80 protein-coding genes, 1 pseudogene and 1 other annotated feature are annotated in these 84,065 nt (G+C 65.8%); of the genes and pseudogenes, 42 read left to right on the top strand and 39 right to left on the bottom strand.

Annotated elements, in window-relative coordinates; genetic code table 11:
* The 5 genes from AC1DRP_RS08740 to AC1DRP_RS08720 all read left to right on the top strand — a co-directional run.
* The coding region (locus tag AC1DRP_RS08740; protein WP_476768303.1) for a carbohydrate ABC transporter permease at positions 1 to 287 on the top strand (287 nt) is incomplete at its 5' end.
* A complete protein-coding gene (locus AC1DRP_RS08735; RefSeq protein WP_441504587.1) occupies positions 284 to 1,141 on the top strand; it encodes a carbohydrate ABC transporter permease in 858 nt (285 codons plus the stop codon). The genes AC1DRP_RS08740 and AC1DRP_RS08735, both read left to right, overlap by 4 nt.
* A gap of 36 nt (positions 1,142 to 1,177) precedes the next feature.
* A complete protein-coding gene (melA, locus tag AC1DRP_RS08730; protein WP_476768302.1) occupies positions 1,178 to 2,488 on the top strand; it encodes an alpha-galactosidase in 1,311 nt (436 codons plus the stop codon).
* A gap of 71 nt (positions 2,489 to 2,559) precedes the next feature.
* On the top strand, positions 2,560 to 3,654 hold the full coding sequence (locus AC1DRP_RS08725) for an ABC transporter ATP-binding protein (RefSeq protein WP_476768301.1): 1,095 nt from the start codon (positions 2,560 to 2,562) through the stop codon (positions 3,652 to 3,654).
* 10 nt (positions 3,655 to 3,664) lie between these two features.
* Positions 3,665 to 4,591, top strand: a complete 927-nt coding sequence (locus tag AC1DRP_RS08720) for a Gfo/Idh/MocA family protein (RefSeq protein ID WP_441504584.1) — start codon at positions 3,665 to 3,667, stop codon at positions 4,589 to 4,591.
* 28 nt (positions 4,592 to 4,619) lie between these two features.
* Here AC1DRP_RS08720 and AC1DRP_RS08715 read toward each other — a convergent pair whose 3' ends face one another.
* Together AC1DRP_RS08715 and AC1DRP_RS08710 are read right to left on the bottom strand one after the other, a co-directional pair.
* The gene (locus tag AC1DRP_RS08715; protein ID WP_441504583.1) at positions 4,620 to 5,519 is read right to left on the bottom strand and encodes a sugar phosphate isomerase/epimerase family protein; all 900 of its coding nucleotides are present in this window, start codon (positions 5,517 to 5,519) and stop codon (positions 4,620 to 4,622) included.
* A gap of 16 nt (positions 5,520 to 5,535) precedes the next feature.
* A complete protein-coding gene (locus AC1DRP_RS08710) occupies positions 5,536 to 6,261 on the bottom strand; it encodes a GntR family transcriptional regulator (protein WP_441488494.1) in 726 nt (241 codons plus the stop codon).
* A gap of 279 nt (positions 6,262 to 6,540) precedes the next feature.
* Here AC1DRP_RS08710 and AC1DRP_RS08705 point away from each other — a divergent pair, with 279 nt between their 5' ends.
* From AC1DRP_RS08705 to AC1DRP_RS08690, 4 genes are read left to right on the top strand one after another with little or no spacing between them, the layout of a single operon-like run.
* Positions 6,541 to 7,434 carry a dioxygenase family protein gene (locus AC1DRP_RS08705; RefSeq protein ID WP_476768300.1) on the top strand — a complete coding sequence of 298 codons (894 nt, stop codon included), beginning with the start codon at positions 6,541 to 6,543 and terminating at the stop codon, positions 7,432 to 7,434.
* Positions 7,435 to 7,471: 37 nt separating this feature from the next.
* Positions 7,472 to 8,254, top strand: coding sequence for a 2-oxo-hept-4-ene-1,7-dioate hydratase (hpaH, locus tag AC1DRP_RS08700; protein ID WP_441504581.1), 783 nt, complete (start codon positions 7,472 to 7,474; stop codon positions 8,252 to 8,254).
* Between the two features lie 19 nt (positions 8,255 to 8,273).
* Positions 8,274 to 9,038, top strand: a complete 765-nt coding sequence (hpaI, locus tag AC1DRP_RS08695) for a 4-hydroxy-2-oxoheptanedioate aldolase (protein ID WP_441504580.1) — start codon at positions 8,274 to 8,276, stop codon at positions 9,036 to 9,038.
* Between the two features lie 38 nt (positions 9,039 to 9,076).
* Positions 9,077 to 9,832, top strand: a complete 756-nt coding sequence (locus AC1DRP_RS08690) for a transporter substrate-binding domain-containing protein (RefSeq protein ID WP_441504579.1) — start codon at positions 9,077 to 9,079, stop codon at positions 9,830 to 9,832.
* 175 nt (positions 9,833 to 10,007) lie between these two features.
* Here AC1DRP_RS08690 and AC1DRP_RS08685 read toward each other — a convergent pair whose 3' ends face one another.
* Positions 10,008 to 10,538, bottom strand: coding sequence for a hypothetical protein (locus AC1DRP_RS08685; RefSeq protein ID WP_476768299.1), 531 nt, complete (start codon positions 10,536 to 10,538; stop codon positions 10,008 to 10,010).
* 350 nt (positions 10,539 to 10,888) lie between these two features.
* Here AC1DRP_RS08685 and metG point away from each other — a divergent pair, with 350 nt between their 5' ends.
* On the top strand, positions 10,889 to 12,571 hold the full coding sequence (gene metG, locus AC1DRP_RS08680; RefSeq protein ID WP_441504577.1) for a methionine--tRNA ligase: 1,683 nt from the start codon (positions 10,889 to 10,891) through the stop codon (positions 12,569 to 12,571).
* Positions 12,572 to 12,776: 205 nt separating this feature from the next.
* Here the strand turns inward: metG and AC1DRP_RS08675 are convergent, their stop codons facing one another.
* Positions 12,777 to 14,117: a hemolysin family protein gene (locus AC1DRP_RS08675; protein WP_476768298.1), complete on the bottom strand. Its 1,341-nt coding sequence runs from the start codon at positions 14,115 to 14,117 to the stop codon at positions 12,777 to 12,779.
* 211 nt (positions 14,118 to 14,328) lie between these two features.
* On the opposite strand from AC1DRP_RS08675, the gene AC1DRP_RS08670 reads away from it, so the two are divergent.
* From AC1DRP_RS08670 to AC1DRP_RS08660, 3 genes are all read left to right on the top strand, one after another.
* Positions 14,329 to 15,450: a 2OG-Fe(II) oxygenase gene (locus AC1DRP_RS08670; protein ID WP_441504575.1), complete on the top strand. Its 1,122-nt coding sequence runs from the start codon at positions 14,329 to 14,331 to the stop codon at positions 15,448 to 15,450.
* 278 nt (positions 15,451 to 15,728) lie between these two features.
* Positions 15,729 to 17,054: an O-antigen ligase family protein gene (locus AC1DRP_RS08665; RefSeq protein WP_476768297.1), complete on the top strand. Its 1,326-nt coding sequence runs from the start codon at positions 15,729 to 15,731 to the stop codon at positions 17,052 to 17,054.
* A 100-nt stretch (positions 17,055 to 17,154) separates the two neighbouring features.
* Positions 17,155 to 17,210: a sequence feature (sul1 is cis-regulatory element that is thought to sense ions involved in sulfur or methionine metabolism; They are found in Alphaproteobacteria), on the top strand.
* Positions 17,211 to 17,315: 105 nt separating this feature from the next.
* A complete protein-coding gene (locus AC1DRP_RS08660; RefSeq protein ID WP_476768296.1) occupies positions 17,316 to 18,791 on the top strand; it encodes a SulP family inorganic anion transporter in 1,476 nt (491 codons plus the stop codon).
* A 101-nt stretch (positions 18,792 to 18,892) separates the two neighbouring features.
* Here the strand turns inward: AC1DRP_RS08660 and arsH are convergent, their stop codons facing one another.
* The 6 genes from arsH to AC1DRP_RS08630 form a co-directional block, all read right to left on the bottom strand.
* The gene (gene arsH / locus AC1DRP_RS08655) at positions 18,893 to 19,591 is read right to left on the bottom strand and encodes an arsenical resistance protein ArsH (protein WP_476768295.1); all 699 of its coding nucleotides are present in this window, start codon (positions 19,589 to 19,591) and stop codon (positions 18,893 to 18,895) included.
* The gene (arsB, locus tag AC1DRP_RS08650; protein WP_441504571.1) at positions 19,588 to 20,640 is read right to left on the bottom strand and encodes an ACR3 family arsenite efflux transporter; all 1,053 of its coding nucleotides are present in this window, start codon (positions 20,638 to 20,640) and stop codon (positions 19,588 to 19,590) included. Before arsB ends, arsH begins: the two co-directional genes overlap by 4 nt.
* 131 nt (positions 20,641 to 20,771) lie before the next feature.
* Positions 20,772 to 21,236 (bottom strand): arsenate reductase (glutaredoxin), encoded by a 465-nt coding sequence (gene arsC, locus AC1DRP_RS08645; RefSeq protein ID WP_441504570.1) that lies wholly within the window; start codon positions 21,234 to 21,236, stop codon positions 20,772 to 20,774.
* The gene (locus tag AC1DRP_RS08640) at positions 21,214 to 21,585 is read right to left on the bottom strand and encodes an ArsR/SmtB family transcription factor (protein WP_441504569.1); all 372 of its coding nucleotides are present in this window, start codon (positions 21,583 to 21,585) and stop codon (positions 21,214 to 21,216) included. Before AC1DRP_RS08640 ends, arsC begins: the two co-directional genes overlap by 23 nt.
* Before the next feature lie 185 nt (positions 21,586 to 21,770).
* Positions 21,771 to 22,220 (bottom strand): helix-turn-helix domain-containing protein, encoded by a 450-nt coding sequence (locus tag AC1DRP_RS08635; protein WP_441504568.1) that lies wholly within the window; start codon positions 22,218 to 22,220, stop codon positions 21,771 to 21,773.
* Between the two features lie 286 nt (positions 22,221 to 22,506).
* Positions 22,507 to 23,448 (bottom strand): N-carbamoyl-D-amino-acid hydrolase, encoded by a 942-nt coding sequence (locus AC1DRP_RS08630; RefSeq protein ID WP_441488478.1) that lies wholly within the window; start codon positions 23,446 to 23,448, stop codon positions 22,507 to 22,509.
* Between the two features lie 116 nt (positions 23,449 to 23,564).
* Between AC1DRP_RS08630 and AC1DRP_RS08625 the strand changes: the two genes are divergently transcribed.
* From AC1DRP_RS08625 to AC1DRP_RS08605, 5 genes are all read left to right on the top strand, one after another.
* The gene (locus tag AC1DRP_RS08625) at positions 23,565 to 24,476 is read left to right on the top strand and encodes a LysR family transcriptional regulator (RefSeq protein WP_476768294.1); all 912 of its coding nucleotides are present in this window, start codon (positions 23,565 to 23,567) and stop codon (positions 24,474 to 24,476) included.
* Between the two features lie 136 nt (positions 24,477 to 24,612).
* Entirely contained in the window at positions 24,613 to 25,617 is a 1,005-nt protein-coding gene (locus AC1DRP_RS08620; RefSeq protein ID WP_441488476.1) for an ABC transporter substrate-binding protein, read from the top strand.
* 37 nt (positions 25,618 to 25,654) lie between these two features.
* Positions 25,655 to 26,434 carry an ABC transporter ATP-binding protein gene (locus tag AC1DRP_RS08615; RefSeq protein ID WP_441488475.1) on the top strand — a complete coding sequence of 260 codons (780 nt, stop codon included), beginning with the start codon at positions 25,655 to 25,657 and terminating at the stop codon, positions 26,432 to 26,434.
* Positions 26,421 to 27,209: an ABC transporter permease gene (locus tag AC1DRP_RS08610; RefSeq protein WP_441504567.1), complete on the top strand. Its 789-nt coding sequence runs from the start codon at positions 26,421 to 26,423 to the stop codon at positions 27,207 to 27,209. Before AC1DRP_RS08615 ends, AC1DRP_RS08610 begins: the two co-directional genes overlap by 14 nt.
* A gap of 28 nt (positions 27,210 to 27,237) precedes the next feature.
* Positions 27,238 to 28,746, top strand: coding sequence for an amidohydrolase family protein (locus tag AC1DRP_RS08605; RefSeq protein ID WP_441504566.1), 1,509 nt, complete (start codon positions 27,238 to 27,240; stop codon positions 28,744 to 28,746).
* A 99-nt stretch (positions 28,747 to 28,845) separates the two neighbouring features.
* On the opposite strand, the gene AC1DRP_RS08600 is transcribed toward AC1DRP_RS08605, so the two are convergent.
* A complete protein-coding gene (locus tag AC1DRP_RS08600) occupies positions 28,846 to 29,253 on the bottom strand; it encodes a hypothetical protein (RefSeq protein WP_441488472.1) in 408 nt (135 codons plus the stop codon).
* Positions 29,254 to 29,621: 368 nt separating this feature from the next.
* On the opposite strand from AC1DRP_RS08600, the gene AC1DRP_RS08595 reads away from it, so the two are divergent.
* The gene (locus tag AC1DRP_RS08595) at positions 29,622 to 30,245 is read left to right on the top strand and encodes a class I SAM-dependent methyltransferase (RefSeq protein ID WP_441504564.1); all 624 of its coding nucleotides are present in this window, start codon (positions 29,622 to 29,624) and stop codon (positions 30,243 to 30,245) included.
* Positions 30,246 to 30,405: 160 nt separating this feature from the next.
* Here the strand turns inward: AC1DRP_RS08595 and AC1DRP_RS08590 are convergent, their stop codons facing one another.
* The 10 genes from AC1DRP_RS08590 to AC1DRP_RS08545 all read right to left on the bottom strand — a co-directional run bounded on the left by AC1DRP_RS08590 (position 30,406) and on the right by AC1DRP_RS08545 (position 40,048).
* Positions 30,406 to 31,221: an aspartate dehydrogenase gene (locus tag AC1DRP_RS08590; protein WP_441504852.1), complete on the bottom strand. Its 816-nt coding sequence runs from the start codon at positions 31,219 to 31,221 to the stop codon at positions 30,406 to 30,408.
* Positions 31,222 to 31,223: 2 nt separating this feature from the next.
* Positions 31,224 to 32,330, bottom strand: a complete 1,107-nt coding sequence (locus tag AC1DRP_RS08585; RefSeq protein WP_441504563.1) for an alpha/beta hydrolase — start codon at positions 32,328 to 32,330, stop codon at positions 31,224 to 31,226.
* 1 nt (position 32,331) lies between these two features.
* Positions 32,332 to 33,033, bottom strand: a complete 702-nt coding sequence (locus AC1DRP_RS08580; RefSeq protein WP_441504562.1) for an ABC transporter ATP-binding protein — start codon at positions 33,031 to 33,033, stop codon at positions 32,332 to 32,334.
* The gene (locus AC1DRP_RS08575; protein ID WP_476768293.1) at positions 33,033 to 33,785 is read right to left on the bottom strand and encodes an ABC transporter ATP-binding protein; all 753 of its coding nucleotides are present in this window, start codon (positions 33,783 to 33,785) and stop codon (positions 33,033 to 33,035) included. Before AC1DRP_RS08575 ends, AC1DRP_RS08580 begins: the two co-directional genes overlap by 1 nt.
* On the bottom strand, positions 33,782 to 34,783 hold the full coding sequence (locus tag AC1DRP_RS08570) for a branched-chain amino acid ABC transporter permease (RefSeq protein ID WP_476768292.1): 1,002 nt from the start codon (positions 34,781 to 34,783) through the stop codon (positions 33,782 to 33,784). The genes AC1DRP_RS08575 and AC1DRP_RS08570 overlap by 4 nt, the downstream gene beginning before the upstream one ends.
* Positions 34,784 to 34,787: 4 nt before the next feature.
* The gene (locus AC1DRP_RS08565; protein WP_441504559.1) at positions 34,788 to 35,702 is read right to left on the bottom strand and encodes a branched-chain amino acid ABC transporter permease; all 915 of its coding nucleotides are present in this window, start codon (positions 35,700 to 35,702) and stop codon (positions 34,788 to 34,790) included.
* 15 nt (positions 35,703 to 35,717) lie between these two features.
* Positions 35,718 to 36,884: an ABC transporter substrate-binding protein gene (locus tag AC1DRP_RS08560; protein ID WP_441504558.1), complete on the bottom strand. Its 1,167-nt coding sequence runs from the start codon at positions 36,882 to 36,884 to the stop codon at positions 35,718 to 35,720.
* Positions 36,885 to 37,002: 118 nt separating this feature from the next.
* Complete coding sequence (locus tag AC1DRP_RS08555; RefSeq protein ID WP_441488463.1) at positions 37,003 to 37,554, bottom strand: 3-hydroxyanthranilate 3,4-dioxygenase; 552 nt, start codon at positions 37,552 to 37,554, stop codon at positions 37,003 to 37,005.
* 33 nt (positions 37,555 to 37,587) lie between these two features.
* On the bottom strand, positions 37,588 to 38,574 hold the full coding sequence (locus AC1DRP_RS08550; protein WP_476768291.1) for a dihydrodipicolinate synthase family protein: 987 nt from the start codon (positions 38,572 to 38,574) through the stop codon (positions 37,588 to 37,590).
* Positions 38,575 to 38,614: 40 nt separating this feature from the next.
* Complete coding sequence (locus AC1DRP_RS08545) at positions 38,615 to 40,048, bottom strand: NAD-dependent succinate-semialdehyde dehydrogenase (RefSeq protein ID WP_441504851.1); 1,434 nt, start codon at positions 40,046 to 40,048, stop codon at positions 38,615 to 38,617.
* Positions 40,049 to 40,339: 291 nt separating this feature from the next.
* Between AC1DRP_RS08545 and AC1DRP_RS08540 the strand changes: the two genes are divergently transcribed.
* Complete coding sequence (locus AC1DRP_RS08540; protein WP_441504556.1) at positions 40,340 to 41,272, top strand: LysR family transcriptional regulator; 933 nt, start codon at positions 40,340 to 40,342, stop codon at positions 41,270 to 41,272.
* A gap of 256 nt (positions 41,273 to 41,528) precedes the next feature.
* On the opposite strand, the gene AC1DRP_RS08535 is transcribed toward AC1DRP_RS08540, so the two are convergent.
* On the bottom strand, positions 41,529 to 42,422 hold the full coding sequence (locus AC1DRP_RS08535) for a LysR family transcriptional regulator (RefSeq protein ID WP_441504555.1): 894 nt from the start codon (positions 42,420 to 42,422) through the stop codon (positions 41,529 to 41,531).
* 126 nt (positions 42,423 to 42,548) lie between these two features.
* Here AC1DRP_RS08535 and AC1DRP_RS08530 point away from each other — a divergent pair, with 126 nt between their 5' ends.
* The 6 genes from AC1DRP_RS08530 to AC1DRP_RS08505 all read left to right on the top strand — a co-directional run bounded on the left by AC1DRP_RS08530 (position 42,549) and on the right by AC1DRP_RS08505 (position 46,741).
* Positions 42,549 to 42,965: a (R)-mandelonitrile lyase gene (locus tag AC1DRP_RS08530; protein ID WP_441504554.1), complete on the top strand. Its 417-nt coding sequence runs from the start codon at positions 42,549 to 42,551 to the stop codon at positions 42,963 to 42,965.
* The gene (locus AC1DRP_RS08525; RefSeq protein WP_441504553.1) at positions 42,962 to 43,318 is read left to right on the top strand and encodes a carboxymuconolactone decarboxylase family protein; all 357 of its coding nucleotides are present in this window, start codon (positions 42,962 to 42,964) and stop codon (positions 43,316 to 43,318) included. The genes AC1DRP_RS08530 and AC1DRP_RS08525 overlap by 4 nt, the downstream gene beginning before the upstream one ends.
* On the top strand, positions 43,315 to 44,382 hold the full coding sequence (locus tag AC1DRP_RS08520; protein WP_476768290.1) for an NAD(P)-dependent alcohol dehydrogenase: 1,068 nt from the start codon (positions 43,315 to 43,317) through the stop codon (positions 44,380 to 44,382). Before AC1DRP_RS08525 ends, AC1DRP_RS08520 begins: the two co-directional genes overlap by 4 nt.
* A gap of 101 nt (positions 44,383 to 44,483) precedes the next feature.
* A complete protein-coding gene (locus AC1DRP_RS08515; protein WP_441504551.1) occupies positions 44,484 to 45,182 on the top strand; it encodes a RibD family protein in 699 nt (232 codons plus the stop codon).
* A gap of 864 nt (positions 45,183 to 46,046) precedes the next feature.
* Positions 46,047 to 46,229, top strand: a complete 183-nt coding sequence (locus AC1DRP_RS08510; RefSeq protein ID WP_476768289.1) for a hypothetical protein — start codon at positions 46,047 to 46,049, stop codon at positions 46,227 to 46,229.
* Positions 46,226 to 46,741: a DUF4344 domain-containing metallopeptidase gene (locus AC1DRP_RS08505; protein ID WP_476768288.1), complete on the top strand. Its 516-nt coding sequence runs from the start codon at positions 46,226 to 46,228 to the stop codon at positions 46,739 to 46,741. The genes AC1DRP_RS08510 and AC1DRP_RS08505 overlap by 4 nt, the downstream gene beginning before the upstream one ends.
* A gap of 197 nt (positions 46,742 to 46,938) precedes the next feature.
* On the opposite strand, the gene AC1DRP_RS08500 is transcribed toward AC1DRP_RS08505, so the two are convergent.
* Positions 46,939 to 47,064 (bottom strand): hypothetical protein, encoded by a 126-nt coding sequence (locus tag AC1DRP_RS08500; RefSeq protein ID WP_441504549.1) that lies wholly within the window; start codon positions 47,062 to 47,064, stop codon positions 46,939 to 46,941.
* A gap of 322 nt (positions 47,065 to 47,386) precedes the next feature.
* Here AC1DRP_RS08500 and AC1DRP_RS08495 point away from each other — a divergent pair, with 322 nt between their 5' ends.
* Positions 47,387 to 48,061: a LuxR C-terminal-related transcriptional regulator gene (locus AC1DRP_RS08495; protein ID WP_441504548.1), complete on the top strand. Its 675-nt coding sequence runs from the start codon at positions 47,387 to 47,389 to the stop codon at positions 48,059 to 48,061.
* Here the strand turns inward: AC1DRP_RS08495 and AC1DRP_RS08490 are convergent.
* The 3 genes and pseudogenes from AC1DRP_RS08490 to AC1DRP_RS08480 all read right to left on the bottom strand — a co-directional run bounded on the left by AC1DRP_RS08490 (position 48,058) and on the right by AC1DRP_RS08480 (position 49,508).
* A complete protein-coding gene (locus tag AC1DRP_RS08490) occupies positions 48,058 to 48,270 on the bottom strand; it encodes an MFS transporter (RefSeq protein ID WP_476768305.1) in 213 nt (70 codons plus the stop codon). The genes AC1DRP_RS08495 and AC1DRP_RS08490 overlap by 4 nt on opposite strands.
* 23 nt (positions 48,271 to 48,293) lie before the next feature.
* Positions 48,294 to 48,485: a hypothetical protein gene (locus AC1DRP_RS08485; RefSeq protein ID WP_441504547.1), complete on the bottom strand. Its 192-nt coding sequence runs from the start codon at positions 48,483 to 48,485 to the stop codon at positions 48,294 to 48,296.
* Positions 48,486 to 48,517: 32 nt separating this feature from the next.
* Positions 48,518 to 49,508 (bottom strand): annotated as a pseudogene (locus AC1DRP_RS08480) (aldo/keto reductase).
* A 319-nt stretch (positions 49,509 to 49,827) separates the two neighbouring features.
* On the opposite strand from AC1DRP_RS08480, the gene AC1DRP_RS08475 reads away from it, so the two are divergent.
* On the top strand, positions 49,828 to 50,160 hold the full coding sequence (locus tag AC1DRP_RS08475) for a hypothetical protein (protein WP_441504546.1): 333 nt from the start codon (positions 49,828 to 49,830) through the stop codon (positions 50,158 to 50,160).
* A gap of 147 nt (positions 50,161 to 50,307) precedes the next feature.
* Here AC1DRP_RS08475 and AC1DRP_RS08470 read toward each other — a convergent pair whose 3' ends face one another.
* On the bottom strand, positions 50,308 to 50,784 hold the full coding sequence (locus AC1DRP_RS08470; protein WP_441504849.1) for a CYTH domain-containing protein: 477 nt from the start codon (positions 50,782 to 50,784) through the stop codon (positions 50,308 to 50,310).
* Between the two features lie 405 nt (positions 50,785 to 51,189).
* On the opposite strand from AC1DRP_RS08470, the gene AC1DRP_RS08465 reads away from it, so the two are divergent.
* The 4 genes from AC1DRP_RS08465 to AC1DRP_RS08450 are packed head-to-tail and all read left to right on the top strand — an operon-like array spanning position 51,190 to position 55,239.
* The gene (locus AC1DRP_RS08465) at positions 51,190 to 52,233 is read left to right on the top strand and encodes a PhnD/SsuA/transferrin family substrate-binding protein (protein ID WP_441504545.1); all 1,044 of its coding nucleotides are present in this window, start codon (positions 51,190 to 51,192) and stop codon (positions 52,231 to 52,233) included.
* Positions 52,234 to 52,241: 8 nt separating this feature from the next.
* Positions 52,242 to 53,126, top strand: coding sequence for an ABC transporter permease (locus tag AC1DRP_RS08460; protein WP_476768287.1), 885 nt, complete (start codon positions 52,242 to 52,244; stop codon positions 53,124 to 53,126).
* Positions 53,123 to 53,866: an ABC transporter ATP-binding protein gene (locus AC1DRP_RS08455; RefSeq protein WP_441504543.1), complete on the top strand. Its 744-nt coding sequence runs from the start codon at positions 53,123 to 53,125 to the stop codon at positions 53,864 to 53,866. Before AC1DRP_RS08460 ends, AC1DRP_RS08455 begins: the two co-directional genes overlap by 4 nt.
* 23 nt (positions 53,867 to 53,889) lie before the next feature.
* Entirely contained in the window at positions 53,890 to 55,239 is a 1,350-nt protein-coding gene (locus AC1DRP_RS08450) for an LLM class flavin-dependent oxidoreductase (RefSeq protein ID WP_441504542.1), read from the top strand.
* Between the two features lie 142 nt (positions 55,240 to 55,381).
* Here the strand turns inward: AC1DRP_RS08450 and AC1DRP_RS08445 are convergent, their stop codons facing one another.
* A complete protein-coding gene (locus tag AC1DRP_RS08445) occupies positions 55,382 to 56,098 on the bottom strand; it encodes a carbonic anhydrase (RefSeq protein WP_441504541.1) in 717 nt (238 codons plus the stop codon).
* 514 nt (positions 56,099 to 56,612) lie between these two features.
* Between AC1DRP_RS08445 and AC1DRP_RS08440 the strand changes: the two genes are divergently transcribed.
* From AC1DRP_RS08440 to AC1DRP_RS08430, 3 genes are all read left to right on the top strand, one after another.
* Positions 56,613 to 58,400 (top strand): peptide ABC transporter substrate-binding protein, encoded by a 1,788-nt coding sequence (locus AC1DRP_RS08440; RefSeq protein WP_441488441.1) that lies wholly within the window; start codon positions 56,613 to 56,615, stop codon positions 58,398 to 58,400.
* A 301-nt stretch (positions 58,401 to 58,701) separates the two neighbouring features.
* Positions 58,702 to 59,319 (top strand): GyrI-like domain-containing protein, encoded by a 618-nt coding sequence (locus tag AC1DRP_RS08435; protein ID WP_441504540.1) that lies wholly within the window; start codon positions 58,702 to 58,704, stop codon positions 59,317 to 59,319.
* 28 nt (positions 59,320 to 59,347) lie between these two features.
* Positions 59,348 to 59,917: a phosphoribosylanthranilate isomerase gene (locus AC1DRP_RS08430; RefSeq protein WP_476768286.1), complete on the top strand. Its 570-nt coding sequence runs from the start codon at positions 59,348 to 59,350 to the stop codon at positions 59,915 to 59,917.
* Positions 59,918 to 60,043: 126 nt separating this feature from the next.
* Here AC1DRP_RS08430 and AC1DRP_RS08425 read toward each other — a convergent pair whose 3' ends face one another.
* Complete coding sequence (locus AC1DRP_RS08425) at positions 60,044 to 64,528, bottom strand: autotransporter domain-containing protein (RefSeq protein ID WP_476768285.1); 4,485 nt, start codon at positions 64,526 to 64,528, stop codon at positions 60,044 to 60,046.
* Positions 64,529 to 64,717: 189 nt separating this feature from the next.
* On the opposite strand from AC1DRP_RS08425, the gene AC1DRP_RS08420 reads away from it, so the two are divergent.
* Positions 64,718 to 68,734, top strand: coding sequence for an AAA family ATPase (locus AC1DRP_RS08420; protein WP_476768284.1), 4,017 nt, complete (start codon positions 64,718 to 64,720; stop codon positions 68,732 to 68,734).
* A 97-nt stretch (positions 68,735 to 68,831) separates the two neighbouring features.
* On the opposite strand, the gene AC1DRP_RS08415 is transcribed toward AC1DRP_RS08420, so the two are convergent.
* The 4 genes from AC1DRP_RS08415 to AC1DRP_RS08400 all read right to left on the bottom strand — a co-directional run bounded on the left by AC1DRP_RS08415 (position 68,832) and on the right by AC1DRP_RS08400 (position 74,943).
* The gene (locus AC1DRP_RS08415; RefSeq protein ID WP_441504536.1) at positions 68,832 to 70,115 is read right to left on the bottom strand and encodes an NAD(P)/FAD-dependent oxidoreductase; all 1,284 of its coding nucleotides are present in this window, start codon (positions 70,113 to 70,115) and stop codon (positions 68,832 to 68,834) included.
* Positions 70,116 to 70,197: 82 nt separating this feature from the next.
* Positions 70,198 to 71,013, bottom strand: a complete 816-nt coding sequence (locus tag AC1DRP_RS08410; protein WP_476768283.1) for an NAD-dependent epimerase/dehydratase family protein — start codon at positions 71,011 to 71,013, stop codon at positions 70,198 to 70,200.
* A gap of 91 nt (positions 71,014 to 71,104) precedes the next feature.
* Positions 71,105 to 72,826 (bottom strand): hydantoinase B/oxoprolinase family protein, encoded by a 1,722-nt coding sequence (locus tag AC1DRP_RS08405; protein ID WP_441504848.1) that lies wholly within the window; start codon positions 72,824 to 72,826, stop codon positions 71,105 to 71,107.
* Positions 72,823 to 74,943, bottom strand: a complete 2,121-nt coding sequence (locus AC1DRP_RS08400; protein ID WP_476768282.1) for a hydantoinase/oxoprolinase family protein — start codon at positions 74,941 to 74,943, stop codon at positions 72,823 to 72,825. The genes AC1DRP_RS08405 and AC1DRP_RS08400 overlap by 4 nt, the downstream gene beginning before the upstream one ends.
* A gap of 165 nt (positions 74,944 to 75,108) precedes the next feature.
* Between AC1DRP_RS08400 and AC1DRP_RS08395 the strand changes: the two genes are divergently transcribed.
* The gene (locus tag AC1DRP_RS08395; RefSeq protein ID WP_441488433.1) at positions 75,109 to 76,008 is read left to right on the top strand and encodes a LysR family transcriptional regulator; all 900 of its coding nucleotides are present in this window, start codon (positions 75,109 to 75,111) and stop codon (positions 76,006 to 76,008) included.
* Between the two features lie 101 nt (positions 76,009 to 76,109).
* Positions 76,110 to 76,433, top strand: coding sequence for a hypothetical protein (locus tag AC1DRP_RS08390; protein WP_441488432.1), 324 nt, complete (start codon positions 76,110 to 76,112; stop codon positions 76,431 to 76,433).
* Between the two features lie 440 nt (positions 76,434 to 76,873).
* Here AC1DRP_RS08390 and AC1DRP_RS08385 read toward each other — a convergent pair whose 3' ends face one another.
* Entirely contained in the window at positions 76,874 to 77,056 is a 183-nt protein-coding gene (locus AC1DRP_RS08385) for a DUF3606 domain-containing protein (protein ID WP_441504532.1), read from the bottom strand.
* A gap of 399 nt (positions 77,057 to 77,455) precedes the next feature.
* Between AC1DRP_RS08385 and AC1DRP_RS08380 the strand changes: the two genes are divergently transcribed.
* Both AC1DRP_RS08380 and AC1DRP_RS08375 read left to right on the top strand, forming a co-directional pair.
* Positions 77,456 to 77,794 carry a hypothetical protein gene (locus tag AC1DRP_RS08380; RefSeq protein WP_441504531.1) on the top strand — a complete coding sequence of 113 codons (339 nt, stop codon included), beginning with the start codon at positions 77,456 to 77,458 and terminating at the stop codon, positions 77,792 to 77,794.
* A 52-nt stretch (positions 77,795 to 77,846) separates the two neighbouring features.
* On the top strand, positions 77,847 to 78,503 hold the full coding sequence (locus tag AC1DRP_RS08375) for a hypothetical protein (protein WP_441504530.1): 657 nt from the start codon (positions 77,847 to 77,849) through the stop codon (positions 78,501 to 78,503).
* Positions 78,504 to 78,550: 47 nt separating this feature from the next.
* Here AC1DRP_RS08375 and AC1DRP_RS08370 read toward each other — a convergent pair whose 3' ends face one another.
* The gene (locus tag AC1DRP_RS08370) at positions 78,551 to 78,823 is read right to left on the bottom strand and encodes a hypothetical protein (protein WP_476768306.1); all 273 of its coding nucleotides are present in this window, start codon (positions 78,821 to 78,823) and stop codon (positions 78,551 to 78,553) included.
* On the opposite strand from AC1DRP_RS08370, the gene AC1DRP_RS08365 reads away from it, so the two are divergent.
* A complete protein-coding gene (locus tag AC1DRP_RS08365; protein ID WP_476768304.1) occupies positions 78,717 to 79,742 on the top strand; it encodes an extracellular catalytic domain type 1 short-chain-length polyhydroxyalkanoate depolymerase in 1,026 nt (341 codons plus the stop codon). The genes AC1DRP_RS08370 and AC1DRP_RS08365 overlap by 107 nt on opposite strands.
* Before the next feature lie 144 nt (positions 79,743 to 79,886).
* Here the strand turns inward: AC1DRP_RS08365 and AC1DRP_RS08360 are convergent, their stop codons facing one another.
* Both AC1DRP_RS08360 and AC1DRP_RS08355 read right to left on the bottom strand, forming a co-directional pair.
* On the bottom strand, positions 79,887 to 80,348 hold the full coding sequence (locus tag AC1DRP_RS08360) for a DUF6894 family protein (RefSeq protein WP_441504529.1): 462 nt from the start codon (positions 80,346 to 80,348) through the stop codon (positions 79,887 to 79,889).
* A gap of 151 nt (positions 80,349 to 80,499) precedes the next feature.
* Positions 80,500 to 81,138, bottom strand: a complete 639-nt coding sequence (locus tag AC1DRP_RS08355; protein WP_441504528.1) for a LysE/ArgO family amino acid transporter — start codon at positions 81,136 to 81,138, stop codon at positions 80,500 to 80,502.
* Between the two features lie 69 nt (positions 81,139 to 81,207).
* On the opposite strand from AC1DRP_RS08355, the gene AC1DRP_RS08350 reads away from it, so the two are divergent.
* Positions 81,208 to 82,149, top strand: a complete 942-nt coding sequence (locus tag AC1DRP_RS08350; RefSeq protein ID WP_476768281.1) for a LysR family transcriptional regulator ArgP — start codon at positions 81,208 to 81,210, stop codon at positions 82,147 to 82,149.
* Positions 82,150 to 82,237: 88 nt separating this feature from the next.
* On the opposite strand, the gene AC1DRP_RS08345 is transcribed toward AC1DRP_RS08350, so the two are convergent.
* Positions 82,238 to 82,876, bottom strand: coding sequence for a TetR/AcrR family transcriptional regulator (locus AC1DRP_RS08345; protein WP_476768280.1), 639 nt, complete (start codon positions 82,874 to 82,876; stop codon positions 82,238 to 82,240).
* A 55-nt stretch (positions 82,877 to 82,931) separates the two neighbouring features.
* On the bottom strand, positions 82,932 to 84,065 hold a 1,134-nt coding region (locus AC1DRP_RS08340; protein ID WP_476768279.1), incomplete at its 5' end, for an AMP-binding protein.

The raw sequence follows: 84,065 nt of genomic DNA, 5'->3' as shown, positions 1-84,065 counted from the left end.
CTCGCCAGTTCTGGAAGATCACGCTGCCCCTCCTGCGGCCCGCCACCTTCCTGTTGCTGATCCTCAGCGTGATCCACTCCTTCCAGGTCTTCGACCTGATCTACGTGATGACCGGCGGTGGCCCGGGATTCTCGACGACGATGCTGGTGCAATACATCTACCAGTCCGCCTTCATGACATCGGAGATGGGCTATGCCAGCGCGATCGGCGTCGTGCTCTACGCCATCGTGCTCGGCTTCACGATCATTCAGTGGCGGGTCAGCCGCCAATCGGAGAACGTGCTATGAGCGGCGTCACCTTCGAGGCTGGCGCCAGGCGCCCCGGCACCCGCCGAACCGGCAACGTGCTGATCTGGATCGCTGTCGTGCTCGGCGCGCTGGCGATGATCTTTCCGCTCTACTGGATGCTCGCGACCGCGATCCGGCCTCGTTCCGAGGTCTTCCAGCCGCTGGTGAGCCTGATCCCGCAGGTGCTGACGCTGGAGAATTTCAGGAATATCGCGCAGCGCCATCCCTTCCTGACCTGGGTGATGAATTCGACCTTCATCGCCGTGATCGCCGTGCTGATCACCGTGTCCGCGAACCTGCTCTGCGGCTACGTCTTCGCCAAGTTCCGCTTCCCCGGGCGCGACATCCTGTTCTTCGCGATCCTGGGCGCGCTGATGATCCCGATCCAGGTGATCCTGGTGCCGGAATTCCTCGTGACCTCCTGGCTGGGGCTGCTGAATTCGCCCTGGGGCGTCATCCTGCCGCGCGCGGCCGAAGCTTTCGGTGTCTTCATGGTGCGCCAGTTCATGGTCAGCATTCCCGATGAGCTGATCGAGGCCGCCCGGCTCGACGGCGCCAGCGAGATGCGGATCTTCCTGCGCATCGTGCTGCCGCTCTCGAAGCCGATCATCGCCGTGCTGGTGATCTTCACCTTCATGTGGCGCTGGAACGACTTCGCCTGGCCGCTGGTCGTCCTGACCGACCAGGAACTCTTCACCCTGCCGCTGGGCCTGAACCTGCTGCGCGGCGAGGCCAATCCGGACTGGGGCGGCGTCATGGCGCTGGCCCTGATCTCCCTCCTGCCGATGCTGCTCATCTTCCTGATCTTCCAGCGCTATCTGGTTCAGGGGATTGCCAGCACAGGCCTCAAGTGAGCCCTTTCCCGACCTCTACCCAAGAGAGACCATGACATGACCAAGATCGCCATGATCGGCGCCGGCAGCGTCGTCTTCGTCAAGAACCTGCTCACCGACATCCTCAGTCTTCCCGCGCTGAAGCAATGCGAGATCGCATTGTACGACATCGATGCCGAGCGCCTCGAAACGGCGGGAATGATRGCGCGCTGGACGTCCGGCCAGTTCGATGCCGGGGCGACCGTGACCGAGCATGCCGACCGCCGGCGCTGCCTGGAGGGCGCGGATTTCGTGATCAACATGGTGCAGATCGGCATGCACGAGGCGACGCTGCTCGATTTCGAGATCCCGAGCCGCTACGGCCTGAAGCAGACCATCGCGGATACCGTCGGTATCGGCGGCATCTTCCGCGGGTTGCGGACCATTCCCTTCATGGTCGACCTGGTCGGGGACATGCGGGCGGTCTGCCCCAATGCCCTGCTGATGAACTACACCAACCCGATGAGCATTCTGACCTGGGCGGTCTACAGGGCCTTCCCAGAGCAGCAGGTGGTCGGGTTGTGCCACAACGTCCAGCACACGGCGCGCGACCTTGCTTCCTATCTCGGGGTCGATCGCTCCCGCTTGAGCTATGACTGCGCCGGCATCAACCACATGACCTGGTTCCTGCGGCTCGAAATCGACGGCAAGGATGCCTATCCGCAGCTGCGGCGTGCCGCCCGCAATCCGGAGATCTTTGCGAAGGACAAGATCCGTTTCGCCCTGCTGGAGCATCTCGGCCGCTTTGTCAGCGAATCCAGCGAGCATACGGCCGAATACACGCCCTATTTCCTGCGCCGCGAGGACCAGATCGCGGAATTCGACGTGCCGGTCGACGAGTATATTCGCCGCAGCGAGCGCAACCTGCGACGCTATGCCGACACGCGGCAAAAGCTGCTGGCCGGCGAGAGCTTCTCGCTCGAGCGCAGCGACGAATACGGCGCATCGATCATCAACGGCATGGTCACGAACGAGCCCCAGCTCATCTACGGAAATGTCCGCAACACCGGGCTGATCGAGAACCTGCCGCAGGATTGCTGTGTCGAGGTGCCCGTGATCGTCGACCGCAACGGCCTGCGAGCCTGCCATGCCGGCACGCTGCCGCCGGAGCTCGCCGCCCATTGCGCGCCGCATGTCTTCGTCCAGGACCTCACCGTGCGCGCTGCCCTGGAAGGCGACCGGGACGCGGTCTACCGCGCCGCGGTGCTGGACCGCCATGCCGCGAGTGTCCTCTCGCTGCGCGAGATCCGCGCCATGGTCGACGACCTGATCGCGGCCCATGGTTCGGCCATGCCGGTCGGCATCCGTTCGACGGCACTCGCTGCCTGAGCGCGCCCAAGCAGGGCAGGCGGCCTGCCTGCCCGCAACGACAAGAACGATAAGGCCGCAAGGAGGGAACGATGAGTTGGCTGACCTTGGAGCATGTCCATAAGCGCTTCGGCGATCACCCGGTGATCCAGGATGTGAACCTGTCCGTGACCAACGGCGAGTTCGTGGTCTTCGTCGGTCCGTCTGGCTGCGGGAAATCCACCTTGCTGCGGATGATCGCCGGGCTCGAGGATATCAGCGACGGCACCTTGCGCATCGACGACGCGGTGATGAACGAGGTGCCGGCGGCGCAACGGGGCATCGCGATGGTGTTCCAGTCCTATGCGCTCTACCCGCATATGAATGTCTACAAGAACATGGCCTTCGCGCTCGAGACGGCGCGGATGACCAAGGCCKAGATCGATATGCGCGTGGCCCGTGCCGCGGCGATCCTGCAACTGGATCACTTGCTCGACCGCAAGCCCAAGGAGCTCTCGGGCGGRCAGCGCCAGCGCGTCGCCATCGGCCGCGCCATCGTGCGCGAACCCAAGATCTTCCTGTTCGACGAGCCGCTCTCCAATCTCGACGCGGAGCTGCGCGTGCAGATGCGCGTGGAAATCGCCAAGCTGCACCAGCAGCTCGGCAACACGATGATCTATGTCACGCATGACCAGGTCGAAGCCATGACGATGGCCGACAAGATCGTGGTTCTGCGCGCCGGAAAGGTCGAGCAGATCGGCTCGCCGCTGGAGCTCTACAACAACCCCGTCAACCGCTTCGTCGCGGGTTTCATCGGCAGCCCGAAGATGAACCTCCTGCAGGCCAGGATGCTGCCGGCGACAGGAGGAGAAGCGCGGGTGGCCCTGGCCGAGACCGTGTTGCCCCTGCCGCATCTGGCTGGCCAGGACGGCGCCGATTGCAGCCTGGGCCTGCGGCCCGAGCACCTGCGGCTCGGCGGCGCCGGCACGCGGATCGGCGAGGCGAAGGTCCAGCTCGTGGAGCAGCTCGGGGGCTCCTCGCTGATCTACGGCGTCCTCTCCGACGGCCAGCCGATCACCGTTCAGGTCGAGGGACAGCAGAAGCCGAAGCCCGGCGAGCGGGTGCCGCTGCATGTCGATATCGCACTGGCGCATCTGTTCCGGCCCGACGGCGCGCGCGTGACTGCGCAAACCGTCGCGCACAGCTGAGGCGGGCGGGATGTCGAGGATCCGCCTCGGACTCGTCGGGCTCGGCAAGATCGCGCACAGCCAGCATCTCGGCGCGATTGCGGCCACGCCCGGTTTCGAGCTGGTCGCGGCGGCGAGCCGGGAAGGCACGCTGCCTGGCTTGCCCGTCTTCACCTCGCTCAGCGCGATGCTGGCCTCGGATATCGATCTCGATGCCGTTGCCCTTTGCACACCGCCTCAAGGCCGRCATGCGCTGGCGGCAGAGGCGCTCGAAGCCGGAATGCACGTCCTGCTTGAAAAGCCGCCGGGTGCCAGCGTCAGCGAACTCGGCCCTCTCGTCGCAAAGGCGGAACGGAGCGGCCGGACGCTGTTCACCACCTGGCATTCGCGTTTTGCGCCCGCTGTCGCGCCGGCGCGCGCCCTTCTCGCGCAGCACCGGCCGCGCTCGGTCGAGATCATCTGGAAGGAGGATGTGCGCGTCTGGCATCCCGGGCAGGACTGGATCTTCGAGCCCGGCGGGCTCGGCGTCTTCGACCCCGGCATCAACGCCCTCTCGATTCTGACCACCATTCTGCCCGAGCCGGTCTTCGTGACCGGCGCCTCGCTATCCGTCCCGGCAAACCGCCAGGCGCCGATCGCCGCCGCGCTCGATCTCGCGGATGGTTCGGGGCTGCCGATCCACGCAGAATTCGACTTCCGCCAGGAGGGCGAACAGAGCTGGGACATCCATGTCGAGACTGAGGCCGGCCTTATCATGCTCTCCTCGGGCGGCAGGACGCTGAGCCATGACGGCCGCATATTGGTCGACGAGCCGGAGCGGGAATATGCGGAGATTTATCGCCGCTTCGAAGCGCTGATCGCGGAAGGCCGCAGCGATGTCGACCTCGCGCCGCTGGCGCTGGTCGGCGACGCATTCATGCTGGGGCGGCGTTTGACCGTCGAGCCCTTCGAGGGCTGACATTCCCCGGGGCGCTATCTGATCGTGCTCARTTCGCTCGCCGTCCTGCTTGGGCCACTGAAGAGCGCCCCGTAGCCACCTCCGTAAGCGGTGTCCTCGAAGTCGGTGTGGCGAGTGCGTGCGCAGCGATCACCTGCCGTGCCGCCTCGAACACCGCCTTCGCGTGCTCTGCCGCCGGCAGCCCTTGATTGGGCACCTCGACAGAGAGCGTCACGTCGGCCGGCAGTTCCGCCAGGAGGTCCTGCAAGGGCAGGGAGGCCTCGCCTGGAAGCCTGCGTCCCGCGCGCGCCTCCCTGATGATCTCGTCGAATGTCGTCGGGCGTTCGGCCACCGCGTCGCAGAGCTGCGCGCTCCTGATGAAATGCGACGGGATCGTTCTCAGGTCGATCGGAAGACCGCCGCCTCGCGAAAGATGAAGGGCATCGACCAGGACCCCGCCATTTGCCTTGTCGGCCTCCCCTACGATCGCTGCGGCGTCGTGAATGCTGGCGACACGGCGCCATGGCATGTTCTCGATGTCGACGCCCATGCCGAAGCGTGCCGCGACGTCGCACAGAGAGGCGAAGCTGGCGACGAGCCGTCTATGGTCGGGATCGTCGCCGCAGACGCTCAGGCGCCTGGCACCGAGTTCCGCCGCGCTTTCCAGCATCGGGATCAGCGCGTCCGCTGCGAAATTCGCGTCGATGACGACGAATTCGATATCGTAGACGCGCAGGCCGGTCTGGGTCAGCAGGGACCGTATCGACCGCATCTGAGCACTGCCGGGGCGGATCTCGTAGAAGGGCGCGCCAGGAAAGGCCGGATTCAGCCGAAGCCCTACCGCGGAGAAACCGACTTTCGCCGCGAGTGCGACGAAGTCGAGCGGCGGCACATCGATCGTCGTGAAATGCGCGATTCCAAGAGGCGGCTGACCTGATGGCGATGACACGGGACGCTCCATCGCTTCAGGGCTGCAACTGGCCGGCAAGGCGGGTGTGGAGGTTGGACCCGGTGCGCTGGATATGCTCGCGCAGCTTGGCGCAGGCATAGTCGGCGTCGCGGGCGACCGCGCCCTGGGCGATCTCGCTATGCTCGGCGGCGACGTTGCGGTCCCCGCCTTGGGCCACCAGGAAGATCCGTCGATAACGGTCGTTCAGGTTGTGCAGCATGACGCAGGCGTTCAGCAGCAGCGGCATCCCGCAACCGGCGAGGAGCATCATGTGGAAGTCGCGATGCGCGTGCTCCCAGGCTTCCAGTGTTGCCGGCTCACTGGCGATCCGCTCTATCCGGTTGAGACGGTGAAGGGCGCGCATCACGTCGCTTTCCCAGGCCAGGTCGCCTTTCGCGATGGCTGAGGAGAGCGCCAGGCTCTCGAACTCGACGCGCAGTTTCGTGATCTCGGCAAGGTTGGACAGCGAGACCGGCGCGACAGTGTATCCGCGGTTGTCGTGCAGTTCGACAAGCCCCACCGCAATCAGGCGGGCAAGCGCTTCGCGAAGGGGACTGAGCGAGACGTCGAGCTGCCGACGGACGGTATCGAGATTGATCTTGGTGCCGGGCGCCAGTTCCCCGGACAGGATCGCCTCGCGGAGGCGATTCACCAGAAGCGACGCCTTGGTGTTCTTTGCCGTCGCTGGAGTGCCTTTCGACGAAAACTCGGCGGGGGGCAGGTCGTCGACAGCGATGTTCATCGTCCCTCCCTTGAACCCGTCGGCGCGAGAGTCGAGGTGGTATGATAATCGATTATCTACGTCAACCGGGCGGYGATCGATACGCCGCGAGTAGATGGGCTGCTTCTCCAGATGTGGTGCAACTATCTCACAGATGGGCTTATTTCAGAAGGTTCTCGGGAATTACTGCGCTGGAAGGCCTCGCTCAGCGTGTGCGGAGCCGGCGCATGGCGTTCTTCATGCGGCTCTTGATTGACAGATAATCGATTTTACAGGAGTGGAGATCGCAGGGAGGACGCCATGATCATCGAGAGCCACCAGGATGTGACCCGCGATGCGCTGGCCGTGATGCAGCGCACGAAAGACCCGCGCCAGCGCGAGATCCTGACCTCGCTGGTCAGCCATCTCCACGCCTTTGTCCGTGATGTGCGGCTGAGCGAAGCGGAGTTCCGCGAGGCAACCGCGATCCTCAACGAGATCGGCAAGCTGGCCAGCGATAGCCATAACGAGATGGTGCTCATGGCGGGCTCGCTGGGTGTCTCGTCGCTCGTCTGCCTGCTCAACAACGGCGATGGCGGCAATACCGAAACGTCGCAGTCGCTGTTGGGACCATTCTGGCGCTTGAATGCTCCTCATGTCGAAAATGGCCGCACGATCATCCGCTCCGACACGCCGGGMGATCCGCTGCTCGTCACCGCACGTGTCCTGGACCAGCGCGGTGCACCGATCGTCGAAGCCGAGGTCGATGTCTGGCATGCGTCCCCCGTCGGGCTCTACGAGAACCAGGATCCCGAGCAGGCCGAGATGAACCTGCGCGGCAAATTCACCACCGACAGCGAAGGGCGCTTCTGGTTCTCGACGGTGAAGATGGTGGGCTACCCCATCCCCACCGACGGCGTGGTCGGCCGGCTGCTCGCCGTGCAGGACCGCCATCCCTATCGTCCGGCGCATCTGCATGCGCTGATCGTCAAACCCGGCTTCAAGGTGCTGATCTCGCAGGTCTACGACCCACGCGACCCGCATATCGATTCCGATGTGCAATTCGGCGTCACCAGGGCTCTTGTCGGCGACTTCATCCGCCATGACGAACCCCACCCATCCGACGCCATGGTGCCGGTCCCCTGGTATTCGCTCGACTACACCTACGTCATGGAGCCCGGCGAGACCGTGCTGCCGCGCCCGCCGATCAAGTGACCCGTTCGCGCGACCCGCGCCGCCAAGGAGTGTTCCGATGCTGACCGATACCGAACGCCAGCAGGCGGCCGATGCGTTGCTCCAGGCAGAGCGCACGCTGAAGCCGGTCCCGCAGCTCAGCAGGACCTATCCCGCGATCGAACTCGAGGACGCCTATCGCATCCAGGGCCTGTGGGCAGATGCGCGGATCGCGGGCGGAGCGAGAATGGTGGGCCACAAGATCGGCCTGACCTCGCGCGCCATGCAGATGGCCTCGAAGATCAGCGAGCCGGACTATGGCTGCATCCTTGACGATGCGCTCTTCAACGACGGTGCCCAGATCAAGGCGAGCCTCTTCATCAAGCCGAGGCTTGAAGTCGAACTCGCCTTCATCATGGGCGAGGATCTCGAAGGACCGGGAAAGCGCATCTATGACGTGATGCGCGCGACCGAAATGGTCGTGCCGGCGCTCGAGATCATCGATTACCGTACTGACGTTCCGCGCGCGATCACCGACACGATTGCCGATAATGCCGCTTTCGGCGCGATCGTGGTCGGCGGCCGACCGGTCCGTCCGATGGATGTCGACATCCGCTGGGTCGGCGCGACGCTGTCGAAGAACGGCATTATCGAGGAATCCGGGGTTTCGGCTGCCATCATGGGCCACCCGGCTGCCGGCATCGCCTGGCTGGTCAACAAGCTCCATGTCGTCGGCGCGGGGCTGAAGAGGGGGCAGATCGTCCTCGCCGGCTCCTTCACGCGGCCAGTCGACATCGCAGCCGGAGACGTCATACAGGTCGATTACGGCCCGCTCGGCGCCATCGGCGTCTCTTTCAACTAAGGTTGCACCTGAGGTTGCCATGGAACTGCCGACGAACACGTTCAAGCGCGCCCTGAGCGAGGGCCGGCATCAGCTCGGCCTCTGGTGCAGCCTGCCCGGCGCCTATGCGGCCGAGGCGGTCGCCGGCTCCGGCTTCGACTGGCTGCTGTTCGACACCGAGCATTCGCCGGGCGATCCGCTGACGGTCCTGGCCCAGTTGCAGGCCGTGGCTCCCTATCCGGTCTCGGCAGTGGTCCGCCCCGCGAGCAACGATGCGGTGCTGATCAAGCGGTTCCTCGATTTCGGCGCCCAGACCTTGCTGATCCCCTATGTCCAGAATGCGGAGGAGGCGAAGGCGGCGGTCGCGGCGATGCGTTATCCGCCAGCCGGCATTCGCGGCGTCTCCGGCGTGACGAGGGCAACGCGGTTCGGACGGGTCGCGAACTACGGCAAGCGGGCAGGGGAGGAGCTCTGCCTCCTGGTCCAGATCGAAACCCAGGACGCGCTCGACAATCTCGAGGCGATCGCGGCCGTCGATGGCGTCGATGGCGTGTTCATCGGCCCGGCCGATCTCGCAGCCAGCCTTGGCCATGTCGGCGAGCCCGGACATCCCAGGGTGACCGCACTCATCGAGAAGGCGGTCGGTCGCATTCGCGCTTGCGGCAAGCCCGCAGGCATCCTGACGCCCGACACTGCATTCGCGGCGCGCTGCATCGAGCTCGGCACGCTCTTCACGGCGGTCGGCGTCGATGCGGCCATGCTGGTCAAGGCGACGGAAGCCCTGGCAAGGCAGTTCAGGTCGTGATGGCTGGTCAGCATTCGGTGCTGGGATCGGAGGCGAAGATGCGATTGCTGGACCATGTCGGCCCGCCCCCGGAGGACCTGACAGAGCTTCTCGCACCGGGCGGGGTTCTGCGGGCTGCGATCAATCTGTCTAACTTCCTGCTGGTCTCCGACAGGACTCCCGATGGCGGGCCGGTTGGAGTGGCGCCTGACATGGCGCGTGCATTTGCCGATCTCCTGGGAGTGGAGCTGCGCTACGTCACCTATGAATCGCCAGGCCTGATTGCCGATGCCGCCGAGCGGGACGAATGGGACATCGCCCTGATCGGGGCTGAGCCGCAGCGCGCCGCGTTCATCAGCTTCACCCCCGCCTATACCGAGATCGAGGCGAGCTACCTTGTTCCGGACGGTTCGTCGCTGGAACGGATCGATGACGTGGACGCGTCGGGCCGGCGCATCGCCGTCACCGATCGGACGGCCTACGGGCTCTGGCTCGACCGCAACATCGCGCATGCGACGCTGGTCCGGACCAAGACCATCGCTGATGCAGCGTCAGTCTTCCTCGAGGGCAAACTCGATGCCCTTGCGGGCCTGCGCCCCAGATTGGTGACGGACCAGAAGGCGATCCCCGGAACCCGGATCCTGCCAGGCCGCTACATGGCCGTGCAGCAAGCCGTGGGAACACCGACCAGGAACGCCGCAGCGATCGACTATATCAAGCGCTTCGTGGCGACCGCGATTTCGTCCGGCTTGGTTTCGGGGTTGATCGACAAGCATGGGGTCGAGGGTCTCACGGTCGCCCGGGACCAGGGCTGATCCGCGACGGGAGCGCTCCGGGACGGCTGAGCCCCTCGCATCCGTGCGCGCGGTGCCGGACACGCTACCGCTCGCTGGATCATCGCACCGGATATCGTATCCGGTTCGATGACCTGACCATCTGTGATTGCATCGGCCATTCCGAAAACCGCAATCCACTTTTCGGGCCGATGCTTTAGCGCAAGGCGAAGTGCTGCATGATCTGTTCGGCCGCGCGATCCGGCGCAGTGATCTCCGTATCGATCGCGAGGCAGTTCTCCCGTGGAACCGGGGCTATGGTGTAGCGCGACAGGAATTCGKAGCGGCCCTTGACGGAACTCGTCTTGCGTCGCTGGACCCTGTCGGCATTGCCGACACGCTGTGCGGCCTCTCGTTCCGAGCAATGCAGGAACACGGGAAAGACAGAACCGCCATTGCGGACCACATCGTCTTCCAGCTGATCGAAGAACGGACGGTCCTCCAGCTCGGAATAGCAGAGGGTGACGATCAGACAGGAAATGTCGTTCTCGATCGCGGCCCGCAAGATGGATCCGCGAACCGTGTCTACCAGCTCCCAGAAGCCGGGAGCGCCAAAGTCGAAAATGGTTCGCGCGGCGTCGATGGCGGCATGATTGTCCAGCAGTCGCGCCGGCATCGCCGCAAGCAAGGCCTTGGCGACCGTCAACTTGCCGCTTGCCGGTGCCCCGTGAAGAAAGATCAGGTTCATGGCGGCCATGCTATGGCGGTTCGGGGAAACCGCACATTGGCCATTCGGCTCCCTACCCAATCCCCTCATCGGCATGGCGCTATGCGGCCTCAGGCCTGACCGCGGCCTTGATTTCCCCGCCGATTGCTGGCACCCGTCAGGCAGATCAGACGCGGATTTACAGATGTTCCTTCCCGCCCACGCCACGCGAATGCGCAGGCCCGACCAGCAGGAGATTGGCCGGAGGGGGTGAGCGCGTGCGTATCGCCGCGCGAGTGAGCGTCGGACCCAAGCCCTCCGGTTCTGCGGAGGGCTTTTTTGTTTCATCAGGTCTCGGCGCGTCACCCGTGGAATGACCCCAGGAGGGCATCATGGCGAACGCACTCATCACCAGCGCACTTCCCTATATCAACGGCATCAAGCATCTCGGCAATCTGGCAGGCTCGCTGCTCCCGGCCGACATCCACGCCCGTTACCGACGACAGATCGGCGACCAGGTTCTCTTCATCTGCGCGACCGACGAACATGGAACCCCGGCGGAACTGGCGGCGGCCGAAGCCAGGACCGACGTCGCAGCCTATTGCCATGCGCAGCATGAGATCCAGGCCGGGATCTATCGTCAGCTCGGCCTGTCCTTCGATCATTTCGGCCGCTCGTCCTCGCCGCGCAACCACGCGCTGACCCAGCATTTCTTCCAGTGCCTGGAGCAGAACGGCTTCATCGAGGAGCGGGTGCTCGAACAGGTCTATTCGCCCGCGGACAGGCGCTTCCTCCCGGACCGCTACATCATCGGCACCTGCCCGCATTGCCGTTTCGAAGCCGCGCGGGGCGACCAATGCGAAAGCTGCACCCGTCCGCTCGATCCCGTCGACCTGGTCGCTCCGCGCTCGGCCCTCTCGGGCAGCACTGATCTCGAGGTCAGGCCGAGCCGGCACCTGTTCCTGCGCCAGTCGGCCCTGGTCGGCGAGCTGGAGGCGTGGATCGCAAGCCGGTCCGGATGGCCGCCGCTCGTCACCTCGATCGCGCGCAAATGGCTCAGCGAAGGCATTCAGGACAGGTGCATCACACGGGATCTGTCCTGGGGCGTCCCGGTGCCGAAACCCGGCTTCGAGGGCAAGGTCTTCTATGTCTGGTTCGATGCGCCCATCGCCTATATCGCCGCCACGCAGGAATGGGCCGATCTCGACCCGGAACGGCGCGACTGGCGGCGCTGGTGGTGGAAGGTCGGAGATGTCGACGCCATCCAGTTCCTCGGCAAGGACAATGTGCCCTTCCACGCCGTCAGCTTCCCCTGCACGCTGCTGGGTTCCGGCGAGCCCTGGAAGAGCGTCGATGTGATCAAGGGCGTCAACTGGCTCACCTATGAAGGCGGTAAGTTCTCGACCAGCCAGCGCAGGGGCGTGTTCCTCGACCAGGCGCTGGCGTTGCTGCCGGCCGACTACTGGCGCTGGTGGCTGGCCGCGAACGCGCCTGAGAACCATGACACCGACTTCAGTTTCGCGCGCTTCGCGGCCGACGTGAATTCCGACCTGGCCGACACGTTCGGCAATCTCGTCAATCGCGTGCTGAAACTCGTCACGGCCCACCATCAGGGGATCGTCCCGGCGAACGGCGCTCCCGGCTCCGCCGAGCTGGCTCTGTCGGATGAACTTGCGGGACATCTGCATGCGCTTCGCACGCATCATGACCGGCGTGCGCTGCGCAAGGCGGCCGAACAGGTCCGCGCGATCTGGCGGCTCGCCAACGGCTATCTCGCGCGGGAGGCGCCCTGGTCGGCCCGCGCCGCCGATCCGGAGCGGAGCGCCGTGGTGATCAGAACGAGCGTGAACCTCCTTGCGACCGCCGCCGACATCGCCTGGCCGTTCATTCCCGAAAGCGCCAGCCGCGTCCTCGCTGCGCTGGGGCGTGCCGACCAACCCACGACTTGGCCCGATGCCGGCGATATCCTGGCCGACCACCATGGCGGACGGCCGCTCGCGTCGCTGCCGCCTCTCTTCGTCAAGCTCTCGCAGGACTGGGTCGCGCAGAACCGGGCACGGTTCGCTGGCCGCTGACCTCGTCGAGGAGGGCGCCCGATCGGCGGGGCTGCGAGTACGGCATGGCCGCGAACTGGCTGCGAGCCTCTCCGCCGGTCCGTTGATGAGCCTGCGCCGCGTGTTGATCTTGCCCGCCCCATCGCGACGAGGCGGGCGAGATCATGCCAGAGGCTGACGGCCCCAGAGCCGACGGGCGAAGGGCGCTCTCTGCCGGCGCGGCGCTTCACCCGTGGGCGGAAACCTCCCCTGTGATGCGCTGCGCCAGGAGCTTGTCGATCCGCCTGCCGTCCATGTCGACGATTTCGAACCGCCAGCCTGCATAGTCGAAATGCTCGCCGATCTCGGGGAGGTGCTCGAGCCGGGCCAGGGCGAAACCGGCGATCGTGTGGAAATCCCCTTCCGCCGAGCGCAGTCGGAAGCCAAGCCGATTGAAGGYATCATGCGCCGGCATCATGCCGTCGATCAGCAGCGAACCATCGTCGCGTTCCACGATATCGGGTTCCTCGCCCTCGACATCGGGCAGGTCGCCGGCAATGGCTTCGAGGAGATCGGTCTGGGTGACGATGCCGTCGAGGCCGCCATATTCGTCGATGACGATTGCCAGGCGGACCGGAGCCTTCTTGAAGCGCTCGAGCACGCGGAAGATCGGCGTCGTCTCGTGCACGATGACGGGGTCGCAGATCACGGCCATGGGATCGAGCGCCTTGCCGTCCAGGACCTGGTCGAGAAGGTCCCGCTTCAGGATCATGCCCAGGGGCTCGTCGATGCCACCGCGCCCGACCAGCAACTGCTCATGGCGACATTCGCGTATGGTCCGCAGCATCTCGTCATGAGTGTCGTCGGCGTCGATCCAGGCGACGTCCCGGCGCGGTGTCATGATGTCGGCGATGCGCCGGTCGCCGATGCTGAGCACGCGCTCGACCAACTCCTGCTGCGCCGGCTGGAGGATTCCGGCCTCCTGGCTTGCCTGGACGAGGAGTTTCAATTCTTCCGGCGAATGCAGGGATTCCTCTCCCGTTCCCGGCCGCAGGCCGCACAGGCGCAGCACGAGATTGCCGAGGCCATTCAGCGAGATGATCGCCGGCCGCAGCAGGAACAGGAAGAGACCGAGTGGCCGCACGATCCAGAGCGCCGTTTCTTCGCTGCGCTGAAGGGCAAGGCTCTTGGGAGCGAGTTCGCCGAGAACGATGTGCAGGGCCGTGATGATGACGAAGGAGATCGCGACCGCGATCGCATGGGAGCTGGCCGTCGCCAGTGAGCCGGGCAGGCCGTTCAGGAGCGGCTCGATCAGGTGAGCCAGAGCGGGCTCTCCGATCCAGCCGAGCGCCAGCGAGGAGATGGTGATGCCAAGCTGCGTCGCGGCGAGGTTGGCGTCGAGATTGTCGACGGCGCGCTTGAGGGCGGCGGCATTCATGCGCCCCGCGGTGACAAGCTCGGAAACGCGGCTTCGGCGCACCGCGACCAGCGAAAACTCGGCCGCAACGAAGAAGCCGTTTGCGGCAACGAGAAGCAATACGGCAAGCACTCCGACCAGGTCGAACATGCTGCCATCGGTACTGGACATGGACTCCGTTCCGGCTGCAGAAGCAGCCATGCGTTGTTGATGGTGGAACCAGCCATAGCATAGCGGGGCGCGCGCTGTATGCGGGGTCTAGTCGCTTGCGCGGAGATCAAAGCTCGTCGATCGCTCATCGAAGCGAAGGTGAAGCGCCTGTCATCCTTGCCAATAGTGGGCGATATGCCATTCTCATCCGATAACATCTGGGGAATTGGCCGTGAAATACAGGTCGATGGGCGTCGGCGATCCTGCGCCGTGGTTCGAGCAGCGTTCCACAAGCAACCCGGCCTATAAATTCTCCAGCGCAGCCGGGCGCTATATTGTCCTGTGCTTCTTCGGTTCCGCCGCGCGCGCAAGCACGGTATCCGCGCTCAAGATCCTGTCCGAGCAGCGCGACCTCTTCGACGACGACAAGATCGCCTTCTTCGGCGTCAGCAACGACCCCGATGACGAGCTCAAGCAGCGCGTCAGGCAGCGCATGCCCGGCATCCGCTATTTCTGGGATTTCGATCTSCTGATCAGCAAGGAGTTTGGCGTCGCGCCCATCGAGGCCGAGCCAGGCACGGATACGCCCCTGCGTCGCGCCTGGTATGTGCTCGATCCGACGCTGCGCGTCATGGCGGTCTTTCCCCTCACCCGCGAGGGCGGCGAGCGCCATGAGGTTGCGGCGTTCCTCGCCGCGCTTCCACCGGTCGACGCGTTCCCGGGCTTCCAGGTGCATGCGCCCGTCCTGGTATTGCCCAATGTCTTCGAGCCGGATTTCTGCCGGCAGCTGATCGCCCTGCACGAGGCCGAAGGCGGCAATGAATCCGGCTTCATGCGCGAGAAGGACGGGAAGACCGTCCTGATCTCCGACCATGCCCACAAGCGCCGCTCCGACGTCCTCATCGGCGACACGGAGCTGATCGGGGTCATTCAGGGCAAGATCGGCAAGCGCATCGTTCCCGAGATCAGGAAGGTCCACCAGTTCACGGTGACCCGCATGGAGCGCTATCTCGTGGGCTGTTACGATGCGCAGACCGGCGGGCATTTCGGCGCGCATCGGGACAACACGACCAAGGGCACGGCGCATCGCCGCTTTGCCGTCTCCATCAACCTGAACGCCGATTTCGAGGGCGGCGAGGTCAGCTTTCCCGAATATGGCGCGCGCAGCTTCAAGCCGCCGCCCGGCGGCGCCGTCGTCTTCTCCTGCTCGCTGCTTCATGCCGTCTCGCAGGTGACGCGGGGCAAGCGCTTCGCCTTCCTGCCATTCCTCTATGACGATGCTGCAGCCAGGCTGCGGGAGGACAATCAGGTGTTCATGGAGGCCGGAGGCAGTTATCTCGCCGGGACGAGCTAAGGCATCGGCCCGAAAGCGTAGATTGCGGTTGGGAAAGCCGATGCAATCACGGAAGTCGCAGACCATAGACCCGATACGATATCGGGTCCTATGATCCCAGGCGCAGCGCCCCGCCACGACCGGTGAATTCGGCCGGCCATCAGGCCAGGCCGCAGCCCTGGCCGGCGGCCTATCTGTCTGCGGCTACAGGCTCTTAAGGTTGCATGGCATATGATGCGTGATCGCGCGGCTGCATTAACGCGCGGCCTGCAGAACGGGGCGAGTGTGTCAGGGACAGCATGACGGTCGGCATCGCAGAGACAGGAACCAGCGCGGCCGMCTCCGCGTCAGGCGTCCCGGCCGACGATGCACGGCTCGTTGCCGCGCTGCTCAGCGGCTTTGGCCTGTTCATCATGATCCTGACCTTGCAGCCCTTTGCCGGTGTGCCCGACAGCACGGAGACCGGGGCCTCGACCGGCAATGTCGTCAACCAGATCGGCTATGTCAGCCTCGCCATCGTCTATCTCGGGGCGATGCTGCGGCTGAGCGAGCGGGCAGCTCTCGCACAGCTGCGCAACAGCACGTGGATCATCGTCCTGCTGGTTGCCGCCTTGTCCACCACGCGCGCACCGGACCCGGAAGCCGCGTTGCGCGGATTGCTGCTGACCGCGTTCGCCATGGTCGTCGTGGTCGGTGTCCTGCTCCTGCCCAGGACGGAGCGGGACTTCGCCAGCGCTGCGGCCAATGCCACGCTCGCCGTGCTCCTGCTGGTCTATGCCGTCATCCTGCTTGCCCCGCATCTGGCGATCCATGGCTCTGAGGGCGTCGAGGGCGGCCATGCCGGCGACTGGCGCGGCCATCTCTCGCACAAGAACTTCGCTGCGCCGGTGTTCTCGATCCTCATCATGTTCGGCATCTATTGCTGGCGCATGGGGTTCAAACTGCGCGGCCTGCTGATCATCGGTCTCGGTGCGATCTTCGTGCTGAACAGCGGTTCGAAGACGACGATGGGCTTCCTGCCGGTGGCGGTCGGCCTCGTTCTGCTCGGCCGCGCCATGGCCGGGCCTCGCCTGATGCTGTTGACCCATGCCGTGCTGGTGCTGCTGGTCGCCGCGCTCACGGTCGGCACCGTGTTGTCGCCGACATTGCTCAGGATCTCGTCTGCCCTGATCTCAGACCCCACCTTCACCGGCCGCGACGAGATCTGGCGCTTTGCCAGCGTCCATATCGGCGAGAAGCCCTGGTTCGGCTATGGCTATTTCGGCTTCTGGCAGACGCCCGTGGTCTCGACGCTGGAGGAGAATTTCGAGGCGAGCTGGGACGTTCGCGGCATCGGGTCCGCCCATAACAGCTATCTCGATGCGATGGTGATGTTCGGAATTCCGGGCGCGATCGTGATGGCCTGGTGCCTGATGATCCTGCCTCTCAGGAACTATCTCCGCGCCGACCGGGTCGCGGCGAGTCGGAACCTGGCCGACCTCTTCCTGATGATCGTCATCTTCATGACCTATGTCGGCATGCTGGAATCGTTCTTCCTCAATCGCGCCGACCCGCTCTGGATGCTGTTTGCCCTGGCCGTGTCCGGCCTCGAATTTGCCGCCCGCATGGCGACCAGGCGGGTCTGAGGGCGGCCTTCCGCATTTCAGTGCCCGCGCCGTCACGCGCATGGTCGGCGCCAACTGGGTTGCGCCGCAGCGAAAACTGCGACAGAGCTGGGTTCACTAGTCAGGACCCGGTGAAATCCCGGGTGGCTCTTCCGGCCGCCGATCCGCCGGACAACGCAACGACGGAACGATGAACGCCCCGGCCCGRTCCGGAGCTGTCCGTATGTGCGCGCCTCGCCTGCCTGTTGCTCGCGGCGGGGCCATGAAGGCTTCACTCTCCCCATGGCAATCTCTCATCTGCGCAGCGAATGGGCGCCCAACGTCACGCGCGAAATCCTGGCCGGCACGGTCGTCGCGCTGGCCCTGATCCCTGAGGCGATCGCATTCTCGATCATCGCCGGGGTCGATCCCAAGGTCGGGCTCTACGCCTCCTTCTGCATCGCCGTCGTCACCGCCATCGCGGGCGGGCGGCCGGCGATGATTTCGGCCGCCACCGGCGCCATGGCGCTCGTCATGATCACGCTCGTCAGGGAACACGGGCTTGGCTACCTGTTCGCCGCGACGGTCCTGACGGGCATCTTTCAGATCGTGGCCGGCATCCTCAGGCTCGGCAACCTGATGCGGTTCGTCTCGCGCTCCGTCGTCACCGGTTTCGTCAACGCGCTCGCGATCCTGATCTTCATGGCGCAGATGCCGGAACTGCTCGGACGCGGACCCGTCGTCTACGCCATGACCGCCGCCGGGCTCGCCATCATCTATCTGCTGCCACGGCTTACCAAGGCGGTGYCGTCGCCGCTGGTCGCCATCGTCCTGCTCACCGCGGTGTCGCTGTCTTTCGGCCTCGATATCCGCACGGTCGGCGACATGGGCGCGCTGCCCGGCGAATTGCCCGCCTTCGCTATCCCGCAGGTGCCGTTCTCCCTCGAGACGCTCAGGATCATCACGCCCTATGCGTTGACGCTGGCCATGGTTGGACTCCTGGAAAGCCTGATGACCGCGGCGATTCTCGACGAGATGACCGACACCACGTCGGACAAGAACCGGGAATGCGCCGGCCAGGGCGCAGCCAACATCGTCGCCGGGTTCTTCGGTGGCATGGCCGGCTGCGCGATGATCGGCCAATCCGTGATCAATGTCTCGTCGGGSGGCCGCGGCCGCCTCTCGAGCCTGTGGGCGGGCAGCTTCCTGCTGTTCCTGATCGTCGTGCTCGGCCCCTCTGTCGCCCGGATCCCGATGGCGGCGCTGGTCGCCGTCATGATCATGGTCTCGATCAACACCTTCCAGTGGCGCTCGTTGCAGACCTTGCTGATCCACCCGAAGAGCTCCAGCGTCGTGATGCTGGGCACGGTCGCGGTGGTGGTCGCAACGCATGATCTGGCGAAGGGCGTGCTGTTCGGCGTCATCCTCAGCGGGCTGTTCTTCGCCCACAAGGTCACGCGCTTCTTCGCGGTTAGATCCGAGCGCGAGGGTGACACGCGCGTCTACCGCGTCACCGGGCAGATCTTCTTCGCGACCGCCGAAGCCTTCCATGCGGCCTTCGATTTCCGCGAGGAGGAGGTGAAGCAGGTCGTGATCGATCTTGGCGCAGCCCATTTCTGGGACATCACCGCGATCAACGCGCTGGACCGCGTGGTGCTCAAGTTCCGGAACCGGGGCATCGCCATCGAGACGATCGGCGTCAACCAGGCGACCGCGGCGATGATCGAGCGCCTCGCCGTCCACGACAAGGCAGACGGAGCGCTCGCATCGGGCCATTGAAACGGGGGCGCCGGCCGCGGCGATGTCAGTCGCAGCCTGGTTCTGCGCCCGTCGCGTGGGCCTGACTGGTTTCGCTTTGCTCCCGCGCGCGCCGTGTTGACTTAGATAGCGCTGACCGGAACCGCCTCGGCAGCAATCTTCCTCTCGCTGTAGCGCGTGGTGAGATAGGCGKAGCGGTCGCGCGTCAGCAGCGTGAAGCGGACGAGTTCCTCCATCACGTCGACGACGCGGTCGTAATAGGCGGAGGGCTTCATGCGGCCCACCTCGTCGAACTCCTGAAAGGCCTTTGCGACGGAGGACTGGTTCGGGATGGTCACCATTCGCATCCAGCGCCCCAGCACGCGCAATGTGTTGACGGCGTTGAACGACTGCGAGCCACCCGAGACCTGCATCACCGCCAGCGTTCGGCCCTGGGTCGGGCGCATCGAGCCAAGCTCCAGCGGTATCCAGTCGATCTGGTTCTTGAATACGCCGGTGATCGTGCCGTGACGCTCCGGGCTGCACCAGACCTGCCCCTCCGACCATAGCGCCAGATCCCGCAACTCCTGAACCTTCGGGTGGTCCGGCAGGACGCTGTCGGCCATTGGCAGGCCGGCAGGGTCGAATACCCGCGTTTCGGCGCCGAGATGCTTGAGGATACGCTCTGCTTCGAGTGTCAGCAGCCGGCTGTAGGAGCGCGTCCGAAGTGAGCCGTAGAGCAGAAGGATGCGCGGTGGATGCGTGGCGCGCCGGGCGGGCTCGAGCTGGGTGAGATCGGGAGCGACCAGACGGTCGAGGTCGACATTCGGAAGATCGGTCATGACGTTGCCTTTGCAGGATTGCGCGGGCTTCCCCGCTCGTACCAGCCCCTGGAACGGTTCACGATCCAGACGACCGACAGCATGACCGGCACTTCGATCAGCACGCCGACCACCGTTGCGAGGGCGGCGCCGGAGTTGAAACCGAACAGGCTGATGGCGGCTGCAACCGCGAGCTCGAAGAAGTTCGAGGCTCCGATCAGGGCCGAGGGACCAGCGACGCAGTGTTTTTCGCCGGCCGCACGGTTGAGGAGATAGGCCAGTCCCGCATTGAAATAGACCTGGATCAGGATCGGGATGGCCAGGATCGCGATGATAGACGGCTGGGCCAGGATCTGCGCGCCCTGGAACCCGAACAGCATTACCAGGGTCGCAAGCAGGGCCACCAGCGACACAGGCGATAGGGCGGCGAGAAGGCGATGCAGCGCTTCGTCACCGCCGGAGGCGAGCAGGCTCCTGCGGATGAGCTGCGCGATAATGACGGGAACCAGGATGTAGAGCGCGACCGACAATGTCAGCGTGCCCCAGGGAACGGTGATGGCGGACAGGCCAAGCAACAGGCCGACGATCGGGGCGAAGGCGACGATCATGATCGCGTCGTTCAACGCGACCTGGCTCAAGGTGAAATGCGGTTCTCCCTTGATCAGGTTGGACCAGACGAAGACCATTGCCGTGCAAGGCGCCGCCGCCAGGATGATCAGACCGGCGATATAGGAATCGACCTGGTCGGCGGGCAGGTGAGGGCGAAACAGCCAGCCGATGAAGAACCAGCCCAACAGGGCCATCGAAAACGGCTTCACGGCCCAGTTCACGAAGAGTGTGACGCCGATCCCACGCCAGTGCTGGCCGACCTGGCGCAAGGCGGCGAAGTCGATCTTCAGCAGCATCGGGATGACCATCAGCCAGATCAGGACTGCCATCGGCAGGTTGACCCTCGCGATCTCGGCGCTGCCGATCGTTTGAAAGGCGCTCGGGAACAGCTGGCCGAGCGCGACGCCGGCAAGAATGCACAGAGCCACCCACAGCGTCAGGTAGCGTTCGAACGTGGACATGCGATTTTCCCAAGGCATCGGCCCGAAAAGTGGATTGCGGTTTTCGGGGCAAAGCCGATGCGAACACAGAAAGCATCGGCCCGAAAAGTGGATTGCGGTTTTCGGGGCAAAGCCGATGCGAACACAGAGAGTTAGATCATCGGGCCGGATGCGATATCTCGGCCGATGATCTCACCGCTCGCGATGCGGCGGCCGGCCTCATCGACGATGCGCTCGCCGTCCTCCTTGACGAACGGACCGCGCTGCGGCGGCAGCAGGTCAATCACCTCTTCCGAGGGGCGGCACAGCCTCACGCCGTTCGGTGTCACCACGATCGGTCGATTGAGCAGGATCGGGTGCTTCTCGATTGCGTCGAGCAAGGCGTCGTCGCCCAGCGACGGATCTGCAAGGCCGAGTTCGGCGAATGGCGTCCCCTTCTCGCGCAGGACCTGCCGGAGCGTGAGACCCATCCGCGCGACCAGGTCCACGATCATCGCCCGGGACGGTGGCATCTTCAGGTAGTCGATGACGTGAGGTTCGACGCCGGCGTTCCTGATCAGGGCAAGCGTGTTCCGCGAGGTTCCGCAGTCGGGATTATGGTAGATGATGACGTCCATCGGCGGGGACCTTCGGTGGGCAGCAGGGAACGAGTTCGTCGATGAGCGGTTGGCACAGGTCTGCCCGCCCGCCGCAGCAATCCTTCAGCAGGAAGGCGATCACCGCGCGGAAACCGTCGAGATCGGCGCGATAGATGATCGAGCGGCTCTGCCGCTCGCCCGCGATCAGTCGTGCGCGCGACAGGATGGCGAGATGAGCCGACATCGTGTTCTGCGGAACATCCAGCAGCCGCGCGAGCTCGCCGGCGGGAACGCCTTCGGGCTCGCGGTTCACCAGAAGCTTGAAGGTGTCGAGGCGCGTGGGCTGTGCCAGTGCAGCCATGGCGAGAATGGTTTGTAAATTATCCATATATCCAAGTTAATGGATATTATAGATGTTGGCAAGGGCCTCCGTTTCCTTGAATGTCGCCCTCTGTGTTTCCGGCCGTGCCGAACGCGCGCCATGCGCAAGGAGGTGGGGCCGACGTCGCAACGGTCGCCGAACGCCAGGGGCTCGCCTCTTCCGCTGCCTCAGCTGCGCCGCGACAAAACGGTTCAGTCGCAGCCGGACCCTGCAGCCGTGGCGCGACCCGGCTCGGCTTCAGACGCTTCCTCGGCGTCGCCCATCGCTTCGGTGAGGGCGACAATCCGGCGGCGTGTCTTGAAGTTCCTTATCGAAGCGAAGGCTTTGGCCAGACGGATGCCGTCGCGGGTGGCGAGCAGGTCAGCGACCTCCGGGGAGGGGGCGTCCGGCACTGAATCTGCGGCTGGAGTCGAGATCGCCGGCGCCCCATCGAAAAAATGGGAAACGGGGACCTGAAAGATATTGGCGATATGCTGGAGCCGGCTCGCACTGATCCGGTTCACACCCTTCTCGTATTTCTGGATTTGCTGAAACGTGATCCCCAGCAACTCGGCAAGCTTCGTCTGGCTGTAGCCCGTCAGGCGGCGCATTCTTCGCAGGCGAATGCCGACATACTCATCGACCCGGTCTGGTTCCTTCACCTGTGCCGCCCCTGACTTTCAGACTATCGAAAAGGGACTATAGGCCCTTCAAGCCGTTCTTGTCCGCTCTGGCCGACAAAGTCAGCCGACCAACGTCGCACCAAATGATGCGAAGAAGGCGAGGCGCTCTTGCGCGGCCGGCGCGCGCCGGTTTCCCGATGCGGATCGCCCGGGCGGAGCATGCCTGGGTGATCGGACCGGATATCGTACCGGGTCCGATCATCTGACCGTTCCGTGTTCGCATCGGCTTTCCCGAAAGCCGCGATCCACTTGTCCTGCCGATGCCTTAGTCGGTGGTGCCGAGTGGCGCGCCGACGCCGATTCGTGAGGTGATCAGGTCATAATGTTCGACGCGCCGATGAGCGGCGAAGTTGAACATCGTCTCCTTGCCGAAGCGCGTGGCATCGAGATCGCAGGCATGGATCAAGAGCCCGTCCTCGTCATGGTCGAGTTCGCCGACGATCTTGCCGCTGGGATCGGCGATCAGCGTGCCGCCGAAGAGCGGGAAGCCGTCCTCGACGCCGGCCTTGGCGACCGCCACGACCCAGGTCGAGTTGTGATAGGCGCCGGCCTGCACCGACAGGCGGTGATGGAACAGGCGGTCGGCCAGCGTCTCGGTCTTGGAATGGCCGTTGGTGGTCGGCGTGTTATAACCGAGCACGACCATCTCGACGCCCTGCAGCCCCATGACGCGATAGGTCTCGGGCCAGCGCCGGTCGTTGCAGATCGCCATGCCGACCAGCCCGTTCTCGAAGCGCCAGACCGGGAAGCCGCGGTCGCCGGGCTCGAAATAGCGCTTCTCGAGATGCTGGTGCGCCCGGGTCGGGTCGCGTTCGGCATGGCCGGGCAAATGCACCTTGCGGTACTTGCCGATGATCTGGCCGGTCCTGTCGACCAGGATCGAGCTGTTGAAATGCCGTCCCTCCGGCGTCAGCTCGGCATAACCGAAGCTCATGGCGATGCCGAGCGCGCGCGCCGTGTCGAAGAGCGGCTGCGTGTCGGGGCCGGGCATCGCGGTTTCGAACCACTGGTCGGCCTCGACACGGTCCTCGCAATACCAGCGCGGGAAGAAGGTCGTCAGGGCGAGTTCCGGATAGATGACGAAATCGGCGCCGCGGGCCTTTGCCTGCTGCATCAGCGCGATCATCCGGCGCACGACCGATGCGCGATCATCGGCGCGGTGGATGGGACCGAGCTGAGCCGCTGCAACGGTAAGAAGGCGGGACATCGAAAGAGACTCCTTGGGCTGTGAAGGCCAGTTCAAACTGGCCGCAATCTAGCCGGGCGCCACCAAAACAAGTATATACCATTTCTCTACTGAACTATAAGGGGAGGTTATGTGCCATGGCGATGAATCTTCGGCAGATCGAGATGTTCCGCGCGGTCATGGTGACAGGCTCGATCAGCGGCGCGGCGCGCCTGCTCTCGGTCTCCCAGCCGGCGATCAGCCGGCTCCTGTCCTATACGGAGGATCGGCTCGGCCTGACGCTGTTCGAGCGCGTCAAGGGCCGCGTCCAGCCGACGCCCGAGGCGCGGCAGCTCTTCGCCGAGGCTGAGCTCGTCCATCAGGGCGTGACCCGGGTCAACGACATGGCGGAGGAGCTGCGCCGCGGCAGCGCGGGGTCGATCCGACTGCTGGCAAGCCCCAGCGTCGGCCACATGCTGGTGCCGAAGGCGATCGGCCGCTTCCGCCAGTCGCATCCCGATGTGCGCGTCGATTTCGAGATCCTCACGTTGGCCGAGCTGATCGCGCGCATCRCCAGCCATCGCGCCGATCTCGCCGTCACCTCCATGGCCGTCGAGGATCCGAGCGTAAAAGCCACGCAGATCGCCGAGGGACGCCTGCGCGTGATCTTCCCCGAAGGCCATCCGCTCGGCAGCAAGCGCGTGCTGAAGCCGGCCGATCTCGTGCCCTATCCGATGATCGGGTATGGCTCGCAGACGCCCTATGGCATGGTCGTCAATCGCGCTCTTGGCGCCACGCCAAAGCCCATCCGCTTCAACGCGCAGGTGCGCTTCACGCCGAATGCCTGCTCGCTGGTTCAGGCCGGCGGCGGCATCGCGATCGTCGACGACTTCGTGCTGGTCGACAACGCCTGGCCGAATATCCGCTCCCGCCCTCTGGTGCCGAAGACGACGACGCGGCCGCATCTGCTCTCCTCGCGGGTCGAGCCGCTGTCGCGCATCGCCCGCAGTTTCGTGCAGGGGCTGATGGAGCTGCTGCCGCTCGCGACCGACCCCGCCATGCCGGATTGAGCGGGGGCGGATGCAGCCGCCGCACGATGTGCGCTGCAGCATAACCATATATTATGTATCGCAGCGAAATTGGTATTTGATCTGATCGGCGTCCCCACTGTTTCTGTCCATAGGGGAACCAGGAAGGGCGACCACAATGTCGAAATTCACGTCGAGCACTCTCACAGCCATCTTCAGCGCGGCCGTCGCGTTGTCCGTACCGTCTGCCGCTCGTGCGGCCGAGAACGTGCATCTCATGCTCGACTGGATTCCGACCGGCGATTACGCGCCTTATTATGCCGGCATCGCGTCGGGCATCTATCAGCGCAATGGCATCGAGCTGCGGATCAGCAAGGGCAACGGCTCCGGCGACACGCTGAGCAAGGTGGCCGGCGGCGCGGCCGATATCGGCATGGCCGATATTTCCGCCCTGTTCACCGCGCGCCAGCGCAGCTCCGTGCCGCTGAAGATGATCGGCGCGGTCTACGCCCATTCCCCGCACTCGCTCTTCGTGCGCAAGGATTCCGGGATCACCACCTTCACCGGGCTCGAAGGCAAGAAGATCGGCATCACGCCGGGCAACAGCCACCGGCTCTACTTCCCGGCGGTCGCCGCGGCGGCAAAGACCGATCCCAACAAGATCGAGTGGGTGACCGTCGACGGCTCGGCCATGGGTCCGCTGCTGATCAGCGGCAAGGTCGACGCCATCCCGTCCTACTCGACCAATTTCTACTATCAGAACAAGCAGGCCCAGCGCGCTGGCAAGGAGCTCGCCTTCCTGCCCTTCGTCGAGGCGGGTTTCGCGATCTACTCGCTTGCCTTCCACACCACCGAGGCGAGCGCGAAGAACCGCCCGGAGATGCTGAAGAGCTTCATGAAGGCGACCACGGAATCCTGGGAGGCGGCGCGCGACAATCCGCAGGCCACCTGCGAGGCGCATGTGAAGGCGATCCCGCAGGTCGATCTCGATGATTGCCTCGGCAGCCTGAAGGCGACGCTGGGCTTCATCTTCACCGATCACGCCAAGGAGGCCGGGGTCGGCGGCATCACCACCGAGCGCCTGAACAAGACCTATGAGGTCGTTGCCCAGTCGCAGAATCTCGACCCCAAGCTCGATCCGGCGACCGCGGTCGACATGTCCTTCCTGCCGCCGAAGAAGTGACGAGAGCGGACAGGGCAGGGGACGCCGGAGAATAGACATGATTGAAATCAGCGGGGCCGGCCAGGTCTTTGGCTCGGTCGGCAATGGCGGCGTGCGCGCGCTCGACGGGATCGATCTCACGATCCGCGACCGCGAGATCGTCACGCTCGTCGGCCCCTCCGGCTGCGGCAAGTCCACCTTGCTGCGGCTCGTCTCCGGCCTGGTGCCGCCGACGGAGGGCAGCATCGCCATCAATGGGGAGCGCGTCAGCGCGCCGCGGCAGGACACGGGCATCGTCTTCCAGGCGCCGACCCTGCTGCCCTGGGCGACGATCATGGAGAACGTGATGTTCCCCTCCACGATCATGGGGCGTGCCGACGAGACGGCGCGCCGGCGGGCGAAGGACCTGCTGGCCGTCGCCGGCATCGCGGATTTCGCCGATCACCGGCCGCGCCAGCTTTCCGGCGGCATGCAGCAGCGCGCCGCGATCTGCCGGGCGCTGGTGCATGATCCCGACATCCTGCTGATGGACGAGCCCTTCGGCGCGCTCGATGCGTTGACCCGCGAGATCATGACGATCGAGCTGCTGCGGATCTGGGCGAATGCGCCCAAGACCATCATTTTCGTCACCCATTCCATTCCCGAAGCGGTGATCCTGGCGGACAGGGTCGTCGTGATGTCGCCCCGGCCCGGCCGGATCGCCGAGATCATCGATGTCGATCTGCCGCGCCCGCGCGATTTCGCCATGTCGGGCCACCCGGAATTCCAGCGCTGCGCCGGCCGCATCCGCGAACTGATCTTCGGCGAGCAGGGGACGCATTTCGATGTCGAACACTAAAGCCCTGCGCCTGCTCGGCGCGAGCCGCGAATTCCTGATCCCGCTCGTCGCGCTGGTCGTGCTGATGGCGATCTGGGAGGTGACCGTCCGGGTCTTCGCCATCCCCGAATACCTGTTGCCGGCGCCCTCGCGGATCTTCCAGGACACCGCGGCGATGGGCCCGGCGCTGGGCGAGCATACGCTGGCGACGCTCAGGACCGTGCTGTTCGGCTTCCTGCTCTCGATCGCGGTCAGCTTCCCGCTCGCCGTGCTGATCTCCTCCTCGCGGCTGGCGGCGGATGCGATCTATCCGCTGCTCGTGCTGACCCAGTCGGTGCCGAAGGTCGCAATCGCGCCGATCCTGGTCGTGATGCTGGGTCCCAACGAGCTGCCGCGCGTCATCGTGACCTTCCTGGTCGCCTTCTTCCCGCTGGTGATCTCGATGACCACGGGTCTGCTGGCGGTGCCGCCGGAGCTGGTCGAGCTTGCCCGGTCCTGCCGCGCGAGCAAGCTGCAGGAGCTGCTGCGGGTGCGTCTGCCCTATTCGATCCCGTTCGTATTCTCCGGCCTGAAATCGGCGATCGCACTCTCCGTCGTCGGCGCCGTGGTCGGCGAGTTCGTCGCGGCGGAACGGGGCCTAGGCTATCTCATCACCTCCGCAACCGCGTTCTTCAAGGTTCCCGTCGCCTTCGGTGCCATGCTGATCCTGGCCCTGCTCGGCATCGTCCTGTTCCAGCTGATCGTCGTCGCCGAGCGGGTGTTCTTCCCCTGGGCAGCGGCCGAGCAGCGGCGCTGACCTGCGGCGCCGAGAAGGAGACCCCGCCATGACCGCAAGCCCGCTCCACACGATCATCCGCAACGCCCTCGTCCTCCTGCCGGAGCGCGTTCAGGCTGAACCGCTCGACCTGCTGCTCGAAGGCGACACGATCCGCGAGATCGGTCCGCGCGGCATGTCCGTCCCCGAGGGGGCGGCAGAGATCGACGCCACCGGCAAGCTCGTTCATCCCGGCCTCGTCAACGCCCATACCCACGGCCATGGCGCGCTCGCCAAGGCCATGGGGGACCGCTGGTCGCTCGAACTGCTCCTGGCCGCCGGCCCCTGGATCAGCGGCAACCGCAGCCTCGAGGACAAATATCTCAGCGCCGCACTCAACGGCGCCGAGATGGTGCTGAAGGGCACGACCGCCTGCTACGACCTGTTCTTCGAGGTGCCAGCGCCGTCGGTCGAGGGCATGTCGGCTGTCGCCCGGGCCTATCAGGATGTCGGCATGCGCGCGACGATCGCGCCGATGGTCGCCGACACCACGCTCTATGAGGCCATTCCCGGCCTCTACGACGCCTTGCCCGAGCCGCTGCGCGCCGAGGTCGACCGCTTCCGGATGCAGCCCTATGCYGAGACGCTGAAGGGCTTCGAGGCTTTCGTCACGCAGGCGCGCTTCGATACGGAACGGCTAAAGATCGCGCTCGCCCCGACGATCCCGCTGCATTGCTCGGATGGGTTCCTCGGCGCCTGTCGCGACTGTGCCCGCCGCTTCGGTCTCGGCCTGCACAGCCATGTCGCGGAATCGAAGATCCAGGCGCTCTCCGGCATGAAGCGCTATGGCCGCACATTGACTGCCCATCTCGACCAGCTCGGCCTGCTCGGCCCCGATTTCACGGTCGCCCATGGCGTCTGGCTCGATCCGGAGGACATGCGCATCCTCGCGGGCCATGGCGCCTCGGTCGCGCACAACCCGGCGAGCAATATGCGGCTGGGCAGTGGGCTTGCCGACGTGCGGGCGATGCTCGCGGCCGGCGTCAATGTGGCGATCGGCACGGACGGCTCGAACAGCGGCGACAACCAGAACATGTACGAGGCGACGCGCCTGGCCTCCTTCGTCTCGAAGGTGCGTGGACCCGATGTCCGGGAATGGCTGACCACGCCCGAGGCCCTGCATGCTGCAACCGAAGGCGGCGCCCGCGCGCTCGGCTTCCAGGGCCGCATCGGCCGGATCGAAGGCGGCTACAAGGCCGATCTCGTCTTCGTCGATCTCGGCCATATCAACTGGCTGCCGCATAACCGCACGGTGAACCAGATCGTCCATGTCGAAGACGGCACGGCGGTGCGCGACGTGATGATCGGCGGTCGCTTCGTCGTGAAGGAGGGGCGCCTGCTGACGCTCGACCTCGCGAAGCTGGCGCGCGAGGCGGAAGCGGCGCGCGAGCGGCTGGAAGCGGCGAACGCGCCCATGAAACTGCTGGCCGAGAAACTGCAGGATGCGGTCGCGAGCTTCTGCGTCGGCCTCGCCCGGCAGCCCTACCAGGTCGAGCGCTACGGCGCGCCGCTGCGCTGAGGCACGGCTCCGTTCGGCATTCGGCCGTCGAACGGAGATCCCCTTCGCGGACGCGACCGACCGGCCGGCTTCGCTGATGGCCGGTCGTCGGCGACGGCCTCACCAATATGCCCGGTAGACCGTGCGGGGATAATAGTGCGGGCCGTAATAAGCCCGGTTCCAGCCGTAATAGCGCGGGGCATAATAGACGGGCCGCGCATAGTAATAGCCCGGGCGATAATAGACCCGCGGGCCATAATAGGAATAGGCGGGATAGCCATATCCGTAGCCATAGGCCGGATAACCGTATCCATAGGCATAGGCGGGCGTCGTTGCTGCGGCGACCAGGCCTCCGAGCAGCGCCCCACCGACCAGCCCGGCAGCGACAGCGCCGCCGCCCCAGCCATAGTTGCGATAATACCCGCCGTGATAGCCCCAGCCGCCCCCGCGCCAATATTGCGCGTCGGCGGTTCCGACACTGCCGGTCATGATCAAAGCGGCAGTGGCGAGCGTTGCGAGTTTCCTCATGACACCCTCCCACCTTGCTGTGACGCAAGCGAGGCCAACCGACGCCGTGTCGCTTCCGCTATCCCCGGGCAGAAGTGCCGTCGTGGGCCGGTGCTTTCGCGCCAACCGTCTCCGATAACGCCGAATTTACACGCGTTTCCGGCGGGATGCAGCAGCCTTGATGCCGCGCGTTTGGGACAATACTCCGATGCGCGTCGGAGGAGGCGGACCTGATGACCGGCATAGGCTGTTGCCAGAGTTCTGGGCGCCAGCGCTCGGGCCCGCTTGGGCAGGGAAGAGTCTGAGGATTTGCTGCAGCTCTGAGGGGATGCTTGGGGTTGCAGACGTCGCGGCTCGACGCGCGTGCGGTCGTCTGCAACTGTTCCGCCATGGCTAGCGATCCCAAACACCTTGTCGCTGCAGGTTATGACGACGTTGCAGACGCATATCTCGAACGGTTCGGGGTATCTGCTGTTCGTCAGAAATGGCTCGGCCGTCTTATCGACAGCCTGCCAGCCGATGGCGGCCGGGTCCTCGATCTCGGATGCGGTGCGGGCATCCCCGTGGCGCGGGATCTTGCGGCATTGGGACATGCCGTCATCGGTGTCGACGCATCGGCACAACAGATCCTCAGGGCTCGAAAGCAGGTCCCGCTGGCGACGTTCATCCAGGCGGATATGTGCGACGTGGCGCTTGAAGCCGGTTCCTTCGACGCGGTTGGCGCCTTCTATTCGATCACGCATGTCCCCTCTGTCCAGCAAGGACCGTTGATCCTGAAGATCGCGAGATTGCTGAAGCCGGGCGGTGTCTTTGTCGGAAGCTTTGGAACAGGTGTTTCCGGCGAGTGGACCGGTGAATGGCTGGGAACCACGATGTTCTTCGGTCACAACGGCGAAGCGGAAACACTGAAATATCTATCCGATGGCGGATTGCTCGTCCGCAAATCGTCGATCGAACCGCAGGACAACGAGGAGGCCTCCTTTCTGTGGATCGAGGCCGCAAAGGAGACCTGACCGCTTTTGCTCAATCGGGTATTTGCGCCCGCGGCCCGGGAGGATCGCGGGAACCAATGAACGTCCGCCAGCATCTCTTGCAGAACTCGCGGGAGCATCGCGATTGCTGCCGATCGCCGCATGGACCCGGCTCGGAGCGCTGCTTTGCGTCTCCCGCCGGTCAGATGGCCAACGGGTTCACCGCGGCTCCGATCAATCGGACCAGCGAGAGAGCCGTCATCTCCGATGATTTCGGATTGGCGGCAAGGGCGCGGTTCTCGATTGCGATCTCGAGCCGGCCGAACGCCCCGCTCGCGGCAAGGCGATGGCTGTTTGCCTTCGCCCCGGGATCGGCGACGAGCTGGATGCGGGTCCGGTCGAGCCCGATGCCGGCCAGCGCGCTGATCACCGCGACATTGGCGTTCTGCGGGAACAGCGACGCCGCCTCGCGCGCGGTTCCGCAGAAGAAGGTCAAGGGCGCCGAAAGCGCGTCGAGCGACGCCATCGCCTCGGCCGCCGTGCCGCGCCAGGCCGCGGGCGGCTTGACGATGGTATGGGTGACCTCGTCCAGCGGAAGCGCCGCGGCCGCGGCCAAGGCATCGATCCCCCCGAGCGCGCCCGCCGGAATCAGGAGTCGGCTGCCATTGGTCTCGGCCACCTCCAGGAGCCTGCCGAGCAGCGCATCGTCGCAAAGGGCGCTGGTCGAGGCCACGGCGAAGGCCGGGGCGTGGCGCAGCGCTGCCGCGCCCCATCCGGCCACAGCCTCGCGCCCGGCGGCTTCGACGACGAGGTCGAGCCCGAGACCGGCGAGCTGCCCCGGATCCGTGATCGGCGCCGCGCCCGTCGGCAGGTCGGGCGCGCTCGACAGATCGCGAAGGCCGATGGCCGCGACAGTGACGCGGGAGCCCAGGCGCTGCGCCAGCAACCCGGCGACGCGGCGGCTGATCGCGCCCCAGCCGATCAGGGCGATCCGAAGAGGCTTGCGCGGGTGCGACATGGTCAAGCGGCCGCCGTGTTGCGAGCGAGTTCGAGCAGCTTGCCACCGTTCAGGCCGTCGAGGAGGCTGAAATGATGTCCCGCGCAAAGGACCGGCGGTCCGGCCCGCCAGGCGGTGGCAAGTGCGGCTGACTGGGCCTTGAAGGCATCGCTTTCCACTTCGCCAACGGCGAAGGCGAGGCGTGCGGAGGGGCAGGGCCGGCCGTGCAGGCTCAGGCGTTCGGCCCGGGCCAGGTCGTCGAGGCCAAGCAGGCGCCCGAGCGGGAGATGGCCGAGCGGTGTCAGGTCGAAGAGACCCGAGAGCAAGAGCCCGGAGGCAATGGGCGGGGCATCCGACGCAACCAGCGCCATGGCGGCGAGGTGGCCGCCGGCGGAATGCCCCGCGAGATGCAGCCGCGCGGCGTCGATGCCGAGCGCCTCGGCTTCCCCGACCAGGAAGTTCAGGGCAGCGACGATCTGCTCCGCGCTCCGCTCCAGCGGGGTCTCGGGCGCAAGCCCGTAATTCGGCATGGCGACGGCGAAGCCGGCCGCCAGCATGCCCTGTGCGAACTGCGCGTGCTGGACCTTGTCGGAGGCCTGCCAGTAGCCACCATGGACGAAGACCCAGAGCGGCGGGCGCGAGACGCCCCGTGGCAGGTAGAGGTCGAGCGTCTCGAAACGCCCCGGCCCATAGGCCAGGTCGCGGCCGCGGTGATGAGCGCGGAAGGCTTCGCCGTCGCGGCTCCATTGCCGGAACAGCGCCTTCATGTCGGCCTGCAGGCGCGGACTGTACTGGCGGGCGAGCTGCGGCAGCGTGTGGCCTTGAACGAGCCTCTCCGGTGGTGGTGTCGGCTCGGAGTGCCGCGCGCGGATCGCCAGGCCGGGCTCGGCCCTCGGCTGCAGCCGGATCGGCGGGCGGAAGCCGGCGAAGACCTCGCGATAGGCGAGCTCGACCTCATGGCGCGAGAGATGGAAGGCCGCCGGCTCGCCTGTCTCCCATGTCATCGAGAGCAGATGCTGCGGCCCGCAGCCGGCTGCGACCAGCCCGTCGAGGATCGTCGCGAGCGCATCGCGCAGCGCCTCGACCGGATCGGTCAGGGATGTCGTCGCGACTAGCTCTGCCGCGACCATGTCAGACGCCGACATAGCGATGTACCATTTCTGCCTGCGCCGCGAGATCGACGCTGCTGCCGGACCAGACGGTGCGGCCCCTTTCGAGGATGTAGTGGCGATCGGCGATGCGCTTGAGCACGTTGATGTTCTTGTCGATCAGCAGGATGGACTGGCCCTGCGCCTTGAGCACCTCGATGCAGGACCAGATCTCGGCGCGGATCACCGGCGCGAGACCCTCCGTCGCCTCGTCGAGGATCAGCAGCTTCGGATTGGTCATCAGCGCCCGGCCGACTGCGAGCATCTGCTGTTCGCCGCCTGACAGGGTCCGCGCCGATTGCCCGGCGCGCTCCTCAAGGCGCGGGAACAGGCGATAGACCCGTTCGAGCGTCCAGGGCTGTGCACGCTTCAGCCGGTTCGATGCGGTGGCGACGAGGTTTTCGCGCACGCTCAGCGTAGGGAAGACCTGCCGGCCTTCCGGCACCAGGCCGATGCCGCAGCGGGCGATCTTCTCCGGCGGACTGCCCGATACGGCGCGGCCCCCGAACCGGACTTCGCCGGCCTTCGGCGGGAGCAGGCCCATGATCGAGCGCACGGTGGTGGTCTTGCCCATGCCGTTGCGGCCGAGCAATGTCACGACCTCGCCCTCCGCGATGTCGAGCGCGACGTCGAAGAGGACCTGGCTGGCGCCATAGGCCGATTGCAGGTTGCGTACGCTCAGCATCAGGCGTCTCCCTCGCCGAGATAGGCGATGCGGACATCCGGGTTGTCGCGAATTTCGGCGGCCGTCCCGGTCGCGATCACGCGGCCATAGACAAGCACGGAGATCCGGTCCGCCAGCGCGAAGACCGCGTCCATGTCGTGTTCGACGAGCAGCAGGGTGACGCGCCCMTTCAGGGCCCGGAGCATCGCGACCATCTGTTCGCTCTCGGCATGGCCGAGGCCGGCCATTGGTTCGTCGAGCAGGAGAAGGCGCGGTTCGCAGGCGAGCGCCACCGCGAATTCGAGCTGTTTCTGCTCGCCATGGGAGAGATCGGCGACTCTCACCTCGGCGCGCGCCGCCAGGCCGGCCGCCGCCAGATGCTGCCGTGCCCTGGCGCGCAGCGCCTCGTCGCGGCGGGCATTGGCGAAGAAGTGAAAGCTGTGCCCTTCATGAGCCTGCACGGCCAGCGCGACATTGTCGAGCATGGTGTAGTCCGGCAGCAGATGGGTGATCTGGAAGGTGCGGGCGAGGCCGCGACGGACGCGCTGCGGCGTCGGCAGCCGGCCGATATCCTCGCCGTCCAGGCGGATCTCGCCCTCGTCATGGGAGAGCTCGCCGAAGAGCTGGGTGATCAGCGTGGTCTTGCCCGCGCCGTTCGGGCCGATCAGGGCGTGGACCTCGCCTTCGACCACGTCGAGATCGACCTTGTCGGTGGCTACGAGTCCGCCAAAGCACTTCTGCAGGTTGCGTACGGAAAGCAGGGGCTGCGTCAACTCCCGACCCTTCCGACGCGGTTGAAGAGCGCGCTGAGCCCGCCCTGCGTGAACAGGACGACGAACAGCAGGACAGGCCCGAGGATGAGCTGCCAGTGCTCGGTCCAGGCGGTGAGCACGGTTTCCAGGATGACGAGCGCAGCCGCGCCGAACAGCGGGCCAAGGACCGTGCCGACACCGCCGAGGATGACCATGATCATCAGCTCGCCCGACTTGGTCCAGTGCAGCATGTCGGGGCTGACGAAGCGCAGGTAATTGGCCATCAGCGCCCCGGCGAGCCCGGCCCCCATGCCGGAGACGACGAAGGCGGTGAGCTTGTAGGAATAGGGCGCGACGCCGATCGCCGCCATGCGGCGCTCGCTCTGCCGGATGCCGATCAGGACCATGCCGAAGCGTGATCCGACGATCCGCGAAAGCGCGCCGAAGACCAGCGCGGCCGCCGCCAGGCAGATGAAGTAGAACACCGTGTCGTTGCGGGTGTCGAGGTCGAGCAGGACATTGCGGCGGCGGATGATCAGCCCGTCATCGCCGCCATAGGCCTTGATCGAGACGAACAGGAAGAACAGCATCTGCGCGAAGGCGAGCRTGATCATGATGAACTGCACGCCGCTCGTGCGCAGGCAGAGCGCGCCGATGCAGAGGGCGAGGATGCCCGCGACAAGCATCGCGGCGGGAAGGGTGATCAGGAGCTGGTTCGTTCCCGGCAACAGGCCGAAGAGCAAGGTGTCGCCGACGAAGCTCTGGTAGAGGATGCCGACGACATAGCCGCCGATGCCGAAGAAGGCGGCATGGCCGAAGCTCACCATCCCGCCGAAGCCCAGGGCGAGATTGAGGCTGGCGGCGGCAATTGCGTAGATCAGCACGCGGGTCGCCAGGGGCACGAGCGAGGGCTGGCCGATGGCCTGCAGGACGAAGGGCAGGGCGCCGAGCGCCAGGCCAATCGCGGCAGCGGTCAGGAGCCGGCCACGGGCCGGCGCCCGGGMGATAGGACTGGTCATGATGTCATGCATGGGCGGGAAAGAGCCCCTTCGGGCGCATGAGCAGCACGATTGCCATCAGCAGGTAGATCCCCATCGAGGACAGGCCGCCGGCGAGCGCATCTGCCTCGGATGGATTCATGACCGAGCGCAGCAGGCCGGGGAGGAAGGCGCGCAGGCTGGTGTCGACGAGGCCGACGATCAGCGCGCCGAAGAAGGCGCCCCGGATCGAGCCCACGCCGCCGATCACCACGACCACGAAGGTCATGATCAGGATCTGCTCGCCCATGCCGACCTGGACGGCGAGGATCGGCCCCGCCATCAGCCCGGCAAGTCCGGCGAGCAAGGCGCCGAGCCCGAACACCGCCGTGTACAGCAGGCGAATGTCCACGCCGAGCGCCCTGACCAACTCGCGATGGGTCGCGCCGGCGCGCACCAGCATGCCGACGCGTGTGCGGTTGATTAGGAGATAGAGCCCGAAGGCCACCGCAAGGCCAACCGCGATGACCGCGATCCGGTAGACCGGATAGACCAGCCCCGGCAGCAATTCGACGGAGCCGTTCAGTTCAGGAGGCACCGAGACGAAGAGCGGCTGCCTGCCGAACAGGATCGTCACCGATTGGTTGAAGATGAGGATGAGCGCGAAGGTCGCGAGCACCTGATCGAGATGGTCGCGCGCATAGAGCCGGCGCAGGACCAGGAGTTCGACCGCCATGCCGGCCGCCGCCGCCGCCGCGAGCCCGGCTGGCACTGCGAGCAGCAGTGAGCCGGTGCTGGTCGCGACAAAGGCTCCGGCATAGGCCCCGATCATGTAGAGCGAGCCATGCGCCAGGTTGATCACGCCCATGATGCCGAAGATCAGTGTCAGCCCGGCGGCGAGCAGGAACAGCATCACGCCGAACTGCAGGCCGTTGAGCAGTTGTTCGAGGATCAGCGCCATGGGCGGTCCACCTGATCAGAGCTTGCACTGCGCCGCGTAGGCGTCGCCGTAATTCGTCAGGATCTTGCCGACGGTCTTGAGGACGAGCTTGCCATCGCTGTCCTTTTCGGCCCGCAGCCCATACCAATCCTGGATCGGATGCTGGTTCGGGCCGAACTTGAAAGCGCCGCGCACGGACTGGAAATCGGCCTTGGCGAGCGCCTTGCGCAGGGCCGGCACATCGGGTTTTCCAGCGGTGGCCTTGAGCGCGGAGGCGATGGCCAGCGCCGTGTCATAGCCCTGGCTCGCGTAATAGGTCGCCGGGCGGTTATAGGCCTTGGTCCAGGCCGCCATGAAGGCCTTGTTGGCCGGGTTGTCGAAGTCGGAATTCCAGTGGCTCGAGGCGTTCACGCCAAGCGCGGCATCGCCGACCGCGGCAAGCGTCACCGCATCGAGCGAGGGGGCTGCGACGACCATCGGAATCTTGCCGGTCAATCCCGCCTGCTGGTACTGGCGCAAGAATGCGATACCGAGGCCGCCGGGGTTGAACTGGTAGACGAAGTCGGGATTGGCGGCACGAATCTGCGCCATCTCCGCGGCGAAATCGGTCTGGTCGAGACGGGTATAGACCTCGCCCACGACCTCGCCCTTGAACATCCGCTTGAAGCCGGCGATGGCATCCTTGCCCGCCTGGTAGTTGGCGGCCAGGACGAAGGCCTTCTTATAGCCGAGATTGTTGGCGTTCTGGCCGGCGCTCTCGTGCAGGCTGTCGTTCTGCCAGGCGATGGCGAAGTAGTTCTCGTGGCATTCCTTGCCCGCGAGATTGGACGGCGCGGCGTTGGCGCTGACATAGAGCGCGCCGGAATCGACGATGTCGGGCACGGTGGCGCCGGCGACGTTCGAGAAGACGATGCCGGTCAGGATCTTGATCCCATCGGTCTTGAGCATGCGCTCCGCGATCTGCTTGCCCTGACCGGGCTTGAGAGCGTCATCCTCGACGACAAGCTCGACGGGAGCGCCGCCGAGCTTGCCGCCCTGCATCTCGATGGCGAGCTTGAAGCCATCGCGAATATCCTGGCCGAGATATCCGCCCGGTCCGGACAGGGTGGTGATCATGCCGATCTTGACGGGCTGCTGGGCGATGGCAGCTCCCGTCATCGAGGCGGAGGCCAGCAGGCCCAATAGCAATCTGCGAAATGTCATCGTGAGCTCCAGTTGCTTGCGTTCATGCCTCTGAGATTTTTGCTGCGCCTTATTCGTGCTGGCGCTTGCGTGGGAGGAACCCGCGGCGCGGCCGGGATTCGGCCGCGCCGCTGAATTCCTACAGGCAGACCCATCCGGCCGGCGGTTCCTTGCCGGGATGGAGCGTGCCGCAATGCGGGCAGGTGCGGGCCTGCTCGTTGTTGTAGAAGGCCTTGTAGAGCGGCGGCAGGTCGTCGACGATGCTGACCAGATCGACCTCGACGCGATGCACGAGCTTCGTGCAGTTGAAGCAGTACCATTCGAAGGCGTCGAGCCAGCCCTCGGGCCGCTTCGGCTCGATGACGAGGCCGATTGAGCCTTCCTGCGGGCGCTGCGGCGAATGGCGCACATGCGGCGGCAGCAGGAAGATCTCGCCCTCCCGGATCGTCACGTCGTAATGCTTCCCGTCATCCACGACCTTGAGCATCATGTCGCCCTTGAGCTGGTAGAAGAACTCCTCCACCGGATCGTCATGATAGTCGGTGCGCTGGTTGGGGCCGCCGACGACGGTGACCATCAGGTCGGAATCCGTCCAGATCTGCTGGTTGCCAACCGGAGGCTTCAGCAGATGCTGGTGCTCCTCGATCCATTTCGCGAAGTTGAAGGCCTTCAGCCGTCCTTCCGTCGCCATCGTTCCACCTCTCCCGTTTCGTCTGCCGGCGGCTCAGCCGGTCTTGGCCAATGATGCATCTGCGGCGTGCAGCTTCAGGCCGCAGGACTCGAAGGCGGCGCGCGTCGCAGCCTTCTCTGTCTCTGTCAGCTCCAGCAGCGGCGGCCTGACCCGGCCGCCGGCCTGGCCGAGCAGCTCCTGCCAGTATTTCTGATGGGCGTGCGGTTTCTCGGCGGGCCTTGTGCCACGCAGCGCCTCGCGGACCGGGTTCAGGCTGTCGCGCACGGCGCGCGCCTGCGCGGCGTCGCCACGGAAGGCGAGATCGGTATATTCGCGCATCCGCAGATCATGCGGCGTCTGGATCAGGCAGGGCGGCGAGGAGCAGAGATAGAGCTGCCAGCCGAGCTCGAGAATGTTGTCGAGCCATTCCTCCTCGGAGGCGCTGCTGACCAGGATGCGATCGCCGGCGAGCCTGGTAAGCTCGGCATACATCGGGCGCGGCACACTGTACTTGATCGCGACGACGTTCTCGATGTCGGCCAGCCGGTTGCAGAGCTGTGGCGAGAGCAGGTAGCCGCTGTCGGGATGGCTCCACAGCRCAATCCCGATATCGACCTTCTCGGCAATCGTCCGGTAGTATTCGTAGACCGTCTCCTCCTGCGCCTTGAAGAAATGCAGGACCGGGGCGTGGATGACGATGTAGTCGGCGCCGACCTTCTGCGCATGCCGGGCGAGATCGATCACCACATCCATGTTCTGGTCCGAACAGGACATGATCGTCGCGGCCCGGCCGGCCGCGGCCGCGACGGCGATCTCGAAGCTGAGCTTGCGCTCCTCGAGCGACATCGAGAAGAACTCGCCCTGCTTGCCGGCGATGAACAGGCCGTCGATGCCGAGCTGATCGGTCCAGTGCCGGATATTCGTGCTGAAGCCGTCCCGGTCGATCGCGAGATCGCGGGTGAACGGCGTCAGCGCGGCAGCCCAGATGCCTTTCATATTGGCGCGGGCATAGGCCTTTGCGTCTTTCTTTGAATATTTCATGCCGATGCTCCTGTTGCGGCCCCGCCGYCAGAGACCGCGTTCAGATGCTCATGCGGTGCGAGACGTTCTTGATGACGGTGTAATGCGATAGCCCCTCGGCCCCGCCCTCGCGGCCGTAGCCGCTGTCCTTCACGCCCCCGAACGGCGTCTCCGCGACGGAGGCCTCGAGGGTATTGATCGAGAGGTTGCCGGCCTCGATCCTTTCCGCCAGCCGGTCCGCATTGCTTGCGGCATGCGTGAACGCATAGGCGGCGAGCCCGAAGCGCAGGGCATTGGCCTTCTCGATCGCCTCGTCGAGGGACGAGACCGGGTTGATCAGCGCCAGCGGGCCGAACGGCTCCTCTCGCATGGCGCGCGCGTCATCGGGAACATCGGCTATGACGGTGACCGGGAAGAAGTAGCCGCGGTTGCCCAGCCGTTCGCCGCCGGCCAGCACGCGCCCTCCCTTGGCCCGTGCATCGGCGACCAGCGTCTCGAGCGCCTCGATGCGGCGGGAATTGGCGACGGGGCCCATCTCTGTCGACGGGTCCAGGCCATTGCCGATGGTCACCGCGCGGGCCTTCTCGGCGAAGGTCCGGGCGAAGGTGGCGTAGATGCTTTTGTGAACGAAGAAGCGTGTCGGAGAGGTGCAGACCTGTCCGGCATTGCGCGACTTGCGCTGCGCGGAGGCGATGGCGGCGGCCACCGGGTCGACGTCGTCGCAAACGATGACCGGGGCGTGGCCGCCAAGCTCCATGAGCACGGGCTTCATATGGCGCGCCGCCAGAGTCGTCAGGTGCTTGCCGACTGCGGTCGAACCGGTGAAGGCGATCAGGCGGGTCTGCTCCTGGGGAATGAGATAGTCGGACACCTCCGACGGAATGCCGAAGACGAGGTTGAGCACGCCGGCCGGCAGCCCGGCATCGTGAAAGGCCCGGGCAATATGGATGGCGCCGGCAGGCGTCTCCTCGGCAGCCTTGAGAATGATCGAGCAGCCGGCCGCCAACGCGCCGGCGATCTTCCGGGAGGGCTGGCTCATCGGGAAGTTCCACGGCGAGAAAGCCGCCACCATCCCGATCGGCTGATGCATGACGATGTATTTGATGCCGGGCTCGCTGGGGATGACGCGGCCATAGAGGCGCTGGCCCTCGGCGGCATCCCATTCGAAGAACTCGCAGCCCCGGATCACTTCCAGGCGGGCCTGTCCAATTGGCTTTCCGTGTTCCAGCGTGATCGAGAAGGCGATCTCTTCGATGCGCTCACGCATGAGGGCGGCGGCCTTGAGGATGATCTCGCCGCGCCGGCGCGGCGATGTCCGGCTCCAGATCATGAACCCGTCGGCCGACGCGGACAGTGCGGCGTCCAGATCCGACCGCGTCGCGAGCGGGACCATGCCGATGACGCTCTCGTCGACGGGGTTCAGGACCGGCTGCCCATTCGAGGCGCTCTTCCATGCGCCGCCGATATACATCTGAAGGTCAGGGTAGCAGTTCATCATGAGCCTCGAATGGACGGTGCCGGCGGGAGCACAGCGCTTGCGATCGACGAGCATCCGGCTTCGCTCCGCGAGGGGCACGATGGCCCGTGCGGCGCGCTGCCAGGCCCGTTGCCATCCTGCAGCGCGGGACGCTCCTTGACCTGAAGCCCTGCCATCCCCGGCCATCTCCAGGGCCGGGCCCGCCCGATGCGTGACCCCCGCCTTGACCAGGATCATCGATTGGGATGGGCTATACGGCAATTCTACATATTTGTATGAATTCAGATGATTTGCTTATGAGTGTCTGCCATGACCGTCTCGCTTCGACAGATCCAGGCCTTTCTCGCCGTGGCGGAATGCGGCACCTTCACCAAGGCTGCGGAACGGCTGCACATGGCTCAGCCCGCACTCTCGCAGCTCGTGCGTGAGCTGGAGCGGGAACTCGGCCTGCGCCTGTTCGACCGGACGACGCGACGCGTCGAATTGACCGAGGGCGGGCGCGAGTTCCAGGGCGCGTCGGCCAAGATCATGCACGACCTGGATCTGGCCGTGCGCAATGCCAATAATCTCGCAGAAAGACGGCGTGGCCGGATTGTCGTCGCCGCTCCCCCCTTGCTGGCGGCCGTCCTGCTGCCGATGGCCATCGTCGAGCTCGGTCAGCGCTATCCCGGCATCGAGGTCGCCATCATCGACGCGCGGACCGATGCGATCGTCGAGGAGGTCAGGCTTGGCCGGGCAGATTGCGGGCTGGGCACGTTCTCGGCGATCGAGGACGGCATCGAACGCATGCCGCTGGCGCGGGACAGTCTCATGCTGTTCTGTGCCCGGACGCATCCCTTCGCCACGCGCTCCTCGCTGCCATGGGCCGATCTGGCCGGGCAGCCTCTGATCACCCTGACCAGGGACAGCGGTATCAGGCTGCTGGTCGAGGTCGGCTATGAGACCGCGGAAGTGCCGTTGCGACCGCTCTACGCGGTCTCGCAGATCACCACGGCATTGGCGCTGGTCGAGGCCGGTCTCGGCATCGCGGTGCTCCCGACCTATGCGCTGGCCATGACCCCACATCGCCCGATCGCCGCCCGACCCCTGGTCGAGCCGACGATCGCACGCGACGTCGTCATGATCCGGCCCAGCGGCCGTTCGCCGTCGCCCGCCGTCCTGGCTTTCGAGAGCATTCTGCGCGGCTCGATCCGGCGACTGGGCGAACTGGACTGGAGCATGTCGAGCGAGGCGGGGATGTGACGGGCACGGAGCCTACGGCCGTCAGACGACGCAGACTCGCCCCACGGCCTGCAGCGCGGCTTCCGCTCGATCTCGACTGTGCTTCCTCCGAGCGCGGGCACCAGGCCGGGGGGAGATCCGCTAGCAGCTGGCCATGGCAGTCCGGCTGTCCGCGCCGAATGATCGCTCTGGGGAAAGCGGCCGACGAGGAAGGGCGACTATTCTCGGACGCTGCTCTCATCATCCGGCAGTATTCGCCGGGGCGGTCAGACCTGCCTCACGTGTGATACCTCAAAGCCTCGACGAGCAGCGCAAAGGCCGCCGATGGCTGGCGCCGGCTGGGGTAATACAGGTGGTAGCCGGAAAAGGGCGGGCACCAGTCCTCCAGCACGCGGACCAGGCTGCCCCGGGCAAGCTGCTCCGCCACATGGTCCTCCATCACGAAGCCGAGCCCGAAGCCGGCCTCGGCGGCGCGCGCGATCATACTGACATTGTTGAAGGCGAGCCGACCCTCCACCCGGACGCGGACTTCGCGTCCATCCCGCTCCAGCTCCCAGGCGTAGAGGCCGCCGCCGCTCAACAGGCGCAGGTTGATGCAGCTGTGCTCGGCGAGGTCATGCGGGGTCAGGGGAATGGAGCGGGTGGCGAGATAGCCGGGCGATCCGACCACCACCATGCGCAGATCCGGCCCGATCCGGACCGCTACCATGTCCTTGGCGAGCGCTTCGCCGAGCCGGACGCCGGCGTCGAAGCGCTCGGTGACGATGTCGGTCAGGCTGGAATCGATGCTGAGCTCGACATGGATGTCGGGGTAATGCGGCAGGAACCGCTCCAGAGCCGGCCAGAGCACGGTCGTCGCCGCGTGCTCCGAGGTCGTGATGCGGATCGTCCCGGCCGGCTTCTCGCGCAACTCGTTGAGGGAGGCCAGTTCCGAGCCGATGCTCTCCAGAGCCGGGCGCAGCGTGCCGAGCAGCCGCTCCCCGGCCGCGGTCGGCGCGACGCTGCGGGTGGTGCGGGTCAGCAGGCGCACGCCCAGCCTGGTCTCGAGCCGGCGGATCGTATGGCTCAGCGAGGATTGCGAGGTGCCGAGCTTGGCGGCCGCGCGCGTGAAACTCTGCTCCTCGGCGACCGTCAGGAAGGCATTGAGATCGACCAGTTCCTCGCGCCGCATTCATGAACTCCCGATATGGCTTCATGCGGTTTCTATCGCCTAATCCAATGAATGTCGCGCGGCTACAGTGCTTGGGAGGGGCGGGAGTCTGTCCGGCTCCAGGCACGAGGACGTGAGGAAACGTGGATGGACATCAAGCGAAGCGGGGCGCAGCCTTCTGCAAAGGGGCCGGCCGAGTATTTCACGGGCACKGTCAGGATCGATGCGCCCTTTGCCGGCGGCGCCGCCCTGAGCGGCGCGACCGTCACCTTCGAACCCGGAGCGCGGACGGCCTGGCACACCCATCCGCTCGGCCAGACCCTTCTGGTGCTCTCGGGGCTGGGCCGGGTGCAGCGCGAGGGCGGTCCGGTCGAGGAGATCCGGCCCGGCGACATCGTCTGGTTCGAACCGGGCGAGAAACACTGGCACGGCGCCGCGCCGGACTGCGCCATGGCGCATGTCGCCATTGCCGCGATGAAGGATGGTTCGGTGGTGACCTGGATGGAGAAGGTCGTGGACCAGGATTATCTCTGGCAGGTTCATCGCGGAGAGGTGCAGGGATGACGGATGATCGCAGCCCTGCGCAAAAGGCCTATGGCGATGTCGCTCCGGCCCTTGCCGGTTTGGGCGATCGCGTCCTGTTCGGCGAGGTCTGGGAGCGCCCCGGCCTGTCGAAGTGCGACCGCAGCCGGATCACCGTCGCGAGCCTGGTTGCGCTCAACCGCACGAACGAACCGCCCGGCCATGTCCGGCGCGCGCTCGACAATGGCGTGACGGCGGACGAGCTGACCGAGCTCGTCACCCATCTTGCCCTCTCAGCGGGCTGGCCGACCGCCAATTCCGCCATTCCTGTGCTGCGCCAGGCCCTCGATGAGGCCGGCGCTTCAACGACCATCAGGACGGGAGACCTGGCATGAAGACCATTGGCTATGCCGCCCGGTCGGCCGCTTCGCCGCTCGCCCCCTTCGATGTCACGCGGCGGGAGCTTCGGCCGAACGATGTTGCGATGGAGGTGCTCTATTGCGGCGTCTGCCACACCGATCTGCACCAGGCCCGCAACGACTGGGGCTGGAGCCAGTATCCCATGGTGCCGGGCCATGAGATCGTCGGCCGGGTGACCGCGGTCGGCCGCGATGTCCGCCGCTACAAGGCCGGCGATCATGTCGCCGTCGGCTGCATGGTCGATTCCTGCCAGGCCTGCGACCAGTGCCGCAAGGGGCTGGAACAGCTCTGCCGCAAGGGCAATGTCCAGACCTATAACGACAAGGAGCGCTTCTCCTGCGAGCCGGCCGAGCCGACCTATGGCGGCTATTCCAAGCACCTCGTGGTGCGCGAGGAGTTTGCGCTGCGCGTGCCCGACGGGCTCGATCTCGCCAAGGTCGCGCCGCTGCTCTGCGCTGGCATCACCACCTATTCGCCGCTGCGCACCTGGAATGTCGGACCGGGCAGCCGCRTCGGCGTGGTTGGTCTCGGCGGCCTCGGCCATATGGCGGTGAAGCTCGCGGCTGCGCTCGGCGCCGATGTCACGGTGATGAGCCGTACGGCAGACAAGCAGGCCGATGCGCTGGCGCTCGGCGCCGACCGGCTGCTGGTCTCCAGCGATGCCGAGGCCATGGCCAGGGCCGCAAACGGCTTTGACCTGATCATCGATACCGTTCCGGTCAGGCACGACATCAACCCCTATCTCTCGCTGCTCGATGTCGATGCGACGCTCGTCCTGGTCGGCCAGGTCGGGCCGCTCGCGGAGCCCTCGACCGTGCCGCTGCTGCTCGGCCGCCGGCGTATCGCCGGCTCGCCGATCGGCGGCATCGCCGAGACGCAGGAGATGCTGGATTTCTGCGCCAAGAAGGGGGTTCATCCCGATGTGGAGATGATCCGCATGGACGAGATCAACGACGCCTTCCTGCGGCTCGAGCGCGCCGATGTGCGCTACCGCTTCGTCATCGACATGGCCTCGCTGGTTCCAGCGCAGGCGGGGTAGGGCGCGCGGGTCGGATCAAGATCATGGCCGCGCCATCGCGCATGGTGGTGCCATTCCGAAGGGCGGTGCCATTCCGTGCGAGCGCCTTGGGGGAGCAAGCCATGAGACCCATCGTCATCTGCCACATGCTCTCGTCGCTGGACGGCAGCCTCCATCCGAGCCGCTTCACCTGGAGCCCCGATGGCAGCAAGGCCGAATGGTCCAGGCTCTATGAAGAGGTCCATGAGGGGCTCGAGCCCGACGCCTGGCTCGTCGGCCGGGTAACGATGGCCGAGATCAGCAAGGTCGGTCCGCACGCACCGGCCCAGGTCGGCCCGGTCGAGCGGCCCTGCCATTTCGCGGTCCGTGAAGCCGAGTGCTTTGCGATAGCGCTCGATCCATCCGGCAAACTCCACTTTGCCGGGCCGAAGATCGGCGGCGACCCTGTCGTGGTGCTGCTCGGCCCTGGGGTTGCAGACAGTCATCTCGCCGAACTCGCCGCGGACGGTGTCTCCTATATCGTCGCCGAAACCGCGAAGATCGATCTGGCCGCCATGCTGGATGTCCTCGGCCACGAGCTCGGCATCCACCGGCTGCTGCTCGAGGGCGGCGCCGGTATCAACGGCTCTTTCTTCGCCGCAAGCCTGGTCAACGAGCTGAGCCTGCTCCTCGTGCCCGCCCTCGACGGACGGGGCGGACATCAGGGTTTCGTCGAGGCCGGAGAAGACGGCCTCGACGGCGATGTGCAGCTCTCCTTCAAGAGCTGCGAACCGCTGGCGCATGGCATCCTGCATCTGCGCTACATCGTGGCGCCCCGCTGAGGCCCGGACGCTGCGCCAAGAAGGGTGTTCATCCCGATGTCGAGATGATCGGCATGGACGAGATCAACGACGCCTTCGAGCGGCTCGAGCGTAGCGATGTGCGCTGTCGCAGCGTCATCGACATGGCCTTGCTGGTCCAGCGGCAGGGGCGCAGGGACGCGTGCCCAGGATCATGGCCGCGTCATTCCACATGGCGCGGCCAGTCCTGGCGATGCAACCACTTGTGTCGCTCCGCCTTTGCGGTGCCGGCGTCAGCGCCCGACCGAGGGCAGCCGCGGCCTCGCAACCGATGCCGATCTGGGAGGCGAGGACGCGACGATCCGGTCCGATGCCTCGAGCGCAGCGATCACGCTGGGCTKAATGTAGCTCCGCAAGTCCTGTCGCCAGGTTTCGGTCATCTTGTCCCAATGAAACTGATGATGGTTTCGTACGGATTCATGCAATGCCCGGGCGGCCGCCTCGACGGCCGCCGCGACGCGTCTCTGGTCCATCTCATACCCCCTGCAACCCACCCCATGAGTATGGGCAGATCATCGCGGGGGCGGGAAGGTCCGGTCTATGAGGCGAAGGACACATTACGGTTATTCCGGCTCTCGTATCCTCCATTGCCAACGCGCGGCGATGCCGGGCAAGGCCGAGGTGCCGTCCCGATCGAAACCCGGTCATCCCATCCGAAGTCTCAGCCGACCTGCCACGGCGCAGACGCTCTCCCGCAAGCACTCCTTCTGGGTTAGGCTGGCATCTACCTGATCGGTCGCATCAGGAAGGGGAGCCGCCATGAGGCCAGCCTCCAGACTGTCATTCGGCGTGTGCGCTTTCGGCTTGGCTTTGAGCGTGACCGGAGCGGCATCCGCGCAGCCCGCCGTGCCGGCGCCTGTCGTCACCATCACCTACGAGGCGCCGAAGAACCCGGCGCATCAGCCCGTCCTCGATCTCCTGCGTGAAAAGCAGGCACTCGAGAAGGCGGCCGAATTCTACCGGCTTTTCCGGCTGCCGAGGCCATTGACCTCGACATCGCGCGGGGTCCCAAGCGGCCCGATTGGGTGAGTGAGAACGATGCTCTTGTCGGGCCGGTCATCGACCTGTTTCTTCACGAAGGCGGGCACGCGATCTTCGACTATCTCAAGATTCCGGTGCTGGGGAATGAGGAGGACGCCGCCGATTTCGTTGCGTCCTACATGGAGCTCAACCTTTACAAGGCTGATGCCTACGGCCTGATCGCCGGCATCGTCTATTGCTACCTCAACGAGGCGGGCGTCCACAGCTTCAAGAAGCTCAAGCGGATGCCGGGCGGCCCGGTCGACGGGCAGACATTCGCCGATGCTCACAGCACTCCGCTGCAGCGCATGTACAACGTGCTTTGCCTCGCCTATGGCTCCGACCCCGTCCGCTACAAGGCGCTGGTCGACAAGGGCGTGCTGCCGGCCGAACGCGCCAGTGGCTGCAAGGTCGAATATGAACAGGTCGACCACGCCTTCAAGACGCTGCTCGTCCCGCATCTTGACCAGGCGGCGCTGGCCCGGCTGTATCCGCAGGTGAATTCCGCCGCGCCGAAATAGAGTGTCTGTCTGCAGAAGGTGAAGCCCGGCTTGGCTCTCGGGACCCTATCATCGGGCTCACCAGGCGCGCGGCCTCGCGCACCCGTCGCCGAGACATCGAGGGATAGAATTCAGGCAAGCAGAGCAAAGCAGGCAAGTATTGTGAGAAGAGAACGGCCAGTTGAACCGGCCGTTCTCTGACATATTGGCTTGGGGCGTCAGCCCTTGGTGACGATGGGCGTTGCCGCTGGCGCGGGCGGGGGTGCTTTGCCCTTGCCGTAATAGGCGCATCCGCCGACGCCAGACAACGCCACTGAAATAGCCAGGATCAGGAGTGTTTTCATTGCGCAGCCCTCGTTGAGTAGGTCCCCACCCCGTCATCATAGTACAGATTGGCGACTAAATCCCGATGAATCCTCGCCTCGAAGTTTATCCCGGCGCAAACTGATGGTGTGATCGTTGCCCTGACCATCGCAGCGCCGGGGCAGCAGGGCGGCAAATCGCGGAGCCATGGTCGAACCCCTGCCAGCCCGGCCTTCCTGCTCCGCTTCCGGCCCATGATGGTTCGAGAATGTTTCGATTTTTTTAGCATTTACAAAGAGCGTTGACTAAGCAACCATTCGCTCGGCCTGGGGAGGTGAAGTACGGTACAGAGGTTCTGGGATCATGCCGGACCGCTCGGTTGCGATCGTCGACGACCACCCCTTGTTGATGGAGGGGATCGGAGCACTGCTCAAACGATGGGGCGGTTTCGCGCTCACCGCGACCGGGAACATCGCGGAGGATATCGTCTCGATCGTCAGGACGCACCGCCCCGGTGAGATGATCGTCGATCTCAATATGGTGGGGGATGTCTTCCAGGCGATTGCGGACGCGCTGAAGATCGCTCCCGAGACAAAGATCATCGTGTTCACAGCCTCGACAAGCCCCGATGATGCGATCAGGGCCCTGGATGCCGGAGCAAGGGGCTATGTCCTGAAAGGCAGCCCCGGCGAGGATCTGTTCCAGGCGCTTCAGGCCGCGCAGCACGGCGATGTCTATGTCACACCCGCCTTCGCGACCAAGGTGATCGGTGCCTTGCAGGACAAGGCGGTCGAACGCCAGAAGGCGATCAGCAACAGGCTCAGCGTCCGCGAGGAGCAGATCGTCAAATTGCTGCTGCTTGGGAAACGCAACAGCGAGATTGCCCGCGAGCTGTCGCTCAGCGACAAGACCATCAAGGGCTACATGACCAACCTGATGGCCAAGCTGAACGTGCGCAACCGCCTCGAGGTGGTGCTCGCCGCGCAAAGGCTCTATCCGCCGATGACCATCGCGACGGTCACAAGGCTCCACTCCTAAGGGAAGCCTGATCTCATCTGCTTGCCCGAGATGATGGCGCCGACGGCCTGGACGATGCGCCAGCCGATCATCGCTCCGGCGCTGCCCGCGAATGCGCAACCGGCCGAGCCGATGACGAAGAGCACGAGGCCGATCGCCACCGGCCGGCACCGGCCATAGCGGTCGCTGATCGGGCCCCAGAACAGCTGGCCGAGGCTGRAGCCGGTCAGGAAACCCGAGACCGTGAGCTCGATCAGCCCGGTATCGGCGCGAAGAGCGCGTGCGCCATCTCCGGCAAGGCGGGCAGATAGAGGTCGGTCGAGATCGACGCGAAACCCATCAGCACGCTGAGCACGCCGAGCACCCGCCAGGGCTGGCCGGCCGCATCAGGGCGCGACCGGGCGGCGGCGCAGGCCAGCGCCTTGGCTTCGATGTCGTTGCTCATGGGCCAGTTCCGTACGGTTGACCTGCCGGCGCTCAAAGGCCGGTGGTCGCGAGCAATTGCGCGGGATAGCGCTCGCCCTCGATCGCGATCGCCGCCGCAGCCTGCTCGATCTCGGCAAGATCGGCGGCGGTGAGCTCGACCGCGACGGCGCCAAGGTTCTCCTCGAGGCGATGAAGCTTGGTCGTTCCGGGGATCGGCACGATCCAGGGCTTCTGGGCGAGCAGCCAGGCGAGCGCGATCTGCGCCGGCTTCGCGCCCTTCTCGGTGGCGATGCGCTGGAGGAGATCGACCAAGGCCTGGTTCTTCGCCATGGCTTCGGGAGTGAAACGCGGCAGGATGCTGCGGAAATCGCCCTCGCCGAGCTTGGTGTCCTTGCTCATCGCGCCGGTGAGAAAACCCTTGCCGAGCGGGCTGTAGGGCACGAGGCCGATGCCCAGTTCCTCGCAGGTTCCCAGGATGCCATTGCTCTCGACGCCGCGCGTCCACAGCGAATACTCGTTCTGCAGGGCGGTGATCGGCTGCACGGCATGGGCGCGGCGTGCTGTCTTCGCGCCGGGTTCGGAGAGCCCGAAATGCCTGACCTTGCCGGCCGCGATCAGGTCCTTGACGGCGCCGGCGACATCCTCGATCGGCACGCCGGGGGTCGACACGGTGCTGGTAGAACAGGTCGATGACATCGACGCCGAGCCGCTTGAGGGAGGCATCCGCGACCGCCTTGATCTGCGCGGGCCGGCTGTTCAGGCCGGACTGCTTGCCCTMGACGAAGTTGAAGCCGAACTTGGTGGCGATCACCACCTGGTCACGGACCGGTCGTAGCGCTTCCCCGACCATCTCCTCATTGGTGTAGGGGCCATAGACTTCGGCCGTATCGAAGAAGGTGACGCCGCGCTCCACCGCCTGGCGGATCAGCGTGACGCCCTCCTGCCTGCTGAGCCTGTTGGCATAGCCGAAATCCAGCCCCATGCAGCCATAACCGAGGGCCGACACCGCTAGGCCATTCTGTCCAAGAAGACGTGACTTCATCGCCTGTTCTCCGGGGTTCAAAGGGCGTTCTCTCGCCGTGCTGCCGAAGATAGGGGAGGCGCCATCGATCAATTAGACGGCATAGACCGCATGAAGTCATATCCGTAGTTCATGAGTAAGCCTGAGCCGTGGCGTGCTAAACTGGCGCGTTCGTCACGCGCCGTACCTTTCGGGAGCGGCGAGTGCGCCGCTGGTGGAGGTCTGCTCCGGGGCGAAACTCAAACCCAGATGGCCGCTCCGGCAATCTGCTGGGAGTGGCAGCTGGATTCGACACGGCGTCTCGCTCGGTGCGATCATTGCCCGCAACCGGGAGGGAACCATGCACGGCGGTCCCCATGGCCAAGAGGCCTTCATCAACACGCTGGCAGCGTCGCTGGCCGGTGCCGCGAGCCTCGCCAGGAACGCCCTGGTCGAGATCGCCATTCTGGGCGGGCCGGAGCGTCTCGATGCCCTGGAGCAGCGGTTTCTGAACGACGCCAAGAACGCAACGATTGAAGGCGTCTCCATCGAAGAGGATGCTCGTCTGCTCAACGATATCGTCGCGACGGTCGGGATGATCTTTGCGCAGGCTCGGGAGGCCGTGGCCGAGCGCCTTGGCGATCAGCCGCGGCGAGGCGGCGAGGGGCCGAACCCCAATGGCGGGGAGCCTTAGGGCGCCGGCCCGAAAAGCGGATTGCGGCTTTTGCGGGCAGCCGATGCAGAGGCAGAAGGCTGTCGCCTGCCACTGATCCTCGATATCTCCGGGGGGCGGAAGGCGGCAAACCCAAAAATGCCCGTCACCGCTGGAAGAGGGGCGAACTTATGGCGACGCTGGAGGCAGAACGTCCCCCTCGGCGAGCGCGGCATTTCGGTAGCGAGGATCATTCGTGACTTCGAGTCCGACCCAAGACGGAAGATCGACATGCTGAGCGGCCTCGATCAGTTCGACCTCGGCGATCACAAGCCCTGCATGGCGGCCTGAGAACACATCCACGTCCCACGTCAACCCGCCATGCTCGACCCTGTATCGCGTCTTTTCGAGGGGTGGGCCGATGCACAGCGTCAGCAGCATCTCCTCGGCTTCCGCGACGGGGATTTCGTATTCGAACTCCGGGCGGGCCAGACCATGAGTCTCCCCCTTGATGGTGAGGAACGCCTCAGCGGCGGCACAGCGGATGCGGACGCTGGTTGTCCCCTTCGGCGTAAGATAGCCCTGGCGCAGGGGCTGCCCCGGGCCAGCTTTCTCCCGCCAATCGTCGGCGATGACGAGGAATTTGCGTTCAATCTCTGTGCCCATGTCCGGTTCGCTGTTGGGTCTCGTCTCACCAGCGATAACCTGATTGGCGTTCTCGGCATAACCCATAGGGGGAGCTCACCGCTTCACTCCGGACCCCGGATCGGCATCCCGGATTGGGTTTCGGCCGGCAGGCGTCGAAGGCCCTTTTCCGGTGCCGCCGCAATACTGGCCGTGCCTCCGCAGCAACAGCGAACGCTTTGCTCCGTCATCGTCCTCCCGGAGACAGAATTTTTCGCCGAGCAGCAGCGTTCTCGCATGCGCAGCTCCAGGAGAATGACGTTCGCCGTTTCGTTGTATTTCAGAAAGAACATTCTGTTTGACTAAAAGAACGATTCTTCGCCAGTATTTCGACGGCCGGTCGCGACATTCATCCCTGGYCGGGCACGAGCTGAGTGAGGAACAACCATGTCGAGCGATGCGCTTTCCGCAGGGACACAAGGGCTGAGGCGCCGCACGATCCTGGCCATGTCGCTCCTGCTTTCGGTCGCCGCCCCCGGTCTTGCGGCGGCCCAGGGGCAGCCCGCACCACTTGCGAAGGCTCCGGTCGGCACGAGGCTGGTCGTCGCCGATCAGAATGAGGCGCTGCAGAGCCTGATGCGGGCGTCGGGCGCCCATGACAGGCTGTCGAGCCAGGTGACCTATGCCAATTTTCTCGGCGGCCCGGCCATTCTCGAAGCCTTCCGGGCGGGGGCTCTCGATCTCGCGACCGTCGGCAACACGCCGCCCATCCAGGCCCATGCGGCTGGCGAGCAGATTCCGATCGTGGCGGCGCGCACCTCGTCCGAAACCGACTACGCGCTGGCCGTACGCCCCGGGCTGAAGATCGCCTCGCTGGAGGAACTGCGCGGCAAGAGCATCGCCTATGGCGAGGGGACGGGCCGTCAGCCCTTCGTTCTCAACGCGCTGAAGCTCGCGGGGCTGACGAAGAAGGATGTGCGGCTCGTGCCCTTGCGGGCCGCCGATTTCCCGGATGCGGTGCGAACGGGGCAGGTCGATGTAGCGGCGCTGAACGAGCCGCATTTCTCGCGCTATCTCGCCGATTTCGCCGATCGCGGCGCGAGCGCCCTGCCGAAGGACCAGAACGACCGCCTGCCGAAGAGCCTGACCTATCTCTATGCGAGCAAGCGGGCCCTGGACGATCCGGCCAAGCTCGCAGCCATTCGCGAGTTCGTGGCGGCCTGGATCGATGCCAACCGCTGGTCGCATGCGAATGCCGAGGGCTGGGTCGAGGCCTATTACGTCAAGCGCCAGAACCTCAAGCCGGCGGATGGGCGCAGGATCGTCGAAGCCGAGGGGCGCTTCGAATTTCCCCTGCTCGCCAGCCTGATCCCGAAGCAGCAGGCCTTGATCGACGTCATCCACGAGGCTGGCGACCTGCCGAAACGGCTCGATGCACGCGAGGAATTCGATCTGCGCTTCGACGACATCATCGCCGCCAAATCCAATTGAGGCTGTCCATGTCCGATCAAAGCCACGCGCTGATTGCCACGGCCTATTCGGTGCCCTTCGCCGCGATTGCGGGCGTTCCGGCGCAGGCAAACCCGACGCCCCCCGCGCAGGGCAAGCTCCCGAAACTGGCGCCGGGCCGCCTGCCTGCGGGCGCCATCCTGTTCGGGCCGGTCGCGCTGGTCGTTCTCTGGGAGCTCGCCTCGCTGACGGGGTGGCTCTCGCCGAAATTCCTCGCGGCGCCGTCGATCGCCCTGTTCACCGGCTTCGAGCTGCTGCAATCGGGCACGCTTGCCGACCATTTCCTGGCATCGGCGGGGCGCGCCTATCTGGGGCTCGGCATCGGCGTCGCGGTCGGCCTGCTGCTGGCGCTCGCATCCGGTCTCAGCCGGATCGGCGAGGCCTCGATCGACGGCCTCGTCCAGATCAAGCGGGCGATCCCGACGCTCGCGCTGATCCCGCTCGCGATCCTCTGGCTCGGGATCGGCGAGGCCATGAAGGTGGCCCTGATCGCCTCCAGCGTCTTCGTGCCGATCTATATCAACACCCATGCGGCGCTGCKGGGCATCGATATCCGCCATGTCGAGCTCGCCCGCAGCGTCGGGCTGACGCGCAGCGCCTTCCTGCGCGAGGTGGCGCTGCCCGGCGCGTTGCCGGGCTTCTTCACCGGCCTGCGACTTGCCGTGACCACCTGCTGGACGGCGCTCGTCGTGCTCGAACAGATCAATACCAGCCAGGGCATCGGCTACTTGATGAACCGCGCCCGCGACTATGGCCAGACCGATATCATCGTGGTCGGCCTCGCGATCTATGCGGTGCTCGGCCTCGGCTCCGATTTCGCCGTCCGGCTCTGGGAGCGCAAGGCGTTGTCCTATCGCAAGGCGCTGGCGTCATGAACGCCTCGGCTCATCCGCTCCGCCTGCCGCAGCCGGACGCCCTCGCGGTCAGCCTGCGCGACGTCACGCGCCGCTTCTCCGGCCGCAGTGTGCTCGGGCCCGCCTCGCTGGATTTCGCCGCGGGCGAGTTCGTCGCGCTCATCGGCAAGAGCGGTTCGGGCAAGAGCACGTTGCTGCGCGCCATCGCCGGGCTCGACGATGGTGTCGAGGGCGAGGGCACGCTCACGGTGCCGGCCGACCGCTCCGTCCTCTTCCAGGATTCGCGGCTGCTGCCCTGGAAGAGCGTGCTGCAGAATGTCGTCTTCGGCCTGCATGCGGCCGACAGCGACGCTCGCGGGCGGCAGGCGCTGGCCGATGTCGGCCTCTCCGGGCGGGAGGAGGCGTGGCCGAACGCGCTTTCCGGCGGCGAACAGCAACGGGTGGCGCTCGCCCGCTCCCTGGTGCGCCAGCCGCGCCTGCTTCTGGCGGACGAGCCCTTCGGCGCACTCGACGCGCTGACGCGGATCCGGATGCACGATCTCCTCTTCCGCCTGATCCGGCAGCATCGCCCGACCGTCCTGCTCGTCACCCATGACGTCGACGAAGCGATCAAGCTCGCCGATCGCGTGCTCGTCATCGACGAAGGACGCATCACCCTCGACCAGCCGGTTTCCTTGGCCCACCCGCGCGCCAGGCACCCGGGCTTTGCTGTGCTGCGTGGCGAACTCCTCGCCGCCCTCGGCGTCACCGATCCCATCTGACCGACACCCGAGAGAGCGAACCCATGACCCGTGAACTTCACCTCAATCTCTTCATCAACGGTCGCGGCCATCACGAGGCGGCCTGGCGTCACGACGGTTCGACGCAGCGGGCGCTGACCGACGTCGCCTACTACCGCGACCTGGCGCTGGCGGCTGAGGCGGCAAAGCTCGATTCCGTCTTCTTCGCCGACCATGTCGCGCTGGGCGACGAGCTTGAACATGCGGCGCGCGGGGAACTCGAACCGCTGACCCTGCTCGGCGCACTCTCGGCGCTGACCGAGCGCATCGGGTTGATCGCGACGGCCTCGACGACCTATAGCGAGCCTTACAATCTCGCCCGGCAGCTCGCCTCGCTCGACCATCTCAGCGGCGGCCGCATCGGCTGGAACATCGTGACCTCCTGGGCGCCGGCGGCCGCGGGGAACTTTGGCCAGGAGCGGCAGGCCGGGATCGACCAGCGCTATGAGCGGGCTCACGAGTTCGTCGAGGTTGCCTCGAAACTCTGGGACAGCTGGGCGGCGGACGCGATCCTCGACGACCGCGAGACCGGGCATTTCGCCAGGCCCGACCGGATCCGCCGCGCCGACCATCGCGGCACGCATTTCGGGGTTGCCGGCGCGCTGAACATCCCGCGCTCGCCGCAGGGGAGGCCCGTCTTCGTCCAGGCGGGCGCCTCGACCGATGGCCGTGCTTTCGCGGCCCGCTATGCCGAGGCGATCTTCACCGCGCATCTCACCAAGGAGAGCGCGATTGCCTTCTATTCCGACATCAAGACGCAAGCCCGCGTGCTCGGCCGCCGGGGCGACCAGATCGTCATCCTGCCCGGGATCAGCGCTGCGATCGGCTCGACTGAAGTCGAGGCGAAGCGGGTATGGGAGGAGTTGAACGAGCTGTCCCACCCGACAGTTGGCCTGTCGCGCCTGTCGAACCGCTTCGGCGGCCATGATTTCTCGCATCTGCAGCTCGACCAGGTCCTGTCGGTCGACGATTTTCCCGATCCCTCGCAGGTGCAGGCCTCGCGCAGCCGGGCGCAGGCGATCACCGCCCTGGTCGGGCGCGAGCGGCCGACGCTGCGCGGGTTGCTGCACAGCCTTGCCGGAGCGCGCGGGCATTTCACCGCGACCGGCACGCCCGAGCAGATCGCCGATGTGATCGAGGACTGGTTCGTCTCGGGCGCGGCCGACGGCTTCAACGTCATGCCGCCGATCCTGCCGCGCCAGTTCGCTCTCTTCACCAGCGAGGTCGTGCCATTGCTGCAGAAGCGCGGACTGTTCCGGACCGAGTATGGCGAGGGCACCTTACGCCAGCGCCTGGGGCTCGATCCGGTGCCGAGCCAATTCGACCAGCAGGCGCCGCTGCAAAGATCCGCCTGATCGCCGCAGCGCGCGCCGAGACCGCGCTACGGGAGCTGTCTCGGGCGGGTGGTCCTGGGGAGGTGCTACGATCAACCCGATACAACGGCGCGGGTGAGGGGGCTTGTCACGTCGCAAGGGACCGCCCGGCCCCGGTCATGCCTCAGAGCAGCGTGATCTTGCCRCTCGCCAGCTCGTAATGTGCCCCGACGACCTTGATCTTCCTGCTAGCAACGAACTCCGCGAGGATCGGTTTGGCGGTCTCGAGACGGCGTTTGCCGCGGCGGATGTTTTCCGCGATCGCCGCGGCAAGGAGGTCGTCCGGCTTGCCGGCCTTGGCGGCCGCGACCGCCGGCCTGAGCTCGCGCACCATTTCCTGGAGATGGCCCGGCAGGGTCGCCTTGTCCCGCACGACCTTGATCGTGGCGTCGATGGCGCCACAGCCCGAATGGCCAAGGACCATGACGAGCGGCGTGTTGAGGTATTTCACGGCATATTCGAGGCTGGCCAGGCCATCGTCATTGACGAAATTGCCGGCGAGACGAACCACGAAGAGGTCGCCGGGGCCCTGGTCGAAGGCGAGTTCCGGCGAGACCCGCGAATCCGCGCAGCTCAGGATCGCAGCCACCGGATACTGGGCGCTGGCGCGGGCAGCCCGGCCGGCCGAGTAATCCTGATTGGTCGGGGTGTTCGCGGCATAGCGGGCATTGCCCTCCATCAGCCGCTTCAGCACTTCGTCGGGCGAGATCGCATTCTGCGGGGGCGCGGCCTGGGCGAAGGCTTGCCGGGGCAGGGCGGCGGCGCCGGCAAGGGCCACCATGCCGGAAAACAGGCCACGGCGGGACAGGCCGGGCGCGGGCGAGCAGCAGAGATCACACATGACGGAAGTCTCCTCCAGAACGGCCTGCATGGCGCGCAGCCCCGGCCGCTGAGCGCGGCGATTCACGATCCTTGCCGCCAGGCTCGCAGACGCAGCCTGCGCCCTATTACTGCTACAGGATGGGGATACTGCGAAGTGGGGATTTTGCAGGGCTTCCTCATGGGTAGCCCGCCTGAACCCGGCCCATTGCGGCATTCCATCCGTCCTGAGTCCGGGCTGGCGGCCCGCTGAAGGCCTCAGTGGTCCGCGAGGGGGCAGTCRCTCCACTTCTGGCCGATCGGCGAGCATCCGGTGTCCGGCGTGGTCGCGCTGCGCGGCTCCCGCATATCTGGCTTGTGCCGGAAGCGGACCTTAAGCGCCACCTTCGCCGATTGCCTTAAGCCGGGCTTAATTCTGTAGCTCTTACCACCAGCGTTGAATCCAAAGCATCGTCACGCTTTAGATTTAATAAAAGAAGGCTGGATCCGGTCAATCTATTGACCGGTCTCTTGTCAGATGAATCTGAGGGTAAGTCATGAATAGTCAAGATATCCAGGGGATGGTGAACAATCTGAAGGAAGGTCGCCTCTCGCGGCGTTCCTTTATTCAGCGAATGGCGGCAGTGGGTATTACTGCGCCGATCGCGAGCCAGATCCTCGCCTGGAACGGCGTCGCAATGGCGAACGCAACGATCGAATACAAGCCGACGAAGGCTGGCGGCGGCGGGCCGCTGAAGATCCTGCTCTGGCAGGCACCGACCCTGCTGAATCCGCATTTCGCCTCCGGCACCAAGGACCAGGTCGCCTCGCGCGTCTTCTACGAGCCGCTCGCCGGCTGGGACAAGGAGGGCAATCTCTTCCCGCAGCTCGCGGCCGAAGCTCCCACCAAGGCCAATGGCGGCCTCTCCGAGGACGGCAAAAGCGTCACCTGGAAGCTGAAGCAGGGCGTGACCTGGCATGACGGCAAGCCGTTCACGGCCGATGACGTCGTCTTCACCTGGGAATATGCCGCCGATCCGGCGACTGCCGCCTACACCACCGGCGCCTACAAGGACATCAAGGTCGAGAAGATCGACTCCCACACCGTCAAGGTGATCTTCAAGGAAGCGACGCCGTTCTGGGCCGATGCTTTCGTCGGCGTCGCCGGCATGATCATCCCGAAGCACCATTTCGGCGAGTACAAGGGCGCCAAGTCGCGTGAGGCTCCGGCCAACCTGAAGCCGGTCGGCACCGGCCCCTACAAGTTCGTCGACTTCAAGCCGGGCGACGTGCTCACCGGCACGCGCAACGAGAATTACCAYGTCCAGAACAAGCCGCATTTCGACACGCTCGAGGTCAAGGGCGGCGGTGACGCGATCTCGGCGGCGCGCGCCGTGCTGCAGACCGGCGAATACGACTATGCCTGGGATACGCTGGTCGAGGACGAAGTTCTCAAGCGCATGGAGACGGGTGGTCGCGGCAGGATCAGTGCAGCGCAGGCCGGCGACGTGGAATTCATCACCCTGAACACCACCGACCCGTGGACCGAGGTCGATGGCGAGCGTTCGAGCGTCAAGACCAAGCATCCGACGCTCAGCGATCCGGCCGTGCGCCAGGCGATCAACCTGCTGATCGACCGCGATTCGATCCAGAAGTTCATCTATGGCCGCGGCGGCATCGCGACGGCGAGCTTCGTGAACCAGCCGAAGCAGTTCAAGTCGGAGAAGCTGAAATACGAATTCAGCCTCGAGAAGGCGAACAAGATCCTCGACGACGCCGGCTGGAAGAAGGGTGCCGACGGCATCCGCGAAAAGGATGGCAAGAAGCTCAAGTTCGTCTTCCAGACCTCGATCAACGCGCCGCGTCAGAAGGTCCAGGCCATCATCAAGCAGGCCTGCCAGCGCGCCGGCATCGATCTCGAGCTGAAGTCGGTGACTGCGTCCGTGTTCTTCTCCTCGGACGTCGCCAACCCCGACACCTACACCAAGCTCTATGTCGACATGGAGATGTACACCACGACGCAGCCGCAGCCGGATCCGGAGCGTTTCCTCAACCAGTTCGTGTCCTGGGAAATCGCCAACAAGGAGAACAAGTGGCTCGGCCGCAACGTCTCGCGCTACTCCGACCCGGCGGCTGACGAGGCCTACAAGGCCGCGCAGAAGGAACTCGACCCGGCCAAGCGCGCTGCGCTGCTGATCAAGGTCAACGAGATCTTCTGCGAGGCCAACGTGATCCTGCCGGTCCTGTCGCGGACCAAGGTCGTCGCTGCGGCGCTGACCCTCGCGCATGATCACAGCGGCTGGGACGTGGACACCTGGAACCTCGCTTCCTGGTATCGCAACTAAGCACGAAGCAGCCCCTCACCGGGACATCTCGGTGAGGGGCCGCAACCGATATCCGCGGCGCCGGCATCCGCACGGCGTCGCGACCCCGCTGCGGCAGGGCCCGGCGAATTCATCGACCAGGCTTTCGATGAAATCTGGCCGGCCTCCGACTTGCACGCGAATAGATCTGGCACGCGAACAGATTTGGCCTGTTCTGAACGCCCATGTCCGGCTGCGGGCACATTGGGCCCGTTCCGCGAGCGACTGCTGCCATTCCTTGTCATCGCACAGTCGTTTCGGTGACAGCGAACGGGGGACGCGGATGGCGAAGATCGATTTCAAGAAAGCCCTCAGACCACTTTATGACCCGCCCACCGGGGACTTCGCTTTGGTCGACGTGCCGCAGATGCCGTTTGTGAAGGTGAACGCTGAAGGCGATCCCAACACCGCACCGGCTTACCGTTCGGCGATCGAATGGCTCTACGGGGTCAGCTATGCCGTGAAGTTCGCCGCAAAGGCTGCGCTCGGCAGGGACTATGTGGTGCCGCCGCTGGAAGGGTTGTGGTGGACCGACGATCCCCGGAGCTTCATCACCCGCCAAAAGAACCTGTGGCGCTGGACGATGATGATTATGGTTCCTGAATTCGTCACCCATGACATGTTCGAGAAGGCGGTGGCCAAAACGGAGGGAAAGCTTGGGCAGCGCCCGCAAAGCCTGCGCCACGAATTCTATGCTGAAGGGCTCTCGCTCCAGACCCTGCATGTCGGCAGCTATGATGAGGAGGGGCCGATCCTGGCCCGGCTCCATGATGAGGTGATGCCGCGCAAGGGGGTGACCTTCAACGGCCCCCACCACGAAATCTATCTGAGCGATCCGCGCAAGACTGAAGCGGCCAGGCTCAAAACGGTCCTTCGCCAGCCGGTGATATCCTTGGCATAGGGGGCAGGGCGGAAATCGGCTCCTGCCCATGCGCCAATGTCTGCTGTCCACGAGCACGAAGGCTATCCGCGGGGCGAAGAGCCCTCCCGTCGCGACATTCCTGCTGACCGTCGAGCGGACAGCCGAGGCGATCGCGGCCCATGTGCGCCGGACGCGTCCGAGTACGGTCCAGATTCTCTGGAACATCGATCCGGCGGAGTCCGCCCGCCTGGCCGAGATCGAGCCTGATCTGCGCCGCGTTCAGGTCGTCCATGTCGAGAGCCGCGCAGCGCTGGAGATGATCCAGGCCTACAGCCCGTATGTTCACGCCTTCCTGCTCGATTCAGGGAGTCCGAACGCAGCGACGCCGGAACTGGGCGGCACCGGGCGCCCGCATGACTGGGCGATCAGCGCCGAATTCGTCGATGCCAGCCCTCTGCCGGTGTTCCTCGCGGGCGGGCTTACCCCGGCAAATGTCGGCGCTGCCATCCGACAGGTCAGGCCGTTCGGCGTGGATCTGTCTTCGGGCGTCCGGACAGCAGGCCAGCTCGACCCGGTCAAGTTGGCGGATTTTGCCTTGGCCGTGCGGAAGGCGGATGACGCTCTGAACCCGGCCTAGAGGCGGGCGCGCGGGGCGCGCTTGGCCAACCCGGGCATCCTGCCCCCGCGCAAAAGGCCCATCTCGTTTCCCGGCGCCTGGCACGGCCGCGCGACCCACGGCGCCGGAACCGGCCTGCGCTCGCCTTCAGAACCTGATGTCGATGCGTCCCTTGAGGGCGTGATCGCGGGTTCGCTCGCCGATGGCAGCGGAGTAGGTGATCCCGACCGTGGTCGAGGCGGTGGCGCGCCAGTCGAGCCCGGCTTCGGCGACCAGCGCATTGCGATCGATGGCCGTCGCGTAGACCGAGGCCGGGGTCGTGCCGGCAAGGAAGGCCGTGGCTGCTCGCGGCGTCAGCTCGCCAAAGCCATGGCGCCAGCCGAGCAGGCCGCGGGCGAAGAGCGGCATCGTGCCGATCTGCGCCTCGGCGCGCAGGCCCAAGGTCGTGAAGCCGAGATTCTGGTCGCCGGAGAAGACGCGCAGTGCGGCCGCGCCGCCCTGCTCGAGGCCGGAGCCGGATGAGACCCGGAGCAGGACGAGCTGGGCGAAGGGCTCGAGGGCAAACTGCTCGAAACGGAAGGCATAGCCCAGCTCAGCGAAGGCCTGGGCCACCTGGCTGTCGCGATCCGAGCGCAGCCTGTCACCAAAGCCGCGGAGCTGCACCTGGCGGGTCAGGCTGGTTTCGCCGAACGAATATCCCAGGCCGCCATCGAGCCGCCATGCGCCGAGGCGGGCGCCGGCATAGAGTGCGGCATGGCCGCTCTCCAACCGGCCGGAGGACAGCCTGGCGTCGACATCGAAATTCGAGCGGGTGTAGCCGCCGGCAACGCCGACCCGAAGCGAGCCCGCCGCCGTCTCGTAGAGCTTGAGGTCGGCGCCGAGGATGGCGCCGCCGGTGCGCTGGGAGAGGCTCGCCGCATTGCCGTCGCCATTGGTGTTCGCTTGTGCTCCGACCGCTTCGCCCCAGATGGTGAAGCGCTCCTCGAAGCGCGGCGCTGGCAGCATGATTGCGCCCTTCGCGTTCGGCAGATCGGCCGTGAACTCCGCCGCGACGCTCTGGCCTGGCGCCACCAGCAGCGGCCCGCGCAGGCGCCCGAGGATCGCCTCGCGGAGCAGCCGGCTTTCGGCGATCGCGACCGCGACGCCCTGGGCATGGGCCTCGCCCGAGAGCTGGTCGAAACCGGCGCGCGCCTCATCGGCTGTCGCCGAGATCAAGCTGTCATAGATCCGATTGCCGGCACCCAGCCGTTCCGCCGCGACCGCGATCCCGCTCTGGTTGCGCGTCAAGGCGATGAAGGCTCCGCCGCCGCCCGGCCCGAACGACGTGCCGTTGCGGCTCATCGTCAGCGTGACGTTCTGCGCGTCATAAGCCAGCGAGGGCGTCAGGAAGGCGAGGTTCGAGCTGACGCCGGTGAACCGCCCGCTGACGCCGCCGCCCGCCGTCAGGATGGTATAGTTCGTCGAGGCCGCGTAATTGCCGTTCTCTGCCAGGACCTGGACGGCGCCGCCCGACAGTGTCGCAATGCCCGACGCATTGATCCGGTCGCTCTGTCCGGCCGCATTGATTTCGACCTGATAGGTCGAGCCGACGGCGAAGGCGACATTGCCGGCAATGGTCAGCGTGCCGATCGAGTTGCCGGGCGCGACCGTGCCGCCGCTCATCACGGCAAGGCCGCCGATCGTGCCCGAGCCGCCGAGCGTGCCACCGCCATTCACGGTCGTCGCACTCGCGGTCGAGCCGTTGACGACGAGCGTGCCGGCATTGACCGTGGTTGCGCCGGTAAAGGTGTTGGCGCCCGTGAGCACGAGCGTGCCGGCGCCCGCCTTGGTCAGGGATCTGCCGTCCCAGCCGGTTGCGGCATTGGGCGCCCGGTCGCTCAGCGCTGCGCCCATATCGAACCTGTCGGCAGCATTGGTCAGCGTGAACGTGCCATGCGCGCGAGAATTGCCCGCAGTCCAGCTCAAGCCATAGCTGGCGAGATAGTGCTTGCTGTCGTCCGACTTCCGGGTCGCCAGCGTCAGATAGTCCACCGTCCCATGGAAGCCGCCGACCGTGACCGTGCCGAAGTCGCCGCTGAGGCCCGAGCGCGTATCGATCAGGAGCTTGTCCAGGCCGTTCGCGTCGCTGATGCCGCTGAGGTTGAAGGCGACATTGCTGCCGAGCGTGACGCGTTCGGCCTGCAGCAAGGGACCGCCGGTGGAAGCGATGATCGACAATGCCGTGTCATTGGCAAAGCGGACATCCTGCGCGACCTTCACCGCCGCCAGGTTTTGGATCGCCAGGCTGCCACCGGTCACGTCGATCGTGCCGGCGAGAGTGTAGGTTCCAGCCGCTGCGCCGTCACCGAATTGCAGCCTGCCGCCCGATATCGTCGCGTTGCCGCCGAAGCCGAGGCCTGACGTATTGGCGACCACCAGCGTCCCGGCCTTGACCTGGGTCATGCCGCTGCGCGTCAGGGCCTTGTCCAGTGTCCAGGTGCCGCTGCCCTGCTTGACGAGTGCGCCGGTGCTGAGGCTGGTCGTGCCGCCGACGGCCGCCGAGTAAAGGTGAGTGCCCGCGCCATCCAGCGTCAGCGTGGAGGCTGCGTTGGTGCCGATACCCAGGTTGCCCGTGATGCTGGATCCGGTGAACAGCGTGACCGTGTTGGTGCCCGCGGCGCGCAGCGCCACATTGCCTTTCAGTGCGCCGGAATTGCTGAGCGCGGTGTTGCCGCCGATAGCCTGCACCGATGCCGTGCCCTCGATGGTGGCGCCAGCGCCGTTGGTCACCGTGCCTCCATTGATCAGACGGACCCCCGCCGAGGGGCCCTTGATGAGGCTGCCCGACCCGGTATTGGTGACCGTGCCCGCCCCGCCGCTGATGCCCACGCCCGCGGCAAGGGCATCTGTCCCGTCGGCGATGATCGAGCTTGCCGTGTTGGTCACCGTCCCGCCATCGGCAAAGCTCACCCCGTAGAGCTTGCCCGTGATCCTGCCGCCGCCCTCGTTGGTGACGGTGCCCTGGCCGACGACGATCTCCACGCCGTGACCCTGGTTGTCCGCGGTCACGCTGATGGTGCCGCCGGTGTTGGTCACCGTGCCGGCACCCCAGATGCGGACGCCGCCCAACCCGCCGGCAATGCTCGCGCCGGTCCCGTTGGTCACAGTGCCGTCTGTATTGATGAACACGCCGAGGCCATCAGTGCCGCTGGCGCGGATAACACTCGTGGCGCCGAGATTGCTCACGTCGCCACCTTTGTCGAGCAGCACGCCGTGGCTCACGGCTGTGATGGTGCCGCCTTGGTTGGTCACCGTGCCGCCATCACCGAGCTGCACGCCGACATAATCCCCCTCGATCCGCCCGGTGGCTGCGTTGACCACCGTGGCGACGCCCGCGGTGGACAGCACGCCGACCTGCCCTGCAGCCGTTCGCGAAATGGTGCCAGCGTTGTTCAGGGTGCCACCGTTGTTGACGATGACTTCGTTGCCGATGCTGATGCCCGCATTGATCTYCAGCGTGGCGCCGAGAGCGCCGCTGTTGTCCACCGTGACGGAGCCGCTGCCCAGGCCCGCATTATTGGCGACCGCCAGGGTTCCGGCTTTGACCTGCGTGGCGCCGCTGCGCGTCATCGCCTTGTCCAGCGTCCAGGTGCCGCTGCCCTGCTTGATAAGCGTGCCGGCGCTGAAGCTGGTCGTGCCGCCGACGGCCGCCGAATAGAGCTGCGTGCCGGTGCCATCCAGCGTCAGCGTGGAGGCGGCATTGGCGCCGAAGCTCAGATTGCCCGTGATGCTGGAGCCTGTGAACAGCGTGACATCGTGGATTTCATCGCCATTGGCGTTGGAGCGCAGGGCCACGTGCCCGATCAGCTTGCCCGCATTGCTGAGCGAGACGTTTCCGATGACCGAGCTCACCGCCAGGGCCCCCAGCGCGGCCTCGATCGTCGAGCCGGCACCATTGATGATCGTGCCGCCGGCAGTCACCGTCACGCCGCTGTCCCGGCCCGTGATGGTTCCGCCCAGCGTATTCGAGATCGTTCCTGTGTCGATTTGCACGCCGGAAACGTCGGTGCCAATGATCGTGCCTCCGGTGTTGGTCACTGTTCCGTTTCCGAAAACAAGCACGCCGGCTCGCTTGCCCCTGATCGTTCCGCCCTGCGTGTTCGTGACCGTCGCGTCTCCGCCGAACGACGCCCCATCGAGCGTCGCACCGGTGATCGTGCCGCCGGTATTGGTCAGCGTGCCGCCTCCGTGCACCAACACGCCTTGCGTTTGCCCGGATATCGTTGCGCCTTGCAGGTTATGCACCGTGGCGCCCCCTGCCATGGACAGCACGCCAACCTGCCCCGCAGCCAGGCGCGAAAGGGTGCCCGCATTGCTCAGCGTGCCACCGTTGTTGACGGTGATCTCGTTGCCGATGCTGACGCCGGCATTGATCTGCAGCGTGGCATTCTTGTTGGTCGAATTGTCGACGGTGACGGTATCGGCGCCGAGCTGAGCGTCGGAGCTCACGACCAAAATGCCATCCGTCACGAGGGTCTGGGCGTAGCTGCCCGCGCCCGGAAACATCAGGACCAATCCAGCCAACGCGGTGGTGGACAAGAGCCGCCCGCGGCGCAAACCGCGCGATGCGTTGGTCAACAAGGTCGATGTCATCAGTCCGTCTCATGCATGCAAAACATCGCTGTCCGGCGCAGCAATCTCTGGCTATTGTTTAAGTTCGTGCGCCGTCGTCAGGCCGTTATTGCACCGTGACACGAGCGTTAATTCTGCCTGCCTCTGCGTTCGCGCCGGGCAGAATCTGTGCTTTTCGAGAAGGATCGACCTGTTCGTGTTGCCGGCAGAATGAAGGACGGTGTCGCTCTTCCCCATTTTCGTCTCTCGCTGCTCGGACGATTCGAGCTGGCAACGCGCGATGGCATCGTCCGGCTGCCGAGCCGGAAACTGTCGGGTTTGTTGGCCTATCTGGCCTGCACGGCGCCTCAACCCCAGCCGCGTGAAAGGCTGGCCCACCTGCTGTGGGGCTCGCATTTCGAGACACAGGCCCGACAGAACCTGCGGCAGGCGATTTTTCGGCTGCGTCGGATTTTAGGCCAGGAAACGCTCGTCAGTACCGACGACGAGGTCTGGCTCGCGCCCGGCGCGATCGATTGCGATGCTGTTCGCTTCGAGGCGTTGATCACCGAGGGAGGGGCTGCGTCGCTCGCCGCGGCCGCCGATCTCCACCGGGGTTCGTTTCTGGCCGACCTGAATATCGAAGAAGACGCGTGGCTGAGTTGGCGCGCCTCGCTGCGAGGACGCCTCGAAGGCCTGGCGCTCGACGCCATGGTCAGCGAGAGCCAGGACGCGATGCGGGCGGGGAACGAGGAGGCTGCGCTCAAGGCGGCTCATCGGGCCATCCAGGTGAATGCCCTGCGTGAGGATGCGCATCGGGTCGCCCTCCAGGCGCTCGTCGCGATGGGACGCAAGGCCGAGGCGCTCAGGCATTATCAGGATCTCACAGCGCTGCTGAGGCGCGAGCTCGGCGCGGCGCCCGATGCGGTCACGCAGGCGCTGGCAGCTGAGCTTCGCAGCGCAGCGCCGCCAAGTGTGCCAAGTGTTGCAAGCGCGCCGCGCGCGAGCGGCGAACGGCATCCCACAGCTTCCGGGACAGTAGAACCGCCTGTCGCAGCAGGGATCGTGGCGGCGCGAGACGGCGAGGCCCCGACGAAGGGGCTTCGCCCGGATGCTCTGGAGCAGCGCCAACTGACGATCCTGGTTTGCGATCTGGTCGGCGCGATCAGCCCCTCAGCGAGCCCCGATCCCGAAGATATCCACGATCTGATCGCCGCCTTCCACGCGACCGTCGCCGATGTCGCGGCGCGATTTGGCGGCTTCGTCGCCCATTACCAGGGCCATGGCGTTGTCGTGTATTTCGGCTATCCGGCCGCCCATGAGCATGATGCCGAATGCGCCGTGCGCGCCGGCCTTGCTCTCCTTGCCGCCATCGGCAGCCTGGCCGCGCCGTTGGCCGGGGCGCTGCAGGCGAGCGTCGGCATCGCCACCGGGCTCGTCGTCGTCGGGGAGAAATCGACAGCGGACAAGAATCGGCAGCATGTCGCGACGGGCGAGGCCCCGGCCCTGGCGGCGCGTCTGCAGGGCAGTGCGGCAGGGGGCGAAGTCGTCATTGCCGCGAGCACGCAGCAGCTTGTGGGTCGGCAGTTCGCCTGCCGGGCGCCCGCGGTCCGCAGCGACGCGCAACAGCCGGAAGCATGGCAGGTCCTTGAAGCATGGCAGGTTCTTGAAGCGTGGCAGGTCCTTGGCGAGATCGCCGGGGTGAGCCGCTTCGATGCACGGCGCGGCGCCGTTCTCAGCCCGCTCATCGGCCGCGAGGAAGAGATCGCGCTGCTGCTTCGCCGGTGGGATCAGGCCGGTGCGGGGGAAGGGCGTGTCGTTCTGATCTCGGGCGAGCCTGGCATCGGCAAGTCGCGCCTGGCCGAGAGCGTGCCGGCCCGGACCGGCTCCGGGCCCGATTCCCTCCTGCGCTATTCCTGTGCTCCGCATCTTGCACAGAGCCCGCTGCATCCGTTCATTGCCCGTGTCCAGCAGGATGCCGGCTTCAGCCCCGACGACAGCGCCGGCGCGAGGCTCGACAGGCTGGAGGCGTTGCTCGCGCCGACATCGCTCGATATGCCGCGCGACGTGGCGCTCCTTGCCGAGCTGACCGGAGTGCCGCTGGAGGACCGCTACCCCCCGCTGGCGGCCAGTCCGCAGCAGAAGCGCGAGATGACGCTCGGTCTGCTCCTCGACCGGATCGAGCGCGCCGCAGCCGGGAAGCCGGTCCTGATCCTGTTCGAGGATGCGCACTGGCTCGATCCGTCGTCGCTCGATCTGCTCGAGCGCCTGGTGAGCCGCGCCGCCCGGCTGCCTCTGCTGCTGCTGGTCACCTGCCGGCCCCAATTCCAGCCCGGCTGGCTCGACCAGCCACATGTCACTGCGCTGTCGCTCAGCCGCCTTGGCCCGGGCGACAGCACCGGCATCATGCGCGGCGTCGCCGGGGACAGGGCGCTCCCCAATGCTGTCATCGGCCAGATTCTGTCGCGGGCGGATGGCGTGCMGCTGTTCATCGAGGAACTGACACGCTCGCTCCTTGAAAGCGGGCTGTTGCGTCAGACCGGGGACGGCTGGGTCCTCGACGGGCCCCTGCCGTCAGTGGCGATCCCGACGACGCTGCAGGCCGCGCTGGTGGCCCGGCTCGACCTGCTCGGCCCGGCAAGGGACGCAGCCATGATCGGCGCCGCGATCGGACGGGAGTTCTCGCACGAGCTGATCGCTGCGGTGTCGGGTCTTGCCTCCGCGGAGCTCGAGACAGCGCTCGCGCGGCTGCTGGAATCCGGCCTCGTCTCGCGCCGCAGTGCATCGTCAGGGCAAGGCTACGTCTTCAAGCACGCGCTCGTGCAGGATGCTGCCTATGCCACGATGCTCAGGAGCCGGCGACGCGACCTGCATGCGACGATCGCCCGGACGCTGATCGATCAGTTCCAGGCCTGGGTCGAAGACCAGCCCGAGCTCGTCRCTCACCATTTCACGGAAGCCGGGCTCGGGGGCGAGGCGGTCGGCTACTGGGTCAAGGCAGCCCGGCTGGCGCAGGCGCRCTGGGCCAACCGCGAGGCCGCCGGGTTCTTCGAGCAGGCCTTGCGTGTTCTGGCCACACTCCCCGAGACCCGGGAGACGCACGAGCAGGCCATCGATCTCCGGTTCGAATCGAAGGCATCGCTTCTTCCGCTCGGACAGTTCGAGCGCATCATCGGCCATCTTCGCGAGGCCGAAAGCCTGGCCAGACGCCTGGACGATCAACACCGCCTGGCGCGGTTCGCCTTCCATATGTGCCAGACCCTGGCGCTGGGCGGCGATTCCGCGGAAGCCGCGGGTTTTGGCCAGCAGGCGCTGGCGCTGGCGGATTCGCTTGGCGACGTCCCACTCCAGATGGCGGCGACCCTGTTTCTCGGGACGGCCTGCTTCTCGACGCTTGAGTTCCCCCAGGTCGAGCCGCTCTTCGTGCGAGCGCTGGAGTTGCTCGATCGTCAGCCCCGCTTCGAGCGATTTGGTCTCGCTGGATATCCAGCCGTGACGGTCCGTGCTTTCCTGGCGCGGATCCATGCCGAGCAAGGCAGGTTCGAGCAGGGCATCCTGCATGGCGAGGAGGGCATTCGCATCGCGCTGGCGGTCGATGATCCGCTCGGCCTGACGATCGCCTATTGGTGTCTCGCCGACCTCCTGGTCATTCGCGGCGAGTTCGCCGAAGCCATAACGCGGTTGGAGCGCGCTTGCGTCGTGGCCCGCGAGTTCGACCTGCCCTTCATGGCCGCGGGCAGTACGGGCACGCTCGGCTATGCCTATGCCCTGCTGGGGCAGACCGAGCGAGGCCTGCCTCTGCTGGAGCAGGCGCTGAGCGCTCTGGAAGCCATGGGGCATCGCTTTGGCCAGGCCCTGTTCCTGGTGCCCCTCGGGGATGCGCATTTGCTCGCCGGCCAGCATGCGGACGCTCTCAGATATGCTGGACGGGCTCTGGCCACGGCGCGGGAGAATGGTCAACGTCGTGGCGAGGCAGGGGCCCTCCATCTGCTTGGCGACGTTCTGGTCCGCACCGAATCCATAGGACAGGCCGAAATTCACTACCGCGAGGCGCTCGCGCTCGCGACGGAACTTGGACTGGGCTCGCTTGTGGCGCGCTGCCATCATGGCCTCGGACATCTGCACCTGCGCGCAGGCCGGCCGGCCGAGGCTCGCAACCAGCTCGAGATCGCCACGACGATGTACCGCGAGATGGGCATGCGCTTCTGGCTGGATCAGGCCAATGAGGCGGCGGATCAGTTGCCATAGCGGGCGGCCTCGGGGCCGGCTCACGGCATGAAGGCCTGGCAGCGTGGAGGCACTGCATCGCGACCGCGCGATCTCGCCGATGGCGCGACTGCGTGGTTCAGGCCGGTGCGATCGGGAGATGCGCCACTTGCGCGCCGACCCCGTAATAGGCCTCCCTGACGCCCCGGAAGGCCGGGATGGCGAGTTCGGATACCGGCAAGGGCATGCCGGCGAGATCGATCTCGCCAAGGATGAGCCGGGCAAGTTCGCGCCCGAAGACGGTGCCCGGCGCGATGCCGCGGCCGTTGTAGCCGCTGAACCCGATCGCGTTCGGTCCGTAGCTGTGCAGCCGCGGCAGGTGATCCGGCGTCATGCCGATCTTGCCGTACCATTCCGTTTCGAGCTCGAATTCGCCAAGTTGCGGAAACAGCTTCCGGATATGCCGCTTCACCCAGGCGCGATGAACGCTCAAGCCCGTCCCGCGCAATGCGCCGACGCTGCCGACGATCAGGCGCCCCTCCGCATCGAGCCGGAACCCGCTCAAGATGGTCTTGGTGTCCCAGCCCGCGCCGCCCTGCGGCAGGATGGTCTTGCGGATATTGTGGCCGAGCGGAGCCGTCGAGACGTGGAAATAGGGCAGATGCACCTGCTCCTCGCGGATGTTGGCGGTCGCGCCGGTCGAATAGGCGTCGGTCGCCAGGATGAGCCAGTCGGCGCTGACGCTGCCGCCGGCGGTCTTGACCAGCCAGGCGTTGCCGCTGCGCTCGAAGCCGGTCACCGCGCTGCCGGTGTGGATGATCGCGCCTTCGGTCATCGCGGCGCCCGCCAGGCCGCGCGCATAGGCGAGCGGCTGGATCGTGCCGGCGCGCGGGTCGAACAGCGAGCCGGTATAGCCCGCAGCCCCGGTCCTCGCCTGCGTATCGTCGGCACTCAACAGCTCGACCTTGGCGCCGAGCTTGCTCCACTGCGCCTGGCGGGCCTGAAGCTGCTTCAGGCCGCTTGCGCCGACGGCGCAATGATAGGTTCCGCGATGGTCGGTCTGGCATTCCATGCCATAGCGTTCCGTGAGCGCGAAGACCTCGCGCGGCGCTTCGCCGAGCAGTGCGATCAGGCGGTTGCCATGAACCGGGCCGAGCGTGGCGATCAGGTCGTCGGGCATCACCCAGAGACCGGCATTGACGAAGCCCGAGTTGCGGCCGGATGCGCCGAAGCCGATCTCGACCGCCTCCAGAACCATGACCTTCTTGCCGCCCCTGGCGAGATGGAGCGCCGCCGAGAGCCCGGTATAGCCGGCGCCGACGATGGCGACGTCGGCGGATGCGGCTTCGCCCAGGACCGTGGTCGGCGGGGCAGGAGGGGCTGAGAGTTCCCAGAGCCCGTGCGAACGCTTGTCCCCCAGCATTGAATCGGCTCCGCTCTGTCAGGTCCGTGAATGGCTTGGTGCAGGCGCAACATTGTGCAGGCGCGGAGGGCGCCCGCAGATGTCAGGCCTTCGCTTCGTCGTCGGGGTGGCCCATCTCGCAGAACTTGCCGCCGAGATAGCGGCCCGTCGGAGACTTGGGGTCGAGAGCCGGCGCATTCGCCTCGACCTTGCCGCGAAACGGCTCCGAGCTGTCCTGCGGGTGATAGCCGAGATGGTTGGCGCCGCTATTGTCGACCGCCTTCACCGTGTTGTCCGAGGTGCCGAAGGAGATGGTGTGGCCGACGAAAGGCGCCGTCAGCGAGGCTTCGACGAGGCGCACGCAGTCGGCGAAGGAGAGATAGGACCACAGCATCCGCCGGTCGACGGGCTCGGGGAAGGACGAGAAGATGCGCAGGCACGCCGTCTCGATGCCGAACTTGTCCCAATAGAGCCGGCTCAGGCTTTCCACGAAGGTCTTGCCGACGCCGTAGAGGCAGTCAGGCCGAACCGGCGCATCGACCGATATCTGCGCGCCGATCTCATGGAAGCCGATCGCATGGACGGATGAGGCATAGACGACGCGTTTGATCCCGTGTTTCCGGGCGCCCTCATAGATGTGGTAGGAGGCGCGAATGCTGGAATCGAGGATGGTCTGCCAGTCCCGCTCGGTCGGCGCGCCGCCGAAATGGACGATGGCATCGCAACCCTCGGTCGCCGCGATCGTCGCCTCCATATCCGCAAGATCGAAGATCGCCTGTTCCTCATGGGAGGCAAGCGGGCCGAGCGGCTCGCGATCGGCGACACGGATCGTCCCGGCGAGATGCGCAAGCCYGGTGCGAAGATGAGAGCCGAGGCGGCCGGCCGCGCCGGTGATCAGGATGCGGTCATAATGGGGCATGYGGTCCTCGCGTCGTCACAGGCTGACCGCCGCACCAGGCCAGCGCGGCGGCGATGGGGAGAATCGGCGTTCCGGATCTCGTGGCACGGCGTCATCCGGGGGAGGGCAGTTCGCCGCGCTTCAGTCCGGCTTCGACCGCCGCGATCTCGGCGTCGCTGACGTCATATGCGGCCTTGGCCATCTCGGCCGAGACATAGCCGAGCGCAAGGTCGCGCAACACCGCGGCGCGGCTGCGCTCGGCGGCCGGGCCGTAACCGGCGCCACCGGGAAGCGACAGCATGACCTTGCGGCCCTCGGGAACGGCCTGACGCCCCTTGCCGGCCATGGCCCTGCCGTCGTCGAGGCGGATTTCGGTCGCGCCGCCATCGGCTCCGCCAAGGCGCCCRCGCGGCGGATGCTTCACGCGGTCGAACATCGCGGACATGTCGAAGACATGGCCCTCGACCGCGCCGACCTCCATGAACTGGCCGAGCCCGCCGCGAAAGCGGCCGGCGCCGCCGGAATCGGGCCGCAATTCCTTGCGCCAGATGATGATCGGGCCGGCATGCTCGGTTGCCTCGATCGGCATGGTCATGACGCCTGAGGGGAAGGCGGTGGTGTTCATGCCGTCGAGCGTCGGGCGTGCGCCCGATCCGCCGCAATTGAACATCAAGACCTCGGCGCGCCTCGCCCCGGAAAGACGCGCCGCCTCCGAGGCCGGACGCAGCGAGACCTGGAAATTGCAGAGCGGTCCTGCGCCTTCGGCTGGAACGGTCCTGGGCAGGAGCTTGTCGAGCGCATCATAGACCGTGTCGGGGATGAGATGGCCGATGACATGGCGCAGCGCGACGGGCGCCGGATGCAGCGCGTTGACGATGGTGTTCTCCGGAGCCGTGATGCGGAAGGGCTCGAGGGAGGCCGCATTATTGGGGATCTCGGGCGCAATCGCGCATTTCAAGGCATAGCAGGCATAGGCCTTGGAATAGACCATCGGGCAGTTGATGCCCTTGGGGTCGACGCCCGACGAGCCCGCGAAATCGACGCAAACCTCGTCGGCGCCGATCGTGACCTTGACCTTGAGCAGGATCGGCGTAGCGAAGCCGTCGCTGAGCATGGCGCCCTCGGCTGCGCCGGGCTTGAGCGCCGCGATCTTCTCCAGTGTCGCCCGTCGCGAGTTCTCGAGGATGAAATCGCCGACCTGCTCCAGTCCGTCGAGGGCGAATTCGTCGAGCATGCCGGTCAGCCGGCGATGGCCGACATCGTTGCAGGTCGCCAGCGCGAAGATGTCGCCGACGACCTGGTCGGGTTCGCGGATATTGCCGCGCACCAGCCTGACGAAGGGCTGGTCGACCTTGCCCTGGTCGGCGAATTTCATGATCGGGATATAGAGGCCTTCCTCATAGACCGAATTGGCGTCCGCCCCGAAGCCGCGGCCGCCGATATCGACGACATGGGCCGTGCAGGCGAAGAAGCCGACATGCCTCCCCCGGTAGAAGGAGGGCGTCACCACGGTGATGTCGTGCAGGTGCCCGGTCCCCATCCAGGGGTCGTTGGTGATGTAGATATCGCCTTCGAGGATGTTGCCGGGGCCGATCTCACGGATGAAATGCGCGACCGCGTCGGCCATGGCGTTGACATGGCCCGGCGTGCCGGTCACGGCCTGGGCCAGCATCAGCCCGGCCCGGTTGTAGACGCCGGCCGAGAGGTCGCCTGCCTCGCGCACCGAGGTCGAGAAGGCCGTGCGGATCAGGGCCTGGGCCTGCTCCTCGACGATCGAGATCAGGCGGTTCCACATCACCTGCAGCGAGACGGTGGAGAGCGTCATCATGGTCAGGCCTCGATCATGTCGGCGAGACGGGCTTCCACCGCGTCGGTGCTCTGCTTGAAGACTTCGATGCAACCATCCGAGCGGCAGGTCGCCGCGCAGCCGGCCGGCACGATGATCGTGGTTTCATCCTCGACGATGACGCAGGGGCCGGCCACGAGCCGGCCGATTGCGACCTCCGAGCGCGCGAACACGCCGGCCGTCACCCGAACGCCGAGCGCAGGGTCGAAGACCTCGCGCTGTGCGGTCGCCGTCAGCGGCGCCAGGGCGCCCAGCCCCTCGGCCCGCACCGGCACCGTCTTCGCCGTGCTCGCATTCACCGCCCAGACGGTGATCTCTATGTCCAGACCTTGGACGGTCCTTGAGAACAGCTTGGYGTATTCGGCCTCGAACAGGTCGCGATAGGCATCGATCGTCGGTGCGGCCCGGCTGACATCGATCGGGATTTCCCAGCCTTGGCCGACATAGCGCATATAGACCTTGGTCTCGACGCTGAGCGGCGCCTGCGCGTCGCAGGAGCGGACGAAGCTCGTAGCCTCGCTTTCGAGTTCTGCGAGCAGGCCGCGCACCAGCGAGGCGTCGAAATCCGCCAGGCGCATATAGACGCTGCGCGTCGCCTCGAAGCTGAACGGCGCCCGCAGGAAGCCGATGGCCGAGCCGACACCGGCCCCGGGCGGCACCAGCAGGCGCGCAATGCCGAGCTTCTCGCAGAGCCGTCCGGCATGGAGCGGCGCCGCGCCGCCGAAGGCGATCATTGTATAGCCGGAGAGATCATCGCCATTCTCGACGGCGTGGACGCGGGCGGCATTCGCCATGTTCTCGTCGACGACCTCGACGATGCCGAAGGCGGCGGTTTCGCCGCTCATCCCGAGCCGTTCGCCGATCGCAGCCGTCACGGCTGTGCGCGAGGCGGCTGTGTCCAGCTCCATGCTGCCGCCGGCGAAATTGGCAGGGTCGATCTTGCCGAGCAGGAGGTCGGCATCGGTCACGGCGGGCCGTGTGCCGCCGCGGCCATAGCAGGCGGGGCCGGGCTCCGAGCCGGCGCTCTCCGGCCCGACGCGGATCTGGCGCATCGAATCGACCTGGGCGAGCGAGCCGCCGCCAGCGCCGATCTCGACCATGTCGATCACCGGGATCGAGATCGGCATGCCCGAGCCCTTCTTGAAGCGGTAGCTCCGTGCCACCTCGAAGACCCGGCTCGTMTTCGGTGTCTGGTTCTTGATCAGGCAGATCTTGGCCGTCGTCCCACCCATGTCGAAGGAGAGCACCCGGTCGAGGCCGAAGCGCGCGGCGACATCGGCGGCATAGATCGCGCCGCCGGCCGGGCCGGATTCGACGAGGCGAACCGGGAACTCCGCCGCCCCTTCGAGCGACATGATGCCGCCGCCGGAATGCATCAGGAATATCGGGCAGTCCGCACCTTCGCCAGCCAGTCTTGCGGCCAGGCTGGCGAGATAGCGCTTCATCATCGGCTTGACATAGGCATTGGCCACCACCGTGTTGAAGCGCTCGTATTCGCGCATCTGCGGCGACACCTCCGACGAGATCGAGACCGCAAGACCCGGCATCCGCTCCAGCAGCACCTCGCGGACCAGCCGCTCATGGCTGGGGTCGAGATAGGAATGGATCAGCCCGACCGCGACGCTCTCATAGCCCGCTTCTGCGATCTGCTCGGCCAGCGCGACGATATCCGTGCGCCGGAGCGGGATCAGCGTCTTGCCGCTGGCCGCGACGCGCTCGCGCAGCGTGTAGCGCCGGTTGCGCGGCAGCAGGGGCTGGGGCAGCGTCAGGTTGAGGTCGTATTGCTCGAACCGGCTTTCGGTCCGCATCTCGATCACGTCGCGAAAACCTTCGGTCGTGATCAGCGCCGTCTTCGCGCCGCGGCGTTCGATCAGAGCGTTGGTCGCAAGCGTCGTGCCGTGGATGATCCGGCCGATGGCGGCGGGCGTCACGCCCGCCTTGGCGCAGACGCGGTGCATGCCCTCGATGATGGCGCGCTCGGGTGCGTCATAGGTGGTCAGCACCTTGGCGGAGTAACTTTCGCCCCCGATTTCCAGCACGACATCCGTGAAAGTGCCGCCAATATCGGCGCCCAGATTGCCTTGGGAGGATGCAGCGCCCCTCATCGAAACCACCTTTCAGTGCAAGGAGATGCCCGGCGCTGCGGGAGAGCCGAACCTCCAAAAAGATGGCCGCGATCGATGATCACGTCTAATTATTTGATTGTCTCGTGATGATAGAAAATATTGATCCTGTGGCGCGGTCCCAGGCGGCGCAGACCGGGGTTCTCGATGCAGATCACGCTCAAGCAGATCGAAACCTTCGTCCGGCTGGCCTCGCTCAGGAATTTCCGCCGCGTCGCCGAACAGATGAACACGACGCAGCCGAATATTTCGGCGCGGATATCGGCGCTCGAGACGGTCCTGAACCTGCGCCTGTTCGAACGCGATGCCGGATCGGTCGTGCTGACGGATCAAGGCAAGAGCGTGCTTCCGCTCGCGGCGCGGGCGCTCGAGGCGACCGAGGCGCTGCTCCAGGCGGGCGATGCGGCGAGCCGGCAATCCATCCTGAAGCTCGGCGTCGCGGAAACCGTGGCCCAGACCTGGCTGCATCGCTTCCTGCGCGAGATGGCCGTGCGCTTTCCCGAGGTCGTGGTCGAGCTGAGTGTCGACCTGACCTTCAATCTCCAGCGCAACCTCATGGACGGCTCACTCGACATTGCCTTCCTCAACGGGCCGATCTCCGACCTTTCTGTCACCAATCTGCCGCTGGGGACGGTGGCGCTGCCCTGGGTCGCTGCCCCCCGGTTTGCCGCAGCCTTGCCCGACCCCGTCGGGGCCGATGACCTCGCCCGGTTTCCGATCCTGACCCATGCCAAGAACACGCGGCCCTATGCGGAGGTCGTCGACTACTTCAAGCGCAACAGCAGCCGGCTCAGCCGCCCGGTCTCGTCGAGTAATCTGGCGGCCTGCCTGAACATGACGCTGGATGGCCTCGGCATCGCGACCTTGCCGTCGCCGCTGGTCGAGCGCTTCGTCGAATCCGGCGAACTCGTCGCCCTCAACTGCGATTGGGTGCCGACCCCGATGAGTTTCACCGCATCCTATGTGACGATGCCGGCGCGGCCGATCGTCGAGGCCGCGGCGGAACTCGCCGTCGCGGTCGCCGACTGGAAGCCGAACGCGGCCTGACCGGTTGATCGTCAATGCTGAGACCAGGTCGGCTGCGCCCGTGCGATGAACGAACTCCGGCGTCGCGCGTTGTCCACCGGCGCGAGCGTTCGGGAGGCATGATGGACGAGGGGAAGCAGGAACTCCGGCGGGCATTCAAGCACATCGAGCGGGAGGTTCCAGAGCGGTTCTCAGCAACATTGCGTTGGCTGCGGCACCCGGCCTCGCGTTGGGTTCGACTGCCCGTGGGGCTTCTCCTGATCGTCGGCGGCATCTTTTCGATCTTACCCGCGCTCGGGCTTTGGATGCTGCCTCTTGGCCTGTTGCTGATCGCCGCAGACTTCCCGCCATTGAGAAAGCCGATGGCGCGCTTTGCTCTTGCCACCGTGAATCTATGGATCAGGCTGCGGGCGTGGTGGCAACGACGACGCAATCACGCTCCCTGATGCGGGCCGGGACGTTGCGCCCCGATTTCGGCAGGCGGTCGAGGCTGACTTCACACGGTCGTTGCTGGGGCGACGCGCCGCGAGTCTGCACTGGCGTCTCGGACGCGAGCCAGGAACCAGCCGACATCCATAATGGTCCCCGTGACGTTTCCGCAGTCAGCGGAAACGTCGAGTGATCGCACAAATCCAGCGATGCGCGGCCAGCGTCCGAACGTCATGTGGCGATCGAACGACGCTTCAGGTCGCTACCGAAAGAACGCGAGGAGGATGATGAGCGGAAGAGGAATGCCGAGCATCCAAAGCAAAATACCGCGACCCATGATGATCTCTCCCGGTGGAGGCCTTTGAACCCGCACCCACAGAGAGTGTTCCGGAAGGGTCGCTGACCGGCGGACGTTTGGCGACTGCCGACGCGGAAAAGGCCTACTCCCTGCGATGCGCTAGAGGGGTCGGCCCAATAGCTTCGCGACCGCGGCCGAGCGTGAGCCCGCCTTTGCAACGGCCATCTTCAATTGCTCAAGGCTCACGCCCCATTTTTGGGTCCAGTATTTGACGTCGTGAGGTTCATTCAGATTGATGCGGGCGCGGTCTTGCGCGTCGCGGTTGGTAAGATCGTCCGGCATGGTAACCTCCTTGGAGCCCCATGGAACCGCAATGTCGCAACGATGTTCCTCAGCGACGAACGCTTCCTGTGGCGTTCTGGCTCGGCCTTGCGGCTGAAGCGCACTCGTACGCAAGGGCGCCTCGCTCTGGTGCGGTAACGAGCGACTGGGCGTGATTCTGCGCGGGCTGTAATGGACTCGCGGATTCTTGATGGATCAGCCGGTGGGAACAAAGGACTTGAACAGCGGTTCCCCTTTCGTGGAGACGACTGCGCCGGCCATCGGATCGTCGATCGAATTGTTGGCCAGACAATCCGAAGAAGGGAGGGACTCTCTTCTGACACATCTTTCGAGTATCGAATGAAAGCTCGATCAAGCGTTCACTATTAGGATATGCGCACGAGGTAGGTAGACGTTTTCATGGATACACCGTCTGAAACCTATCGGCTTGCGCTTCCCTGGTACAAGCAGTCGGATTTCGATGAACTCTGGGCGCTTGCGGAAGACCGAGCAGTTTTGCCGCGGTCCTACTCCGAGTGGCACCAGCGTGCTTCGGGCGTCTATTCCCGGTTCTTGAACGCGGGAATGGCAATCCAGATCGTGACGGTTCGGCGCACCCCGCTCCTGAAATGGCTCTCGGATCATGGGCTGCGCAACACGTCGGCAGCGCGACGGCTCTATGTCGAGGATTGCGCCGTCGCACGGGCGAGACTGGTCCAGGGATCAGCCATGGCGTGGGTTACGCTCTCGGACCAGTGACCGTCTCGAGATCGACTGAGACCGCGTTCCGACCGGCCCTTTGGTGTGCTAGATGGAGGACGACGTCATGGTGAAAGACGGACACGGAAACCCTCTTCCCCCCGAGCAGGATTTTACATCCCGAACCGATGCCCGCCCGTCCGAGGAGGGACTGGCGGACGGGACATCTGACCTGATCACACGGACGGCGCAGAATCATGGGGTCGCCGTCGACGCTGTGGAGGCGGCGTTGGCAGCGCTTCGTCGAGGTCGGGGGACGATGGCCCAGTTTTCTCACCCTGCCTTCGGCGGCATGGCCCAATGGTCGACCGGCGGAATGAGCATGATCGGTGACATGTTCAATACTGCGACCAAGGCGAAATTCGACGGTGTTCTTGGGGATCTGGCGGACGCGCTTCGGCGCGGCGAAGGCGCGATGGAAGCGCCACATGCCGCAAACGAAGCCGAGGCGCGGAAAGACCGGGAATCCAGGAGCTGGCCAGCAGAATTTGGGGACGCGGCAACGGCTGGTAGCCAAAACGACATGCGGTATGCGTTCTTCCCGACAGCGCGGCGCCTGGTCATCGATGATGGAACTAGGCGAACGGTCTACGACACCGGCGAACACGTCATTTCCGGGGTTTCGCAACAACAGAGTTTCGACCGGACGCTGACCTTTCACAGCCAGCTCGGGGCGGTGAATCCAGGGGATCTCCCGGTCGTTCCTTAGCGCGGCAGCGACCGATCGCTGACGAGGGGACGGGAGTGGTGCGCCGTTCAAAAACAATGCTGCAGTGCGGGATCATTTCGAGCCGTGAACGGTTGGGCTCTCATGCGCAGTTGAAAGCGCCCGGCAGGGGATCTGCGCGTGAGAAATCCTTTTCGATCGCTGTTGAGAGCAACGCGCGCCGCAAACAGGAGCGCGGCCCGCTCAACTGCCCTCATCCGAAAGCTGACAAAGCTGCCGAAGCCGGCACGCGCCAAGAAGACCACCAAAACGGCCAAACGGAGCGCGGTTCCGCCGCGCAGACCCGCGGCGGGCAGTTTCATCAGCGATCGATTCAGTGGAGCCAAGGGCACACTGCGCTACAAGCTCTACACGCCCATTGGCTCAACCCGCAGGCGCTTGCCCCTGTTGGTCATGCTCCATGGTTGCACTCAATCGGCTTCGGACTTCGCGTCCGGAACAGGCATGAACGATGTCGCGGACGAACTCGGCTTCCTCGTGCTGTATCCCGAGCAGGCGGCGTCGGCCAATATGGCACGCTGCTGGAACTGGCATCGGCCTGCCAATCAAAAGCGGGGCTCCGGCGAACCCGCGATGATCGCGGCGCTGACGCGAAACGTGCTCACCCTCTGCAAGGGTAACCCCACGCGCGTGTATATTGCGGGCATCTCCGCGGGAGGCGCGGCAGCGGCGATCGCTGGCGCGGCGTATCCCGATCTCTATGCCGCGGTAGGCGTCCATTCCGGCCTCTCGGGCGAGGCCGTCAGCGGCCTGACGCAAGCCCGCCTGGCCATGCGGCAGGGGCCAGGATCAAATCCTCCGGCTCCGACCGGACAGATCGCCCAGCCGCCTCCGACGATCCTCTTTCACGGCGATCGCGACACGACGGTACATCCGGCGAATGCGGACGGCTTTGTCCATCGATTGCGACAGTCCTGCGGATCGACGCTTGCGGTCGAGACCCGCACCGGACGATCTGATCGAGGGCGTGATTTCACCCGAACAAGCTACCGTCCCCTTGGCGGCGATGTCCTGCTGGAGACATGGCTTGTCCATGGTACTGGACACGCCTGGTCCGGCGGCAAAGTCTTTGGGGCGCTTACGGACAGTGYCGGACCCGACGCCTCCAAGGAGATGGCGCGCTTCTTCCTCGTTCGAAGGCTAAAGATCAAGACGGCGCTACGTGCACCCGAGGCCCGACGACCAACCGCTTCCAAAGGGAAGAGCTTCAGTCCGGCTTGAGGCCTGATACGCGTCCTGACGCAGGTCCGTCGGCGCAGCCGGGAAGCGGACCTCTGTCATGGTCGGGCTGGCATGCCACCAAACCCGTCCACTCGCAGAATCCCGAGTGTTCCACCGCCATCGCAAGGTCCATCGCCACCGCAATCAGTTCTTCTTCACGGGACGCCCAGGGTCGAGGGCGCTCGGTGAACTGGAGGGCTTTGGATCGCCCTTTGCTGGCGCAACGACATTCGCGTCCGCCGCCGGCTTCGCCCGATCGTCCGTGGGTATGCCTGTCCCCGGCCGTGGGCGGCTATCGCTTGTCCTGCCGGGCTGTCCGGTCGGCTTGTCTTGATCTGCCTTCGCCATGTCGACCTCCGTTGCGGTCCAGCGTTCGGTCCGCTCACCCAAGAGTTCCATGCTCGCCCGATATATGACGCCGCCATCGTCCCGGCGGACGCTGACCACGAACAACCGACAGTCGCCGTTTGGCATCACCGCGCGGGCCATGTCGGGCAAGGCGTCCAAAGCCGACAGCCGCGCTTCTCCGTCGCTGGCAAGTTCGATTCCGTCCTCGTCGATATCGACGAAGTCGCCATCCGTGCTGTCGAAGAAATAACGGCTCATGCTCCGCTCCTGGCGAAGGAGAGATGGGCGGGCTCCTGCTTGAGAACGTGCCAGAACACTGCCCGTTCCCGGTCGGGGGGAAGGGAATGCGAATTTTGTTAGGGCGCTCCCGCCTTTTCCGCGGAGTGGGCCGCTCGGCGAGGGCGTTGGGTCAGGGGATCAGCGCGTCGCGGAGCAGGCTTGCCGCGAGCGCCAGCATCATCGCGCCGATGCCGAGGTCGAGAACGCGCCAGGAGGCGGGCCGGGACAGGAGCGGGGCGAGGAAGCGCGCGCCGAAGCCAAGCGAAGCGAACCAGGCAAAGCTGGCAATCGCCGCGCCGGCCATGAACGGAGGCCGCTCGATCGGCGGAAGGCTCGTCCCGACGGCCCCCATGAGCATGACCGTGTCGATATAGACGTGAGGGTTGAGGAAGGTGAAGGCGGCGGTGCCGGCCAGCGCTGCGCCGAGCGTCATGCCGCCTTGTTGCTCGACAAGGAGGACGGAAGGGTTGGCGGCCCGCCTGAGCGCCGAAACGCCGTACCAGCTGAGAAAGGCCGCGCCACCCAGGCTGAGGCCGAGCGACAGGCCGGGAATGAGGGCGAGTGCGCTGCCGAGGCCGCTGACGCCTGCCACGATCAGCGCAGCGTCGGCCGCCGCGCAGAACAGGACGATAGGCCAGACATGCTCCCGTTTGAGCCCCTGGCGCAGCACGAACATGTTCTGGGCGCCGATGGCCATGATCAGGCCGGCGGAAAGGGCAAAACCCTTGGCGAAGGCGGGCAAAAGAGAGGGCATGAGAGAGCTGGTCATGCCGGCCTTGATGCGCGCGACTGCCGATGTAGTCTAGCTAAAGAAGCTAATCATGAATTAGGCAAGTTAATGCTGGACTATGCGTCCCTGGCGGCCGTCGCTGCCGTCGCCCGCGAGGGCAGTTTCGAGAAGGCCGCAGTGGCGCTCGGCGTCACGCCATCGGCTGTGTCTCAGCGTGTGAAGGGGTTGGAGGAACGGCTCGGCGCGATCCTGCTGACAAGGGGCGTTCCCTGTCGCCCGACCGAGATCGGCGCCAAGCTCTGCGCCCATGTCGAGCAGGTTCGGCTGCTCGAAGGCGAAGTCGTCCATGATCTGCCGGGACTGGCGGTTCAGGAGCCCGGCGCGACCACGGTCAGGGTCGCCGTCAATACCGACAGCGTCAGCACCTGGTTTCCCCGGGCGGCGGCACAGTTCGCGGCGCAGACCGGTGCGATGCTCGACCTCGTCATGGATGATGAGGCCCATACGGCCGAGCGGCTACGCACGGGAGAGGTTCTGGCGGCTGTGACGGCCGATCCCGCCCCCGTTCCCGGTTGCAAGATCTATCCGCTCGGCGCCATCGACTATGTGGCGACGGCCAGCCCCGGCTTCATCAGCCGGTTCTTTCCCGACGGCGTCGATGCCGCGAGCCTTCAGGAAGCGCCGATGCTGCGCTTCGACCGTCGCGACGAGTTGCAGGCGCGCTGGGTGCGGCAGTCCTGGGGGACGCCGGTTTCGCCCCCCGTCCATTGGATACCCTCGACCCAGGGCATGCTGGACATGACGCTGGCCGGGTTGGGCTGGTCGATGACGCCGCTGCCGCTGGCAACGCCGCATCTCGATGCCGGTCGCCTGGTGGAGCTGCCGCCGCATCGGCCTATCTCCGTCACGCTGTACTGGCAGCGCACGCGCCTGGCCGCGCGACTGCTCGACCGGCTGACGCATTGCGTCCGGTCGATCAGCGCGCTCGAACTGGCCAGGGCCGGAAACGAAGGACGCGGGCCGGGCAGCTGCCCCGCCGAACGGCCCTAAAGCATCGGCCCGAAAAGTGGATCGCGGTTTTCGGTAAAGCCGATGCAAACACGGCATGATGATCCGACCGGCCGGCGGCGTTCGCGGCCTATCCCTCGATCAGGCCTGAGCGCATCAGCTTCTCATAGGCGGTGATGACATGCTCGGGGACGGGGTTCACGCCGTCCTCGCCATAGGCATAGCGCCGGCTGAGATAGCCGCGTGCACCCATCAGGATATGGACGATGACCTCCAGCTCTTCGTCGCTGTAGTCGCCGATCTTGCCGGGGCCGCGTGCGCGCTTGAGCAGCCGCACATAGGCCGCGGAGATATTGTCGAGATGCTGCTGGTAGCCGAGCGGCGCGAAAACCTCGGCCTCGTTCAGGATGCGCAGGAATTGAGGTGTATCCTGCAGGAATTCGAAGAAGGCGCGAAAGCGGGCGACCTCCTTCTCGAGCTCGGAGGCTGACGCCTCGATCTTCTCGCGGATGAAGTCGACCATGTGCTGGCCGATGACCGGCAGCAATTGCTCGAGCAGTTCCTGCCGGTTCTCGAAATGATTGTAGAAGGTTCCCTGCGCCACGCCCGCCAGGTCCGTGATGCGGGCCACCGAGGCCTCGGCATAGCCGTATTTGCCGACGACCTTCGCCGCGGCGCCGAACAGGCGGCGTTTGACGTCGTCATTCTTCTCGCTGCGGGTCAGCTTCGGGCGTTTTGCGCTGCTGCTCGCACGGGCTTGTGTCGTCATGCGGTCTCGTATCCGGGGCTCTTGGGCTGACGTGTGATCAAACTCGCAGATCGGGCTAGGATCGCAACTCGTCGCGGAGGACCCGCTTCAGGATCTTGCCCGATGGATTGCGCGGCAGGCTTTCCCGCAGGATCAGCTGGCGCGGGGCCTTGAAGGCGGCGAGCCGGCTGCGGCAATGGGCGGCGAGCGCATCGAGGGTGAGGGCGCTGCCGGGCTCGAGAACGACGAAGGCAACCGGCCTTTCGCCCCAGCGTTCGTCGGGCGCGCCGATCACCGCGACCTCGCGCACCTGCGGCAGCTCGAAGATGGCGCGCTCGACCTCCGAGGAGGCGATATTCTCGCCGCCGGAGATGATCATGTCCTTCATGCGGTCGGTCAGATAGAGGAAGCCGTCCGGGTCGAGATAGCCCATGTCGCCGCTGCGGAACCAGTCGCCGTAGAACGCGGCTTCGGTCTTGGCCGCATCGTTCCAGTAGCCGCTGGTGATCTTGGCGCCGCGCAGGCAGATCTCTCCGGTCGCGCCCGGCGGCAGGACCCTGCCGGCCTCGTCCCTGATCTGGATTTCGACATGGGCAAGCGCCCGGCCGACAGAGCCGATCTTCTCGATCTCGCGACCTGCCTCCATCAGCGTATCGCCGCTGCAGGTCTCCGTCAGGCCGTAGGCGTCGATATAGCGGGCATTGGGGAAGGCGGCGCTGAAGCTGCGGATGCGCGCCTCGGGCGTGCGCTCGCCACCGCCGATGACCCAGCGCAGGCTGGACAGATCCTGGCCTACCTCTTCCGTGGCTGCGAGCATCGCGCTCATCATCACGGGGGCGAGCCAGGCGCAGTTCAACCGTTCCCTGCCAATCGCCTGGAGCGCGGCAACCGGCGAGAACTCGCGCTGGATGCACAGGATGCCGCCGACCCAGAGCACGGCCAGGCCGGGCAGGTCGAAGGCTCCGACATGGTAGAGCGGCCCGACGACGAGAAGCCGGTCCTCCCGGGTGAGGCCAAGCGCCACGATATGGTCGCTGCATTTCCAGTAGAAATTCTCGTAGCTGTGCATCACGCCCTTGGGGCGGTCGGTGGTCCCCGACGTGTACATCAGCCGAAACAGGTCGGACGGCTTGCGCGGCACCGGATCGGCAGGCGCAGCCCCGGAGCCGAGCCGCGTGCTGTCGGCGCGCGCTGCCGCATCGACCAGGAC

It is taken from the genome of Allobosea sp. 01N443 (assembly GCF_056399325.1).
This window is presented reverse-complemented; position numbering and strand designations above follow the sequence as displayed.

Excerpts from the sequence above, each read along its gene's own strand:
- AC1DRP_RS08470 (WP_441504849.1), bottom strand. The coding sequence starts at position 50,784 with ATGGGCACAGAGATTGAACGCAAATTCCTCGTCATCGCCGACGATTGG.
- AC1DRP_RS08580 (WP_441504562.1), bottom strand. The coding sequence starts at position 33,033 with ATGCTGAGCGTACGCAACCTGCAATCGGCCTATGGCGCCAGCCAGGTC.
- AC1DRP_RS08515 (WP_441504551.1), top strand. The coding sequence starts at position 44,484 with ATGAGACCCATCGTCATCTGCCACATGCTCTCGTCGCTGGACGGCAGC.
- hpaH (WP_441504581.1), top strand. The coding sequence starts at position 7,472 with ATGCTGACCGATACCGAACGCCAGCAGGCGGCCGATGCGTTGCTCCAG.
- AC1DRP_RS08455 (WP_441504543.1), top strand. The coding sequence starts at position 53,123 with ATGAACGCCTCGGCTCATCCGCTCCGCCTGCCGCAGCCGGACGCCCTC.
- arsC (WP_441504570.1), bottom strand. The coding sequence starts at position 21,236 with ATGGACGTCATCATCTACCATAATCCCGACTGCGGAACCTCGCGGAAC.
- AC1DRP_RS08545 (WP_441504851.1), bottom strand. The coding sequence starts at position 40,048 with ATGAACTGCTACCCTGACCTTCAGATGTATATCGGCGGCGCATGGAAG.
- AC1DRP_RS08590 (WP_441504852.1), bottom strand. The coding sequence starts at position 31,221 with ATGTCGCACCCGCGCAAGCCTCTTCGGATCGCCCTGATCGGCTGGGGC.
- AC1DRP_RS08370 (WP_476768306.1), bottom strand. The coding sequence starts at position 78,823 with ATGAAACTGCCCGCCGCGGGTCTGCGCGGCGGAACCGCGCTCCGTTTG.
- AC1DRP_RS08620 (WP_441488476.1), top strand. The coding sequence starts at position 24,613 with ATGTCGAAATTCACGTCGAGCACTCTCACAGCCATCTTCAGCGCGGCC.
- arsB (WP_441504571.1), bottom strand. The coding sequence starts at position 20,640 with ATGTCCACGTTCGAACGCTACCTGACGCTGTGGGTGGCTCTGTGCATT.
- metG (WP_441504577.1), top strand. The coding sequence starts at position 10,889 with ATGGCGAACGCACTCATCACCAGCGCACTTCCCTATATCAACGGCATC.
- AC1DRP_RS08345 (WP_476768280.1), bottom strand. The coding sequence starts at position 82,876 with ATGACGACACAAGCCCGTGCGAGCAGCAGCGCAAAACGCCCGAAGCTG.
- AC1DRP_RS08595 (WP_441504564.1), top strand. The coding sequence starts at position 29,622 with ATGGCTAGCGATCCCAAACACCTTGTCGCTGCAGGTTATGACGACGTT.
- AC1DRP_RS08390 (WP_441488432.1), top strand. The coding sequence starts at position 76,110 with ATGGACGAGGGGAAGCAGGAACTCCGGCGGGCATTCAAGCACATCGAG.
- AC1DRP_RS08495 (WP_441504548.1), top strand. The coding sequence starts at position 47,387 with ATGCCGGACCGCTCGGTTGCGATCGTCGACGACCACCCCTTGTTGATG.
- AC1DRP_RS08360 (WP_441504529.1), bottom strand. The coding sequence starts at position 80,348 with ATGAGCCGTTATTTCTTCGACAGCACGGATGGCGACTTCGTCGATATC.
- AC1DRP_RS08640 (WP_441504569.1), bottom strand. The coding sequence starts at position 21,585 with ATGGATAATTTACAAACCATTCTCGCCATGGCTGCACTGGCACAGCCC.
- AC1DRP_RS08585 (WP_441504563.1), bottom strand. The coding sequence starts at position 32,330 with ATGGTCGCGGCAGAGCTAGTCGCGACGACATCCCTGACCGATCCGGTC.
- AC1DRP_RS08735 (WP_441504587.1), top strand. The coding sequence starts at position 284 with ATGAGCGGCGTCACCTTCGAGGCTGGCGCCAGGCGCCCCGGCACCCGC.
- AC1DRP_RS08355 (WP_441504528.1), bottom strand. The coding sequence starts at position 81,138 with ATGACCAGCTCTCTCATGCCCTCTCTTTTGCCCGCCTTCGCCAAGGGT.
- AC1DRP_RS08500 (WP_441504549.1), bottom strand. The coding sequence starts at position 47,064 with ATGAAAACACTCCTGATCCTGGCTATTTCAGTGGCGTTGTCTGGCGTC.
- AC1DRP_RS08710 (WP_441488494.1), bottom strand. The coding sequence starts at position 6,261 with ATGAACATCGCTGTCGACGACCTGCCCCCCGCCGAGTTTTCGTCGAAA.
- hpaI (WP_441504580.1), top strand. The coding sequence starts at position 8,274 with ATGGAACTGCCGACGAACACGTTCAAGCGCGCCCTGAGCGAGGGCCGG.
- AC1DRP_RS08450 (WP_441504542.1), top strand. The coding sequence starts at position 53,890 with ATGACCCGTGAACTTCACCTCAATCTCTTCATCAACGGTCGCGGCCAT.
- AC1DRP_RS08435 (WP_441504540.1), top strand. The coding sequence starts at position 58,702 with ATGGCGAAGATCGATTTCAAGAAAGCCCTCAGACCACTTTATGACCCG.
- AC1DRP_RS08610 (WP_441504567.1), top strand. The coding sequence starts at position 26,421 with ATGTCGAACACTAAAGCCCTGCGCCTGCTCGGCGCGAGCCGCGAATTC.
- AC1DRP_RS08690 (WP_441504579.1), top strand. The coding sequence starts at position 9,077 with ATGCGATTGCTGGACCATGTCGGCCCGCCCCCGGAGGACCTGACAGAG.
- AC1DRP_RS08415 (WP_441504536.1), bottom strand. The coding sequence starts at position 70,115 with ATGCTGGGGGACAAGCGTTCGCACGGGCTCTGGGAACTCTCAGCCCCT.
- AC1DRP_RS08380 (WP_441504531.1), top strand. The coding sequence starts at position 77,456 with ATGGATACACCGTCTGAAACCTATCGGCTTGCGCTTCCCTGGTACAAG.
- AC1DRP_RS08565 (WP_441504559.1), bottom strand. The coding sequence starts at position 35,702 with ATGGCGCTGATCCTCGAACAACTGCTCAACGGCCTGCAGTTCGGCGTG.
- AC1DRP_RS08560 (WP_441504558.1), bottom strand. The coding sequence starts at position 36,884 with ATGACATTTCGCAGATTGCTATTGGGCCTGCTGGCCTCCGCCTCGATG.
- AC1DRP_RS08555 (WP_441488463.1), bottom strand. The coding sequence starts at position 37,554 with ATGGCGACGGAAGGACGGCTGAAGGCCTTCAACTTCGCGAAATGGATC.
- AC1DRP_RS08385 (WP_441504532.1), bottom strand. The coding sequence starts at position 77,056 with ATGCCGGACGATCTTACCAACCGCGACGCGCAAGACCGCGCCCGCATC.
- AC1DRP_RS08540 (WP_441504556.1), top strand. The coding sequence starts at position 40,340 with ATGACCGTCTCGCTTCGACAGATCCAGGCCTTTCTCGCCGTGGCGGAA.
- AC1DRP_RS08430 (WP_476768286.1), top strand. The coding sequence starts at position 59,348 with ATGCGCCAATGTCTGCTGTCCACGAGCACGAAGGCTATCCGCGGGGCG.
- AC1DRP_RS08630 (WP_441488478.1), bottom strand. The coding sequence starts at position 23,448 with ATGTCCCGCCTTCTTACCGTTGCAGCGGCTCAGCTCGGTCCCATCCAC.
- AC1DRP_RS08375 (WP_441504530.1), top strand. The coding sequence starts at position 77,847 with ATGGAGGACGACGTCATGGTGAAAGACGGACACGGAAACCCTCTTCCC.
- AC1DRP_RS08600 (WP_441488472.1), bottom strand. The coding sequence starts at position 29,253 with ATGAGGAAACTCGCAACGCTCGCCACTGCCGCTTTGATCATGACCGGC.
- AC1DRP_RS08485 (WP_441504547.1), bottom strand. The coding sequence starts at position 48,485 with ATGAGCAACGACATCGAAGCCAAGGCGCTGGCCTGCGCCGCCGCCCGG.
- AC1DRP_RS08465 (WP_441504545.1), top strand. The coding sequence starts at position 51,190 with ATGTCGAGCGATGCGCTTTCCGCAGGGACACAAGGGCTGAGGCGCCGC.
- AC1DRP_RS08350 (WP_476768281.1), top strand. The coding sequence starts at position 81,208 with ATGCTGGACTATGCGTCCCTGGCGGCCGTCGCTGCCGTCGCCCGCGAG.
- AC1DRP_RS08525 (WP_441504553.1), top strand. The coding sequence starts at position 42,962 with ATGACGGATGATCGCAGCCCTGCGCAAAAGGCCTATGGCGATGTCGCT.
- AC1DRP_RS08615 (WP_441488475.1), top strand. The coding sequence starts at position 25,655 with ATGATTGAAATCAGCGGGGCCGGCCAGGTCTTTGGCTCGGTCGGCAAT.
- AC1DRP_RS08395 (WP_441488433.1), top strand. The coding sequence starts at position 75,109 with ATGCAGATCACGCTCAAGCAGATCGAAACCTTCGTCCGGCTGGCCTCG.
- AC1DRP_RS08475 (WP_441504546.1), top strand. The coding sequence starts at position 49,828 with ATGCACGGCGGTCCCCATGGCCAAGAGGCCTTCATCAACACGCTGGCA.
- AC1DRP_RS08535 (WP_441504555.1), bottom strand. The coding sequence starts at position 42,422 with ATGCGGCGCGAGGAACTGGTCGATCTCAATGCCTTCCTGACGGTCGCC.